Origin of the sequence: Paenibacillus sp. NPDC058367 (genome assembly GCF_042723305.1) — a bacterium.
Classification (GTDB): domain Bacteria; phylum Bacillota; class Bacilli; order Paenibacillales; family Paenibacillaceae; genus Paenibacillus_AQ.
Window position 1 is genome coordinate 115,343 of sequence record NZ_JBHXIZ010000003.1, and the last position, 115,343, is coordinate 230,685.

General features: G+C 44.2%; 118 protein-coding genes, 1 pseudogene, 2 riboswitches and 1 other annotated feature (1 of these 122 cut by a window edge). Of the genes and pseudogenes, 15 read left to right on the plus strand and 104 right to left on the minus strand.

Annotation, left to right across the window (positions count from 1 at the left end; translation table 11 throughout):
* The 22 genes from ACFWMP_RS17315 to ACFWMP_RS17420 form a co-directional block, all read right to left on the minus strand.
* Nucleotides 1-238, minus strand: the start of a protein-coding gene (locus tag ACFWMP_RS17315; protein ID WP_060622747.1) for a DnaD domain-containing protein. Its footprint begins 515 nt before the window's first position; 238 of the gene's 753 nt are visible here — the first part of the coding sequence; the start codon lies at nt 236-238; the stop codon falls past the left edge of the window.
* Between the two features lie 26 nt (nt 239-264).
* Nucleotides 265-1,563, minus strand: a complete 1,299-nt coding sequence (asnS, locus tag ACFWMP_RS17320; protein WP_036676308.1) for an asparagine--tRNA ligase — start codon at nt 1,561-1,563, stop codon at nt 265-267.
* Between the two features lie 21 nt (nt 1,564-1,584).
* Complete coding sequence (locus ACFWMP_RS17325; protein WP_042190106.1) at nt 1,585-2,793, minus strand: acetate/propionate family kinase; 1,209 nt, start codon at nt 2,791-2,793, stop codon at nt 1,585-1,587.
* Nucleotides 2,790-3,662: a 3-hydroxyacyl-CoA dehydrogenase family protein gene (locus ACFWMP_RS17330; RefSeq protein WP_042129488.1), complete on the minus strand. Its 873-nt coding sequence runs from the start codon at nt 3,660-3,662 to the stop codon at nt 2,790-2,792. Before ACFWMP_RS17330 ends, ACFWMP_RS17325 begins: the two co-directional genes overlap by 4 nt.
* 133 nt (nt 3,663-3,795) lie before the next feature.
* Nucleotides 3,796-5,298, minus strand: a complete 1,503-nt coding sequence (locus ACFWMP_RS17335) for an AAA family ATPase (RefSeq protein WP_042190108.1) — start codon at nt 5,296-5,298, stop codon at nt 3,796-3,798.
* A complete protein-coding gene (locus tag ACFWMP_RS17340) occupies nt 5,291-5,833 on the minus strand; it encodes a hypothetical protein (protein WP_042190109.1) in 543 nt (180 codons plus the stop codon). Before ACFWMP_RS17340 ends, ACFWMP_RS17335 begins: the two co-directional genes overlap by 8 nt.
* 408 nt (nt 5,834-6,241) lie before the next feature.
* The gene (locus ACFWMP_RS17345) at nt 6,242-6,760 is read right to left on the minus strand and encodes a cell wall elongation regulator TseB-like domain-containing protein (protein WP_149646834.1); all 519 of its coding nucleotides are present in this window, start codon (nt 6,758-6,760) and stop codon (nt 6,242-6,244) included.
* 169 nt (nt 6,761-6,929) lie between these two features.
* On the minus strand, nt 6,930-8,231 hold the full coding sequence (locus tag ACFWMP_RS17350; protein ID WP_042190113.1) for an amidohydrolase: 1,302 nt from the start codon (nt 8,229-8,231) through the stop codon (nt 6,930-6,932).
* Nucleotides 8,218-8,871 carry a redox-sensing transcriptional repressor Rex gene (locus ACFWMP_RS17355; RefSeq protein WP_076299589.1) on the minus strand — a complete coding sequence of 218 codons (654 nt, stop codon included), beginning with the start codon at nt 8,869-8,871 and terminating at the stop codon, nt 8,218-8,220. Before ACFWMP_RS17355 ends, ACFWMP_RS17350 begins: the two co-directional genes overlap by 14 nt.
* A 131-nt stretch (nt 8,872-9,002) precedes the next feature.
* Entirely contained in the window at nt 9,003-11,864 is a 2,862-nt protein-coding gene (dinG, locus tag ACFWMP_RS17360; RefSeq protein ID WP_042190117.1) for an ATP-dependent DNA helicase DinG, read from the minus strand.
* 136 nt (nt 11,865-12,000) lie between these two features.
* Nucleotides 12,001-12,642 (minus strand): tetratricopeptide repeat protein, encoded by a 642-nt coding sequence (locus tag ACFWMP_RS17365; RefSeq protein ID WP_149646832.1) that lies wholly within the window; start codon nt 12,640-12,642, stop codon nt 12,001-12,003.
* Between the two features lie 111 nt (nt 12,643-12,753).
* On the minus strand, nt 12,754-13,137 hold the full coding sequence (gene panD / locus ACFWMP_RS17370; RefSeq protein WP_042129504.1) for an aspartate 1-decarboxylase: 384 nt from the start codon (nt 13,135-13,137) through the stop codon (nt 12,754-12,756).
* The gene (gene panC / locus ACFWMP_RS17375; RefSeq protein ID WP_042190121.1) at nt 13,130-14,020 is read right to left on the minus strand and encodes a pantoate--beta-alanine ligase; all 891 of its coding nucleotides are present in this window, start codon (nt 14,018-14,020) and stop codon (nt 13,130-13,132) included. Before panC ends, panD begins: the two co-directional genes overlap by 8 nt.
* A 1-nt stretch (nt 14,021) precedes the next feature.
* Nucleotides 14,022-14,888, minus strand: coding sequence for a 3-methyl-2-oxobutanoate hydroxymethyltransferase (gene panB / locus ACFWMP_RS17380; protein WP_042190123.1), 867 nt, complete (start codon nt 14,886-14,888; stop codon nt 14,022-14,024).
* 335 nt (nt 14,889-15,223) lie between these two features.
* Entirely contained in the window at nt 15,224-16,024 is an 801-nt protein-coding gene (locus tag ACFWMP_RS17385; RefSeq protein ID WP_052404372.1) for a biotin--[acetyl-CoA-carboxylase] ligase, read from the minus strand.
* Complete coding sequence (locus tag ACFWMP_RS17390; RefSeq protein ID WP_379424359.1) at nt 16,014-17,324, minus strand: CCA tRNA nucleotidyltransferase; 1,311 nt, start codon at nt 17,322-17,324, stop codon at nt 16,014-16,016. Before ACFWMP_RS17390 ends, ACFWMP_RS17385 begins: the two co-directional genes overlap by 11 nt.
* A 22-nt stretch (nt 17,325-17,346) precedes the next feature.
* The gene (gene bshA / locus ACFWMP_RS17395; RefSeq protein WP_339242685.1) at nt 17,347-18,504 is read right to left on the minus strand and encodes an N-acetyl-alpha-D-glucosaminyl L-malate synthase BshA; all 1,158 of its coding nucleotides are present in this window, start codon (nt 18,502-18,504) and stop codon (nt 17,347-17,349) included.
* A gap of 20 nt (nt 18,505-18,524) precedes the next feature.
* On the minus strand, nt 18,525-19,235 hold the full coding sequence (gene bshB1 / locus ACFWMP_RS17400) for a bacillithiol biosynthesis deacetylase BshB1 (protein WP_042190130.1): 711 nt from the start codon (nt 19,233-19,235) through the stop codon (nt 18,525-18,527).
* Nucleotides 19,232-19,654 carry a methylglyoxal synthase gene (locus ACFWMP_RS17405; protein ID WP_042129517.1) on the minus strand — a complete coding sequence of 141 codons (423 nt, stop codon included), beginning with the start codon at nt 19,652-19,654 and terminating at the stop codon, nt 19,232-19,234. The genes bshB1 and ACFWMP_RS17405 overlap by 4 nt, the downstream gene beginning before the upstream one ends.
* Nucleotides 19,655-19,669: 15 nt before the next feature.
* Nucleotides 19,670-20,473: a 4-hydroxy-tetrahydrodipicolinate reductase gene (dapB, locus tag ACFWMP_RS17410; protein WP_042190132.1), complete on the minus strand. Its 804-nt coding sequence runs from the start codon at nt 20,471-20,473 to the stop codon at nt 19,670-19,672.
* A gap of 33 nt (nt 20,474-20,506) precedes the next feature.
* Nucleotides 20,507-21,028: a tetratricopeptide repeat protein gene (locus tag ACFWMP_RS17415; protein ID WP_042190136.1), complete on the minus strand. Its 522-nt coding sequence runs from the start codon at nt 21,026-21,028 to the stop codon at nt 20,507-20,509.
* Between the two features lie 59 nt (nt 21,029-21,087).
* On the minus strand, nt 21,088-21,417 hold the full coding sequence (locus ACFWMP_RS17420) for a nucleotide pyrophosphohydrolase (protein ID WP_036676271.1): 330 nt from the start codon (nt 21,415-21,417) through the stop codon (nt 21,088-21,090).
* Nucleotides 21,418-21,585: 168 nt separating this feature from the next.
* Between ACFWMP_RS17420 and ACFWMP_RS17425 the strand changes: the two genes are divergently transcribed.
* Nucleotides 21,586-22,455 (plus strand): YitT family protein, encoded by an 870-nt coding sequence (locus ACFWMP_RS17425; protein ID WP_042190138.1) that lies wholly within the window; start codon nt 21,586-21,588, stop codon nt 22,453-22,455.
* 140 nt (nt 22,456-22,595) lie between these two features.
* Here ACFWMP_RS17425 and ACFWMP_RS17430 read toward each other — a convergent pair whose 3' ends face one another.
* From ACFWMP_RS17430 to ACFWMP_RS17480, 11 genes are all read right to left on the minus strand, one after another.
* On the minus strand, nt 22,596-23,495 hold the full coding sequence (locus ACFWMP_RS17430) for a sporulation protein YpjB (protein WP_339242692.1): 900 nt from the start codon (nt 23,493-23,495) through the stop codon (nt 22,596-22,598).
* A gap of 155 nt (nt 23,496-23,650) precedes the next feature.
* Entirely contained in the window at nt 23,651-24,292 is a 642-nt protein-coding gene (locus tag ACFWMP_RS17435; protein WP_339242694.1) for a DUF1405 domain-containing protein, read from the minus strand.
* A gap of 93 nt (nt 24,293-24,385) precedes the next feature.
* On the minus strand, nt 24,386-25,258 hold the full coding sequence (locus ACFWMP_RS17440; protein WP_042190142.1) for a menaquinol-cytochrome c reductase cytochrome b/c subunit: 873 nt from the start codon (nt 25,256-25,258) through the stop codon (nt 24,386-24,388).
* A gap of 26 nt (nt 25,259-25,284) precedes the next feature.
* Nucleotides 25,285-25,956, minus strand: a complete 672-nt coding sequence (qcrB, locus tag ACFWMP_RS17445; RefSeq protein WP_042129529.1) for a menaquinol-cytochrome c reductase cytochrome b subunit — start codon at nt 25,954-25,956, stop codon at nt 25,285-25,287.
* A gap of 6 nt (nt 25,957-25,962) precedes the next feature.
* Nucleotides 25,963-26,517, minus strand: a complete 555-nt coding sequence (locus tag ACFWMP_RS17450; RefSeq protein ID WP_042190144.1) for a QcrA and Rieske domain-containing protein — start codon at nt 26,515-26,517, stop codon at nt 25,963-25,965.
* Between the two features lie 239 nt (nt 26,518-26,756).
* Nucleotides 26,757-27,176, minus strand: coding sequence for a DUF2487 family protein (locus tag ACFWMP_RS17455; RefSeq protein WP_379424360.1), 420 nt, complete (start codon nt 27,174-27,176; stop codon nt 26,757-26,759).
* Nucleotides 27,177-27,380: 204 nt separating this feature from the next.
* Nucleotides 27,381-27,560 (minus strand): IDEAL domain-containing protein, encoded by a 180-nt coding sequence (locus ACFWMP_RS17460; protein ID WP_042129535.1) that lies wholly within the window; start codon nt 27,558-27,560, stop codon nt 27,381-27,383.
* A 245-nt stretch (nt 27,561-27,805) separates the two neighbouring features.
* Entirely contained in the window at nt 27,806-28,888 is a 1,083-nt protein-coding gene (locus ACFWMP_RS17465) for a hypothetical protein (protein WP_339242698.1), read from the minus strand.
* An 89-nt stretch (nt 28,889-28,977) separates the two neighbouring features.
* The gene (locus ACFWMP_RS17470; RefSeq protein ID WP_042190151.1) at nt 28,978-29,565 is read right to left on the minus strand and encodes a histidine phosphatase family protein; all 588 of its coding nucleotides are present in this window, start codon (nt 29,563-29,565) and stop codon (nt 28,978-28,980) included.
* Between the two features lie 179 nt (nt 29,566-29,744).
* A complete protein-coding gene (locus ACFWMP_RS17475) occupies nt 29,745-30,335 on the minus strand; it encodes an anti-sigma factor family protein (protein ID WP_042190154.1) in 591 nt (196 codons plus the stop codon).
* Nucleotides 30,336-30,340: 5 nt separating this feature from the next.
* Nucleotides 30,341-30,928 carry an RNA polymerase sigma factor gene (locus ACFWMP_RS17480; RefSeq protein WP_042190156.1) on the minus strand — a complete coding sequence of 196 codons (588 nt, stop codon included), beginning with the start codon at nt 30,926-30,928 and terminating at the stop codon, nt 30,341-30,343.
* Between the two features lie 809 nt (nt 30,929-31,737).
* Between ACFWMP_RS17480 and ACFWMP_RS17485 the strand changes: the two genes are divergently transcribed.
* Together ACFWMP_RS17485 and ACFWMP_RS17490 are read left to right on the plus strand one after the other, a co-directional pair.
* Nucleotides 31,738-32,304, plus strand: coding sequence for a helix-turn-helix domain-containing protein (locus tag ACFWMP_RS17485; protein ID WP_042190158.1), 567 nt, complete (start codon nt 31,738-31,740; stop codon nt 32,302-32,304).
* Between the two features lie 251 nt (nt 32,305-32,555).
* A complete protein-coding gene (locus ACFWMP_RS17490; RefSeq protein ID WP_379424361.1) occupies nt 32,556-33,791 on the plus strand; it encodes a CynX/NimT family MFS transporter in 1,236 nt (411 codons plus the stop codon).
* 205 nt (nt 33,792-33,996) lie between these two features.
* On the opposite strand, the gene ACFWMP_RS17495 is transcribed toward ACFWMP_RS17490, so the two are convergent.
* From ACFWMP_RS17495 to ACFWMP_RS17690, 40 genes are all read right to left on the minus strand, one after another.
* A complete protein-coding gene (locus ACFWMP_RS17495) occupies nt 33,997-35,091 on the minus strand; it encodes a prephenate dehydrogenase (RefSeq protein ID WP_379424362.1) in 1,095 nt (364 codons plus the stop codon).
* A gap of 47 nt (nt 35,092-35,138) precedes the next feature.
* Complete coding sequence (gene hisC / locus ACFWMP_RS17500; protein WP_076284569.1) at nt 35,139-36,236, minus strand: histidinol-phosphate transaminase; 1,098 nt, start codon at nt 36,234-36,236, stop codon at nt 35,139-35,141.
* A 59-nt stretch (nt 36,237-36,295) separates the two neighbouring features.
* Nucleotides 36,296-37,120 carry a tryptophan synthase subunit alpha gene (gene trpA / locus ACFWMP_RS17505; protein ID WP_042190168.1) on the minus strand — a complete coding sequence of 275 codons (825 nt, stop codon included), beginning with the start codon at nt 37,118-37,120 and terminating at the stop codon, nt 36,296-36,298.
* Nucleotides 37,117-38,316: a tryptophan synthase subunit beta gene (gene trpB / locus ACFWMP_RS17510; protein ID WP_042190170.1), complete on the minus strand. Its 1,200-nt coding sequence runs from the start codon at nt 38,314-38,316 to the stop codon at nt 37,117-37,119. The genes trpA and trpB overlap by 4 nt, the downstream gene beginning before the upstream one ends.
* The gene (locus tag ACFWMP_RS17515; RefSeq protein WP_379424595.1) at nt 38,313-38,990 is read right to left on the minus strand and encodes a phosphoribosylanthranilate isomerase; all 678 of its coding nucleotides are present in this window, start codon (nt 38,988-38,990) and stop codon (nt 38,313-38,315) included. Before ACFWMP_RS17515 ends, trpB begins: the two co-directional genes overlap by 4 nt.
* The gene (trpC, locus tag ACFWMP_RS17520; RefSeq protein WP_042190172.1) at nt 38,983-39,813 is read right to left on the minus strand and encodes an indole-3-glycerol phosphate synthase TrpC; all 831 of its coding nucleotides are present in this window, start codon (nt 39,811-39,813) and stop codon (nt 38,983-38,985) included. The genes ACFWMP_RS17515 and trpC overlap by 8 nt, the downstream gene beginning before the upstream one ends.
* Nucleotides 39,803-40,843 carry an anthranilate phosphoribosyltransferase gene (gene trpD / locus ACFWMP_RS17525; protein WP_379424363.1) on the minus strand — a complete coding sequence of 347 codons (1,041 nt, stop codon included), beginning with the start codon at nt 40,841-40,843 and terminating at the stop codon, nt 39,803-39,805. Before trpD ends, trpC begins: the two co-directional genes overlap by 11 nt.
* Before the next feature lie 39 nt (nt 40,844-40,882).
* The gene (gene trpE / locus ACFWMP_RS17530; protein WP_339266181.1) at nt 40,883-42,448 is read right to left on the minus strand and encodes an anthranilate synthase component I; all 1,566 of its coding nucleotides are present in this window, start codon (nt 42,446-42,448) and stop codon (nt 40,883-40,885) included.
* A gap of 332 nt (nt 42,449-42,780) precedes the next feature.
* Entirely contained in the window at nt 42,781-43,155 is a 375-nt protein-coding gene (gene aroH / locus ACFWMP_RS17535) for a chorismate mutase (protein ID WP_042190180.1), read from the minus strand.
* Complete coding sequence (aroB, locus tag ACFWMP_RS17540) at nt 43,149-44,252, minus strand: 3-dehydroquinate synthase (RefSeq protein ID WP_339242713.1); 1,104 nt, start codon at nt 44,250-44,252, stop codon at nt 43,149-43,151. Before aroB ends, aroH begins: the two co-directional genes overlap by 7 nt.
* Before the next feature lie 2 nt (nt 44,253-44,254).
* The gene (gene aroC / locus ACFWMP_RS17545) at nt 44,255-45,424 is read right to left on the minus strand and encodes a chorismate synthase (RefSeq protein ID WP_042190184.1); all 1,170 of its coding nucleotides are present in this window, start codon (nt 45,422-45,424) and stop codon (nt 44,255-44,257) included.
* Between the two features lie 213 nt (nt 45,425-45,637).
* The gene (locus ACFWMP_RS17550) at nt 45,638-45,799 is read right to left on the minus strand and encodes a hypothetical protein (protein WP_170880309.1); all 162 of its coding nucleotides are present in this window, start codon (nt 45,797-45,799) and stop codon (nt 45,638-45,640) included.
* 107 nt (nt 45,800-45,906) lie between these two features.
* Nucleotides 45,907-46,710: a CheR family methyltransferase gene (locus ACFWMP_RS17555; protein WP_076284563.1), complete on the minus strand. Its 804-nt coding sequence runs from the start codon at nt 46,708-46,710 to the stop codon at nt 45,907-45,909.
* A 27-nt stretch (nt 46,711-46,737) separates the two neighbouring features.
* The gene (gene ndk / locus ACFWMP_RS17560) at nt 46,738-47,181 is read right to left on the minus strand and encodes a nucleoside-diphosphate kinase (protein ID WP_339242717.1); all 444 of its coding nucleotides are present in this window, start codon (nt 47,179-47,181) and stop codon (nt 46,738-46,740) included.
* A gap of 99 nt (nt 47,182-47,280) precedes the next feature.
* Entirely contained in the window at nt 47,281-48,249 is a 969-nt protein-coding gene (locus ACFWMP_RS17565; protein WP_340971565.1) for a polyprenyl synthetase family protein, read from the minus strand.
* The gene (locus ACFWMP_RS17570; RefSeq protein WP_076299575.1) at nt 48,246-49,106 is read right to left on the minus strand and encodes a menaquinone biosynthetic enzyme MqnA/MqnD family protein; all 861 of its coding nucleotides are present in this window, start codon (nt 49,104-49,106) and stop codon (nt 48,246-48,248) included. Before ACFWMP_RS17570 ends, ACFWMP_RS17565 begins: the two co-directional genes overlap by 4 nt.
* 4 nt (nt 49,107-49,110) lie before the next feature.
* Entirely contained in the window at nt 49,111-49,713 is a 603-nt protein-coding gene (locus ACFWMP_RS17575) for a UbiX family flavin prenyltransferase (protein ID WP_042190195.1), read from the minus strand.
* Nucleotides 49,710-50,585, minus strand: coding sequence for a UbiA-like polyprenyltransferase (locus ACFWMP_RS17580; protein WP_042190197.1), 876 nt, complete (start codon nt 50,583-50,585; stop codon nt 49,710-49,712). The genes ACFWMP_RS17575 and ACFWMP_RS17580 overlap by 4 nt, the downstream gene beginning before the upstream one ends.
* Entirely contained in the window at nt 50,578-51,330 is a 753-nt protein-coding gene (locus ACFWMP_RS17585; RefSeq protein WP_143764070.1) for a demethylmenaquinone methyltransferase, read from the minus strand. The genes ACFWMP_RS17580 and ACFWMP_RS17585 overlap by 8 nt, the downstream gene beginning before the upstream one ends.
* Before the next feature lie 3 nt (nt 51,331-51,333).
* On the minus strand, nt 51,334-52,287 hold the full coding sequence (locus tag ACFWMP_RS17590; protein WP_379424364.1) for a heptaprenyl diphosphate synthase component 1: 954 nt from the start codon (nt 52,285-52,287) through the stop codon (nt 51,334-51,336).
* Between the two features lie 30 nt (nt 52,288-52,317).
* Entirely contained in the window at nt 52,318-52,860 is a 543-nt protein-coding gene (locus ACFWMP_RS17595) for a hypothetical protein (protein WP_339242722.1), read from the minus strand.
* Between the two features lie 95 nt (nt 52,861-52,955).
* Complete coding sequence (gene mtrB, locus ACFWMP_RS17600) at nt 52,956-53,204, minus strand: trp RNA-binding attenuation protein MtrB (RefSeq protein ID WP_042190204.1); 249 nt, start codon at nt 53,202-53,204, stop codon at nt 52,956-52,958.
* A gap of 117 nt (nt 53,205-53,321) precedes the next feature.
* Nucleotides 53,322-53,594 carry an HU family DNA-binding protein gene (locus ACFWMP_RS17605; RefSeq protein ID WP_036676223.1) on the minus strand — a complete coding sequence of 91 codons (273 nt, stop codon included), beginning with the start codon at nt 53,592-53,594 and terminating at the stop codon, nt 53,322-53,324.
* Between the two features lie 376 nt (nt 53,595-53,970).
* Nucleotides 53,971-55,449 carry a stage IV sporulation protein A gene (gene spoIVA / locus ACFWMP_RS17610; RefSeq protein WP_042129583.1) on the minus strand — a complete coding sequence of 493 codons (1,479 nt, stop codon included), beginning with the start codon at nt 55,447-55,449 and terminating at the stop codon, nt 53,971-53,973.
* A gap of 396 nt (nt 55,450-55,845) precedes the next feature.
* Complete coding sequence (locus ACFWMP_RS17615; RefSeq protein WP_379424365.1) at nt 55,846-57,897, minus strand: serine hydrolase domain-containing protein; 2,052 nt, start codon at nt 57,895-57,897, stop codon at nt 55,846-55,848.
* Between the two features lie 256 nt (nt 57,898-58,153).
* Complete coding sequence (locus ACFWMP_RS17620) at nt 58,154-58,900, minus strand: hypothetical protein (protein WP_379424366.1); 747 nt, start codon at nt 58,898-58,900, stop codon at nt 58,154-58,156.
* Between the two features lie 30 nt (nt 58,901-58,930).
* Nucleotides 58,931-59,299 carry a 2Fe-2S iron-sulfur cluster-binding protein gene (locus ACFWMP_RS17625; protein WP_042190210.1) on the minus strand — a complete coding sequence of 123 codons (369 nt, stop codon included), beginning with the start codon at nt 59,297-59,299 and terminating at the stop codon, nt 58,931-58,933.
* 34 nt (nt 59,300-59,333) lie between these two features.
* Nucleotides 59,334-59,513: a DUF2768 family protein gene (locus ACFWMP_RS17630; protein WP_042129589.1), complete on the minus strand. Its 180-nt coding sequence runs from the start codon at nt 59,511-59,513 to the stop codon at nt 59,334-59,336.
* Nucleotides 59,514-59,708: 195 nt separating this feature from the next.
* On the minus strand, nt 59,709-59,984 hold the full coding sequence (locus ACFWMP_RS17635; RefSeq protein ID WP_042190213.1) for a stage VI sporulation protein F: 276 nt from the start codon (nt 59,982-59,984) through the stop codon (nt 59,709-59,711).
* Between the two features lie 66 nt (nt 59,985-60,050).
* A complete protein-coding gene (locus ACFWMP_RS17640) occupies nt 60,051-61,091 on the minus strand; it encodes an NAD(P)H-dependent glycerol-3-phosphate dehydrogenase (protein ID WP_379424367.1) in 1,041 nt (346 codons plus the stop codon).
* Nucleotides 61,084-61,701 (minus strand): glycerol-3-phosphate 1-O-acyltransferase PlsY, encoded by a 618-nt coding sequence (gene plsY / locus ACFWMP_RS17645; RefSeq protein ID WP_042129592.1) that lies wholly within the window; start codon nt 61,699-61,701, stop codon nt 61,084-61,086. Before plsY ends, ACFWMP_RS17640 begins: the two co-directional genes overlap by 8 nt.
* A gap of 12 nt (nt 61,702-61,713) precedes the next feature.
* Nucleotides 61,714-63,039, minus strand: a complete 1,326-nt coding sequence (gene der / locus ACFWMP_RS17650) for a ribosome biogenesis GTPase Der (RefSeq protein ID WP_042190218.1) — start codon at nt 63,037-63,039, stop codon at nt 61,714-61,716.
* 170 nt (nt 63,040-63,209) lie between these two features.
* A complete protein-coding gene (gene rpsA / locus ACFWMP_RS17655; RefSeq protein WP_197071234.1) occupies nt 63,210-64,529 on the minus strand; it encodes a 30S ribosomal protein S1 in 1,320 nt (439 codons plus the stop codon).
* A 175-nt stretch (nt 64,530-64,704) separates the two neighbouring features.
* Nucleotides 64,705-65,292 (minus strand): lysophospholipid acyltransferase family protein, encoded by a 588-nt coding sequence (locus ACFWMP_RS17660; RefSeq protein WP_042190219.1) that lies wholly within the window; start codon nt 65,290-65,292, stop codon nt 64,705-64,707.
* A complete protein-coding gene (cmk, locus tag ACFWMP_RS17665) occupies nt 65,289-65,999 on the minus strand; it encodes a (d)CMP kinase (RefSeq protein ID WP_231573321.1) in 711 nt (236 codons plus the stop codon). The genes ACFWMP_RS17660 and cmk overlap by 4 nt, the downstream gene beginning before the upstream one ends.
* A 207-nt stretch (nt 66,000-66,206) precedes the next feature.
* A complete protein-coding gene (locus ACFWMP_RS17670; protein WP_042190221.1) occupies nt 66,207-66,860 on the minus strand; it encodes a flagellar brake protein in 654 nt (217 codons plus the stop codon).
* Nucleotides 66,861-66,989: 129 nt separating this feature from the next.
* Nucleotides 66,990-68,348: a germination protein YpeB gene (ypeB, locus tag ACFWMP_RS17675; RefSeq protein ID WP_042190223.1), complete on the minus strand. Its 1,359-nt coding sequence runs from the start codon at nt 68,346-68,348 to the stop codon at nt 66,990-66,992.
* Nucleotides 68,349-68,708: 360 nt separating this feature from the next.
* On the minus strand, nt 68,709-69,404 hold the full coding sequence (gene prsW, locus ACFWMP_RS17680) for a glutamic-type intramembrane protease PrsW (RefSeq protein ID WP_042129603.1): 696 nt from the start codon (nt 69,402-69,404) through the stop codon (nt 68,709-68,711).
* 148 nt (nt 69,405-69,552) lie between these two features.
* On the minus strand, nt 69,553-70,167 hold the full coding sequence (locus ACFWMP_RS17685; protein ID WP_042190227.1) for a genetic competence negative regulator: 615 nt from the start codon (nt 70,165-70,167) through the stop codon (nt 69,553-69,555).
* 263 nt (nt 70,168-70,430) lie between these two features.
* Nucleotides 70,431-70,826 (minus strand): hypothetical protein, encoded by a 396-nt coding sequence (locus ACFWMP_RS17690; RefSeq protein ID WP_042190229.1) that lies wholly within the window; start codon nt 70,824-70,826, stop codon nt 70,431-70,433.
* Nucleotides 70,827-70,911: 85 nt separating this feature from the next.
* On the opposite strand from ACFWMP_RS17690, the gene ACFWMP_RS17695 reads away from it, so the two are divergent.
* The gene (locus tag ACFWMP_RS17695) at nt 70,912-71,820 is read left to right on the plus strand and encodes a polysaccharide deacetylase family protein (RefSeq protein ID WP_379424368.1); all 909 of its coding nucleotides are present in this window, start codon (nt 70,912-70,914) and stop codon (nt 71,818-71,820) included.
* A 97-nt stretch (nt 71,821-71,917) separates the two neighbouring features.
* On the opposite strand, the gene ACFWMP_RS17700 is transcribed toward ACFWMP_RS17695, so the two are convergent.
* From ACFWMP_RS17700 to ACFWMP_RS17710, 3 genes are read right to left on the minus strand one after another with little or no spacing between them, the layout of a single operon-like run.
* The gene (locus ACFWMP_RS17700) at nt 71,918-72,799 is read right to left on the minus strand and encodes a metallophosphoesterase (protein WP_379424369.1); all 882 of its coding nucleotides are present in this window, start codon (nt 72,797-72,799) and stop codon (nt 71,918-71,920) included.
* Complete coding sequence (locus tag ACFWMP_RS17705; RefSeq protein WP_042190231.1) at nt 72,757-73,125, minus strand: hypothetical protein; 369 nt, start codon at nt 73,123-73,125, stop codon at nt 72,757-72,759. The genes ACFWMP_RS17700 and ACFWMP_RS17705 overlap by 43 nt, the downstream gene beginning before the upstream one ends.
* On the minus strand, nt 73,122-73,715 hold the full coding sequence (locus ACFWMP_RS17710) for a CPBP family intramembrane glutamic endopeptidase (protein WP_042190233.1): 594 nt from the start codon (nt 73,713-73,715) through the stop codon (nt 73,122-73,124). Before ACFWMP_RS17710 ends, ACFWMP_RS17705 begins: the two co-directional genes overlap by 4 nt.
* A gap of 115 nt (nt 73,716-73,830) precedes the next feature.
* On the opposite strand from ACFWMP_RS17710, the gene ACFWMP_RS17715 reads away from it, so the two are divergent.
* Together ACFWMP_RS17715 and serA are read left to right on the plus strand one after the other, a co-directional pair.
* Nucleotides 73,831-74,742 carry a hypothetical protein gene (locus tag ACFWMP_RS17715; RefSeq protein ID WP_042190235.1) on the plus strand — a complete coding sequence of 304 codons (912 nt, stop codon included), beginning with the start codon at nt 73,831-73,833 and terminating at the stop codon, nt 74,740-74,742.
* Nucleotides 74,743-74,852: 110 nt separating this feature from the next.
* Nucleotides 74,853-75,083: a binding site (T-box leader), on the plus strand.
* 246 nt (nt 75,084-75,329) lie between these two features.
* Entirely contained in the window at nt 75,330-76,922 is a 1,593-nt protein-coding gene (gene serA, locus ACFWMP_RS17720; protein WP_076284555.1) for a phosphoglycerate dehydrogenase, read from the plus strand.
* Nucleotides 76,923-76,994: 72 nt separating this feature from the next.
* Here serA and ACFWMP_RS17725 read toward each other — a convergent pair whose 3' ends face one another.
* Complete coding sequence (locus ACFWMP_RS17725; RefSeq protein ID WP_076284554.1) at nt 76,995-77,828, minus strand: SDR family NAD(P)-dependent oxidoreductase; 834 nt, start codon at nt 77,826-77,828, stop codon at nt 76,995-76,997.
* 173 nt (nt 77,829-78,001) lie between these two features.
* Here ACFWMP_RS17725 and ACFWMP_RS17730 point away from each other — a divergent pair, with 173 nt between their 5' ends.
* The 6 genes from ACFWMP_RS17730 to ACFWMP_RS17755 all read left to right on the plus strand — a co-directional run bounded on the left by ACFWMP_RS17730 (nt 78,002) and on the right by ACFWMP_RS17755 (nt 84,192).
* Nucleotides 78,002-78,958, plus strand: a complete 957-nt coding sequence (locus ACFWMP_RS17730) for a helix-turn-helix transcriptional regulator (protein WP_379424370.1) — start codon at nt 78,002-78,004, stop codon at nt 78,956-78,958.
* 122 nt (nt 78,959-79,080) lie between these two features.
* Complete coding sequence (locus ACFWMP_RS17735; protein WP_042190241.1) at nt 79,081-80,331, plus strand: methyl-accepting chemotaxis protein; 1,251 nt, start codon at nt 79,081-79,083, stop codon at nt 80,329-80,331.
* A 190-nt stretch (nt 80,332-80,521) separates the two neighbouring features.
* Nucleotides 80,522-80,617, plus strand: a riboswitch (cyclic di-GMP riboswitch).
* A 118-nt stretch (nt 80,618-80,735) separates the two neighbouring features.
* Nucleotides 80,736-82,379, plus strand: coding sequence for a thiamine pyrophosphate-binding protein (locus ACFWMP_RS17740; protein WP_052404378.1), 1,644 nt, complete (start codon nt 80,736-80,738; stop codon nt 82,377-82,379).
* A gap of 10 nt (nt 82,380-82,389) precedes the next feature.
* Nucleotides 82,390-82,758 (plus strand): carboxymuconolactone decarboxylase family protein, encoded by a 369-nt coding sequence (locus ACFWMP_RS17745; protein WP_042129622.1) that lies wholly within the window; start codon nt 82,390-82,392, stop codon nt 82,756-82,758.
* 39 nt (nt 82,759-82,797) lie between these two features.
* On the plus strand, nt 82,798-83,148 hold the full coding sequence (locus ACFWMP_RS17750) for a hypothetical protein (RefSeq protein ID WP_042190245.1): 351 nt from the start codon (nt 82,798-82,800) through the stop codon (nt 83,146-83,148).
* A gap of 51 nt (nt 83,149-83,199) precedes the next feature.
* Nucleotides 83,200-84,192, plus strand: a complete 993-nt coding sequence (locus ACFWMP_RS17755) for a 3-oxoacyl-[acyl-carrier-protein] synthase III C-terminal domain-containing protein (protein WP_042190247.1) — start codon at nt 83,200-83,202, stop codon at nt 84,190-84,192.
* Between the two features lie 70 nt (nt 84,193-84,262).
* Here ACFWMP_RS17755 and ACFWMP_RS17760 read toward each other — a convergent pair whose 3' ends face one another.
* The 21 genes from ACFWMP_RS17760 to mscL form a co-directional block, all read right to left on the minus strand.
* The gene (locus ACFWMP_RS17760; RefSeq protein WP_339242753.1) at nt 84,263-84,478 is read right to left on the minus strand and encodes a helix-hairpin-helix domain-containing protein; all 216 of its coding nucleotides are present in this window, start codon (nt 84,476-84,478) and stop codon (nt 84,263-84,265) included.
* Nucleotides 84,479-84,492: 14 nt separating this feature from the next.
* Entirely contained in the window at nt 84,493-85,986 is a 1,494-nt protein-coding gene (glpK, locus tag ACFWMP_RS17765) for a glycerol kinase GlpK (protein ID WP_339242755.1), read from the minus strand.
* A gap of 118 nt (nt 85,987-86,104) precedes the next feature.
* Nucleotides 86,105-87,541 carry an ATP-binding protein gene (locus ACFWMP_RS17770; protein WP_042190254.1) on the minus strand — a complete coding sequence of 479 codons (1,437 nt, stop codon included), beginning with the start codon at nt 87,539-87,541 and terminating at the stop codon, nt 86,105-86,107.
* A complete protein-coding gene (locus ACFWMP_RS17775; protein WP_036676174.1) occupies nt 87,542-88,258 on the minus strand; it encodes a response regulator transcription factor in 717 nt (238 codons plus the stop codon).
* 77 nt (nt 88,259-88,335) lie between these two features.
* Nucleotides 88,336-89,598 carry a cytochrome c biogenesis protein CcsA gene (ccsA, locus tag ACFWMP_RS17780; protein ID WP_042190256.1) on the minus strand — a complete coding sequence of 421 codons (1,263 nt, stop codon included), beginning with the start codon at nt 89,596-89,598 and terminating at the stop codon, nt 88,336-88,338.
* The gene (gene resB, locus ACFWMP_RS17785; protein WP_379424371.1) at nt 89,595-91,280 is read right to left on the minus strand and encodes a cytochrome c biogenesis protein ResB; all 1,686 of its coding nucleotides are present in this window, start codon (nt 91,278-91,280) and stop codon (nt 89,595-89,597) included. Before resB ends, ccsA begins: the two co-directional genes overlap by 4 nt.
* Nucleotides 91,280-91,801: a redoxin domain-containing protein gene (locus ACFWMP_RS17790; protein ID WP_379424372.1), complete on the minus strand. Its 522-nt coding sequence runs from the start codon at nt 91,799-91,801 to the stop codon at nt 91,280-91,282. Before ACFWMP_RS17790 ends, resB begins: the two co-directional genes overlap by 1 nt.
* A 120-nt stretch (nt 91,802-91,921) precedes the next feature.
* Nucleotides 91,922-92,680, minus strand: coding sequence for a pseudouridine synthase (locus ACFWMP_RS17795; RefSeq protein WP_036676166.1), 759 nt, complete (start codon nt 92,678-92,680; stop codon nt 91,922-91,924).
* Between the two features lie 20 nt (nt 92,681-92,700).
* A complete protein-coding gene (locus ACFWMP_RS17800) occupies nt 92,701-93,045 on the minus strand; it encodes a peptidoglycan recognition protein family protein (RefSeq protein ID WP_379424373.1) in 345 nt (114 codons plus the stop codon).
* A 66-nt stretch (nt 93,046-93,111) separates the two neighbouring features.
* Nucleotides 93,112-93,600, minus strand: a complete 489-nt coding sequence (locus ACFWMP_RS17805) for a spore maturation protein (RefSeq protein WP_042190265.1) — start codon at nt 93,598-93,600, stop codon at nt 93,112-93,114.
* 52 nt (nt 93,601-93,652) lie between these two features.
* Nucleotides 93,653-94,318: a nucleoside recognition domain-containing protein gene (locus ACFWMP_RS17810; RefSeq protein ID WP_042190267.1), complete on the minus strand. Its 666-nt coding sequence runs from the start codon at nt 94,316-94,318 to the stop codon at nt 93,653-93,655.
* A gap of 35 nt (nt 94,319-94,353) precedes the next feature.
* Nucleotides 94,354-95,553 (minus strand): D-alanyl-D-alanine carboxypeptidase family protein, encoded by a 1,200-nt coding sequence (locus tag ACFWMP_RS17815; RefSeq protein ID WP_379424374.1) that lies wholly within the window; start codon nt 95,551-95,553, stop codon nt 94,354-94,356.
* Nucleotides 95,554-95,719: 166 nt separating this feature from the next.
* Nucleotides 95,720-96,241, minus strand: a complete 522-nt coding sequence (gene ytfJ / locus ACFWMP_RS17820) for a GerW family sporulation protein (protein WP_379424375.1) — start codon at nt 96,239-96,241, stop codon at nt 95,720-95,722.
* 84 nt (nt 96,242-96,325) lie between these two features.
* Nucleotides 96,326-97,039 (minus strand): DUF2953 domain-containing protein, encoded by a 714-nt coding sequence (locus ACFWMP_RS17825; protein ID WP_379424376.1) that lies wholly within the window; start codon nt 97,037-97,039, stop codon nt 96,326-96,328.
* Between the two features lie 185 nt (nt 97,040-97,224).
* Nucleotides 97,225-97,827, minus strand: a complete 603-nt coding sequence (gene scpB, locus ACFWMP_RS17830) for an SMC-Scp complex subunit ScpB (protein WP_042190273.1) — start codon at nt 97,825-97,827, stop codon at nt 97,225-97,227.
* Entirely contained in the window at nt 97,796-98,587 is a 792-nt protein-coding gene (locus ACFWMP_RS17835) for a segregation and condensation protein A (RefSeq protein ID WP_042190275.1), read from the minus strand. Before ACFWMP_RS17835 ends, scpB begins: the two co-directional genes overlap by 32 nt.
* Before the next feature lie 135 nt (nt 98,588-98,722).
* Nucleotides 98,723-99,190, minus strand: a complete 468-nt coding sequence (ribH, locus tag ACFWMP_RS17840) for a 6,7-dimethyl-8-ribityllumazine synthase (protein WP_042194286.1) — start codon at nt 99,188-99,190, stop codon at nt 98,723-98,725.
* Nucleotides 99,191-99,226: 36 nt separating this feature from the next.
* Nucleotides 99,227-100,480 carry a bifunctional 3,4-dihydroxy-2-butanone-4-phosphate synthase/GTP cyclohydrolase II gene (locus ACFWMP_RS17845; RefSeq protein ID WP_042190277.1) on the minus strand — a complete coding sequence of 418 codons (1,254 nt, stop codon included), beginning with the start codon at nt 100,478-100,480 and terminating at the stop codon, nt 99,227-99,229.
* 62 nt (nt 100,481-100,542) lie between these two features.
* Nucleotides 100,543-101,211 carry a riboflavin synthase gene (gene ribE / locus ACFWMP_RS17850; RefSeq protein ID WP_042190280.1) on the minus strand — a complete coding sequence of 223 codons (669 nt, stop codon included), beginning with the start codon at nt 101,209-101,211 and terminating at the stop codon, nt 100,543-100,545.
* Nucleotides 101,212-101,312: 101 nt separating this feature from the next.
* Complete coding sequence (ribD, locus tag ACFWMP_RS17855; protein WP_042190282.1) at nt 101,313-102,413, minus strand: bifunctional diaminohydroxyphosphoribosylaminopyrimidine deaminase/5-amino-6-(5-phosphoribosylamino)uracil reductase RibD; 1,101 nt, start codon at nt 102,411-102,413, stop codon at nt 101,313-101,315.
* A gap of 216 nt (nt 102,414-102,629) precedes the next feature.
* A riboswitch (FMN riboswitch) is annotated at nt 102,630-102,805 on the minus strand.
* A 248-nt stretch (nt 102,806-103,053) separates the two neighbouring features.
* Nucleotides 103,054-103,458, minus strand: coding sequence for a large-conductance mechanosensitive channel protein MscL (gene mscL, locus ACFWMP_RS17860; RefSeq protein ID WP_042190284.1), 405 nt, complete (start codon nt 103,456-103,458; stop codon nt 103,054-103,056).
* 267 nt (nt 103,459-103,725) lie between these two features.
* Here mscL and ACFWMP_RS31495 point away from each other — a divergent pair.
* Nucleotides 103,726-103,911, plus strand: a pseudogene (locus ACFWMP_RS31495) (DNA-binding response regulator); the annotation flags it as partial.
* A 38-nt stretch (nt 103,912-103,949) separates the two neighbouring features.
* The gene (locus tag ACFWMP_RS17865) at nt 103,950-105,053 is read left to right on the plus strand and encodes a sensor histidine kinase (protein WP_379424377.1); all 1,104 of its coding nucleotides are present in this window, start codon (nt 103,950-103,952) and stop codon (nt 105,051-105,053) included.
* 80 nt (nt 105,054-105,133) lie between these two features.
* On the opposite strand, the gene ACFWMP_RS17870 is transcribed toward ACFWMP_RS17865, so the two are convergent.
* Entirely contained in the window at nt 105,134-108,577 is a 3,444-nt protein-coding gene (locus ACFWMP_RS17870) for a collagen binding domain-containing protein (RefSeq protein WP_379424378.1), read from the minus strand.
* A gap of 280 nt (nt 108,578-108,857) precedes the next feature.
* On the opposite strand from ACFWMP_RS17870, the gene ACFWMP_RS17875 reads away from it, so the two are divergent.
* A complete protein-coding gene (locus tag ACFWMP_RS17875) occupies nt 108,858-109,616 on the plus strand; it encodes a YwaF family protein (RefSeq protein WP_042190289.1) in 759 nt (252 codons plus the stop codon).
* 58 nt (nt 109,617-109,674) lie between these two features.
* Here ACFWMP_RS17875 and ACFWMP_RS17880 read toward each other — a convergent pair whose 3' ends face one another.
* The 5 genes from ACFWMP_RS17880 to ACFWMP_RS17900 form a co-directional block, all read right to left on the minus strand.
* Nucleotides 109,675-110,106, minus strand: coding sequence for a peptidylprolyl isomerase (locus ACFWMP_RS17880; protein WP_042190291.1), 432 nt, complete (start codon nt 110,104-110,106; stop codon nt 109,675-109,677).
* Between the two features lie 145 nt (nt 110,107-110,251).
* Complete coding sequence (gene lysA, locus ACFWMP_RS17885) at nt 110,252-111,586, minus strand: diaminopimelate decarboxylase (RefSeq protein ID WP_379424379.1); 1,335 nt, start codon at nt 111,584-111,586, stop codon at nt 110,252-110,254.
* A gap of 127 nt (nt 111,587-111,713) precedes the next feature.
* Nucleotides 111,714-113,327 (minus strand): spore germination protein, encoded by a 1,614-nt coding sequence (locus tag ACFWMP_RS17890; protein ID WP_379424596.1) that lies wholly within the window; start codon nt 113,325-113,327, stop codon nt 111,714-111,716.
* Nucleotides 113,328-114,037: 710 nt separating this feature from the next.
* Complete coding sequence (locus ACFWMP_RS17895) at nt 114,038-114,463, minus strand: stage V sporulation protein AB (RefSeq protein WP_339242777.1); 426 nt, start codon at nt 114,461-114,463, stop codon at nt 114,038-114,040.
* Complete coding sequence (locus ACFWMP_RS17900; protein WP_042190298.1) at nt 114,460-115,122, minus strand: stage V sporulation protein AA; 663 nt, start codon at nt 115,120-115,122, stop codon at nt 114,460-114,462. The genes ACFWMP_RS17895 and ACFWMP_RS17900 overlap by 4 nt, the downstream gene beginning before the upstream one ends.
* Between the last annotated feature and the right edge of the window lie 221 nt (nt 115,123-115,343).

The following is a 115,343-nucleotide window of genomic DNA, read 5'->3' on the forward strand; positions in this document are numbered from 1 at the left end:
ACTCTCCTGCTAGTACAGATATGCTACGGCCAGTTACAACCTGAAGCTCCTCAAGAGAAGGGAAGTCAATCCCTTCCACCTGCCTGAAAGAAAGCAGATGTATCAGCAGCATAGCTTCACTTCCGCTTAAATTCAGCTTCCGGTAATACTTCAGTAATGCGTAAGGTATGACGGCCATTCCGTTCTCCAGACCGAAGGAGACGCCTTCGCCCCAGGTACTCCATCCTTTGCCGTCCATGAACGTCCCCCTTCAAATATAAGAACTTATGGGTAGAGACGGTACAGTGTACGTGGGAATGGAATAGTCTCACGTACATGGTCAAGGCCACAGATCCAAGCTACAGTACGCTCAAGTCCAAGTCCAAAACCAGAGTGAGGTACAGATCCGTAAGTACGCAGATCCATGTACCATTTGTAAGAGTCCATCGAAAGATTATGCTCTTTGTAACGCTCTTCAAGGAGCGCAGGATCATCGATCCGCTGTGAACCACCAATAATCTCTCCGTAGCCTTCTGGAGCGATCATATCCGCACACAGTACGACTTCCGGACGGTTTGGATCTGGCTTCATATAGAACGCTTTGAAAGAAGCAGGATAATGAGTAATAAATACAGGTTTATCGTATGCTTCTGCGATTGCTGTTTCATGAGGTGCACCGAAATCATCACCCCAAGCAATATCTTCAAAGCCTTTATCGTTCAAGAACTTGATCGCATCGTCATAAGTAATGCGCGGGAATGGTGCTTTGATATTCTCCAGCTTGGAAATATCGCGACCTACCGCTTCCAACTCCGCACGGCAATTCTTCAATACAGATTGCACTACGAAGCTAATAAACTCTTCCTGAACCTTCAAGCTTTCTTCGTGATCTGTAAAGGCCATTTCTGGCTCGATCATCCAGAACTCAATTAAGTGGCGACGAGTCTTAGATTTCTCTGCACGGAAAGTTGGTCCAAAGGAATATACACGGCCTAGTGCCATTGCCGCAGCTTCCATATACAACTGTCCGCTTTGTGTTAGATAGGCGTCCTCATCGAAGTACTTCGTGTGGAACAAGTTAGTAGTTCCTTCTGCTGACGTTGGCGTCAGAATCGGAGGATCCACCTTTGTAAATCCACTCTCGTTGAAGAACTGTTGGATTGCACGAATAATTTCCGCACGAATTACCAGAACAGCCCGCTGCTTCGAGGCACGCAGCCAAAGGTGACGGTGATCCATCAAGAAATCTACGCCATGCTCTTTCGGAGTAATTGGATAATTCTCTGTAAGATGCAGGACTTCAATTCCAGTTACAGTCATTTCAAAACCAGATTGACTGCGAGGTTCCTCGCGGATAATTCCGGTCACATACAAAGAGCTTTCCTGTGTGAGGCTCTTAGCTGCATCCCATACCTCTTCAGGCACTTCTGATTTCACTACAACTCCCTGAATATAACCTGTACCATCGCGAAGCTGCAGGAACTGAATTTTACCACTGGAGCGCTTGTTGTTTACCCAACAACCGATAACAACACTCTCTCCAACATGTTCATTCACGTTCTTAATTACACTCTTGTTAGCCATGCCTTCAATCTCTCCTCTAATTTAGCCGTTAATTCCTTGCACAATACGGTGTGTATCACGTGCAATGACAAGTTCTTCGTTTGTCGGAACTACTAGCACTTGTACCTTGGAATCTTCCGTAGAGATACGACGTGGATCGCCGGAACGAACTTTGTTAGCTTCAGCATCCAACTCAATACCCAGGAACGTAAGGTTATTTAGCAGTTTCTCACGAAGCAATGAAGCATTTTCACCAACACCGGCAGTAAATACGATCGCATCTACACCGTTCATGGCAGCCGTATATGAACCGATATACTTGCGCAAGCGGTACTCATACATTTCAAAAGCTAGTGTGGAATTAGGCTCACCTTTTTCCATACCATCAATAATATCGCGCATGTCACTGCTTACGCCCGAAATTGCTAAGAGACCACTATGTTTATTCAACATGGAGTTAACTTCGCCTACGGACAATTCTTCCTTGTTCATCACATAAGGGACAATTGCTGGGTCAAGATCACCACTGCGAGTACCCATCATCAAACCTTCCAGAGGGGTCATACCCATGGAAGTATCCACGGACACTCCACCTTGAACTGCAGTTACACTACCGCCGTTACCGATATGACATGTAATGATCTTCAGATCTTCCAGCGGACGCTCCAAGTACTCCGCAGCAGCTTTGCTTACGAAGTCGTGTGATGTACCGTGTGCGCCATAACGACGAACTTTATATTTATTGTACAATACTCTAGGAATAGCGTACATATAAGCTTTTTCAGGCATGGTTTGGTGGAATGCAGTATCGAAGACAACAACCTGCGGTACACCTGGCATATTTACTTCAGAAGCCGTAATCCCCATCATTGCTGCTGGGTTATGCAGTGGTGCAAGGTCAAACAATTGACGAATTTTCGTTTTTGCGTCAGCATCCACAAGTGCTGAGGATTTAAAGAACTCTCCACCATGCACTACGCGGTGACCTACAGCATCAATTTCTTTAATAGATTCAATTACACCATGCTCTTTGTCTGTAAGACAAGCAAGGACTTTGCGGATCGCAGTATTATGTTCCAGAATTTCGCTTACTTCTGTCACTTCCGCTTTGCCAGTAGGTTTATGATTCAGAATGGAGGAATCCATCCCAATACGTTCAACCAAACCCTTAGCCAAAACCGATTCATCGGTCATGTTATACAGCTGATATTTCAAAGAAGAACTACCTGAGTTAATAACTAAAATATTCATACACGGTCACCATCCTTGTCGTACTTGAAGAAGCCTTCTCCTGATTTCATACCCAGTTGTCCTGCACGTACCATCTTCTTAAGAATTGTAGAAGGACGGTATTTCAGCTCTCCGTATTCACGGAACATATTTTCGAGTGCCGCAAGTACCGAATCCAGGCCAAATCTGTCAGCCATTTCAAGCGGTCCATATTGGAATTGATAACCAATACGCATAGCATCGTCAATATCCTGTGCGGAGGCAACGCCTTCTTGTAGCACATGCATAGCTTCATTGATAAACAAGCAAATGAGGCGTGATGTTACAAATCCTGGGGATTCATAAATCATTACACCTTTTTTCTCAACAATCTCATCAACAAAGGATTTTGTATCTTCAAAAGTAGCATCTGAAGTTTTCAGACCACGTACGATTTCTACAAGATCCACTTTAGCTACAGGATATATGAAATGCATTCCGATCACGCGTTCCGGATACATCGTAGAACTTGCAAGTTCAGTCAAGCTAAGTGTTGATGTATTGCTGGCAAGAATAATGTGGTTCGGGCATACTTGATCCAATTGATTCAAAATCTTTTTCTTTTCTTCCAAATCCTCAACAATGGTTTCGATAACCATGTCACAAGAGCTGAGCTCCGCGAAATGTGTCACTTTTTGAATGCGGCTAAGAATCAGCTTCTTCTCAGCTTGAGTGATCGCCCATTTCTCCAGTTGCTTATCTAGACTTGTCTCGATCATTTCGTAAGAGTAGTCCAGTTTCTCCGCGGTTTTCTCCACTAGTAATACATCCAGGCCTTTGGCTGCTAACATTTCAGCAATACCTTGTCCCATTGTGCCACCGCCGATGACACCTATTTTTTTGAAATTCATAAAAAAGTCTCCATCCTTTCAGGTATCTATACTTTTGTATTGTACCTTGTCTGTCGCAAAAATTTATAAAGCCCGACATATAATGATATCTTAGCATGCCTGAAAAGTAAAAAAAAATAACCAGCATAAATATTTATGCTGGTAAAAGGACGCTGTCACGAAATTGACATCGAAATTGCTCTCCAGAGAGTACTTCTTCCTTCATTAAAATGTCAAGAGAGTAATCAAATACATTTCGTTGCTTTTCAAGGTGCTCACGAGTGCGCGTCATCAGCTCATCCAATATCTTACTATTTTCCTTCATAAGCTCTTCAGTGGTAACCATTTCCAGCTTAGCAATACCCAGCGAAGTTAAACCTGACTTCATCATCGTTTCCACAATATTCAGCGCCTGATCGAAATCACCGCGTGAACCTGTGCTTCGTCCACCATAATACATTTCTTCAGCAGCTGCTCCACCAAGTGCAATCATAATCTGATCTTCGAGATAATCTTTGGTGTACAAATACTGCTCTTGCTGAGGATTATGTCGCACATAACCAAGGGCTTGCCCACGCGGAGTCAGCGTAACCTGACTAACGCTTCCGGGACGAAGGAGCTCTGCCATGATGGCATGTCCCAATTCATGAATGGCGACTCTCTTTTTCTCTTCGTGATTTGTTTCTCTATCCGTTTTTTCACCCATCATTACCTTGTCAATCGCCATCGACAGATGCCGCTGCTCAACTTTCGTCAAGTCCTCACGCATCATATAAATCGCAGCCTCATTCATGACACTTTCAAGCTGAGCACCGGAAAAGCCATAGGCTTCTTCAGCAATTTTGTCGAGACTCACATCTGGATGAAGAGGTTTATTCTTCGCATGCAATTCCAGAATCGATTTGCGGCCCTTTTTGTCAGGCATGTCCACTTGAATATGACGGTCGAAGCGTCCAGGACGTAGCAATGCCGAATCAAGCATTTCTTTCCGGTTTGTTGCAGCTACCAGTAGAATACGCGGTGTTTCGTTATTATAAATACCATCCATCTCAGTCAACAGCTGATTTAAGGTCTGATCATATTCACGCTGCTGTCCGCCTTCACGTTTACCGCCAATTACGTCAATTTCATCAATAAAAATAATGGCACTCTGTTTATTTTCCTTAACAGCACGGTTACGAGCATCCTTGAACAAATCGCGGATCCGGCCGGCCCCGACACCTACATACATTTCTACAAATTCACTGCCTGATGCAGCCACGAATACAGAGTTTGTATAATGCGCAGCTGCTCTGGCCATAAGGGTCTTACCTGTTCCTGGAGGGCCAGTGAGTAGAATCCCTTTCAAAGGGCGAATCCCAAATTTACTGATCTCCTCATGCCGGATCAAAAAATCAAGTGCCTCACGAAGCTCTTGCTTCGCATTATCTTGCCCACCTATTTCTTCAAAAGTGAGCTTTGAAGGTCCTTCCTTCTTGCGTTTCTTTCCAGCACCAGCGTTCACTGTAAGCCCACCACGCAAATGAGCAATTATAAGTAGTGCAGTGAGCATCCCAGCTGCTATAACAATCGGGAATATATTAATACCTAAAAAAGCCATGAAAATAAACAGTACAGGAATAAATCCGAGTAAAATTTCTTTAAGGTACTTAGGCATTATTCCATACCCCCAAGGTCGCAGGTTTTCGCGGCAAAATAATAAATTTGCTTTCTTTTCCATTACTCAAGCTTACGTACACATTGTTGTCGTCGATATCAGTAGATGCTATCACATCTTTAAATTCCGTATTTTGCTGTTTCAATCTATCAAGTTCTGTAGGTATAATCGTATATTTACGGCTCTCCATGGCTTCAGCTACAGAGAACATCGCTTTATCCCAGTAATCATCCAATAGTTCACTTGAATTTTGCTCCACATCGAGTTTAAGTTTACGTCCTTCAATCACTGATTTTCCTTCTTTGGATACATACGATACTAGATCACGTAAATTCGTGCCCGGCTGCAAATCAAGTTTCAAAGTGACCTCATCGCGGTTAATACTAATATGTGAAGTATTTACTCCCTCAAATCCGGTTACAATCTTTTGGAGCGGTTCCTGTAAAGCAAACTGACGATATAAAAAGAATCCTCCGAATAATAGCATAGCCGACAGTAGAGACGTTATCAGTACAGGTACAAGACGTAATTTCAAGAAACGTCCTCCTCTCAAAGATGAAAAAATGTAAACAGAATGATCCAAAGTCATAGCTGCTAAGAGCTCACCAGAGCCTGACGTTCTACTAACACTGTTCTAATTACAAACAGTAGTATATCACAGGTGTATATACTATATTGAAAAAAAGTGTGAAGATATTTAAAATTTTATTTTTTAATTCTTTCCATTTTATTTAATTTATTGATTTAATTCGACAAAAAAAGGGCTGTTACTCTTAAAATAACAGACCTTTTTTCGTATGAATCTTTAAATCCCAATATATAAATCCACTCTTATAGTATATCACAGTTCGTGTACTAATAGTATATCAAATAATATGTCATTTTAAAAAACAAGCGAACCATAAATGGTCCGCTTGTTTCTCTTATAATGCCTTTGTTTAATTTAGCGGCTAGGTAAACTGTAACCTTCACCCATTCGAGCCCCATCCGAGAACCGATAAAATTGATAATAATATCGACCGCTTTGTTTATAAAAAAGCTGCCAAGCATACTCCCCGTTATATACTCCTGGCAACAACCGCTCAATGCTGATGTCCGGAAGATCGGCTTTTATAAGGCTACGCATTTTCGCTTCAGAGGTCCCTTTACTTAGTTCTTCAGCATATACTGCGTCGGTTCCTTCAGCAAACTTCCCGTCTACAGTAAAACGTACCCAAACCATCAACTCGGTCCCGGCTTCATTCTTCCCTGTTAAGACCCAGTACACCGCATTTTCATCCCACACGGATTTCTGCGCTTTGGTTACCTCTGTCAGACCAGCACTGGTTTTAGCGACATCCTTAGCGATATCTCGCTCGTTCCATTGATCTTTCATAATATAAGCATAGAACTGGATAAGTCCAAACAGAAGGAGCAGAATCAGAACTGACCCCAGGAGGATCCATTTTTTCCTTTTCTTCAAGGTACAGCTCCCTTTCTAGTAATATATCTTTTTTGATTATATAACACACCTGTGTGTTTATCCAAAGTTTCATATCCAATTCAATGATCTAATTATCAGAAACACAAAAGGCTGTAACTTTGCAATCGCAGAAAGTCACAGCCTTTCAGTTATTCGTTATGATCTTAGACTACCGTTTAAGCAGTCCATCAAATGATTCTTGCGCCTTACGACGGATTGCTTCCTCATCTAGCGTTACACATTCTCCATGTTTTACAACCTGTTTACCATTCACCCATACATGCTCAACATCCTTGGCACTGGCAGAGTATACAGCATGAGACAACAGATCTGTGTGTGGTAGCAAATGCGGCTGGTCTATATCAATCGCGATAAAGTCCGCTTTCATGCCAACAGCGAGTCTACCCACATCATTTAAAAAGATAGACTTTGCGCCATACTCTGTAGCTATACGCAGCGCTTCCGGAGCTGGAACAGCCGTCGGATCACCACTTACACCTTTATGGATGAGGGCTGCAAGACGCATCTCTTCAAACATATCCAGGTTATTATTGCTTGCCGCACCATCTGTACCCAGTGATACCTTCACACCAGCCTTTAGAAGATCCGTAACCCGAGCCACTCCACTAGCCAGTTTCAGATTACTTCCTGGGTTATGAGACACGCCTACATCATGACGAGCCAGTATCTCGATCTCTTCATCATTCAAATGAACGCCATGTGCAACAATAGACGGACGTGTGAACATTCCAAGCTTCTCTAAATGCGCTACAGGCCGAAGTCCGTAATCCACCACATTCTGCTCCACTTCGCGTTTGGTCTCGGACATATGGGTATGCATCGGTAAATCCAAATCATGTGCCGCTTGAACAAACTTAACAAAGAAGTCCGGTGGGCAAGTATATGGGGCGTGTGGCGAGATCATCGTCGTAATTCTACCATCAGCCTTACCATGCCAATTTCGTGCAAAAGAAATCGCTTCCGCAAGCTTGTGATTTTGTACTTCCTCTGGGCATAATCCGATTACGCCTCTCATCAGTACAGAACGAATGCCTGATAATTCGACTACCTCTGCTACTCGATCCATATGATCATACATATCCAAGAAGGTTGTAGTACCACCTTTTAGCATTTCCAGTACCGACAAGGAGGTTCCCCAGTATACATCTTCTCCAGTGAATTTCGCTTCCATCGGCCACATCTTCTCTTGAAGCCACACCTGAAGTGCTAAATCATCTCCATAACCACGAAGCAATGACATTGCCGCATGGCCATGTGTGTTTACCAGACCTGGCATAAACAGCAGACGACTGCCATCAACAACTTGCACATCATCTTCCATTAAAGGCTCTTCTTTTCCTATGTAAGTGATCAAATCATCTTCAATAGTCATATATCCATTCAGAACCGGCTCATCCGTTCCCGGAATAAGAAAACGCCCGCCCTTAATAATCGTTTTACTGCTCTTCATTTCCGGTTTCTTCCTTTCCGTCTTTCAAATAATAAGCAAGGCTTTGCAAATCCGTTGTAAAATCGGCAGCATGAACCCGGATATTCGATGGTGTTTTTAGAATCACTGGTGCAAAATTCAAAATCGCCTCAATGCCAGACTCAATGAGAATATCTGCTACATTCTGCGCTTCTGAATCAGGCACAGTAATGATCCCAATTCGAATACCTTGCTCACGAACCGTCTGTCCAAGCTCCTCCATCGGTTGAACGGTAAGAGAGTTGATTTTCCGCCCTACCTTAGGTGCATAGGAGTCAAATATAGCGGTAATCTTCATAGTATCTTTCAGATAAGCATTGTAATTAGATAATGCATGTCCAAGGTTACCGGCACCTACTAAAGCCACATTCAATTGTTGATCCAGCTTCAGAATATGACGGATTTTTTCAATAAGATAAGTTACGTCATACCCGATACCTTTTCTACCAAAGTCTCCAAAATAAGCTAAATCTTTACGAATTTGAGCAGGATTCAAATCAAGTTTTTGTCCTAGTTCTTGTGAGGAAACGGTTAATATTTCACGTTTCTGGAGATCATTCAAGAAACGCAAGTACACAGGAAGTCTGCGAACAACGGCTTCTGATATTTTATCCGATTTCATAATTTACCTCCTAATTTAAGTGATATTCTGTTCAAATCCTATCGAAATATCTGCACCTCGTCTCAAGGAAGAGCGGTATTCTTATACCGCCCTTCCTTGTAGAGAGATTAATAAGATCGATGACGTTCTTTTCAAGAAACGCCTCCGTCTTCCAACCACTCCGCTATACGAGGAACCATTTGATCCGTAAGCATATGCTCCATTTTCGGGCCAGGCAACGAATAGAGGAAATACTTCCCATAGTGAGATTCGATCACCCTTGTGTCATACACAATAACAATACCCCGATCTTGCGCTGTCCGTACCAGCCTCCCAAATCCTTGCTTGAAGCGAATAACCGCCTGAGGAACAGACAACTTCATGAACGGATTCTTTTTCTGGGCTTGTAATAACTCAGACTTCGCTTCCGCTAGGGGGTGGTTTGGCGGTTGAAATGGGAGTCTCACGATGGCCAAGCATGTTAATGCTTCACCTGGAATATCTACACCCTCCCAAAAGCTGCTTGTTCCTAACAGTACAGAAGCTGCACTGTCCTGAAAACGGCGGATCAGCTTGCTACGACTGCCCCCCTCCACGCCTTGACCTAACACCGTGATCTCTTGTGAGGCTAGAGCCTCTTTCAGAGGATCGTAAACCTGGCGTAGCATCTTGTAAGAAGTAAACAGGACAAGCATCCGCCCACGTGTTGTAATAGCTGCTTCTGCTAGTGACTGTACGAGTGTATCGACAAATCGGGCATCGCCTACACTCCCCTTCACACTTGGGAAATCCCGCGGAATAACTAACAGCGCCTGCTCCCGATACTTAAAGGGAGAAGGCAGGAGTGATGTCATCAGACGCCCCTCTTCCGCAGCTTCATTAAGTCCGAGATTATCAATCATAAACTGGAAAGATTTATCCACAGAGAGTGTCGCCGAAGTTAGTACGATACTTTTCTTCTTGTCGAAAAACAGCTCCTTAAGCTGAGTACTAACATCAACAGGAACGGCATACAGCTGTAGCGATTTACTGCGATAATTTCCATTCGCCTCCAGCCAATATACTACATTCTCATCATTTAATCCCATAAAAAACCGTACTTGCTCACGTATAGAAGCTAAATCCTTAAATAAGCCGCTAATATCGGTAACTAGGCTATCTGAGGAAGATTGACCTTCTTGATCTCGCATCTCATTAAGCATTTTATCACCTTTACGGATAATTTCGCTTAATGTCAGATTCATAGTATTCTCTAAAGCAACCAATTCATCCCAATCTTTCGGTTTACGGGTAGGAAGTAGCCGCATGACTAACTGGCCGGCTTCTCCCGCCGCTGCATCGCTGCGTTCCGGCAAGAGGCTGAATAGTTTATCACTAAGCAGATCCCAGGTTTCTTTTACGGTAAGAAGGTCCGGATAGATTCTATCGATCACTCCGCTCCATTCAGAAGCTTCCTCACTGCCTGATGACTGAAGCATTTGGCGAAGTGTAGGAAGTTGGCCATTTCGACTATCCTTATAAAGACGCGATAGTGTATGTGCCACCGTGAAATGCTTCATATGCATGCCTAAATGCTTGCCAGCCACGTCCTCCAGATGATGGGCTTCATCTATTACAAGATGTTCATAAGCCGGAAGTAGTTGATGCCCAGCCTTAACATCTGCGAAAAGCTTAGAGTGGTTCGTAATGACCACGTCTGCAATACCAGCTTCATGCTTAGCCCGATGATAATAACACTTACGGAACCAAGGACACGAGCGACCCAGACAAGAATCGGTATCGCTTGCCACCGTCTCCCAAAAATCTCCGCCACGTCCACTTAGATTAAGCTCTTCGTCATCTCCTGATTCACTTTGTGTCAGCCAAACGATCATCTGAGCCGCAGTAAGCGCATCTTCCCTCGGACTTATAAAGTCTTTTTTATTAATTTTATGTTCGAACTTACGAAGACACAAATAATGCCCTCTGCCCTTAAAAATTGCAGCTTTAAATGGAAAAGGAACTACCTGCGTTAACAAAGGAATATCACGCTCACGCAATTGATCCTGCAGATTAATAGTATGAGTGCTGACCATGACTTTTTCATTAGTGCGTACGCTTTGGTATATGGCAGGCAATAAATAACCAAGGGATTTACCGGTTCCTGTCCCTGCTTCGATCAATAGATGCTTGTCTTCGGCAAGTGCCGTCATCACCTCATTGATCATAATATCCTGAGCTTCTCGGCTTTCATACTGTGGCAAAGTTTCCTTAAGTCGTTTCGTTACTTCATCCATATAATCTGTAAAAGATAAATTGTGTAGTGGATTCTCAGCATGCTCGTCTCGAGGTGGAGCTAATTCGTTCCAGTCTCCTACAGCAAGCGCTAATTGACGATAGAAAGTCAGATCACCTTCGGGCTGAAGCGTCTCCGCTTCCCGTTCACGCAGCAGACCATCAAAATACCAACCCAGATCACTATCCTCTTCCGTAAACAGCTCACAGAGTCTCTGAATCGTCAGCAGAGGCAAATCGTAGAGCTCCTCCAGACATTTCAGCAATACAAGAGCAGTTGCGAGTGCATCACTGTCTGCCTGATGCGGACGATCGTGCGTCACTCCAAAATGTGCACTAACTGATCCTAGTTGATAGGATGTGAGGGAAGGAAAGCAGATTTTCAGAAAATCAATCGTATCTAAAATCCGCCCTTGAAATGGTAAATACCCACATCGGTCTAAAGCATTTTGCAAAAAATGGAAGTCAAATGCGACATTATGCCCTACAAGCACAACATCATCCAAGAGTGGGACAAGCTCCATCATCATCTCATCCAGCTCAGGTGCATCCTTTACATCATCATCGGTAATCCCCGTTAGACCAGTTATAAAAGGAGGTATCGGCGTTCCGGGCTTGACGTAGGAACCATATACCCGGGAGATGGACCGGTCTTCTTCTATAATTGCAAGGCCAACCTGGATAATTTCACCCACGGATTGGGTTCCCGTTGTTTCAAAATCAAGCACGGCAAATTTCATTATAATTCTATTCCCTTTCAATTGAGACTCTTAATCAGCATAACAGAAGTTGCGAAAAAAGGCGATGCACACCACTGGTTCAGGGGATGCATCGCTTGAATGAAAATGCGGAATAATAAACCGTAAACGTAATAATTTACAATAATGAAACAAGCTGATTTCCGAAATGAAGCTTACCTCCACGGCGGCGGCAAACCTCCAAATTAACGGTTGGTTCAGGAAGTGCCGGGTCAAGCTGCAAAGAAAGGCCAAACAGCTCCTGCGCTTCATTGAACCGTTCTTGAGAGGCCCTGATGCAACCTAAAGCGTTATAAACCATTGCCTTCAGCTTGGTTTCCCGTATCAAACCGAGCATATGGTTCAGATGATTCCAAGCAGCTTCCCCCTCCCCTTCCTGCAGGTAAGAGATGGCTAAATATAATCGAGCAGCCAAGCTATCCGGATATTGCACAATAACTTCCTTAAACTGTTCAATACATTTTCCATACATCAGCAGCTTATAATACCCCTGACCTCTAACAAAAGTATCCATGCACAGCTCGGGTGCTTCCTGTTCTGGCACTTCCTCTTCAACCACAGTCGTAAAATCTACACTTTCACGAAAGTGACTTAGCTTCTCTGCAAAGGCCAGCCATTCATCCATCACTTTATCACTAAGTCGATGCAGCATATTATAATTGCATAAAAGCTCATTCCGGCGGGCACCCTCCGCTGTAGGGTAATCTGTAACGATCTCCTGAAGCACCTTGTTCATTTCAGCAAACAAATGTTGAAACATGGGCTATCCCCCCTTACTGAAGATGAAATCAGTTCAGCTTGCCTGACTTCATTTTCTGCGAGAACGGGGTCTTTCATCCCTGCCATTCATTACATGGCGTAAGTCCATAATTTAAGCGATTGTAGCATGCAATTCATGATCAGCCAGCTTCACTGGTCTGTTGTTCTCATCCACGAATACCACCGTTGGCTTATGCGACTCCAGTTCTTCCGAAGACAACATCGCATACGAAATAATAATTACTGTATCTCCCGGTTGAACAAGACGTGCAGCTGCACCATTTAGGCAGATCACACCACTGCCGCGAGGCCCTGGAATAACATAAGTTTCTAACCGTGAACCATTATTGTTGTCCACGATCTGCACTTTTTCATTCTCAAGAATATCTGCCGCTTCCATTAAGTTCTCATCAATGGTAATACTTCCCACATAATTCAAATTCGCTTCTGTCACCGTCGCACGGTGAATTTTGGATTTCATCATATGTCTAAACAAGAGCGGCAACCTCCTTTGGAATAAATACATTATTGTCAATTAATCGCGTTCTGCCAAACTTCACGGCAAGCGCTATAATAATTTCCCCATTTACATCCGTTAATAACACTTCGTTCTCTAAGCCTTCCAGATTAGGGAAAGTCAGTATTTCCGCATAATCAATGACCGCCAAAGGAGAGCTGGAAATAACCGAGATCAACAATTCCCGCACTTCAGCAACGGTTGTTACTTTTCCTTCTTCAATAGACTGACGTGCTTCACGCAAGGAACGAGATAACACTAGAGCTTGAGAACGTTCCTCTGGAGATAAGAATACGTTACGCGAGCTAAGTGCAAGTCCATCTCCTTCACGAACGATAGGGCAAGGTACAATTTCAACATTCATATTCAAATCAGATACCATTCTGCGGAGCACAGCTACTTGCTGAGCATCCTTTAGCCCGAAGAAAGCATAATCTGGCTGCACGATATTGAATAGTTTATTAACAACTGTTGTTACGCCATTAAAATGCCCTGGACGCGAAGCCCCACAAAGTCGAGTGGTAAGCTCTGATACCGAGACAGTAGTCCGGGTAGGCTGCGGATACATTTCTTCCACACTGGGGATAAATACAATATCGACACCTTCGCGTTCCGCAAGCTCCAAATCACGCTCTTCATCGCGCGGATAGGAATCATAATCCTCATTCGGTCCGAACTGCAGCGGGTTCACAAATATGCTCATAACGACCGTGTTGCTCATTTCTCCTGCCCGCCGAAGCAGACTGGCATGTCCTTCATGCAGGTATCCCATGGTTGGAACAAACCCAATCGGGGTATGCCCACCTTGTCTCATATATTCCAAAGCTTCGCGAAGTTGCTTAATGCTTCTGACGACTCTCATCTTATTCCCCATCCTTTCCGGCACCGCCGTATAAAGATTCCAGAACGGTTTCATCTGCTTTAAAAACATGACCTTCATCTGGGTACGAGCGATCCTTCACTTCTTGCACATATTGGCTGATACCCTCACGAATCAGGCTACCCACATCCGCGTAGGTTTTGACAAAACGTTTCTCACGGTAGGGTGAGGCATAACGCAACAAATCATGGAAAACCAATACCTGTCCATCACAATAACGACCTGCACCAATCCCAATGGTCGGAATGCTCAGTGCCTCAGAAATTGCTTGTGCTACTTCTTCTGTCACCAGCTCCAGTACCACTGCAAAAGCACCTGCTGCTTCAAGGGCCTTAGCTTCATCCATCAGACGTTTTGCATCTTTGGCGTCCTTACCTTGAATGCGGTAACCGCCAATCATATTTACCGATTGTGGTGTAAGTCCAATATGCCCCAGCACAGGAACTCCCGCAGCTACAACCGCAGTAACTGTCTCACAAATTTCGAGACCGCCTTCCATTTTGACGGCATGAGCCCGCCCTTCCTGCATCAGTCTGCGCACACCCCGCAAGGTTTCATCTATACTTCCGTGGTAGGTCATAAATGGCATATCTGCCACAATGAATGTTTTTTGTGCGCCCCGAGTTACCGAACGAGTGTGGTAGACCATATCGTCAATCGTAACCGGTAAAGTTGTATCATATCCAAGTACCACATTTCCCAGCGAGTCACCCACCAGAATAAGATCGATACCGGCTTCTTCAGCAAGTAGAGCCGATGGGTAATCATAAGCAGTCAGCATGCTTAACCGCTCACCATCTGCTTTCATTTTTTTCATTTTCACAATATTAAGTGCTTGTTTGTTTGCCATTTCTCTCTTCGTCCTCCTTTTTGAAATTACATCCCCGTAAAAATCGCAACAAAAAAACCTTTTAGCAACGATTTGCTAAAAAGGTCCGAAGGGCAAAAAAGAGTCACTCGCGATCGTCCCTTCTGTCTCGGTCCTTACGGCTCAGAGCAGAATCCAACGTAACCGTCTAACGCAGTTATGAAGGTGATTCCAATAATAAAACCATTATAAGTTCATCAGATCAAGAGTACAGTTCGCAAAACGATACCGCCTCTGCCCCATAGTATAACAAAAAGGACTCGGAAATACACGAAAAAAATATGACAGGGGATGACACCCTGTCATATAAAAAAGATTTATAAAAGCTCGATTTCACCTGAGCATACGCTAGAAATCTCTCCTGCGCTGTTTTTAAGGATTAGTCCACCTAACTCATCCAAACCTACCACAACACTTTCAGAGCGTCCCTGAGGGCTATTCAGAGCGATTTGGCGACCCAAAGTAACTGACATCGACTCCCACAGCTCTTTGATAGGTTTAAAACCTTGTTCCATGTAAAGATTGAAATGCAGCTCTAACTCATTCAATACAGCTCTTACCAGTTCCGAACGGTCAATAGGGACACCGCCCCGCTGAATCCGAAGAGAAGTCGCTACTTCCTTCAGATGATCAGGATAATCGTCTTCAGTCAAGTTCGCAGAAATTCCAATCCCGGCGATACAATAATGAAGCTCTCCTTCTCTTAGCGAAGACTCGAGCAAAATTCCACATATCTTTCGACCGCCCGCAAGCAAATCATTTGGCCATTTAATCCCGGCGTCTACTCCGGTTACACGGCGAATTGCCTTACAGACAGCAACCCCAGCAAGCAGTGTTAACTGAGGAGTCTGTAACAAAGGTAACTTCGGACGCAATACAATACTCATCCAAATGCCTTTGCCACGAGGAGAAAACCATTTTCTACCCATTCGTCCTCTAGCACCGGTCTGTTCTTCAGCGATTACGGTTGTTCCTTCTGGCGCACCGTTTTCCGCCAATCGTTTGGCTTCCTCCTGAGTAGATACGACAGACTCCAGGAGCTGAACTCTGTCTAGCCAATTCGAATCAGAAGCTTCCTGCTTCAACCCGTTTAGCGACAGCGCTTTTTCATAGCTCATGTCCATCCATCCTTTTTGCTTCAAGCAGCAATTCTTGTTTATTGTTAAGAAGATCTCCCGAAGCAGTCGCCTGCAGAAGTGCACTCAGCATATTGCCAAGCCAAGGTCCTGGACGTTTCTCAAGCGCTTCCGCCAACTCATTGCCTGTAACAGCAAGCTCCGAGAGACTCTTCAATGGCATTTGTGCGATCCACTCTCTTGCAGGCGCCGTAGTGACAGCGGGCGAGATTTCCGTGTCCGCTGGCGAGTTCGCAGCGGGAAGGGCAGCTGCTGGCAGGATCGCCAGCAGCGAGAGCCACCCTTCGGCGGCTTCCACGCCGAAGGTCAGCACGGCGGCGATCCAGCGCCGCCGCAGTAGATCTGTGCCGCCCGGTTCCCCCGGCGGCACAGCCTCCAGGGCAGCGGTCCAAGCTTCGCGGACCCGCAGCACCTGGACGACGCTGGTACGCGTCGTCCCAGAGAACGTCCATGCCCGCAGCAGCTCATCGGCCTCCTGGGCCGACTGCTTCAGGGCATGGAGGAGAAGCGCCCACCGCAGGTGGGCGCTCTCCAGTTCCCCTATCCCGGCCGTTAAGGCGGCAGCAGCCGCCAGATCGGTTCCGGTCCAGGGGAACGGGGCTTTGCCGCGCGCGAGCAGCTCGCAGCGCGCGAGCATAGCAAGGCCGCGCCGAGGATGCGGCCCCTCTACGATGCGGTCCAGCTCCGCGCGGACACGCTCCACAGCAATATGCGCCAGCTTATCTCGCTGGCGCAGTAGCCCCCTCCACGTATTCTTAGCGATGGAGAAATCTAACACCGATGCGAAACGAACGCAGCGAAGCATGCGAAGCGCATCCTCATCGAACCGTTCCTCAGCATCACCCACACAGCGGATCACACGGAGAGCTAGATCCTTCTCGCCTCCGAAGGGATCAATCAAATCTCCGTCCAGCCCGCAGCATATCGCGTTAATCGTAAAATCACGACGACGAAGATCTTCCTTCACATCACTAACAAATTCAACATGGTCCGGACGACGATGATCGACATAGCCGCTTTCAGTTCGGTATGTCGTCACCTCAAATCCATGCCCATCCTGAAGCACAGTAACCGTCCCATGTGCTAGTCCTGTCGGAATACTGCGTGCGAAAATGGCTATCACTTCCTCCGGCACTGCTGAAGTTGTAATATCCATATCATGCACTGGCCTACCCAATAGCTCATCGCGAATGCAGCCTCCAACCCAAAAAGCCTCATGGCCGTTTTGGGTTAGCTCAGAAATTACATTTTCCGCCGCAAGAGCCATAGCAGATGGCGCCATTTTCCATTTCATTACGAACTCCTTACCCCCTGACTGTATCCAGTCTAGGTACCTTGCGCCCGAGCACACGGTAATATATATCCTCATACTGACTTGTAATCGAATCCTTACAGAAATCTTTGCAGGCCGTTTCCAGACAAGCTTGTCTGAACTGCTCCACCATGCGATCATCCGATAGGAGTTTGATTGCATATTTCGCCATAGTTTCTGTATCACCAATTGGAGCAATGAATCCTGTCTTGCCATGTTCTATGAGCTCCGGAATGCCTCCGGTTTGAGAACCTATAGTCGGAACACCACAGGCCATCGCTTCCAGGGCGACCAGACCAAAACTTTCCTTCTCAGAAGGTAACAGAAGAAGATCAGCCAACGAAATAACTTGAGCAATCTCATCCTGTCTTCCTAAGAAGCGGACTTTATCATCCAGACCCATTTCACTGATCTTAGCTTGAATCTTAGGAAGATCTGGCCCTTCGCCAACAAGCAACAGACGTGAAGGGATTTCACGATTCACTTTAGCAAAGATATCGACAACATCGCTTACCCTTTTAACTGGGCGGAAATTACTGATATGCATCAAGATCTTCTCCTCAGGAGAAGCAAAATCTTCTCGCAGATTCGATACATCCCGTGGATAATAGACACGATGATCAACGAAGTTATAAGTGAGGTCGATCTGGCGCGTAATATCCAGCACTTCTCGTGTTTCTCTAATGAGATCCTTCGATACGGCTGTTACGGCATCACTTTCATTAATTCCAAGACGGATTAGATCTTTTAGCGATTCATCCTGTCCAAGTACCGTAATATCAGTGCCATGCAAAGTCGTTACAACTTTTATATCATTACCAAGCATCTGCTTAGCAAGGAAAGCACAAACAGCATGCGGAACGGCGTAATGAACATGCAACAGATCTAAATTCTGCATTTTGGCAACCTGAGCCATCTTCGTAGCAAGTGCTAAATCATAAGGAGGATATTTAAATACATAATAATCATTAACCTCTACCTCATGGTAAAATATATTTTTTTGGAATTTCCCTAACCGAAACGGAATGCTGTGTGTAATAAAATGAACTTCATGTCCCTTCTCGGCCAAGAGTTTTCCTAATTCAGTCGCTACTACGCCTGAGCCGCCAAGAGACGGATAACAAGTGATGCCTATTTTCAAACGATCCATATTCCGTCCCCTTCTATACCTTATATAGTTTGATCCCCTGCAGTAAACAGATCTACTGCATAGGGAACTTTTGTTGCAAATCCTTCCGCATAGGGAATAAGTCTCCGCTGTCCAAGCAACATGTCTCTGGAACGAACACGTTCAATATAACCTTCCGTTAGCGGTGTGGATACAGCATCGGCACCGAGCGGCTTGGTGAACTGGGAGCGATAGCAGGACAACGCCTGCTCCTTCAGCCCATATTGTTTAGTAACATCTACAATAAGATCCGTACGTCCTAGATCATTTATAAAATAAAAAAACAGCTGTGGAGCCGGAACTGCCGGCTTGTCCGGCATATATTTACGTAGTTTAGCATTAAAAACAGCCTCTTCTACTAGCTTACTGCACGCAATATGATCCGGATGACGATCTTCCCAATAAGGAGCAAAAACAATCGCAGGAGCAAACCGGCGAATTTCGGCTGTCACAGCGGCCACATGCTCTTCTGTTATAAACAGCCCTCTGTCAGATAAACCCAAATTCGTCCGCACAGACACGCCAAGCAGATCAGCAGCTTGCTGTGCCTCTTCCTTGCGTAGCTCTACAGTACCGTTCGAGGACATTTCCGCAGCTGTTAAATCGCACAGACCTACTTTTAGTCCTGCAGCGGTATGCTTCGCAATCGTACCTGCCATTCCGATCTCCGCATCATCCGCATGAGCCCCAAATACAAGAATGTCCAGCTTCATTCATCAACACCTGGTTTGTATTTATGGACGAGTTCACGCCAAGCAAAGTCACCGCGATCAATCGCCTTCACAAGCACCTCAGCTGTTGCGATATTCGTTGCTACAGGGATACCATATACGTCACATAGACGGAGTAAAGCTGTAATATCTGGTTCATGTGGCTGTGCCATTAATGGGTCGCGCAAGAAAATAATAAGATCCAATTCATCTTGGGCTACCATTGCCCCAATTTGCTGATCTCCACCCAATGGTCCTGACATATAGCGATGAATCTTCAAGCTAGTCACATCCATGATCCGTTGGCCAGTAGTCCCCGTAGAAAATAGTTCATGACCTACAAATACATGCTCATAGGCTAATACAAAATTTACGATTTCATCTTTTTTACGATCATGTGCAATAAATGCGATCTTTAACATGGTGTTCTCCCCTGTCTATTCTATAAAGTGCTCAAATCCATAGATCAAGCCAGTGTATCCCATTACCTTTTGAATACCCATCTTAACGCCTGGCATATAGCCTGCTCGCTCATAAGAATCATGCCGGATTTTTAAGGATTGTCCGAACCCACCAAAAATCACTTCTTCTTGGGCAAACACACCAGGAAGACGGACACTATGTATCCGGAATCCATTATAGTAACCCCCGCGCGCACCCTCAATCGTTTCTTCTTCTTTAGGGTTTCCTTGACGAAGCTCTTCCCGTACTTCTGAAATCATCTCTGCTGTTTTGACTGCAGTTCCGGATGGAGCATCCAGTTTTTGGTCACCATGATACTCGATAATCTCCAGATGTGGAAAGTATTTTGAAGCTTGAGCCGCAAATCTCATCAACAAAATAGCCCCTATGGAGAAGTTTGGAGCAATAAGTCCACCTATCCCCTGGTCTTGACACTGCTTGTCCAGTTCCACAATTTGCTCCGGTGTGAATCCGGTTGTACCGATAACCGGACGCACTCCATATTTAATGGCTAGCACTGTATTCATATACGCGGATTGTGGTGTAGTGAAATCGACCACAACATCTCCGTTGCTTCCCGCGAGGGCAGCCTCAAGATCTGAAGTTACAATAACTCCTGAGTCTTCGAGACCTACTAGACGGCCTGCATCTATATCCATCGTTGAACGATCTACCGCAGCCGCTAGCTCCAACTCTTCGTCCTGCAGCACAAGTTTAACAACCTCTTTACCCATTCTCCCGCCTGCTCCGGATACGATAACTCTGATCTTGTTGCTCATATCTTTTCATCCTCGCTTTCACTAGTTATATAGTTACTGCATATACGATTGTATGGATTTCTGAAGGTCTACCATCAATTCTCGCAAGCCAGAATCATCCGGATGTAAAGAAATCACTTCTTTCAAGGCGGCCATAGCCTGCATATGTTCATTCACCCGACTATGTGCGATGGCAAGCCATACATAAGCATCCCCATATAATGGATCAAGGGTGATGGCCTCTTTGAGTAGCGTAATCGGATGATACGGGTTACGAGTTTTGTTATCTTCATCTTCTATCAACCGTTTAGCTTCCTGTACATGCATCATAGCTTGAAGATGCTGTAGATGTAGACTATACTCAGGTTTGCTGCCATCTAACTTCATAGCCGCCTGAGCATGAACTAAAGCTTTATCTAGCATACCACTGCGGGCATACGTTATGGAACAACGATATCTGACTTCAGCATCAGCCGGACTTGCTGCAATCGCGGCTTCAAAGCATACAATAGCTTCTGCAAAGTCACTACGCAATATAGAGCGATAGGCTTCTCTTACATAATCCCTTTGATCCATATCCTCACCATCCTCACGGCTAAATCCCGTTCGTTTGGTACAGCATATGTTATAGAGGCCTAATCGGTGTCTTTTGGTGTCCAACGACCAGCGTCTCGGGTATTAAACTTATGCATGACCTTATTATGTGCTTCAGTCAGATCAATCCCAAGAGAATTTGCAAAACAAACAGTAATAAACAAAATATCTCCCAGTTCAAGCTCTATAGAATTCTCTGCTTCATCAGATTTCTTCGGCTTCTCACCGAATTCATGATTGACTTCCCGCGCCAATTCTCCGACTTCTTCGGACATGCGGGCTAACATAGACAGCGGACTGAAGTATCCTTCTTTAAATTGCGATATATAAGCGTCTACTTCACGCTGAATGTCACCAAGACTTTTATCCATAAAATGTATCTTTGCCCCCTCTGTATATCTTGCCTTCTGTTTGCCCCTATGTTATCGTAAAGACGTTTTGAAGACAAATCTTTTTTGAATATTTTAACACCTGCAAGAAAAGGTATACTTATTATAGGAAAAGAAAAACTGCCTTAACAAGGCCTAACGAGGGATTCCATGAATTCAAACAAGGTAATTTCAATCAGCAAAACAGTTGCCCCTATCATGCTCGGAACCGCAGTATATGCATTCGGACTACTGTATTTCATCATTCCCAGTCAACTAATGGAAGGCGGCGTAACGGGAATCACACTGCTGCTTAATTATGCCTTTGACATTCCAATCTTTTTAACAACACTGCTAATCAATCTCCCATTGTTTCTGCTCGGTTGGAAAGTCCTAGGCGGCCGCCAAATTGTATACACAGGGGTAGGAATCGGATCTTTGTCCCTTTTCTTGTGGATCTTCGAAAGATTGATCTCTGCTGGATGGATTGTCCCTTTCAGTACCGAACATGACTTTATTCTTGCTGCTCTATACGCAGGGGTAACACTTGGAACCGGGCTTGGGATTGTGTTCCGTTTTGGTGGCACAACAGGTGGCGTAGACATTGTGGCAAGAATTCTGGGACGGAATTTCGGCTGGAGTATGGGGCAGATTATTCTGGCCATCGACATTTTCATTATCGGCTCTTCCATCTTCTATATTCCCAAAGAAAAAATTCTATACACACTCGTTGCAGTGTTCATCGCATCGCGTGTCATCGATTTTATCCAGGAAGGCGCGTATGCCGCCAAAGCATTTACAATCATTAGTGATGAGGCACCCCAAATTGCTGATCTAATAACTGCTGAACTAGAACGAGGTGTAACACTCATCCCTGCAATCGGTGCGTATTCTAAGCAAGCCAAACATATGGTGTACTGTGTAGTTTCAAGGCAGGAAATTCGCCGTCTTAGTTTACTGGTCAAATCGATTGATCCGCACGCGTTCGTAATTATTAGCGATGTGCACGACGTACAAGGCGAGGGATTCAGAGAAACATAAAATATCCCCACAAAGTGGGGCCTTGCTTCGATACGTACTCAGGTACTTTGCGGGGGCCCCAAATATATAAGTTTTGATTCGTTAAAAAAGGAGCGGGGGATTCTTCCCCGCTCCTTTTACTTATTTATATAACCATTCCACTAAATTGGTTTGAAGTTCTGATTCTCTCCACGGTACTTACGATAACCCGCATAAGCTAATACAGCGATAATAAACCCTGCGGCTAGTCCTCCCCAAATCCCAAATTCTTGTGAGGCCAGGGGTACTGACAAAGCTGGCTCATCCTTCTCTTTTCCGAACATTACCCGCACAGTATCCTGACCATAAGACACAATTTCAAGTAACCGGGCCCGTTCGATTTTTTGTGAGGAAGAAGGAATGCCTGCGGCATATGAGAGCCAAGAATCAAATGTATTTACAACTTCAGGTTTCCGAGAGACGATCACCGCTGGCCGGATATTTTCATACCTGCCCTGTAGCCTCTCTACAGCCGTTTTCCATCCCGCCAGATCATTTGTAGCACCACTTTGCTCCATCGCATTTAAATCCTCGCGAATTAGCTTATAATACTGAAGCCAAATGGGTTGTCCGGGTTGATTCAGACTGTTGGCAGCTAATCGTAACCTGGTAGCTGTAGCCTCCAATTGCTGCTGAGATACTTTTGCACTTGCCACAGCAGCCTTCAGGTCCATAATGACCCCTGACAACGCATTAATGCCCTCTACAGAGGTCATTCCTTCAAAAGAAGAGGACACTATGATCCTAGAGATCTCTTCGGTCTCTTGTCGGACCTTCATCACATCCCCTTCCAAGACATACCCATACAATGCCTCAGCGGCTTGTTCTAGCTGCTGTGCTCCAGTCTTTCCACTCATCACTGTCAAACCGTCGCCCGAACTAACGTCGGCGCTTTGCTTCGAAACCTTGCCAGAACCTTCACCAGCATTCCCTTGCGCTGCTGAAGCTTTTTCAACATTCATGCTGGTCAATAACCAACAAAACACTAGAATAACCAACACATAATATCTCCCTCGGAGCATGAGACATCCCCCTCCTACCTAAGAAGAAACGACGTTGTCGTCTTTATTAGACGATATTCGTTTCTCGTAAAATTATAAGGATAAAGTATAGGATAAAACTTATACTTCTTATAATTCTAAATGTATGGCAGGCGGACAAGGGTTAGAACTGCTTACTAGAACCTGTTCTTAAACTGATAGATAGAGTCTACTGATCTTTGTCTACTACTAAACAACCAAGCAACAATTACACTAAACACCGTTAGCGCCATCGTGAAATATTGCACCTGTGTGACATCATCATTCAGTACAGAAGGTAACCATGGGTATATTCCATAGGAATAGTCCAGCATATCGTTAGCAAGGGTCCAGAACAGCGCTAGCGGAATCATTTTGCGGAAAGAAAAGAATCGTGCATAGATCAAGGCTTCTACCGCCATCCCCAAATGAGAGATCACCAGCATCCAGTCTTTCCAAACTAGAATATCTCCTTGATAACCTCCAGCAAAAATCATACTTACTGCCCAAATCCCATACTTCACAGACGTCACAACCGCTAACGCCTCTATAAGCTCCCTTACATTGTTTCCCGTATAGCTTTTTGGAGGAAAGAGCATTAGCAACAGCGCCAAGGTAAAGAACAAGCTTGCGGTTGGACTATCTGGAACAAACGGGAGCAGCCAAAGCGGAAAGTTAGCCGCCGTGAACTCCAATTGATTGCCATACCATATGTAGCCATAAATGGTACCGAGAAGATTCACAATAAATAACAACCAAATGATTCCTCGGTGCTTAAACAGTTTATCAAGAACGGACATACAGATCATTAACCTCCCAAGTAGTGGCAACTTTACATTTAGACATACAAAAACCTGACCGCAGTTTCGATCAGGTTTTGCGTTATTTTTATTTTACTGTTCGCTTTTTTGTTTGGCAAGCCAGTCTGCCAAGGCATCAATGTCTTGATCCGAAAGCCCCGCTCCCAGAGCAATATCATACATCTTCGGCATCTGTCCTTGACCCTCTTTTATAATAGTAAGGATTGCTTCTTTATCATGGGTGTCCCCAACGCCGCGAAGTGAAGGCCCGCCTGCCCCTTTCAAATCCGCCGCATGACAAGAGATGCAAGTAGCTTGCTTAAACAGCCCCATAGCCGGATCATCCTTATCTACAATCGCTACTTCCTTTGCCTTAACTGCACTCGAGGTTGGAAGCCCCTTCGCCCTATTCTCTGCCGCCTTCTCTTCCCGTTGAACATCTTCAGGAATTTGACCAGTTTCAGCCATTTCATGTTTGTATTCCGTCCAAGCGGTATTTGTTAAGTACACAATCGCCGCTAGCGATAAGAACATCAAAGATGAAGCGATCGGTCTACGATAGAAGCGACGTTCTCTGCCCGTGTCAAGAAATGGTGCTAAAAGAAGTGAACCAAAAGCTACACCGGTTACACCTAATGTACCCAGAACGATATAATCACCTGAAGCATAAGGAAGCTTCAAATACTGATAGAGAAACAAGAAATACCAGTCAGGAATTGGGATAACCGTAGCACTCGCATTCGCTGGAAACCCTAGCGGCGCTGGCTCTGAAATAGTAAGCACTAATATTCCTACAAGTACAACGACGCCAACCATCCATTCTTTCAGTAGAAAGTTAGGGATGAAGGCTTCCGATTTACCAGGATAGGCTGAATAGTCTGGAGGTGTGATAAATCCATTGCCTTTACGAACTCTGGTATCACCGACATATACAACCTTTTCCTTAGAATTGTTTCCATGTGCCATCCGTATTCCTCCTCTCTCAGATTAACTTACAACGGTCCAGAAATCCCTTGTCTGCGGATCATAATAAAGTGTCCTACGAGCAGACTAAGAAGCACCGCTGGGAGGAAGAAAACATGAAGTGCGAAGAACCGAGTCAACGTTTCTGCACCAACAATCGTACCGCCTTGCATAAGTTCTTTCAATACGGGTCCCATCACTGGAACAGAGTTAGCAATTTCGAGTGTTACCTTAGTCGCGAAGTAAGCTTTATTGTCCCAAGGCAATAAGTAACCCGTTAAACCGAGACCCAACATTACGAAGAAGATGAGCATTCCAACTACCCAGTTCATCTCACGCGGAGCTTTATAAGAGCCTGTAAAGAAGACGCGCATCGTATGAAGGAACATCATAACAATGACAAGACTGGCACCCCAGTGATGCATTCCGCGAACAATTTGTCCAAAGGCAACACTAGATTGTAAATACTCAACACTTGCATAAGCATTGATAATATCTGGAACATAATACATCGTTAAGAACATACCCGATAAGATCTGAATCACTGTAATAAAAAAGGTCAGTCCGCCAAAACAATACACAAACGCAGAGAAGTGATGGGCCGGGTTAACATGCTCAGGAACCTCGTGGTCGGCCACGTCTCTCCAAATTGGCGTAACATCCAAACGTTCGTCAATCCAGTTATAGACATTTTTAAACATTAGAACCTACGCCTCCTCACTAGCTACTGTATTAGGCACAATATCACCCAAAAGAACCCACCCGTTATCAAATTTCGTTTTATACTGGTCAAGCGGTTTTGGAGCTACTTCGAGATTTTTGCCGAGTTTGGTATAACGCGCACCGTGGCAAGGACAGTGATACTCGTCCGGATGTGCCTTATCATTGTTCCACCCAACCGTACATCCTAAATGTTTACAAATGGGTGAAAGCGCATAAATATCACCCTTTGCGTCTTTACGGATCCACGCAGTCAGCGTCGCTGTGCTGTCGTACCATCCGTCTTTCTGTTTCAATTCAAACGTAAACTCTTGGGGCTCTTCGGTGATTTTGCTAATTTCAGCAACCTTTATAAAATCACCTGCACCCTTCTTATGTAATATTGGGTCCACGACAAAACGGACCATTGGGAGAATTGTACCTGCCCCCATAAAAGCAGTAGCGCCACCTAGCGTGTAGGTCAAAAATTGCCTGCGCGACATCTCTTTACGGCTGGGTGGTTGTTCAGGCCAAATATCCTGTTGATCATTATGGCTGCTCATACTGTTATATAACCCCCTTCTCAAGATATAAGAAAGTATCTAAGGTGTCCGATCAGAGATGCCTTACTATAAATAATCCGTTTTCAAATCTTTTCAATGAAATACATCACATACCATTTCGATTCAACCTAATAATAGCTTAGGCACTAAAACCCGTCAAGAATATTGTCTAATTTGTGACAGGCCAAAAAGTGATTTTTACTTACAATTGTTGATTTTCTGTCACATTTAAAAGAGACTCACCGTCCCCACATCTTTTGAATTTTCATACCAATATCACTATTAATCTTACCTTCCAGAGAGCCCTCAATGATAGGCAGAGAGAGTACTAAATCGCTTTCAAAAATTTCTTGTTCCAGAAGTGCTATATCTGCTGTTAACACCACGGCATACTGGAAACCACTGGATTTGACTTTTCGGCAAACCTCATTAATTAGATCGATATATCCTTCCCCTCCATACTGAATCGCCGGGTAAGTTACAATCCGTCCCTTAAACGGTATTTCCACCAAATCCATAAAATCACGTAATCTTTCTAATGCTTGAACCGTCTCAGGAGGACTCTCGGATCCACTTAATCCTGTAAAAGGTATGAGACATGTATCATAGAACTTTCGATTTTCTTCCCACTGTTCAACTTCAAAATCACTGAATTTCATTAATGTCATCTCCCTATTTACGATGCTTCTTCGCGTCCACTTTTCACAAATTTGCCCGATGTTACAAATCCCATTATATTGAAAGAGGAGGACAAACGTCTAGATTTAGATTTTCACCCGTCTTCCTTCACCTCTAATTGATACAGAAAGTGAGTTGAACAGGTACCTATTTAATAAAAAAAGAAATGCGCTAAGCGCATTTCTTTATGCCAAACTTTTAAGTTCTTCTGTAAGATTTCGAAAAGCCAATTTATCTCCTGTAGCCAGCGCCGTGTCAATCTCACGGTGCAAGATGTCGGAGCGACGCTTTCGCAGCGCTTCATCCCACACCATTTCTGCCGCAAGTCCTAGCATCACTTCGTACGTAGCCTTCATTTTGTCCATTCGATACACCTCCGCTGTTTAAGAGATCCTTATTGCTTTAATATTTTGATATCCATCAAGATGATTTTGTTTTCGGTTTCAAAAGTGACGGCACCTACTAAATCATATTCAACAATCCTGTCTACGTTCTACATATTTACCCATTCTGATCAATACTTCATCTAATGTTCCTATCAACAACCAAAGCGAAGTCCTCATCTACGTATGTAATCCCCATAAGCATTTTCTTGTATGCCTTCATACTACTATAGATGTTTAGGCACGGCTATCTCCATCCCCCACGGCGTCATCATCACAGTGAGACCAGCAGTAGTCTCCCCTAATTTAAGCATCCCAAGGTGCACCATCATCCGAATAATTCGTTGCTCCAAAATAGAGGCAGCATTGTCATAATAGAACGGTTTAATTAACCACCCAATACCATCCACTAATGAAGGTACGCTCACCCAATTCCCAGCACTAATGCTTACCCAATACACAAGTGAAGGCAGGTTTGGTACAGCCCCCTTATATAGTTTTAACCAAAAAGAGAATATCTGCATCAAAGAGTCACATTTTCCGTCGGCTAACACTGCCTCTCCAGTCGCCGTAAGCCTTAGCCGAAAACCTTCTTCAGTGATCCAGCGGCGATGACGAACATAATCATACAGGAGCGCTAATCTAGGCGGATAATGCTCACATGCCCTACCATAACCAAATCTCCAGCCGCCTTTGCTAAGAAGATCCTCCGGAATATGAAGTGCATTCATCACTCCTTGCTGATACCGCCTATACATTGCCCCTTCCTGATTAAGCTCTGGCTCATTTTCCTTGATATATCTCAGAAGCATAACCAGATCACTTAATAACAATTCTCCTTCATTTCGATACATGGCTGGTTCAGAGCTAACCGCAACCTTATCCTTGATATGTGCGCTCATCGTCTCACGAAAGCGCTCTTTCAAGTCTTTAGGCACTTGGAACAAGTATCTGGTTTGCTGGGAGGAACCGCTAAAGAGCCAGCCTCCGCTTTTGAAACGAGAAACCATTTCCCGGAAGCCCCCGGTCTTTCCTTCTTGAGCATCAAAAGAAGCCTGTCTAGCTACAGCCAACAAATCTTCCAGACTAAAGTAGCTGCGTTCATCAAAAAGTAATGTATTCAGAAACCGTAGATCCTCCGGAGCACATTCCCGGATATGAGACTCCATAAAACTTCTGCTTCCAAGCATAATCAAAATACTCTGGATCAAGTCATGTTTGGAATTCTGCTTGCATTCACACCGGTAGCGTCCCGCTATGGCGGTCAGCTGTCCAATATCTGCATAAGTGAGCATATCCGCCAGATTCATGTTTTATCGCCTCACCGTTTTACTACCATTATGGGAAATACAGCCCTTTTTATTCCCCTTTGCGCAAAAAAAATAACCCGATGCACGGGTTAACGCTGATTTTGCAGGATATGGCGAGTACAATTATATAGAATAGGGTTCCACTCCCGTTCTTTCTTCTCCAAAATTGTCAGGGATAAATTCCCAATTCGCTCAGAATACTTATCTTTGTAAAATGCAGTATACAGTTGAGCGAGGAATCCTCCATGAGATATGACTAGTATGTTCCGATTGGGATGCTGCGCAGAAATATCCTCCATAAAGGCAAGTGCACGTGCTTGAAGCTGTTCGTCAGTTTCTTGACCAAGTGAAAGCTGACTCCAATCTTTCCCCCACTTCTCTTCACGCTCAGCGGCAGTAAGTCCTTCGACTTGCCCGTAGGCACGTTCCCGGATCCGGTCATCAGGATCAAGCAACGGTACATTTAATTTATCAGCGATGATCTTGCCTGTCTCTGCTGCCCGGGAAAGATTACTTGTAATGCAATAATCCCAGCGATACGGCTCTTGTAATAAGCGGTCAGCAAGCATAGCAGCTTGCATCCGTCCTTCATCATTAAGCGGAATATCACTTTGCCCCTGTATCTTTCCAATTGCGTTCCAGTCCGTCAATCCATGGCGTATCAAGCCGATTAGCATATTGCCTCCCCCTTTTCACCCAAGTATTTGTCTCTTAATGTAACATGGATGAAATAAAAAGTCTTCTTTTATGCGTATTAGAATACAAAAAAGCCCCTTATCTTTACATAAAGGGACTCCTACATCGTTCTTAACACTATTATATACTGCAATAGCTAAGTCATACATCAATAGACCCTTTATGATCTGCGATATCGATTCAGCCGGGTTAACGAAAACACTGCAAAACCCACGCCAAGCATGGATAACATCATCCAATATTGAGGATGAGTAGGTCCCATATTTACTACAAGCGGTTCAATAATCCCACCTTCAGAGCCTAAAATGGGATAAGTAGAAGTCCATTCCATAGAGCCAGCAACGCCAGTCTCTACAATTCCACTTTGAGCCACAGTGATATCTGCAGGTGTTCTAAACATAGTAAAGTAAAGAACACTAGACAAAAATACCGCCAGGAAGCAAGCGATCCAGAGACTAAGCCTATGACGAACAATGGCAGATGTCCCTGCGGATTTCCCATCCCCTGGCATCAACCAAGGACTCTCTAGATAAATCCGCTCCATAACTTTAACATTTATAACTTCTGCACGCTCTTCACTAATCTCTTCTTTCAAATCATGCATAAGCTGGCTACTCTCTTGCCACAGAGACCATTCAGCAGCGCAGTAAGGACAAGTTTCAATATGTTGTTCGAGCAAAATCCGCCTAGGATGTGTGGGGGGAGCGTCCCACAAGAGCGGAATACATTCTTGCGCTTCCCTGCAATTCATTCGCCTTACACCCTCTCAACCTGCTCTTCAACTTCAGGCTCATTGAAATAGGATTCGAGTTGAAGCTTCACACTACTTCTGGCACGAAACAACAATGATTTTACGGAGCTTACACTCTGATCCAAAATTTCTGCAATTTCTTGATAATCCATCTGATCGTATTCACGCAGGATTAGCGCAGAGCGTTGTTTCTCCGGAAGATTATTAATTGCCTCACGAACCAAATTCATCCGTTCTTTACGCAATGCAGCCTGCTCAGGCGCTACTTCAAACGGTGCAACGGGAGTATATCCACTCTCTTCTAGGGATACATTTCCGGCACGATTCTTACGAAGCTCACTTAGCACGGTATTACGAGCAATAGTGTACAACCACGTTGAAAAGGAAGCATCTACCTCTCGAAAGGAATGCAAGCTACGGAATGCCTTGTAGAAAGTCTCCGAACAAAGGTCCTCTGCAATTAGCTCCATTTGTGAGTTTCTAAGCATATGATATACAAATGCCAATATTTTTCGTTGATAACGACGCATTAATTCTGAATATAATTCTGTGTTGCCTTGTTTGATTTCCTGGATCAACTGGGAATCCGTCATGGTGAGATTGGCCCTCCTCGCCCTTGCACGTCTTTTCCCGTCCGGTCCGTACTTATTATACCGGTTTGGGCTTTAAAAGTTGCGCTGGTTTACTACAACTTTTTAGTTTATTACAAGAAGAAACGATATTGTCGACCTTTTATGTAAGACAAACGTTCCTCGTGGGAATTTAAGGGAAAACATATGACGTGCAACTTATCCGTTCTTCAATTTTGAAATACACCTATGTATATTCAAACACCCAATAATTAAGGCATGATGATTGTGATGAATATAAAAAGAAAAATGGCATATTTCTAAGAGCATATAAATTTTATAACGAATCTAGAAATATACCAGATCTATTGTATCACAGATTCTCATAGGATGACATTAATAGACTTCAGAGCGGTAATCTCGTCAGCATGACCTGACAACAGATTATAAACGAACATGAAGTTCAACCATAAGACTTTGATCACTGTAATATGACTTTAATCTCTTTTTAATAAACTGTTGACAAAATGTAAACGTATACATATAATAAAAGTACAGTATGGTTTCTCTCCACTCCTATCCAAATACTACACGGTTCCAATTTATTGTGAACTGTAGCCGCTTACTTTGTAAGCGGTCTTTTTTTGTCCTGTAAGCGCTGTACCTTTTGTTAGATGATCTATAATAGGTTATTTTACTATAGCGAGCGAATTAGCTTCCACAAATCCCCACAGTCATCTATTACCCCGTTTGCGTCCACTTGAAGAGGTATGGAAAAGAGTCAAGATAAACAATATACTAGCTATAAAGATATTTGTTGAGGTGAATATGAAATGAATGAAATCGATGAATCAAAACAACTTGTACTACAAATCGGCGGTGCCTTGAAAAAGTACAGAAAAGAAAAAAACATGAACTTAGATGACTTAGCGGAATTAACAGGTGTAAGTAAACTTACTCTGGGGAATATCGAACGCGGCGAGACAAATCCAACTTTGGCGATTATATGGAAAATTTCAAAAGGCCTATCTTTACCCCTACTAGCTTTGTTCAAATCTGAAGACCCTGTTAGTTTGTATCGAGCAGGCGAAGGTCTTCGGTTTTCTAATGATCAAAAGAATTGGATCATTGAACCCGTCTTTAAAAACGTAAGCAACGATATTGAAATGTGTCGAGCTTACTTACAGCCAAATAGTTCGTATCACCCTGAAGGTCATCATGTGAATACAACTGAAATTGCGACAGTAATGACTGGTTCCATTGAAATTCAAGTCAATGGTGAGATGTACACATTAAATCAATATGATACGATCAGTTTTCGTGCAGATCGCCCTCACTCTTATACCAATCATACGAATAGCGAAACAGTGCTCCATATCTCCTTAAAATATGGTTTCTAAAAGCCGAAAATTTCACTTATAAAATGCAACTCAGTATTCCATTATATATGGGAACTCAGAGTTGTATTTTTTTTAACTAATATAAAGCACTTCAAGTGATAGGACAGTCTTTATAAAGTTAACTATAAAATACTTATTGTTAATTTTAATATATTATAATATACTTTCATTGTCCGCGCGGATGTTATTTCGTAGTTTTTCAATCAGCAGAAAACCAAAAGTACACATAATTCTGGAAGGTGAAATGAAGAATGCCGAACAAGAAAATCTTACCATCATCTCTAGGGCTGCTAATACTCGGCATTATTATTATTGCCGCAAATTTACGTGCTCCCTTAACCTCGGTCGGTCCTTTAGTGGGTCTCATAAGGGAAGACGTTCATATCTCCAATACTTTAGCAGGCCTGATAACAACGGTACCGTTACTTACCTTTGCTTTATTATCGCCTCTAGTACCAAAACTAGGACGCAAGTATGGAGTAGAACTTTTAATTTTGTTTGCCCTGATCTTTTTGACTGTTGGTATTGTAATACGTTCTTTAGCTGGCGCTGCAAATCTGTATATTGGAACTGCAATTCTTGGATTTGCAATTGCCGTTTGTAATGTATTAATGCCAAGTTTAATCAAACGTGATTTCCCTAATAAAATAGGTGCCATGACTGGTATCTTTGGAATTTCAATGAGTTTATCTGGAGCGATCGCATCGGGAATTAGTGTACCGCTAGCCGCAAACGTAGGTTTAAAATGGCAGGGAGCGTTGGGAATATGGGGGATCTTAAGCTTTGTATCGATCCTCTGCTGGTTGCCTCAATTAAGGAAGCATACGAAGCGAACAACCTCGACGAGTCAACAGATGGCCTGCAATGATGTAAATGTTTGGCGTTCCCCTCTCGCCTGGCAAGTAACCTTGTTTATGGGTATGCAGTCCATGATTTTCTATGTGCTGATCGCATGGTTGCCTGAAATTTTAAAGCAGCAAGGCATTGACTCAAGCCAATCAGGATGGTACCTCTCAATAATGCAGTTAGCGCTGCTTCCATTTACCTTTATTGTCCCCGTTATTGCTGGGCGAATGTCAAGTCAACGTTCATTAGTGGCCATCACAACCATTTTGCTTTTGACGGGAACGCTCGGACTGCTTTACGGAAGCTCCAATATCATTCTGTTGTGGATCATCATACTAGGAATTGGTGGAGGCTGCGCCTTTAGCTTATCCATGATGTTTTTCGGTTTACGTACTAAAAATGCGCATCAAGCGGCGGAACTGTCTGGTATGGCGCAATCGATCGGATATCTGCTTGCCGCAATCGGTCCTGCCCTTATAGGATATCTGCATGATGCGACAAATAGTTGGAACCTGCCACTTTTCATTCTGCTTGGAGCTTCGGCCTTTCTCTTTTTAGTTGGTATAGGAGCAGCAAGAAATCGTTTTGTAGATAGCCAAAATAAGTTCGGGAACAGTTGCAAAAAGCCAAATCTAAATTAGAGCGAAAAACACCCAATATAAGCCCTCCAAATGAAATAGCTTCAGTGGAGTCCGAAAGACTACTTCAAAGGTGGTACTGACGGCGGCATGTGGAAGCTAGCAACCAACAAGCCAGAATAACAAAACAGCGATTCTCTAATAACATGAGAATCGCTGTTTTTACTATTTATTACGATTTGAAAATGACCCTGAGCGAACCTTAATACTACACATATACGGTATAATCGTGCTCCTGCAGGAGCACTTTCGCTCGTTCCATATCGTTCTCCTGACGAAAAGATAGGCGCATAATACCCGGCACATCTTCACGACTCTCGATGATTTGTACGTTGCTAAGGTTAATGCCTTGGTCCCCCAGCTCAGTAGCGATGCGACCGATAATCCCCGGATGATCCGGTACATCAATATGTAGGTCAAATAAAGGTGCGATCATGCCTTTACGCCGTTCAGGCAACTGACTGCGGAAGCCATTCGCTTCTTCGAAGGCCTCTTCAATCCCTACGCCATCTTCTCTTTCCAGTAGACGAACAAAAGAAGAAACTTCCTCGTTCCAATCCTTCAATAAACGAAGCATTACGGAACGATTGTTCAGCAAAATGTCTCGCCAAATTATAGGATCACTGGACGCAATCCGAGTGATATCCCGAAAGCCCCCTGCAGCTAGCATGCTATATAAGGAGTCGGTATCGTCATAGGCACGAATCTGATTTACCAAAGCAACAGCAATAATATGCGGTAGATGACTAATGGCACCTACAATCTCATCATGGCGTTCTGGATCAAGGCGTACTATCTGTGCTCTTGTGTGGTGTAGTAGAGACTCCAGTGCATGATAAGCCTCATCTGGCACTCCTGGAGGAGGCGTCAACACATAATAGGCATTCTCAAATAGCAGTGATGAAGCTGCCTCAACACCTGAGCGCTCTGATCCTGCCATTGGGTGTCCGCCGATAAAATGTACTCCAGGAATATCTAAGGAGACCGCACATGCGGCAATACTAGCTTTCGTGCTTCCTACATCTGTAATAATGCAGCCGGGTTTTAGAGGCAATTTACTTAATTGCTGCAGATAATCCTCTAACATCCCTACCGGTACACATAAAAAAATGAAATCAGCATCAAGTGCCGCTTCTTCAACAGAAAGCGTGGCTTGATCAACCACACCTCTGCTTATATATTTACTCGCGGATTCAGGACGGTGGGCATGTCCTACGACGGTCAGGCCCTCCTTGCCTTTAAAGCAAAGGGCCAGTGAGCCTCCGATCAGACCGACACCGAATATAGCTATTTTTGTCGTCATGTTCTTTGAACTACCTGCCTTTTTTAGTCTAGTCTTGCTGTTTATTACTAAGCCCGCACACCAGACTCTATAAGCGTTTGTTCCAGCGCAGTTATAAACGCTGTGTTCTGTTCAGCAGAGCCCACAGTAACACGAATATAAGTAGGGTAAACTTGATGACCCGCTCTTACTATGATTCCTTTACGCATCAAAGCATCGAAAACCTCGGTTGCAGGTTTGCGAACATCTACCATAATGAAGTTCCCGTGTGCAGGGAAGGATTCAAGGCCCAGACGTTTGAATTCACCTTGTAATTGGACAATACCCGCGCTATTAAGACGACGACATTCCTCCACGTATTCTTGGTCATTCAAGGCAGCAAGAGCCGCGGCTTGCGCAAGACGAGTGGTATTGAAAGGCTCGCGTACCTTGTTGATCAATGAAATAATCTCAGGACTAGCAACGCCATAACCAATACGCAATGCGGCTAAGCCATAAATTTTGGAGAATGTGCGGAGCACAACCAAATTCGTATAACGATTTAATAATTGGATACCGTTGGAGTAAGAAAGATCTGTTACGTACTCACAGTATGCTTCATCAAGAACAACCATTACATTGGAAGGAACAGCATCAAGGAAAGAAACCAAGGCTTCCTCTGGTACAATCGTTCCTGTTGGGTTATTCGGATTACAAATCCAGATAACCTTCGTACGGTCCGTAATACGGGCCAACATCCCATCCAGATCATGTGTACCATTTACAAGTGGTACCTCGATGGACACAGCACCTTCGATATCTGCGTTACTCTTATACACAGAGAAGGTCTGGTCAGCCATGATTGTCTCATCACCTGGCAAGAAGAAGGCACGAGCAATAAGAGCAATAATCTCATCAGAACCACAGCCGAAAATAATATTATCGCTGTTCACACCAAGACGGTTGGCAAGTGCTGCCGTCAACTCAACGGCCGATCCGTCTGGATATAGATAAAGATTCTCAAGCTCTGCTAGAATAGCTTCTTTAGCACTCGGGGAAGCTCCATACGGGTTCTCATTGGATGCAAGCTTAATAACCTCACTTAAGCCGAGCTCCTTCTTAACTTCGTCTATAGGTTTCCCTGGTTTGTAGACAGGGAGATTAACTATATTCGGTTTTGGATTCATGAATAGTCCTCGCTCTCCATAGTTGATTACTCCACTATACACAGGTCAAAATGACACTGTTATGGTCTTTTTAATTGTGCCACAAATTCTCGAATTTGCAACAGCCCCTCATTCCGTGTAGCGGGATTATCGAGCAGCGGAATGACCTCTTCTATTTTACGAACAATCGCACTACCTACTACCACGCCATCGCAAATCTGAGCAAAGCGGGCAACCTGTTCGCCAGTTGAGATCCCAAATCCTACAGCCACCGGCAGATCCGTAGCTTGACGCACGGAATCAATAAACGCCTCTACATCAGCATGGAAAGTGGATCGTTCCCCTGTCACACCTAACGAGGATACACAATAGATAAACCCACTCGCACCTGAGACAATCTTCGCAATACGTTCACTTGAGGTCGGTGCAACTAGTGGAATGAGATTAACGCCAACTTCACTACTGCGGCGACGCATCTCCTCTGATTCTTCGACAGGAAGATCTGGAATAATAAGTCCACTAATCTCATGAGCATTCAGTTCTGCGAAAAATGTATCCAACCCCATTTGCAGGATAGGATTGTAATAGGAAAACAAAATAAAGGGCAGGCTGCTTCCGGCTTGACGAGCTTTTAACGCGGTCTCCATACAGGTACGCAGGTGAACCTCCCCCCGCAGAGCTCGTGCAGACGCTCGCTGAATGACAGGGCCATCTGCTAGCGGATCAGAGTAAGGTACTCCTAGCTCCAAAATGTCTGCACCTGCCGCCTCCAGTTCTGCGATGATGGCAAGCGTAGTCTCCAGATCAGGGTCTCCAACCGTCAGAAAAGGAATTAATGCCGTCCGTTCTTCAGCTTTAAGCTTCCGGAATACCAAATCCATCCGGTTTGTAGTTTCGGTTGTCATTCGTTTCCCTTCCCTTCTGTGTACGCCATGATCGATTCCACATCTTTGTCTCCCCGGCCTGACAGGCAGATAACAACAATATCATCCTTGGTAAGGGTTGGACCCATCTTCACTACATGGGCTATCGCATGTGCTGACTCCAAAGCTGGAATAATACCTTCCGTTACACATAGCAGCTTCAGTGCATCAAGCGCCTCTGCATCCGTAATCGGAACATATTTTGCGCGTTCGATATCTTTTAAATAGGAGTGTTCAGGACCTACGCCTGGATAATCCAGACCTGCGGAGATGGAATGAGCCTCTGTTACTTGACCATGTTCATCCTGCAGAAGGTAACTCATCGAACCCTGGAATACGCCATGAGTCCCCTTACTCATCGTCGCCGCATGAAATGGTGTGTCAATTCCCTTGCCTGCTGCCTCAACACCAATCATACCGACACCTTTATCCTCTACGAATGGATAGAACATGCCGATAGCATTACTACCGCCGCCTACTGCAGCAACAAGCACATCCGGCAGTCTTCCTTCAGCCTCCAGAATCTGGCGCCGCGTTTCATCACCAATAACCCGCTGAAAGTTACGAACCATCATCGGATAAGGATGTGGGCCTACGGCAGAACCGAGAATGTAAAAAGTATCTTCCACATTGCTAACCCAGTAGCGAAGCGCTTCGTTGCCGGCATCTTTTAAGGTACGCGATCCGGACGTAACGGGAATTACCTCAGCACCAAGCAGCTTCATACGGAATACATTGAGTGCCTGGCGACGAGTATCCTCTTCCCCCATAAATACCTTACATTCCATACCAAGAAGGGCTGCAACCGTAGCAGTAGCTACACCATGCTGACCAGCTCCAGTCTCAGCGATCACCTTGGTTTTACCCATCATTTTAGCCAGAATGCCCTGACCAATCGCATTGTTAATCTTATGAGCGCCCGTATGATTCAAATCTTCACGCTTCAAATATATTTTTGCTTCTCCCAGATGTTTACTTAGACGTTCCGCATAATACAGTGGGGTCTCCCGTCCGGAATATTGCTTTAATAGATAATCTATTTCTTCTTGAAAAGCAGGGTCTGCCGAATACTTCTCATAGGCTTCCTCCAGCTCAATCAATGCAGTCATCAAAGTTTCGGGCACGAAGCGCCCTCCGAATGAACCGAAACGTCCATGCTGGTCCGGTACTTGTGTCATGATTGCTTCACCCTTTCCACAAAAGCTGTCATTTTAATAATATCTTTAACGCCTTCACTCTCTACTCCACTAGATACGTCTACTCCGTACGGAGCATAAGTATCTAGCAACTCTCCTATGTTATTAGGATGAAGTCCGCCAGCCACAAATAACGGCAAACCATTTCGTAGCGCGATTTCCTGATAATCAGGCAACCTCTCCCAAGCGAACGTGCGCCCAGAGCCGCCGCTCTGCTGAGGATCATAAGTATCTAACAATACAGCATCAACGAAGCCTGCGTATTGTTCCAATGTATATTTGTTATCCGCGTCATCACGCTCTTTATCAGCAACAGACAATGCCTTCCACACCTGAACTTGTGGGAAAGCTTGCCGAACCTTTTGACAAAAGGCTGGACTTTCCTGCCCATGTAGCTGAATGACATCTAGTGACACAACGGAAAGCAGTTCGCTCAGCTCATCCAGCTCTGGATTAACAAAAACCCCAGCAGCTTTAGGTTTTTCACTAGTCTTCCATTGCGGAAGTTCAGCAATCAGTTCGGAAGCACGCTCCAGAGTAACCCTGCGACGACTGGGAGCGAATACAAATCCAATATAATCTAGTGGTAAGTGTAACATAGATTTTAGCACTTCAACGTCCTGAAGTCCACAGATTTTTACCAATGTCTCAGCCATGCCGGACACGGTCCTTTCCATTTGGAAGCATTCCTAGCAATCCATTTACCGCTTCTTCTACATTTGCCTGACGCATTAGATATTCCCCTACGAGGACCCCGTGAGCGCCAGTCGTTCTTAAGTAGTCAATATCACTTGGCCCTGCAATTCCGCTTTCACTGATCACAGGTACCCCTTGAGGTACTAGTGCTGCCAGCTCTGCCGTTGTCTCTAAGGACGTCTCAAAGGTACGCAGATTACGATTATTAATACCCAGCAGAATATTAGGATGTGTTATCTTGTCTGTACTTAATACCACCGCAAGCTCATTCCGATCATGAACTTCGATTAATACATCCATTCCAAGTCCAGTAGCTATTTCTATAAAATGAGACAGTTTATCCGGTGTCAAAATAGCAACGATTAACAACACCGCATCTGCTCCAAGAATACGCGCTTCATAAATTTGTTTCTCATCGATAATGAAATCTTTGCGTAGCAGCGGCAGATTTACAGCTTCCTTCACTTGCTGCAAGTAAGCAGCGCTTCCCTGAAAATAATCCGTATCCGTCAAAACAGATAAACAATCAGCCCCGCCCGCTTCATAACCTTTTGCAATGGAAACAGGATCGAAATCCTCACGAATCAGCCCTTTTGAAGGGGATGCCTTCTTTACCTCCGCAATCAAACCTATATCCCTGTTCTTCCCCTGGGTCAGAGCCTTACGAAAGCCTCTAGTCTGAGGGAGTGCTGCTATATCACGTTCAGCTTGAGCTAGAGAAAAGCTATTACTGAGCGCCTCCACCTCTTTGATCTTTGTAGCGACAATTTTATCAAGATACATAATTAAGCTCCTCCGTCATCACAACAAGCTGTTTCAGCTTGGATAATGCCTTACCCGAATCCACTACTTCTTTAGCTTTCTCGACGCCTCCGGCCATGGTATCTGCCAGACCCGCAACATATATACATGCTCCTGCATTAGCTAACACGATATCTCGGTAGGGATTGATCTCACCTTGGAGCACAGAGGTAATAATTGCTGCGTTCTCTGCTGCGTCTCCACCCAAAACAGCTTCAAGTGGATGTCTGTTAAGACCTAATCCCTCCGGAGTAATTTCATAAGTTGTCACTACACCCTCTCTTAGTTCAGACACTAATGTAGAGGCTGAGATGCTGATCTCGTCTAGACCATCCGAACTGCTTACAACCATTGCGCGCTTGGAACCTAGCTCCTTCAGTACATTAGCCACCGTCTCCGTCTTATTTCGGTCATAAATCCCTAGGAGCTGACGGTCAGCTCCAGCGGGATTCGTAAGAGGACCCAACATATTGAAGATCGTACGTACACCAAGCTCCTTGCGAGGAGCTGCTGCATGCCGCATCGAAGGATGATAAATTTGTGCGAATAAAAAGCAAATGCCGATACGATCCAGACATTCTCGGGCTTGGTCTGCATTCAGATGAATGTTTACGCCAAGGGCTTCAAGTACATCCGCACTTCCCGCTCTGCCTGAAGCAGAGCGATTTCCATGCTTGGCAACTCTTACAGAAGCCGCTGATGAAATAATTGCTGAGGCGGTTGAAATATTAAATTTATGGATGCCGGAACCGCCCGTACCACAAGTATCTAACAAGCGTGCGCGATCAGTCAGTACGGATGTGCCGAACCCTCTCATAGCTTCTGCAAAACCCGTAATCTCCTCCACGGTTTCTCCTTTAATTCGTAAAGCGGTCAGCAGTGAACCGATTTGCGCTTGTGAAGCATCTCCTAGCATTATAGCACCCATTATATCCCGTGCTTCTGTACGTGTCAGATTCTTGCCTTCGATTAGTCCGGCGATTCCTGATTGAATTAATTTCGTTGCATCCATAATGTTCTTCCTCCCAGCCTTAATGAGTTACTATATAAATCAAACCACTTGTTCGGGGGTATATTCGTACATATAATCTTGGTTGATAACTTGTTTTTCTTTCACTTCGGATGGAAACATAGCTTCTGCCATACGAATAGCTTTCAGCATCCCCTTCGCCTTATTCACCGTTTCTTCATACTCTTTCTCGGGAACCGAATCCCAAACGATACCTGCTCCGGCCTGTACGTACGCACGACCTTTCCTGAAGATGATGGTACGAATGGTGATACAAGAATCCATGTTTCCTGAGAACCCTAAATATCCAATTGCTCCGGCATAAGCACCTCGAGCTTCTTTTTCCAGCTCTGCTATAATCTCCATAGCTCGCAGCTTCGGTGCCCCAGAAACCGTTCCGGCAGGCAGACAGGAGAGAAAGGCATCAAAGAAATCTTTATCCTCACTGAGCGTGCCTGACACATTCGATACCATGTGCATGACATGGGAGTATCTTTCAATCTCCATAAAGGAATCACATTTTACTGAACCAAATTTGGATACTCTCCCTAGATCATTACGACCCAAATCAACAAGCATCAGATGTTCCGCACGTTCTTTTTCATCCTCCAAGAGCTCCGCAGCAAACGCCCGGTCTGCTGCTTCACTGTCACCCCTTGGTCTAGTTCCAGCAATCGGCCGTGTCTCCACACGATTTCCATCTACCTTTACGAGTGCTTCAGGTGAAGTGCCAACAATAATCTCCTCGTCCATTTTCAAATAGTACATATAAGGAGAGGGGTTAAGAGTTCTGAGCATCCGGTATACATGCAATGGAGAAACTTCCGTTTCAATATGCAACCGCTGTGACAATACCACTTGAAAAATATCGCCTGAGCGAATATATTCCTTCGCCTGTTCTACATTGTTGATGTACTGCTCTTTAGTGAGATTAGAATGAATCTCTCCAAGCTCGATATCCTGCGGAATGCTGCGACGATTCACATTTTCCTTAGGGCCTTCTTTTTGCAGATCTTCGGCCATAGCCTCCAGCTTACGACTCAGGCTTTCATAATTGGATCTGATATCCGAATCTGTATCTCCGTCTTTTACATGCAGGTTACCAACAAGCAGAATCTGTTGCTTCACATGGTCAAAAACAATGATCCGATCGCAAAACATAAATCTTATATCATCCATTTGGAGATCATCCACAGGATGCTGAGGTAACTTCTCATAATATTGAAGCAGATCATATCCGAAAAATCCGATAGCCCCTCCAGTAAATGGAGGCATTTCGTCAAGCTTAGGACTACGGTATGAACGAAGTAACGCTTTAAGCTCCTCAATCGGCTTTCCGTATAGTTGCTTCTTCTCTCCGCCGACTTCAACGTTAATTGCACCCTTTTTACCGGATATCATCAAAAAGGGATCGCTACCGATGAACGAATACCGTGCCCATTGTTTTCCACCCTCTACACTTTCAAGTAAGAACGCGCGATCACGTTCAGCGAAACGTTGGAATAATCGGATAGGTGTTTCCATATCCGCGAGCAGTCGCTTTACAACAGGAATCAGATTATAATCCCGCGACAGCTTTACCACCTCTTGAACACTTGGATTCGTCATTGTTAGATGCCCCCTTAGATATATGAATGGTTCCGAAATACAAAAAAACCCTCTACCGAAGTAGAGGGTTTGTGTAAGTAAGTATATGTTTTTGAGCATGGATTAGCATAATTATGTAGTGTTTACAGACTTATCCCTAAATAAGATATATCACTGATAAATGACTTCAGTGCATATCAAAATAAAGACTCTGCTTACACGATACATGCTAATCTAAAAAACTTCTCGCACTCTGCTCAACTATACTCATCTCAACTAAACTAAACTCTTCTATACTCGGCTAACTACACTATACATGATGACGAGGGTCATTGACAACCCACAACTATAATTTAAGACTTGCTCTCTGATAAATCCGGACGTAGCTTCTGAGCCTCATTCAGATAAACGTGGCGAATCTCACGCTGCGATTTATCCGTATTAATCTGTACCATCAACCGGATACACATCGGCAAGCTTCCTTTAACCGGGATTTCCGTTGAACACATAAGTGGAACCATTTCCCAGCCTTCAATCTCACGAATAGCTCTTGCAGGAAAAGTAGCATCCAGATCATTGGTCATCGTAATCCATACATTGCTTATATTCTCAGCTATAACATCATTACGTTCTACGATCTCCCGCAGCAATATAACGGTCTCACGTAAAATCTCTGCCTCTTCGTTCTTAGTCACGGTTGTTGCTCCGCGAATTCCTCGGTTTACCACGGTCTTCCCTCCTTCTTAAGCTCTGCGAGAACCTCTCGCACAAGTGACTCCTGCACATCGTTCACAATGCTTACAGAGCCTATGGAATCAGGCACGATAAAGGTCATCTTGCCTTCCTTGAATTTCTTATCATGCATCATAGCGTCCATCAGTTCATCTTCATCATACTCGGAAGGAAGCCGTACAGGCAGTGACAGCGCGGTCAGCATAGATACAGTGTCCTCATAAATGGAAGTATCCCGCCCAAGCTTCGCAGCCAATAGCGCTGAACCCGCCATCCCAATCGCAATCGCTTCTCCGTGCAGAAACACCCCATACCCACCAACTGCTTCAATGGCATGTCCGATCGTATGTCCGAGGTTCAATATCGCTCGAAGTCCATGCTCACGCTCATCATTCGCCACTACATCTGCCTTAATTGCACAGCCACGCTCTAAAGCATAACCTAAGGCTTCGACATTCAGCTCTAGCAGCTCTTCGGCATGATCACGACACCAATATGCGAACTCTTTGTCCACGAGGAGACCGTGCTTTACCACTTCAGCCAAACCTGATGACACTTGCCGTGCTGGAAGAGTACTTAGTGTATCCAAATCGTAGAGTACCATTGACGGTTGATAGAAAGCCCCTATCATATTTTTGGCTAATGGATGATTGACCGCCACTTTACCACCTACACTACTATCATGAGCTAGGATCGTCGTCGGAATTTGCAGAAAGCCGATTCCACGCATATAGGTTGCTGCTACAAATCCTGCTAAATCGCCAACCACGCCGCCGCCTAAAGCTAAAACTGCTGAATTGCGGTCTAATCCTGCTTGAATCGCGGTTGTCATGACTTCTTCATACACGGCTAATGATTTAGAGGCTTCACCTGCCGTCATTATGTGACTAACCACAGTATAGCCGTGAGAACGTAAACCTTCTTCAAGAGCCGGCAAGTACCTTGGCGCTACTTCAGTATCACTCACTACTAACAGTGGACTACGCTCCGAAAATCCGGCCTCAGCACAATAATGGGCGATGTCCTTTAGTAAACCACTACCGATAAGAATAGGATACGAGCGGTCGCCCAAATCTACATTAATAGTACGCATAATTAGTAGCTCTCCAGCTGTGATAGGTAATTTTCATAGTTCGCTTTAATTTCTTCCAGTGAGTCGCCACCGAATTTATCAAGGAATGCTTTTGCGATTTCCCAAGCCACTACGTTTTCCAGAACAACACACGCCGCTGGAACTGCACAAGCATCGGAGCGTTCAACTTGCGCTGTAAATGGTTCTTTCGTGTCAATATCCACACTTTGAAGCGGTTTATAAAGGGTAGGGATCGGCTTCATGACACCGCGAACTACAACAGGCATGCCGTTAGTCATACCACCTTCAAAACCACCTAAGCGATTACTTGCACGGTAGTATCCTTTAGAAGCTTCATACATAATTTCATCATGGACTTGCGATCCACGCAATTTGCCAGCTTCAAACCCAATGCCAATTTCAACGCCTTTGAATGCATTAATCGACATTACCGCCCCAGCGATTGCTCCGTCAAGCTTCCGATCAGACTGTACATAACTGCCAAGTCCGATAGGAAGTCCTTCGACGATACATTCAACGATTCCACCGATGGAGTCGCCCTCTTCCTTAATCTGATCTATGTAAGCCTCCATCTTCTGTTCCGTTTCTTTGTCGACAACTCTAACAGAGGACTGTTCTGTCCGCTCAATCAGCTCATCGATAGGCAGATCGTTAGCAGGTGCTTCAATTTCACCGATACGAATAACTTGCCCTGCTACCTTCACGCCAAAAGCTGCAAGCAGCTGTCTGGCTACAGCGCCACATGCGACTCTGGCTGCTGTTTCGCGAGCACTGGAGCGCTCCAGTACGTTACGAAGATCCGTATGGTTGTACTTCAATCCGCCGTTCAGGTCTGCATGGCCAGGACGCGGCCGATTTACGCGGCGTTTTTCTTCGTCACTGCCAGGAATAGGCTCGATATTCATGATGTTCTTCCAGTGGGTCCAGTCTTTATTCTCTACTACCAAGGCTACTGGAGCACCTGTAGTATAGCCATGACGCACTCCACCTACAATTTGTGCCGTATCTTTCTCAATCTGCATGCGACGTCCACGCCCATAACCCTTTTGTCGACGCTGCAATTGAAAATTAAGCTCTTCAAAATCCAATGTCAAATTACTTGGCAATCCCTCAATAATGGCCGTAAGCTGGGGGCCGTGCGTTTCCCCCGCTGTTAAATAGCGCAAACTCATGCTGCGTTCCCCCTTTTATACTTTTAAACTGTAAACCGCTAAAATCCTAATGATCTTTGCTCATTATAGTATAGGCAATCCTCTTTGACAAGAAAGGGATATCCCTAAAACGACTCCATTCGCGACAAAATGAATTGGTTTTTGTGTAAAGAAAAAGCGCCATTCATACTCTAAAGAGTATGAATGGCGCTCCTCGGCTCGGTCCGGCACTTGTTAGCTTCCGATCCGCTGACTTGTTGAAGGAAATGTAGACTTACGCTCTTCCAGTTGCAGAAGGCGCTTCAATTGCATTTCTTCTACACCGAGAATTTGCCCGCACTCACGAACGGTAATAAAGCCTCGTTTGTACGCGGCAATGACCTTGCTTTTGTCCATCGGTTTAACGATCCTTTCGCTTAGCTTACAGATTCTACTACCCAGTATCACTGAACGATAGCGAAAGTATACCTATAAAAGTACACAGACGAAGGAGCAAGAAGTATTTATTTTTTACGATAGAAAAAGGTTTCCGTCGATTCAAAGCCATATTGCGCTGGCGTAAAGATCTGCTCTGTACTACCTACAAACAAATACCCGCCTGGACGTAAACTAGCCGAGAACTTATGGTAGAGCTTATTCTTCGCCTCTTCAGTAAAATAGATCATTACATTGCGACAAATGATAAGATCAAAACCCTCATCGAACTTGTCCAGCAGTAGGTTCTGTTTACGGAAATCTATGTTTTTCTTAAGCGTGTCGCTAACTTTGAATAAATGACCCTCGGGTTTAAAATAACGAGCAGCAACATCCTTAGGCACATCCTTTAAAGAACGTTCCAGATACAAACCTTGCTTTGCTTTGGAAAGCGCACCGTCGTCAATATCCGTAGCCAGAATGCCAGTCTGTCCCAATAAATTCTTATCCGATAAAATCATAGCCAGCGTATAGGGCTCTTCTCCAGTGGAACATGCAGCACTCCACAGTTTCAATCTGCGACCAGATTGTTGTATATCAGGAAGAATGATATCTCGCAGTACTTCCCACCGATTCGGATTCCGCCAAAACTCGGAGACATTAATCGTCATTCGGTCCAAAAATTCATAAAATAATTCCTTGTCCTTCATCATTGCGGCAAAAAAATCACTAAAGGTTTGATATCCATTCTTCACACGAAGAGTCGTTAAACGCCGCTTCATCTGCGCTTCTTTATACTGAGCCAGATCAATTCCGGTGCTTTGCTTAACATGATGAATAAACCCGATGTAATCTGAATCTGCTGTTAATGCTGCAACATTACGATCAGACATGTTAATCCCCCGCCTCCCGCTTGGCTCCTACATCCAGACTGCGATCTCTTTGTTATAAAGATTCAATTCATCTGGAGTAAAGAAATTAGCAATTTCTCGTTCTGCACTTTCAGGCGAGTCTGATCCATGAATTAAATTAAGCGGTGTATGGCTGGCAAAGTCGCCTCGAATCGTACCCGGCAAGGCTTCTCCTACTTTCGTCTTACCAATGAGCGTACGGGATAATGCTACAACATCATCACCTTCCCATACCATTGCAAACACTGGACCTGAAGTTATAAAAGAAACCAACTCTCCAAAAAAGTCCTTACCAGCATGCTCCGCATAATGTCTTTTTGCTTGGTCTTCACTAACTGTAATCAGCTTTGCAGCGACCAGCTTAAAGCCCTTATCTTCAAAGCGTGAGACAATACGCCCAATTAATCCACGTTGTACTCCATCCGGTTTGACCATCAGATACGTCTTTTCCATAGAGGCACTCTCCAATTTCCCATTAGTTGGGTTGTTTTGACGCTATCTTAACAGAATCCGAGCTTTCTGGAAACGTTTAATTTCATGATCACCAAAATACTAATAAGCTCTACCTGTTACAAAAAAGGCAATATCGCGCAGATTACGCTTAGTCTTGTTGTTAGGCAACTGATCTAGTGCAGCAAGTGCCTTCGCGATATATCGCGAAGCCAGCTCCTCGGAACGGGCAATTCCGTCTCCAGAAAGAATAAGATCAATAGCACGCCCTACTGTGCTGTGCCCTTCACGAATAGACTTCAACTCTTCAAGAAGCGGAGCTCGCAATCTTTCATCCTCCAGGCTATAAATGACAGGAAGGGTGATGTTCCCTTGCCGCATATCACTTCCTGGAGGTTTACCGATTTGCTTTTCAGTGCCTGAGAGGTCAAGTAAATCATCACGAATCTGGAAAGCCATCCCTACATTATATCCATAATTATAAAGTAGACGAGCCACCTCTGGTTCAGCATCAGCAGCAAGTGCACCTAATTGGCAACTGACTGCAATCAACAGCGCTGTTTTGCGGCGAATCCGCCGCAGGTAATGACGCACACTTTGCTCACTGTTGAAGAAGTCACGAATCTGCTCCATCTCACCGATCGACATTTCTATCATAGCCTTGGACAAAATCTGATGAATTCGCGGATTCTTCAGCTCCGTCGTCATCACCAGTGCTTTCGCATATATGTAGTCACCGGTGTACATGGCAATTTTATCGCCCCATTTGGCCTTAACAGTAAGTTCACCTCGGCGCAGTTCTGCATCGTCAATGACATCATCGTGAACTAGTGAAGCGCTATGAATTAGTTCTAGTGGTATCGCCACACGCTTCAGCTTCTCAAGATCATACTTTCCAAATTTCCCACCCATCAAAACAAATACGGGACGCAATCTTTTACCGCCAGCTTTTAATAAATGCAGAGAAGTCTCGGTTAGTAGGTCGTCATCACCCTGTACGCTACGGTACAAATCTTTTTCAATCTGATCCATGTCTCTGTTCAGTAATCCGAATATTTGCAGTCGTTTCATTCCTTCACCCGTGTCAACAGTTTATGACTCCAAATCTCCATCTTCACTGCCTGCGGCAGCAGACCCATCTCATAGGCATAGCGGAAATAGAGGTTCAGACCTTTCTGCTGCCTTTCTCCAAAATCATAGCTTAAATTGCGAAAGTACCCTTCCCAATAAGACTTAGTTCCTCCAATTGTCGAACAGGCTGCAAGTACTATAGGATCTAAATCACTTAATCCCCGCAGTTTACTCTCAGCAAAAGCTTCTGCAATCTCCGCAATGGCTTCCGGTTTGTCATTCGCAGCTTTTCGATTCACTGCCCAGACCGCAAAGGTCATCCCTAAGCCCGTCCATTCTTTCCAAAGCTCCGCCAGATCCGTAACGATATACCCTTGATCCTGCCAAGAGGCTTTAATCGCATGATCACCAATGAGTAAGCAGGCATCTGCTTGATGCATCATAGCATCCAAATCAGGATTAGCGCTAATATATTCTGGTTTATTGCCAAAAGCCTTTTCCATTAAAATTTTCAGCAAATTTACCGATGTTGCAGAAGTGTTCGTAACAGCAATCGTACCTGTACCTATCTGTGCAAGTGGCACTCGAGAAAAAAGAAAAATAGACCTCACAGGACCGTCCGCACTTACCGATAAATCAGGTAACAGCAATAACTTATCACTGGCTTCAGCATACGCAAAAGAGGATAATGCACCCACATGAATCGTTCCACGACTCATCCCCTGATTAAGAATGGCAGGTACCTCACTCACCATCTCTGCCGGATATTTCAGTGCAGAGGGATGAAAATTGTGAAATACCGGCCATGAGTTAGTATAGCTGATTTTGCCTATGATGGTGTGGCTGTTATTCTCCATCCTTTCAATCCCCCCATCTGCGAAATAATTGATGTTCAATATTAAAGCTGTCAAGCACTTTACCCACCATGAAATTAATCAGATCATCCATACTTTGTGGCCCAAAGTAAAACGCCGGCATTGCCGGAATGATCCGAACCCCCAGACGGGACAGCTTCAACATATTCTCAAGATGAATAGCATGCAGAGGTGTCTCACGAGGAACAAGGACCAGTGGACGTCCTTCCTTAAGCATAACATCAGCAGCACGAGTCATCAGATTGTCGGAGGTTCCATTAGCAACCGCAGACAATGTTCCCATGGAACAAGGCATAATAATCATCCCTTCCACACGAAACGAACCACTTGCAATAGATGCACCGATATCAGCGACAGGATGATAAAGTAGAGAACCGGGATAGCCTTTGAACTTTTCGTTCAAAAAGCCTTCCCGGTCTGATGCGATATAACCTAGTTCTTCTTTAAAAACGCGCCAGCCCGCATTACTTACTACCAAATGAACGGAGTAGCCTAGCGATAGCAACGTTTCGATCAGACGAATACCATAAATAGCACCGCTTGCCCCTGTAATTCCTACCACGAAGTTTTTCGGTTTAGTAAGCGTCATTTTTTGAAATGCACCACCAAGTCAATCAGAGTGAAAGAGAACACCACGATGCTTAGCACGCCGTTCATAGTGAAAAAAGCGGTCTGTAAACGACTGAGATCACTCGGAGATACAATATAATGCTCATAAAAGAGAATAATATATGCGAGGATCATACCAGCCACATACCACCAGCTTAAATCCGTCAAAAACAGCAGCGATACGAATCCAATCGCCGTAAGAATGTGAAACACACGGGCAATAACGAGTGCACCTTGGACCCCAAATCGCACTGGAATGGATTTTAAGCCTTCTTTAAGATCAAATTCAACATCCTGACAAGAGTATATAACATCAAAACCAGCCGTCCAAAACACAATTGTGAAGTAAAATACCATTGAAGTCCAATTCACACTACCGGTCACAGCTACCCAGCCGCCCAGCGGTGCAAGCGCAATGGTAAGGCCGAGGATAAGATGGCATGCCCATGTAAAGCGCTTAGTGAATGAATAAATAACAAGAAGGAATACAGCGATAGGTAACAGCTTAGCTGACAAAGGATTCAATTTAAAGGCTGCCCAAAAGAGCAAGAAAAACGAAATGCCTATAAAAATGACAACTTCACCGATCTTTAGTAACCCTGCAGGAATCGCTCTTCCCGCTGTGCGTGGATTCTTGGCATCACTGATTCGGTCTATCAATCGATTCAATCCCATAGCTGCACTTCGTGCTCCAAACATAGCGATTACAATCCAGCCAATTTGACTCCAGGATGGGAGGCTATCATTCATGACCACAGATCCCAGTAAAGCACCCATAAAGGCAAAGGGTAAAGCAAATACCGTATGTTCAAACTTAATCATTTGTAAAAAGATACCGATTTTCTTAAACATTCCTGTTCTCCTTGAGCCCAATATGTAATGCCGCGATGCCTCCGGTCAAGGGGAAGGATTCCACTTTTTGAAGTCCGGTTTCACGGAAAATAGTGGCCAGTTGCTCCCGGTCTGGGAACATTGCCAATGATTCTGGCAGCCATTTGTATTGCTCGTACCTTTTCGCGAATAACTTACCAAGCAATGGAAGTACACGCTGGAAATAAAAGAAATATACGCCTTTAAACGGCTGTTTCATCGGCTTAGATAGCTCCAAACATACAACCATTCCACCAGGTTTTACTACCCGCTTCATTTCGTTAAGCACTTGAACAGGATCTGGCACATTGCGTAGTCCGAATCCAATCGTTGCATAATCAAACGCATTGTCTTCAAAAGGCAGCTCCATAGCATTGCCCTGCACCAGCGAAATACGGTCCTGAAGCTTGCGCTCTTCCACTTTTCGGCGACCTACTTCAAGCATACCTGCGCTGAAATCCAGTCCGATTACATTGCCAGTCTGCGAAGCTTCCGCCAAAGCGATGCTCCAATCACAGGTTCCGCAACATAGGTCAACGGCCGAATCCCCGCGCTTCATCCCCATCTTCTTCATCGTGAATTTACGCCATGCCTTGTGGCGGCGAAAGCTTAGGATGTCATTCATCAAATCGTATTTTCCAGCAATACTCTCAAATACGGAATGTACAAACTGCTCTTTTGGTTTGCTGTTATCACCCACAGCAGTTGTCGTTTTTTCCATAGTCATCCCTTAACCCTCCACGGCTGCTTGTCCTGTGACCTTCATCTGCAGGAGAAAACGATCCAGCGCGATCTCTAGCTCTTTAAGTAAACTCTCGTCTTTAACGCTTTGCAATAGCCCCTGAATAGACTGAAGCGATTGATGAAGCTTGTCCGTCAGTTGCGAATCACATTTATATTTCATTTTTAGCATCTTCCATTCCTTCTGATCAAGGTTTAGGTCTTGAAGTTGCTTACGTTCTTCCTCTGTTGCAGTCTCCATCATCTTCCAGTAGCAATAGCCATTCCCTGCATTCGCAGGATCATCACTACGAAGAAGTTCAATAGCAACGGTCTCGCACTGACTGAATTCTGCCAGCAGTTTTTCCCACAGCTCCACTAAGGAGTTCTCAATCATAGGCGTAAAAGAAAGGAACAGCAGCATATTCAGCTGTACCATGTGCCGCAAGTATTGTTCAGCCGAAAGGCGTATGCCTCTCATCTTCACGTAGAGATTCGCTTTCAAGACATTGAAATCTGCAATCGCCTTACTCAAGATTCCAATCATCTCGATCTGATCACTCTTTGCAAGCAAATGGTAAAACCAGCTGCTGAAGTAATCGCCAGCTAGTACCTTCAATTGACGGGAACGCATAGGGTCTCCCCCCCGTCTATCATTCGAACGGTCAATGACCTCATGCGTGTCCAGACCTAGTTGAACAAGCGCTGTCACAAGCGTGTACAACTCTCCGGCACTTCCTTTTGCAGAAGAAGCATGATTTAGAAAAATATATAACAAATGACCCCGGCCATCAGAAAACGGCGGCAAATCCGTATGCTTCTGAATCATGTCGTAGTCGGTGTAGGGTTTAGCCAGTTGCGGTATGCAGTACGGTTTCATTTCAGCCTCCGAAGCCATTGACATAATAATAATTCGTTTGTTCACAATCTTGTCTATTATATCACATGTTTTTTTGTCACGCACTGTGGTACGCCTGAGTTTCTTTTAATCCATTTAAGGATAAATGAACTGTTTCTTCCAGAGCTCGGTTTCACTAATGCGGAAGCCCGTTTTGAGACGATCCGATATAGGAAGATTACCCGCAGACTGAAGTTCATCTTGCAGCGTATAAGACCACTCAGAACGTCTGATATCACCAGCTAACAGCAGTCGGCGGCTACCAAGCCATTTATCTTCTACCACAATGCGAAGTAGAAGTTGATCCACATTCGAGGTTTCCTGAATAGCAAAGGAAATGGCCAGAGCCATATTTTGATAGAGTTCCTCAGGTTCATGATCGTTCCCGCTCACTTTCAGATCCAGTGACAGAACATGATCTTCCCAGCCAACGCTATCTATGGATAAGGTCAACGGAAGAGCGCCCAGAACATCAACAAGATTGTCATTGCCCAGCACTGTGTTATGGCTGCCAGTAAAAGTCTCCACTGTCCCATTTCTCTGCTGTACGGATGAGTCTAAGTCTGCCAGTTTCGGCAAAATAACAGCAGAGGTCGCAGTCAAGAGTAATACGGCACCAATCAACCAGGCTTTGTTCATGGACACGCCCCCCTTATCCATAGTACCCACTTTTTTTGTGGATATGATCATTCACCCTTACTATATTTTGAAAAAAAGCAGGCTATGCCTGCTTTTCAGCTTTCACTTTCCAATTGTCCGTGTTTCGTTAAAATTTCAGCTTTTCCGCGGATTTTCATTGCTGAGGTATGATCGGTAAATTGGGCAATCAACACCTCACCCTTGTCTAGCTTCTCTGTATGATGAAAGCGTGTATCCGTACCTCTAGTTAGCCCAATGACTTGAACGCCATTTTCTTTGGCCTTAACCACAATATAGTCGCTACCTGTCGGAAGCGGATTTTCGCTCGTATTTTTATCCGTCATCGCTGATCCTCCTCTAAACCTAATGTACAGCCCATGCTATTCCAAAAAACAAATGCCGCCTTGGAGGGCGGCATAGTTGTTACTTAAAAAGACTATGGGATTGATATGTAGAAATCTTTATTTGATTCCGTCTTTCAGCGCTTTACCAGGTTTGAATGCCGGTACCTTGCTTGCAGGAATTTCGATTTCTTCACCAGTTTGTGGGTTACGGCCTTTACGTGCGGAACGTTCGCGCACTTCAAAGTTTCCGAATCCAACCAGTTGTACTTTATCACCGCTTTGCAGCGCTTCTGTAATTGCTTCGAAAACCGCATCTACAGCTTTAGTAGCATCCTTCTTGGGAAGTTCAGTTGCTTCTGTAACTACATTGATCAAATCAGATTTATTCATGTTTTCTCACCTCCCTGAGTAAATTTCCGGTATCATACACTGTTTCCGTTTAAACGTAAAATATACGTGATAATCCCGTTTATTACTGAACACTGGCGCCCATAGACCTTGAAGCGCAACAAACTTATAGTAATACAGCCCATCCATAAATTCAAGCAGTTAGACAAAAAAGGAGTAGAAATTATCATCTATGCTTGCATAAACATCTAATTCCCATCTAATTTTATAGACCTATAAGACCAGGTTAATTCTTCTTTTCAGAAAAAAAATTGAGTCAGATTCACCGTTATTATAGGAACTAGGAATCAAGTTTCGTTATTTTTACGCATAAAAAGAGTGGGATCTCTCCCACTCTTCCAATCTGCTTAAATTTAAGTTAGAGAATAATTGCAATAAGTCCGCCTGAGCCTTCATTGATGATCCGACCAAGCGTTTCTTGCAATTTGTAGCGCGCATTATCCGGCATCATCGCGATCTTGCCTTGAATACCTTCCCTCACAATGGAATGCAAGGAGCGCCCAAAAATATCGGATTCCCAAATCTTAATTGGGTCGTTCTCGAAATCCTGCATCAAATAACGGACCAACTCTTCACTTTGTTTCTCTGTACCAATGATTGGTGAGAACTCAGATTCAACATCAACACGAATCATATGAATAGATGGTGCGGTGGCCTTTAAGCGAACCCCAAAGCGAGAGCCTTGACGAATCAGCTCTGGTTCATCTAGCGCCATTTCAGCTAGTGAAGGAGCAGCAATACCATAACCGGTAGTCTTGACCATTTCTAAAGCTTCAGAGAAACGGTCGTACTCTCTTTTCGCGTGTGAGAATTCCTGCATCAGCTGGAGCAAGTGATCTTTACCGCGGATTTCAACCCCTACTACCTCCATCAGAACCTGATCATACAGCTCTTCTGGGGCATACAGATCGATCTCTGCTACACCCTGACCCATGTTCATACCACTTAGGCCTGCTTTATCGATAAAATCATACTCTGTGAACTGAGATACGAGCCGGTCAACATCCCGCAAGCGGCGAATGTCTTTTACCGTATCGCGAACGGAGTTCTCATAGCTACTACGCAGCCAGTGATTCTCTCCAAGCACCATGACCCAGCTTGGCAAGTTCACATTTACTTCATGAACAGGGAATTCGTACAATACTTCACGCAGTACACCTGTTACATCCTCTTCGGTCATGTTTGCTGCGCTGAGTGTCATGACAGGGATATCGTATTTGATGGCTAGCTCGCTACGGAGCTGCTGTGCTTCCTCACTGCGTGGGCGAGTGGAGTTAATGACAAGCACAAATGGCTTACCCACTTCCTTCAGCTCTGCAATGACGCGCTCTTCAGAGTCCACGTACGAGTTCCGCGGAATTTCTGCAATCGTACCATCTGTTGTTACTACAACACCAAGCGTTGAATGCTCCTGGATGACCTTACGGGTCCCGATTTCTGCCGCTTCCTGAAAAGGAATTGGCTCCTCAAACCAAGGTGTAGAGATCATTCGTGGTCCATTCTCATCCTCGTAGCCTTTAGCGCCTTCTACAGCGTAACCCACACAGTCTACCAGTCGAACGTTAACCTCAAGCCCTTCCGCAACCTTGATTTGGACTGCGTTGTTAGGCACGAACTTAGGTTCAGTGGTCATAATTGTTTTGCCTGCTGCGCTTTGCGGAAGCTCATCCACAGCTCTTACCCGATCTGCCTCATTCGTGATGTTAGGCAGGACAATTGTTTCCATGAAGCGCTTGATAAATGTCGATTTCCCCGTGCGAACCGCGCCGACGACGCCAAGATAAATGTCTCCGCCGGTACGCTCGGCAATGTCCTTGAAAATATCCACTTTTTCCAAAAGAGATCCCCTCCTCATATTACTCCGAAGAAAAAATGCCTGAAGAGCATCGACTTCGCGTTCCGCCGGTAATCTGACCCTTGCAGGACATCAACCGGACTTATCGTATGCCCGCCCGAAGCCTAGCTGCTTTCGACCGGGACGTACTGGCCCCGCGCTAAACTCCGAATGCTCGGACATGCATTTGGACTAGTATCATCATATGTATCCGGAACGAATTTATGACCCATAATCGCGCATTTTGCAATGTAATTTCTAAAAATTAGTTGCGCGCGCCGCAAGGCGTCTGACGCCCGGAAGCTTTCTCATCCATCATATGAGGTAGGGTTCATTGATAGAACTAACAAAATAGCCAGCTATAATAGCTGGCCCAATCCATATATGCGTATATACTCTCTATTTCAGTAGCGTAATACCAAATGAAGCTCCGGCATTCCCGGCAAATACAATATTGCCCTTAATAGGTAGTACAACCTCATTGTTACTACTAATGACCGTGTTATTCACTAGGGCTCCCGTTTCATCGTATACCATAAAAGCACCTTTTGCTGGCATCTTAACTACCATTTTCTTTCCAGCCGCTGTTTCGGGAACACTGAACCATCTAGCATAACCATCAGCTTGTATCGTAGCTATCGACGATTTGCCTTTATAGAGCGGCTTCACTCCGTCCTCACTCATATACAAGGTTCCAGCCGCATTAAAGTACTCTATGCCCTCTTTGGCATAGAAAAGAATATCAAATGTATCTCGGCCCGCGATGCCAGGAATTTGGTGCTGGCTCCCAGCCGTATTTGGACCTGTTATCTTCATACCTTTGAAATAACCCTCACTTGTCTGTATTGTTGGACTAATCATGTTCATATAGGTGATGGAACTGAATTTCTCGCTGACTGGATAGTATAACTTACCTTCTCTTTTTGCCCATGCATCTGCGGTTTGTTTATTCAGTGCTGCAACTTCCAATTTCTCCGCCTTATATTCAGAATACGCAAGCTGGCCTAATTCAGGAACCGAAATATACTGGCTCATCCACAAATAAGTCCGTCCGTTGCTTTCCTTTACAAAATTAACCTTTGTGCTGCCTTCCTCATCAACAAAAGTTCCATCCGTGGTGTAAATAAATTTTTGTTCCGGAGCAGTCATTCCTGATAACAAGAGTTCCCCGTCTTTGATAGCTACCTTCCACTGATCGCCTAGAGTACTGTAATAACCTGCGTATTTCACAAGATCTTTTGGCATGTCAGCCTTAACTGGCTTGCCAAATGATTTATCTGGCTTGATTTCTGTAATTGCGCCCTTCTCTTTCATCGCCTGAAGGAGCAGTTCACTTGCCAGCAGTTGATTAATTGAGGAGCTCCCGCCCGAGGTAATGACTGCTGCAGCCATATTCTGTACAGGAAGCACGACGAGGGAGGATTGATACATCTGTGTATCTCCTCCTTTAACAAGAGCTTTTATACCATAATCGTTAAAAGGGAATAATCGCACACTATCCCAACCAAGTCCGTAGTCAGCAGAATTATCCCCGTCTTTGGGCCAAAATCCCTTTCTATACTCTTCTTGCTCCATGGCCTGTACTGATTTGGTTGAGAGTACATCTGCTCGCTTCCCAGTAAAGATTTGCGAGAATCGGACCAAATCCTCCGCAGTAGAGTAGACTCCGCCTGTACCAATCGCATTGGTCGTCTCCGTTGGAAGCTGCCCCTCATATGCAGGAGAGTAAAGGCCGGCAAATTTGCTTGAATCTACCATGTCTTGTGGCGTCATGGTATGGTTCATACCCAAAGGTACAGCAAAATTGTCATGAATGAATGTAGTAAATGTCATGTTACTGACTCTTTCTACAAGAATTTCTGCGAGCGTGAATCCATCATTGCAATACACTGAAAAAGCTCCCGGTTCTGCCTTTAATTTCTGTGTAGACAAGTGCTCCAGCAGCGTATCGTGTACGTACGTATCTGGATCATCAAATAGAAATGCACTAGTTAAACTCGAACCCTGCAAACCGGATGAGTGATTCAACAACATGCGTGGGGTAATCTTTTTATAACGTTCATCTTCCATTTTAAAATCCATAATATATTGTACGACAGGAGTATCGAGATTGATCTTGCCTTCATCAACTAATTTCATGACCGCTGACGCCGTAAACATTTTGCTCGTAGAGCCAATACCATAGATTGTTTCCTTCGTTAAAGGGATTTTTCCTGCTTTGTCGTTAATTCCTGTTTGTCCCGATACTTTGATCACTCCATTGTCGATCAAGGCATACTGTACGCTGGTTATCCCATATTGTTCAGTTAGAAGCGTTGCTTTCTCAGCAGCGAGCTTCTCTAGCGTCTTAGAAGAAACCGTAGCTACGCTGCTGGAAGCCATCGCGCTTGTAGGAATAAGTGGGGTCAGGGCTAAGGCCGCTGCAAGCGTCCATATGATATTTTTTTTCATGTCATCAACATCCTTTTGTTTCTAATTTTGAACAATTATGAATTATTCACGATTCATCTCTAGCCTGAACTGAATCTCCTTTCTTACCTTCATTCTAGCAATCCAGTCTTACGCGCCATTAAACTGAACCTTAATTCCATCTACGATTTATGTAAGACAATTAAGCTTCTGTTAAGGCAATATCTGAACAACACAAAAACGCCTAATCCTTCGGATATAACCGAAGCTTAGACGCTCTTAAGCTTTAACTTCCACTTCAACTAGGAGACTGCGGGACAGGCTGATTGTTAATCCATAGATACGGCAAAGACTTCACGGGCACGTAATAGGAAGCTTCCTCCAGATCTAGTCGCAAATCTTTTTTCTCGTCATGTTTCCCACCATTCTTTTCGATGGCAGCTATAATATCAAAGACATAATCTACATAGACCGTTCCAGCCTTATCCATGATGAAATCAAGAACCTGCCCGGAATAGACGCTAGTTAATGATATGGAGCTTGTTCCTGCCTTCTTATGATCAATGGTGTAAAGTCCAGGATATAGCTCATCCAGTACGGGCAAAGAGCCGTCATGAGCTGATTTATAACGATTAATCTGACGCTGCACATCATTCACCTTTTGAACGGTAACAAGGTCCATCACCTTAACAACTGGATCACTTTCCTCATTCAAAATAAGAAAATAAGCGCTTCCGCCCTGTTCAAAAGCCGTAGCCGGAATATCATCCAAATATCCCTTATTGTTCAGCTTGTCTAGGTCTATCCGGAACTTCTCATATCTTGGAGTAGCTTCATCCGCATTAAGGATCGGAAGCACACCTTCCTCTTGTTGAAAATCATCAACGGCTGCTTGTATCCGTTTAACACTTTCTCGATAATTAACGCTGGCACGCTTTTCTTCTCCAGGATACAGACATCCGGAAAGAGTAAGAGCGATTGACATCACTACCAGAAAAAGTCTTGCTCCTGCCTTTAGCTTCTTCTTTCTTCGTATAAACTCCAACCGAGTCCCTCCCACGGTGACAATCTAACACTACCACAGCTCATCTTCTTCCCCACGCCGCGCAGCTTCAAGCTTACGGCGTACAGCAGCCTTAAGTGGATCTTCTGGCACCTGAACGGTCACATCGCTCCATACGGCAGCCTGACAAGCCAGACGCACTCCTTCTTCTAACGTAGTTCCAAGCTTACGTCGTTCAATATCCCCTGGCGGTCTCAGCGCTGTGGCCTCTTCAGTCGCAATTTTAACCTTGCACATCAAACAGCCTGCTTTGCCTCCACAGCGAGTGGTAATCGTCACTCCGGCTTTACGAGCTGCCTCCAGTACCGAGATACCACGATTCACCACAGCTTTACGACCTTCAGGTTGAAACATAACGGTGACGCCATTTTGCGATTTCATGATGTTACTTCCTTCCTCAACATTATGTAACTGCTTACATAATCGAAACAACTCCGCCCAATAGGCCAACTAACATGATGACAAACGCAAGGATAGATAGCAGTGCTTTAAGCAGTCCCTTTGTTTTGCTCCGAGCAAAAGTTATTAGAAATACAGACAGTCCCATAATCAGCATTGCAATCAGGGACAACCACATTTTTGTCATCGGATCCAAGGTCAAAGCCCCCATTCGCCTGTAATATATTAGGGATTATTATATCATGACCTTATCCTATTCTGTAAAAAAACATCATTTTTTATATATTATTATTAAGATATTTTAGCTGAGAGAGTTTTACAATAAATAAAAAAAGAGCAAAAGATAACAGAATCTCATGGATTCTGAATCCTTTGCTCACCCAACCTAAAGCTATTTTTTAAGCATCATTTTCATTAAAGACTCCATTGTGCCGGAACCTGCGCCGCCTTTTTTGACGGCATTAATAATTTCCTGCACAGTAGCTTCACTGACCGGCACTTTCGCCATCGATGACACCTGCTTAATTAACTGGCGGAGCTGGGCTTCATTCTGCGTAGTTCCTGGTTTGACCGTACTGGCTAGCTTTTTGACGGCACTTTCCGTAATGTTCTTGCCCGCCTTTTTGTTAATGGCGTTCAATGCATCCTTGGAAAAATCTCTGCTCACTTTTCATCCCTCCTCCGTCAATCCCCAATACAACATATGAGAATTTGCGGAAAAAGGTGAACAGGATCAGGAATGCCACTGCTCCCAAGTTTCCTGAGATATTGCCTCAAGCTCAGGTTTACGATCACGGCCCATCAGAGCTTCAACAGCACTACGTGGACTTCTACCTTTAAATAGGACATGATAAATTTGATCTGTAATGGGCATTTGGACTCCTAGCTTGATGGAAATGGCATAAGCTGCCTCCGTGGTACGAATACCTTCGACAACCATTCCCATCGACTCCAGTACCTCATCCAGTGGTTTCCCTTGCCCGAGCATAAAGCCAGCACGCCAGTTACGGCTGTGCTGGCTCGTAGCAGTCACTACAAGATCGCCAACACCTGCAAGCCCTGCAAAGGTCAAAGGATTCGCTCCAAGCTCGACGCCCACCCGAGAAATCTCGGCCAGTCCACGTGTCAGAAGCGCCGCCTTAGCATTATCCCCAAATCCTAGACCATCGGATAAACCTGCACCGAGTGCAATAATATTCTTTAGTGCGCCGGCAAGCTCTACTCCTACCTGATCACGGTTCGTATATACACGAAAATCATTGTTTATGAACAATTCCTGTGCTTCAGCAGTACACTTATCATCAGGTGAAGCCACAACAACTGTAGTAGGACACAGGCGCACTACTTCCTCTGCATGACTCGGTCCGGAGAGAACGACAATCTGACCTTCGTCACAGCCGAGTTCTTCAGCAATAACTATGGACATCCGTTTCTTGCTTTCAGTCTCAAAGCCCTTCGTAGCATGAACGCATAGCATTTCATCCTTCCAGAACGGCTTCAGACTGCGAGCAACCTGTCGCATACCTGAAGATGGGGCTACAATAACAACCGCTTTAGAACCGGAAACTGCGGTCTCCAGATCGGTGGTTGCAATGATGTTTGCGGGCAGAGAAATCCCCGGTAAATACTTATTATTGATATGAGAACCATTGATCTCGGCAGCTTGATCAGAGTTACGTGTCCACAGATAAACTTCCGAGTGATTCGCAGCCAGCACACTTGCCAGCGCAGTTCCCCAGCTCCCCGCTACTAGTACGGTTACTTTATCAGACAACACGATTCCCTCCTTTTACTTTTGAGCCTATCTTGTTCTCACGGCCCTCTACAATCTTAACAATGTTCGTCCGGTGCCGCCAGAAGGCAAAAACCGCAATGATAATACTGGTCCAGAGCACAGGCTGTGTAAATCCTGTCAATAATAGAAAAACCGGTGTCAGCGCGACAAAAATCAACGAGCCAAGTGACACGTAACGAGTGATAAAGATAGATCCTATGGCGATAACACCAGCGAGCAGTGCAGGCCATAAACACAGTGTGGCCATAACACCGATCGTAGTAGCGATGCCCTTTCCGCCACGGAAACGGAAGTAAAGCGGCCAGTTATGTCCGACAATGGCAGCGATTCCGCAAAGAGCAGCAACCCAGGTTCCCCAGCCGCCTACCCAAGTTCCTAACCAAACTGCGGCAACACCCTTCAGTACATCCAGCACTAGCACAGATATCGCAGGACCTTTTCCCAGTACACGCAGTGTATTGGTAGCCCCCGCATTGCCGCTCCCATATTGACGGATATCAATTCCCTTTAGTAGCTTGGCGAACAGCACACTAAAGCTGACAGAACCAAGCAAATAGCTTACAACGATAACCAGAAGTTCAAGCGCCACACTTCTTCTCCCCTAACCTTCGTTTTCGGATTTGCGCCGTGTAAAGAGACGGATTGGCGTTCCCTCGAAATTAAACGCCGCGCGGATTTTATTCTCCAAGTAACGTTCATAGGAGAAGTGCATCAGCGATGGGTCATTTACGAACACCACGATCGTCGGTGGCTTCACCGCAACCTGCGTTACGTAGTTAATACGTAAGCGACGGCCTTTGTCAGTTGGAGGAGGGTTAATCGCAATGGCATCCGATACAACATCGTTCACCAGATGCGTAGTAATGCGTAGTGCATGCTGTTGAGATACATGCTGCACCACTGGCAGCAATTTTTGCAGGCGCTGTTTAGTTAAAGCCGACAAGAAGACAACCGGTGCGTAACTCATAAACAAGAAGTGGTCACGAATCTTAGACTCGAAGTTCTGCATAGTCTTGTCGTCTTTCTCAATGGCATCCCATTTGTTCACAACAAAAATAGATGCTTTACCAGCTTCATGTGCATAACCAGCGATATGCTTGTCCTGGTCGATGATGCCCTCTTCACCGTTAATTACAACGAGAACCACATCAGCCCGTTCAATCGCACGCATAGCACGCATAACACTGTATTTCTCAATGTTCTCATAGACCTTGCCTTTTTTGCGCATACCTGCAGTATCGATAAGCACATAACGTTGTCCATCACGTTCAAAAGGCGTATCAATAGCATCGCGAGTAGTACCCGCAATATCACTAACGATAACGCGTTCTTCACCCAGAATTGCGTTAACCAAAGAGGATTTACCTACATTCGGACGGCCAATCAAAGCTACACGAATGACATCGTCATCATATTCATCATCTATTTTCTCTGGCAGACGTTCTACGACAGCGTCCAATAAGTCACCGAGTCCTGTACCATGACTACCGGAAATTCCGATTGGATCTCCAAAACCTAGGCTATAGAACTCATAAATATCATCTGCACGCTTCATATTATCCACTTTATTGATGGCAAGAACGATCGGTTTACCTGAACGGAACAGAATCTGAGCTACCTCTTCATCTGAATTCGTCACACCACTCTTTGCCTCACACATAAATACAATAACATCCGCTTCTTCAATCGCCAGCTCCGCTTGAACGCGGATTGATTTCAGAATCGTGTCATCTCCATCAATTTCAATACCTCCGGTATCAATCACACTGAACGACTTGCCGTTCCAATCTGAAATACCATAAATCCGGTCACGTGTAATCCCCGGTTTATCTTCTACAATGGCCAATCTATCGCCAATCAGCCGATTAAAAATCGTCGATTTCCCGACGTTAGGCCTCCCAACGATTGCCACAACGGGTCTTGCCATATTCATTCCTCCTGTCATCCTTACGATACTCATCATAGCAAAAAACATTAAAATTGGCTAACACTCATGTTAGCTTTAATAAATTCTTTCTGTCACTGAAAAAAGAGAATCGGCGAACCCCCGTATCGAGGGCTCGCCGATTACTTTACCCGTATATTCAAAAAGCAGGATTAGTTATTACCTTTGAATTTGTCCAACTTGTCACCAAAACGTTCAGCAAGCGTAAAGCTAAGGCCTTCGTTGCTTAGAGAAACGTTAGGGTTATTCAAAACTTCTTTAGGAGCTCTGTCTCTGCTGTTGCTGCGTTCAGGTCTAGCAGTAGGTGCTGGAGCTTCTTCAGTTTCTTTGATGCTCAGGCTAACACGTTTCTCGGATGGATTGAAGTCCAGTACTTTCACTTGTACTTCTTGTCCTTCTTTCAATACTTCGTGTGGAGTAGCAATGTGTTTGTGGGAGATTTGTGAAATGTGCACAAGACCTTCCACACCTGGAAGCAATTCAACGAATGCTCCGAAGTTCACAAGACGTTTTACAACGCCTGTTACAACATCACCGATGTTGATTTCGCCAGCAGCAGAGTCCCAAGGACCTGGAGCAGCAGCTTTAATGCTCAGGCTGATTTTTCCTTTTTCAGGATCAACCTTAAGTACTTTAACACGTACTTTATCACCTTCAGAAACTACATCAGAAGGCTTCTCTACGTGATTCCAAGCGATTTCGGATACGTGTACAAGACCGTCAACTCCGCCAACATCAACAAATGCGCCGAATTGGGTCAGACGTTGTACAGTACCTTCAATGATTTGACCTTCAGACAGTTCAGCCATAATTTTAAGCTTATTAGCTTCGAACTCTTCTTCAAGAACTTCTTTAGCGGACAGGATTACTTTGCTGTTCTCACGGTCAAGTTCTTTCACTTTAACGCGAAGGGTACGGCCTTTGTAATCGCTGAAATCTTCAACGAAGTGACGCTCAACCATGGAAGCTGGGATAAATCCACGTGCTCCAACATCAGCTACTAGACCGCCTTTAACAACGTCAGCCACAGTAACTTCGAAAGCTTCTTGGGAAGCAAAGTACTTCTCAAGATCTTCCCATGATTTTTCGCTATCAACAGCACGTTTGGAAAGAACAAGGCTTTCCTTGTTGTCGTTGATGCTAACAACTTTACATTCTACTTCCTGTCCAACTTCTACTGCTGCAGCAGCGTTGTCCAGTTGTACTGCGGACAATTCGCGAATCGGAATCACACCGTCGTATTTATATCCAATGCTTACATAAGCTTGGTTATCTTCAATTTTGACGATTGTTCCTTTCACGGTATCGCCTTTTTTCAGAGAAATGATTTCCAAGTCAGCTTGGTTAGTCACTTCTTCTTCGTTAACGGCAGCAACTTCTACAGCTCCGTTATTTTCTGTCACAGCGGATTCCACCGCTTCTACGGTTTCATTGCTCTCCGTAGCTTCCTGATTTTTAATTTCTTCAGACATGTGATTAGCCTCCTCGATTCAAAACCCCATTTATTTAAACCTGCGTATAGCAGAGTTCAAAACAAGCATTGCTTGGTATTACAAATTACACTTGAAGATAGTATGTTCCAAAAAATAGCGACTATGCCGTTATTTAATCATAGCACAGGACGAAATTTGTGATTCCGTTTATCCCTTAACCAACAGTTGGTATACCCGACTTCTTCATCTCATTGATGCGTTCCATAATGACATCGGTAACAGCCTCGAGAGATTCACTTCCTGCACCGGCAAATTGACTGAGATCTATAGGAGCCCCATAGACCACAACCATCCGTCGAAAGGGTTTGTACTCACCGACAATAGCGGCTGGAACAACTGCAGCACCGCTTCGAAGTGCAAAGCTTGCAGCACCTTTCTTGGCAACTCCGGCGTCAGAGTTACGCGTACCCTCCGGGAAGATACCCATGACATTACCACCGCGAAGTGTGTTAAGGGCCGTTTTAATGGATTCTTTGCTTACACCACCACGTTTGACCGGAAAAGCACCCAATTTGTTAATGAGCCAGCCAAGCACAGGAACCTCAAAAAGTTCTGCCTTAGCCATATACTTTACTTGACGGTCTAACTTAATCCCGATAGTCATCGGATCCAGCAAACTAATATGGTTGGCACAGAGCAGCACCCCGCCCTCCTTTGGCACATTCTCTTCCCCCACAATCTTAAGCGGGAAAACAATTGCGTAAATCAAGCGAAGCAATCCTCGGCAAAATACATAAATCATAAATGATTTCTCTCCCCGTCAACATGAGATCTACAATGGGATACAATGGCCTCCACGACTTGATCGATATCCATAAAGGTCGTGTCGAGAAGAATCGCATCTTCCGCACGTCGCAGCGGTGAAATCTCCCGTCCTTCATCCAGACGATCCCGCTGTGCAATATCATGTTCAAGCTGCTGAAGCGTCACCGATTCCGCGTCTCTCAATTCCTTATAACGACGGAGAGCTCTTTCTTCCACACTTGCCGTCATAAAAATCTTTACTTCGGCATCGGGCAGCACGGTCGTACCGATATCGCGGCCATCCATTACAACGCCTTTGCGAAGCGCCATCTGACGCTGCAAATGACTCAGTCTGGACCTTACACCTTCGATCTTCGAATACTGCGACACAAGGCCGCTAACCTGAAGACTCCGAATATGCGGCGTTACGTCTTCCCCATTAATCAGCACCTTCTGGATGTCTTTTTCCGGAATAAGCTCAATAACCATATCGTGAACTTTCTGGTTCACTTGATTCTGATCTTCCGGTTCTATGCCTTCTCGGATCATATACCAGGTGATTGCCCGGTACATTGCGCCTGTATCGACATAAATATAAGACAACTTCTGGGCTACCAATCGGGCTACAGTACTCTTGCCTGCCCCGGCAGGTCCGTCGATGGCGACGTTAATTCTGTCGTAAGTATGTGTACCCTGCCTATCCAACGGGGCATTCCTCCTCAAACACTCTTTCATAAGAAAAGCATCTAGCGATGTCAAGTTCGTTCCTGCAATATCAAGGAGCACATACAAATGGATATGCTTGATGATATTATCAAGAAAAAAGCAGGCATTGCCTGCGACTTATAAAATTATACCACAGTTTATACTTCAGTGCAAAATCAGAACACTTAATAGAGCTAAGAAAAATGCCTATCGGTTGCGGAAATCAAACTGTCGTTCAAAGCAGTAACGTATTATTTTCTGACGCTCATTATCCGTAATAGCCACAAATTTCAGCATGGCCAATTGGCGCCCGTTTTCAAGCTTTTTAATCCGAACCACTTCACCTTCAAAGTCCACATGCTCTATACTACCATTTCGATAAGGCACTAGAACCCAGCAGGATAATTTCGCTCCCACCTCGAGCTTCACTTGGTGATCCACCAAGAAAGACGTTCCTCCGCCGCCGATATCATCTGTACGTACAAGGAATCTTTTACCAAAGCTATCCTTCACAGCTAATTCAAGATCTGCATTCACCCGAAAAAAGCTTCGTCTCTGAATTTTGAAAATCGAATCCGCCTCTGGTTTTTGTATCCGGACCATACGAATTACATCTTCTTTAAACCCGAGAACATGAGTATTAAAGTAATTTTTAATGCCACCCTCAGTAATAAAATAAACCGAAAGCTCGTCCCCCATAAAAAGTCGTTTCAGACGACCGTCACTCTCCTGCATAGGAATTTCAATCAGGAATGCGTCGTCCTCTGTCTCTGCAATTCTCGATCTATATTCAACTTCTGCTTCAGCAGCGTCACTGGAAGCAACCTGTATGTATAGATATTCATTAATTTTAGGATACAAAGATGTCACCGCCAAATCAGTATAGTTAACAATGATTATAGCATGGGAATATCACCCAATGAGATAAATATTATTTGAATTTTAAAAATAAAATAGGGCGCATCCAAATAATGGATGCGCCCTATTTTTTCACTTTTGTTCTGCCCCTGAAGAAGGCCTGATTTCTTCCACGGACTCTTCGATGCCGTCGTCCGCATTAAGATAAATACGATACTGAGTACCATTTACCTCTCCGCCAAATTCGTAAGTCAAGACTTCTACGGAGTCATCATTTTTAATCCAAGCCATGCGATGGTAATTCTCATTGAAATCCGAATTCAGAAATTTCTTCGCTTCCGCCAGAGTCAGCTTTGGCTTTGGAATTTTACGATTGTCCTTATGCTCATTGACATATTCGCTAGCCTCAAATCCAACCGCTGTCCCAGTATCAAGTCCAATACGGATCGTCATTTTCTCAGGATAAATCAAAACATCATTTTGGCTCGTTACAAAGGTTAAATTCCCGATATTATCATAACGGTCAGCATTAACCGCAGTCATATGAGGATATCCTTTTTTCTTAAGAAACTGCTCTGCCTTGGAAACTGCTTCTTCTAGGGTCACTTTAGCAGGTCCTATCTCACGGTTATCGTAATAAGAGATCAGTAAACCACCATTTTTGGTGAAATCCATACTGATAATCTGCTTATTATTCGAACCACTGACTGTAGCCGTATAAGAAGGCCACTTCGTATTTTTGCCGTTTTCTTTAACGTCTACCTTAGCATTCGAGCCTGCATTAGCAAACTTAATGGCTTTACGTTTGATATCTTCAACTGAAACAGGGGTACCTCCGAGCATTTTTACAGAGCGTTTATCGTAAATGCTTGCAACTGAAGGACCCCAATCCAGGTCAGGGTAACCTTCGACACGTTTGTCTACCGACTTAAAGCCGTCAATAATCGAATTATCTTGTGCCTTATTCTCTGTAGCCAATGCCGTTTCAACATCCATCCAGCGCAAACGGCTACCAATCACTTTATTCTGAACATCTTGCAAATCTTTTGAGATTTCTCCAGAGCTCTTATACAATGCTTTTAAATTGCTCAATTCACCATCTGTCAAAGGCTTCTTAGCGAAATCACGAATCCCAGCTTTATAAGAAAAGTTTGAGATTTTGGACAGAAACTCCTCCGTTTTGCTAAATGGCAGTAATGTGAGTGGCAACTGATTAATTTCATTTTGTGCCTCACTGGTCATCCGCCACACATTAACAAGTCCTTTGCGGTGCATCCCGTTAGAAGCGGAGTTAACAGCTAGTGTGTTTCCCAGCTCTCCATGAAGACGCTCCACATGGTAAGACAAATCATGAAAGGCACGCTGATATTGGTTCTCCGCCTTAATTAGGATCGCATTCTTCTCCTGATTCTCCTGATAACCCCACACGAGCGCACCAATTAACAGCAGCGCAGTCAGCGGGAACATTACAGCACTTAATCTTTTGTACATAGGGCTACAAGACTCCTTTCGATAGCTTATTGGCGTTAGTTTGACAATAAACTAGGAGTCTTATGCACCCTTCTGTAACACAATATGACTAAAGTGTTTGAATAGAGGGATTTCACTCCAAATTTGCATAGCATAGCGCTTATGCTCTCTCTTCAATTTCAAAGCCACTGCTATTACTGCAAAGGCATTGCTTAAAGCCGGTTTGAATCACACCCTGCTCTTTTATCCCTCTTAATATGTAGGTCTCACCGCATTGTTTGCAAAGTATACGGACTTTTATACGCAAAAAAAGACACCTCTCTCCTCTCTGGAATCTCCCGCTAAGGAACAATCCTTTGAATATAAGTGTGTCCATCTCGATTATAGGTTAACCTCTTCTTCTCGTTTCAGAAAGCGGAAAGGGGACCGGCTATTTGCCCTATCCACTTTCCCCATCCCTCCGTACCATAGAATAGCCATCAGAGGAACAATAAACCATATCCAGTAGTTAGCTGTCGTACTCAAAATAAAGTCATAAATACCATGCCACAACCATGGCAGCAAGATAGAGATTAACAGAATCCCCTTTGTTTTAGCTCCTTTTGAGAACTTGGCTCTCCCTAAATGATAGCCCATGATTACACCAAACATAGCGTGTCCAGAAACCGGAAGCAGAGCTCTCAGGAACATGGAACCGATTGATGCATTGCTATACCAAGCGTACATTATATTTTCTATTGTTGCGAAGCCGAGCGAAATCGCTACGGCGTATAGTATCCCATCATATGGCTCGTCAAATTCGGTGTGATTGTAAATCATATGGTAAAGCACAAACCATTTTAGACATTCTTCCACGCCAGCGGATATGAGAAAAGACTCCACATAAGGACCGCCATTCAGCCCCAGCATTAGTCCTCTCTGAATGATCATAACAGGGAATACAATCAGAAGGCCTAGCAGGAACACCTTAATAACGATATGAAGCGGTTCTTGATCATACTTATCTTTCAAATAAAAAAAGGTCAGCAGAGCAAGTCCCGGCGCTACTGCCGACGAAATAACCGATAACACGAGCACCGAATAACCTCCCTATATCCCTAGCGCCTTATTCTGCTGATTACAGCAAGGCAGATAACAGCTTTAATTCAAGAATGACCGCCATACCATCAAGAACAAGAATAGGGCTAATTAGCTAAAACGATGCTTATCAGCCCTATCATGCTATTTAATCCTGACGCTTAAAATGAGTGCACAATAACTGGACTGCATTCTCCGGCATTACTGTCTTCCCGTATTCATCGAGGACAGCTTCAGTAACCGGTGAGGAATCTCCAAACTCAGCTAGTACGCCAACAAGACCTGACAACGCTGTTTCTTCAAATTCCTTAGGATCGAAGTACAGATACCATTTATTGTTATAAGAATACAGTTTCCCCTGGGAAGTAATATTACCAATGAGCACATGGGCCGCTTCAACAAGAACCTCGAAATCGCGGAATGCATATACAATGGAGTCGCTTTGTTCAAGAGTAACTTCCATTTCGTAAATCTCTTCTGGCAATTCTTCTTCCCCGGACGCACCGTACTGATGGTGATCATATTTTCCTCGGGTCACTATAACGACCATGCCTTGGGCGGGCAATGCGAAAACTTCTACGGCAAGCGGACCGGTAGCATCAAAACCTAGTTCACTATATGCTTGGTCCATCATCTCCGTAAACAGGTCATGTACCTTGGGAACTTCCTGCCACATGTCTTCCTTCTGGATGCCCCGCTCGCTCAGGTCGTCAAAAGTGAGGAAAATCCGTATCTTATCTTGACTTAATCGCTCTATTCTCATGACAGGATCCTCCTTTTGCAAGCTCATTTATTATAATGTATGATGAGTCCCGAGTAATGAGCCAAAAATGGTTACTATGTATGTATGTTATCATTTTGCAGAGATAAATGCACGAAAATAAATATATAAAATCCTCTTAAAGCATTGCCACTACTGAAGAGCTTATTCTAATTCATAAACCATTTTCAAGCCCTTGAATATAAAAAAGAATCATTCTGCGGAATATTTCATCCTCAAAATGATTCTGAAGGAGTCCTTTACGGTTACAATCCCGGTATGGCAGTATGCGTTTCTTTAAGAATTTGCTCCACTTCGCTCTTCACTTCAGGATTGTTGCGAATGAAATCCTTTAGTAATTTGAGATTGGATTCTTTTGATTTTGCCGGTGATTCCGTTTTATGCTCAGAGGTTCCGCTGTTCGAACCATTACTTTGAGCATTGCTGCTTGTATTACTGCTTGCATTGCTGCTTGAAGCAGCAGTGTTTCCAAACCCTGTCGTAGCCATACCAATTATTTTTTCTTTTGCTTTATCTGCCGCTCCACTCATGGAACCGCCCGATTGCCCCAGCGAAGACATTAGAGAATTCCGCTTTTTGGACATAATCATACTGGCTGCGACGCCCATCAGCACCCCACATAAAAATGACGAAGTATTCATATTTCCAGCCTCCTTGTATGGTAAAATCATGTTTAGTGTTCGCGGAAAGATTGCCGCTCATGCAACCTAATAAGAAGAAAGCGAGTTGAAAAAAGTGGGTAAAATGACATCAGTGCTCCTTCTGGCTACCTTACTGCTGACAGCCTGTGGCAACAGCGGTGCGAATGGAAAGACAGCCGAGGATACAAACACCACAAACAATACGCCTACGGCGGTAGCTACACAGAGCGCAGAAACTACAGCGCCTTCCCCTGAAGTTACAGCCAGCCCTACCCCTGAAGCGTCAGCAGATGGAGGAACTACAGGTAGTAATAATACAGCCAGTAAGGATGAAGACTCCGCTGAAATTCCACTGCTGTACCATATGAACAAAAATTACGACATCGTCCCAAATGAGGAAACTACAAATAAAAAAGTCGTGTTGCTCACTTTTGATGACGGTCCCAAAGATGCGGAAATGATTAATCCGTTAATGGATGTTCTGGACAAACATCAGGCCAAAGCGATCTTCTTCGTAAATGGATACCGCGTTAAAGCGCATCCCGAGCTTCTAGAGTTAATTCATAACCGCGGAGGAATTATCGGCAACCATAGCTGGGATCATATTGTGTTGAAGGACAAGTCTTACACTGAGGTCAAGAAGCAAATCGAAGACGTTCAAAATGCGGTCAAGGAGATTATTGGTGAAGCCCCTCAGTTTTTCCGTCCCCCACATGGTGCTGGCGGAGATGTAGGGAAGAAGATTTCCGCTGAGAATGGGATGTTGTATATGACCTGGTCCAATGGATCACTGGACTGGGAAATGAAAGAGAAAGAAACCGGAAAAACAGATAAGTTAATCAAAAATGTGACGGATCAATTGCATTCCGGCAGTAATATTCTGATGCATGAGCTACCATGGACAGTTGAAGCGTTGGATAAACTGCTTACTACTCTTGAAGGCAAGGGCTATAGCTTTGTAGATCCTCGCAGTATTGAGCTTAAGATGCGCTAATTCCTAATTAGGATAAATTAAAACAGGTAATCCCCTTGATGGAAAGGAGATTACCTGTTTTTTTGTCCACCCGTTCAAGCGGTACAAAGACAGCTTTCTAATGTTTCTCTTTTCGGAGTGTTAGCACGTGCATCTCAGCAGGACTTCCCCAGCGGATCGGCAAGTGAGAGGTTCCAAACCCTCTGCTAATCAGCAGCTTCGCATCCCTTCCTGTCCCATCTCTTCTGGGCCATTGAAACATTCCTACATCATATTTATGATAGAAATTTTCCACATGCCTTTGACCCAAAAAAGGAAGAATGACCTGCCCTCCATGCGTGTGGCCTGCTAATATCAGATCCGCTGGCACACTTTGACGTTTGGACAACCAGAGCGGATCGTGAACAAGAATGATACGACAAGTGTTATTTAGTGAAGAAGCACGTGACGTTAATCCAGGTAATGGACGATAAGAAGTGTTACCACCCTTTTTCGGAAAATCCACTCCCGTTAACCAAAGAGAAGCTCCCTCACGTTCAATACGCACATTCTCATCCATTAACAGCTTAGCACCACTGCCCCGGATAATCTGATCAACTAGTGAAATATCAGCTCGATAATCATGATTTCCATGTACTACATAGGTAGGCGCAATAGAAGTCACTAAAGTCATATTATCAGTCAGTCGATCCAGAGGACTGTTTTTTTCTGTTAGATCACCACCTAATAAAACAGCACCCACCGTTCCCTTTAACGGAGTCAGCAGTGCTGTTGGAAGGCGGCGGCGATGGATGTCAGTTATAAATAAGAGACGAAACCCATCAAACTCATCTGGGAGCGACTTCAAAATTATTTCCTCGGTAATAATTCTGTTTCTAAAGGCGTTACTCACCATAATCACAGCAATGATTAGTGCAATCAAAAGCACAACCACAACCAATCCCCAAATCCAAAAAATCACCATAAAGTACTCAAAGGCGGCGCCCCTTCGATTCCCCACCAGAGGAGCGCTACCAGCAATATTACAAAGATGAAAATCAGAGAGTTAACAAACATTTTACTAAGCCGAACACGTTCTGATGAATACGTATCCGAACGTGATGGAACAGATTCTTCCTGCTCTTTGTTTCCAGCGTTAGATCCCTTCGCAGAAGCTGCCGGACGGCGCGCTTTCCTTGATAAAGTTGCCGTTGTTGTCCGGGAATGATTGCTCTTTCTAGGAGCCCCCTCCGATCGCGGATTCGTTTTTTTACTTTTGCCAGAAGTTTTGCCTTCGCCACTGCGCTTTTTCTGACGAGACTTCAACCGGCTCAATTCCTCACTCATGATTCCCTCCTGTAGCGGATCACCAAACCAGAGAAAAGGTCGATGAAGAAATGACATAGTATAGGTGCCCATAGGCTTCCTGATTGAATGTATATATATCCAAGACCATAGCTGCTTAAGAATACCCATCCGGTAGGTACAAAGTGGCGCAAATAGCGAACATGAATAAGAGCAAACAAAATACTCGTCCAATAAGGACCAATGGAATACTGAATGGCTCCTCTGAACAGAAGCTCTTCACAGATCGATACCATAGCTGCAATTACAACAATGTGCCATACGGGCCGATTTCGAAATAAAAGGTCGTTTATTCCCCCGTCATCCATGCTTTCTTCAGGTACAATATGAGTCAATAAATAATCAACTACCAGCATTACAGCAGCAAGTCCAAGACCCCATGCCACAAAATGTACGTTTTCTGGAAAAATTAATAGCTGAAAAGGATTTCTTTTCTGAAATAATATCCATATCAAACCGATAATTAATGTAAGCCCCTGAGTAATGTAGAGATTGAGGAGCAGAAGACGGTCTGTTAACTGACCTGGCTCTACTTTTTTTATCTTAATCTCGCCAAATTTGAATTTTTTCATCGTGACCTGCCTGTTCTTTAATTTTTTGGGGCAGCTCCGAAAGAGAAACCGTCCATAATGTTGCTATCAATACATAATACATAGGATAATTCCCCCAGAAAAAGGAGCACTTATTATGAGCCAACGTAACTCCCGTACACAAATGTTGTACACTCTATTTTTTTTGTTTTTCCTTATTTGCGCCTTCGCCGCATTTTTCACAGGCGTCAAGGTTGGCGCAGACAAAACGGAAGCTAAATATGAGCAACAAAAGAGCAGTAATGGATATGGATTAGAAGAATTCACGGGCTCTTACCAACAGAAGGATCTTGTTACTTTCTATCATAACGTATTTTTGCCTTATCGGGAATTCAAGCAGAATTGGAACACACAAGTGGACAAGTTGGCACGCAGTACAGATGCCCGTGTAAATGCAGCAGCTATGAAGAATCTTAGCCTTCTAGCAGATAAACAATATGAAAGAGTTAACCAGGACTCTATCTTTTCAGACTCTCCCTTATTACATCAATCACAGCTAAACATACTCAAAAGCTTAACTTTATTCTCAAAAGCTTCTGGTGAAATAAGTGCAAGTGCATCTGGTGCAGAGACGGCAAAATTGCTGAAAAACGATCCTTATACTGCCGGTGCGGTTAAATTCGGATTGCTCGCACAAAAGAACTTTTATGATTCTATGCTAAAGTGGGGCTCTAAGACAAACCAGAAAATCCCTTCTGTTGCTGGTGAGCTAAAGACCATGTCCTTTATCCAGTGGAAAAAAATGCCTCTTCTTCAAAAGAACGCATCCATCGCTGATATGATGTTAAATCGCGGAATTTTTGCAGCCTACGATCCTCAGGACATTACTGCAAAAATAGACGATTTGATACATTCTGGTACAGCCAGTTCATTGAATCTTACGGATGTTCAGTCCTCAGTAACCCTGCTTATTTCCACAGGTGCTATACAGGTAGAGGATTTTATGAAGTGGCGAGAGCAGTACTATAGCAAGGAGACGATTCCACAGCTCCCGTTTTTTTATGAATAGAACCAGTCATTGAATCATAACGAAAAATGAAGTTCACTTCAAGAAAGCCTACTTTCAAAGCCTATTGACACATCTACATTACCGTGTTACATTATGAAAAAATTAATCAATCAAAAACGATGATGGAACAAAGATTCTGGAAGTCTTCAGAGAGCCGGTGGTTGGTGCAAACCGGTGACAAACAGATGTCTTTAGCGCTCCTGAGATATTGTATCGAACCTTAAAGTAGGTGCAATCGGATCAACTCCGTTACCAGTGTGGCCTTTGCAGGCCAATGAGGCTGCTTCTTCCAAGTTGCAGTGAATTAGGGTGGTACCACGAAGATAACTCTCGTCCCTTACTACGGCAGTAGTATGGGGGTCGGGAGTTTTTTTAATTTCTAAATACCTAATCTATACTATCCTTTTGCCCAAAGTTACCGATTCCGCGGTACTTCTGCACGCAGCTTCTTTTATGCGACACCGCGTTGATCTACTATTATCGCATGTTTTTTCTCTACTAGTTCGTGAATCTTCAGGTATTGTGGATTGCCCAAAAAGGCGTCCTCGACATATAAAGCTTTTCAACTTTAAGGGGGATAAGAAACCATGTTTAAAGTATTAGTATCGGATCCAATCAGTGATTTGGGCATTCAGCAATTGATGGACGCAGAAGATGTAGTTGTTGACAAAAAAACAGGACTCAGCGAAGACGAACTCATTGCAATTATCGGTGAATACGATGGTCTCCTTGTCCGCAGTCAAACTACTGTAACGGACAAAATCATCGAAGCAGGAAAAAATCTAAAAGTAATTGGTCGTGCAGGTGTTGGTGTAGATAATATCAAACTGGATGCTGCAACAAAGCGTGGTATTGTTGTAATCAATGCTCCTGATGGAAATACAATTACGACTTGTGAGCATGCTTTCGCAATGATGATGGCTCTGGCCCGTCATATTCCACAAGCTTATGCAAAAACAATCGGTGGAACCTGGGATAGAAAAACATTCGTAGGTGTAGAGCTTCGTGGCAAAACTTTAGGTGTACTCGGAATGGGCAGAATCGGTAGCGAAGTGGCTAAACGTGCTAAAGCTTTCGGTATGGAAATTCTTGCTTTTGATCCTTTCCTAACAGCTGAACGTGCTGAAAAGATGGAAGTTAAATTGGCTTCCGTAGACGATGTTGTTCGCGGAGCAGACTTCATTACTGTGCACACTCCACTTACTCCGGAAACACGCCATATGATTTCTCGCCCACAATTCGAAGTGATGAAAAAGGGAATGCGCATCATCAACTGTGCACGTGGTGGTGTAATTGATGAAATGGCATTGGTAGAAGCTATAGATAGCGGTATTGTTGCTGGCGCTGCGTTCGACGTATTCGAGAAAGAGCCGCCGCAAGCAGATCATCCTTTCCTGTCTCATCCAAAAATCATCGTGACTCCTCACCTTGGCGCTTCTACGATTGAAGCTCAAGAAAATGTGGCGATCGATGTTTCGGAGCAAGTGTTGCATATTCTGCGTAATGAACCGTTCATTAACGCGGTCAACATTCCTCCAGTGGCTCCAAGTGTAATGAATAAGCTTCAACCTTACTTCACGCTTGGGGAAAAACTGGGCAGCTTTGTTACCCAAATTGCAGCTGCTGCTATCCGTGAGATCCATGTTGAATACGCTGGTGATCTTTCGGATGTAGATACCCAACCACTAACCCGCTACATTGTAAAAGGTGTGCTCTCCCGCCACTTTGCAGAGGACGTTAATATCGTAAACTCCATGCATTTAGCGAAAACACGCGACGTGAACGTAGTAATAACTAAAGCTTCTAAAACTAAAGGCTTTACCAACCTGATTACTGTTACTCTAAAAGCTGATCGTGACCAAGAGTATCTTGTTGCCGGCACCCTGCTGCAAGGTTACGGAGAACGGATTGTTCAAGTGAATAAGTTCCCAGTTGATATTGCTCCTGAAGGTCATCAAATCTTTGTATCCCATAACGACAAAGTAGGGATTATCGGACTCGTGGGTACATTGCTTGGTGAGAACGATGTAAACATCGCTTCCATGCAAGTGGGACGTAAAATTGTTGGGGGCGCTGCAATCATGCTGCTGACCGTTGACAAAGCCGTTCCTAAGCAAGTCCTTGTGAAACTCGCTGGTTTACCAGAAATTAACACTGCTGAAGAAATCATCCTTCTTTAATCTATAATATAGAAAGGCCATTCCAGAATGTATTGGAGTGGCCTTTCTTATATTTTACGAATCTTTTTCTTCCTATATTATGAACGAAGGGATTATCCTTCCATCAATATCTGTAAAACCATATTTTTCAGCAAGCTTTCCAACCTGCTGTGGCTCACCGGACATAGACATAACCTCTGGATCAGCGGCTAGTGCAGTCACTGCTCGACCAATATATGTCGTCGATTCACTCATTTTCAGTTCCTCAACTTCTTGCCAATGTTCCTCATCTGTATTCATGGCTTCTAGAACCGCTTCTGTTCTCATCCATCCAGGTGAAAGTGGCATAACCGCAATGCCGTCATCCTTTAACTCCTTCGACAATCCGAAAGCCATACGTAAAAGTGCATTTTTAGAAAGATCATAATAAAAGTTGCCTAAATATTTATAATGATCCCAGAAGGTTGTATGGATAATTAGACCACCAGTTTTTGCCTTGCGCATCAAGGGAATTGCGTAATAATTTGTGATCATCTGTGCTCTCACACCGGCATTAAACATATTGTCCCAATGAGCTGTAGGTAGCTCCCAAAAAGGCTTCTGCTCGATAGCTAAATCATTGCCTCCCCACACGTTGTTAACTAAGATATCGAGCCGCCCCTGCTCTTCAGCGATCTGACGGATCACTGCTTCTGTTTCTTGATCCTTCGTATGGTCACATCGTATTACCGCACCAGAACCTCCACTTTCTTTTATTTCTCTAAGTACGCTATCTATGCTCCCCTTAATATGCTCTGTGACGGATACATCTGTGGTCCTCCCTGTAATATAGACAAAGGCGCCTCTTCTTGCTAATTCTAAAGCGATCCCCCTCCCAGCACCTCTGCTGCTCCCGGTAACCAATGCGACTTTCCCTTTCAATGTCATAGCATTCAACCCTTTCCACATGAATTCGGATTTCAATATTCTGTGAACATTCCTTACGTTTTATAAGTATAGCCCGTATATATGACATCAACTGACATATATAATATAATCATGATTTAGAAATGATTAATGGTGATCGTCTAATCAATAATTCGAGGAGGTACAATAGCCTAATGAGAGCCGACCGTTTGTTATCAATATTACTTCTGTTGCAAAATCGTGGAAAAATGACTTCTAGAGAATTGGCCCAAACACTCGAGGTATCAGAACGAACTGTGTTTCGTGATATGGAAGCATTAAGTGCTTCAGGAATACCCATTTTAGCTGAACGTGGTCGTGAAGGAGGTTGGATGCTTACTGAAGGCTACCGAACCTCCCTAACGGGAATGAAGCCACAAGAGATTGGTTCACTGCTTCTGTCCGCTGACGCATCTATAATGAAGGATCTGGGGATACAAGACGACTACTCTTCCGCTCTTCTCAAACTAGAGGCTGCATCCTCACATCGACTTAGTAACTCAGCAAATTACCTAAGCGAGCGTATTCATATTGATGGCGCCAGTTGGCATCCTTCGGATGAGACTTATCCGTTCCTTTCTGTACTGCAGAGAGCACTTTGGGAGGACCGCAAAGTAAAAATCACTTATCTCCGGAGCAACGAGAGAACGGTCCGTTTCATTGAACCTCTTGGGTTAGTTGCAAAACGCGGAGTATGGTATGTCGTAGCCAAAAGCAAAGAAGAACTACGGACCTTTCGTGTGTCCAGATTAGTTAACGTTGAGGAGACTCATGAGTGGTTTAAAAGACCTGATGACTTTGATTTAAAACAGTACTGGGAAGAGTCCACCACGGCCTTTAAAGCAGCACTGCCAAAGTATCAAGTAATGCTAAGGGTTAGAACATCTGTCTTAAAAGAATTACAGCGAGAAAGATTTGTCTCTGTCCAATTGATAGAGCCAACAAGCAATGCAGAGTGGGTGAACGTAGATGCCGAATTTAATACGATCGAGTCGGCCTGCCGGATAATCCTTTCTTTTAGTCCCTCGGTTATTGTACTTTCACCGCAAGAACTTTTAGAGATGGTAAAGTCTGCTATCGCAAAAATTTCCGCTATTTATGAGGATTTTTGACACGAAATCTAAAGAACTACTTCGAAAAGAAGATTTATGTCAGTTCTTACTATAGACCAATCACCTTTAAATCCCATATAATAACACCAATACATAATATTAATAAGGAGGACATTATACCAATGAACTGGATGCATAAACTTCCGTTAAAACAAAGAATTGTTGCCGGATGTTACCTCGTTGCCGCACTATTTGCCATTCCTGTTTTAGTTACTTTTATGATCTTAGGCAACATTATTTTGGGTATTGTTCTAATCGTAGTTCTTGCTGCTCTAACTTTCCCCGTGGCCCGCTTTATCGAGAGAACGCTTACATCTTCTTTTGATGACATCGCGAATGTATCTCATAGTATTTCAAAAGGGGATTTTACTAGTAGAGCCGATGAGAACGGGTCTATGGGGGACGTAAGTCGTTCCTTTAATACTATGATTGACAAGCTCAAGAAGATTTTGACAGAAGCATCACAAATCACTCGTCAAGTTATGGATGCAAGCCGTGGAATCGAAGATAAGAATCAGAATTTGAAAATTGTCATGGCACAGGTAGCCTCTTCGTCTAACGAGCTAGCTCTTGGTGCAAATGAAATATCTACGGATATCGCTGAAATGACAGAATCCATTAAAGATATTGAGAATAAAGTATCCAATTATACGAACTCAACGAAAGAAATGAACAGACGTTCAATACATACATTAGAACTAGTTGAACAAGGACGGCAGTCCGTTGATACTCAAGCTGAAGGCATGCGCAAAAACATCCAGGCTACTCAAAAAGTAGCTGATACTATCGAAGCCCTGTCTCATAATGCTCGCGGAATTACGATGATTACAAAAACCATCACAGAGATCGCTGAGCAGACCAACCTCTTATCGCTGAATGCCTCCATCGAAGCAGCACGCGCCGGGGAGCATGGTCGAGGATTTGCTGTAGTCGCACAGGAGGTTCGTAAACTTGCCGAAGAATCAACGGCTTCAACGAAGGAAGTCTTTGGCTTAGTTCGGAGCATCGAAACTGATATCAAACAAGCGATTGACAATATCGCTATCAACGAAGAAGTCGTACAGGTACAGAATGAGATGATCACTCAATCTGCTCATATCTTTGCTCAAATTGTGCAAAGTGTGCAGTATATTACCGAGCAAATCTCTTCCTTCTCTGCTGAAAGTGATCTGATGTTGGAAAGTGCCTTGAAAATCTCAAGTGCAATAGAGAATATCTCTGCAATCACACAGCAAACCGCTGCCGGCACCGAGGAAGTATCCGCCGCTATGAATGAACAAATTAATGCCCTGCAGTCCGTCGCTGAAGAAACTGAGAAAATGACACAGGCTGTGTTTAATCTACAGAAGACTATCCATATTTTCAAGTTTTAAGTCACTTGCAAATCATATAAACAAGACCAAAAACTCCTCCTAAGTTTTGACTTAGGGGGAGTTTTTTTATATCTATTATTTCATAGGTTGGACAAGACTTTCGTCAAAATTCGAGTTAATTTGCGAAAATATATTGACAAAGGTACTCTAGGAATATATTGTAAAGGAAAATTCTTCTTATAAATTTTAAAATTAATATTGGCAAAATCTTCGAAAGAGGATGACGCAAAACCATGGATCTACAGCCTCATTTTTAATCAGAGGCCATGACTGCCAGGTTGCAGAAAACCAAGACGACTGAACAATTGTTCAGTCTCTATGGCGATTTATGCCACCAACCTGTGCCCTAATTCAGAGCACAGGTTTTCTAATGTTTGATTTTAAAATAACAATCAACTTGTGAGGTGTATTTTTTGAAGACAGTCGCAGATTACATGTCGGAAGCACTACGGAACCTAGGAGTTACCCATTCCTTTGGTATTATTGGGAAATCCATTTGTCCTATTGTTCTTAAAATGGTAGATTACGGTATTGAATTTATTCCTGGGAGACATGAGTCCAGTTCCGGCTTCGAAGCAGCCGGGTATGCGCTTAAAACTGGAAAACTAGGTGTAGCTTTTGGTACTTCAGGTCCTGGTGGAACAAACCTATTAACTGCAGCAGCACATGCTAAGGCTAACAACCTACCTGTCCTATTTATTACTGGCCATCAATCTATTAAAGAGCTTGGAATTCCCCAATGTCAGGACTCTACTTCTTTTCTAGCTGATTTAGCTGATATGTTTAGACCTGCCACCTTATATAGCAAGCTTATTGAACGTGGAGATCACTTTAACACAATCTTTAATCATGCCATATCCATTGCTTTGAGCGGTAATCGTGGTCCAGTTCACCTTTGTATTCCCTTTGATGTACAAACGGAATTGCTAGAGGAATGTAATATTGTAATCCCTGAACGCGAATCACTGGTTAGCCATGCTAATATCGACCGTGTACTTGATGCTATAAATAACTCTAAGAATCCAATAATTATCGCGGGTAAAGGCGTTAACCGCTCAGGAGCACATAGTGAGCTAATTCAATTAGCGGAAACATTTAATATTCCTGTAGTTACATCTCCAGGTGGTAAAGGGGCTATAGCTTGGGATCATCCACTCTATCACGGTCCAATTGGAGTAGGCGGTTGTACCCATGGGGATGACTTGCTGAATCAAAGTGATCTATTTATCGTTCTCGGGTCACGTTTAAGTGATATGACTATTTGTAATCTTAAAAGGGAAAATCATCCTGCAACATTAATTCAGTTTGATAGCGATCCGACTTTTGTCGGAAAAATATTGTTCTCTAAAACGATTCCAGTGACTGGAGATCTACGGGACAATCTAGTTTACTATCTCAATAATATTGACACGAACAACATCACAAAACGCGAAGCACCGACAAATTCCGATTATACCGAAGAGCCTCCGATTTTACCAAACCTTTCACTTGCATCGGTCTTGAGTACGATGAGTGATTTGATTCCTTATAACAGCACAGTCTTTGTTGATGATGGAAGTCACGGTTTCCATGCTGCGAAATGGTACAAGGTTAAGAAACCGGGCAGTTTTGTTTTCGATGCTTACTTTGCTTGTATGGGTAATTCCATCGGAATGGCGATTGGTGCAAAGGTTGCTGCTCCAGAAGAAACGATCTTCTGCATTACAGGAGATGGCTGCTTTATGATGCTAGGCGCAGAGATTAACGCTGCTGTCTGCAAGGATATTCCTGTCATATTCATTGTTGTGAATAATAAACAGCTAGATATGGCTCTAAAAGGTATGGAAAAAACTACAGGACGTATTGACGGAACTATCTACGAAGTCCCTATGGATGCTGTGAAATTCGCAGAATCACTAGGCGCTAAGGGTTACAAATGTGAGACAGCGGAGGAGTTCGAAACAGCCATCAAGGACGCTGTTGCCATCAACCGTGTTGCCGTCATTGAACTGCTAACAGACCGTGATGAGGTCCCTCCGACTGCTCACCGTACTTTGAACCTAAATTAGGAGGTCACTTATGAAAGACAATGTAAACAGTGGTCTGAACCACTTCACGAATCTCTCTGGAGACTACGGAGCTAAAGCACTGGCTCCGATTAAAGAACATTTCCCCGATTTGGCTGAATTTATTATGGGGAATGCCTACGGCGATATTTTTCAACGCAACACAATCGAAGCTGACTGGAAGGAAATCGCAGTTATCTCTGCCCTGATTTCGATGGGTCAGTTTGATCAATTGGGTGTTCATTATGTCATGGCTCTTCGTGTGGGAGTTACTGTAGAACAACTCAAAGGTATTCTATTACACTTAGTACCCGCTATAGGGGCACCTAGAATCATCACCGCTTTTAATATTCTTCTCGAAACGATTGAAGAAATAAAGTAACTATTTTCAGTAAATTAAAATATCGGGAGAGATGTTAACGTGGGACAGTTTATTTTAAAGACAGACACTACTAAAAAAGTGATCAATATTGAGCTGGAAGGAACATTTTCTGAAGAAGATGGTCTGAAATCTATCCAAGCTTATCAACAAACTATTAATCCTATCACTCCAGCAGACTATGAATTACAAATCGACTGCAGAAAGCTAAACGTAACTGCACCTGATGTTGTACCTCTTTTGGAAGGTTGCTTCGTAATGTTTAAGAATGATGGATTTGTAAAAGTAAATCTAACCCTTGAGAATAACCCAATTCTTAAAATGCAGCTTGCTCGTCTGGGTCGTAAAGCAGGACTAGATAACATCGAGATCATTTCCACCGTTACAGCTTAATTCTTCTTATAACTAAAAAAACTATAGAGTTTTTCAGGAGGATTCATTCATATGACCGGAATTCGTATTCAAGACATTGATATCTATCATCCTAGTAATAAAGTTGGTAACGACTTTTTTATTAAGCATTTTGACGAAAAGGGTATTGATATCCGAGGTCTACTGACCACTTTAGGTCGTGATACGCGCTATAGCATTAAGAATGAGGAAGAAAATTCTCTTACGATGGCTTTTGAGGCTGCCAGTAATGTGTTGGATAAAAATGGTCTCACTGGCGCTGATATCGATCTTATTGCCTATGCAAGTCAAACTCCTGAATATATCTTTCCTACTAACTCTTTAATGATTCACCGTTTAATTAACGGCGCATCCCATACAATTTGTATAGATAGCAACGCTAACTGTGCAGGTATGACTGCTTCCGTAGAACAGGTGAGCCGTCAAATGCAAGCCAATCCTAGAATTAAACGTGCTTTGGTCATCGGATCCGATTATGTAGCACCTCATGCAGATAAGAATGATCCAGTCTATTATGCTAACTTCGGTGATGCAGCTGCGGCAGTCCTTCTTGTGCGCGATGATAATGCGGTAGGCTTCATTGATTCTGTCTATCAAACAGACACATGCGTTTATGGCAACTCCATGTTCCCGGCTGAAGGCTTGGCTAATCTGGGTAGAAAAGGCGTAGCGGCTGGAGAATTCAATGTGAAGTTCATTCCATTTGATGATTCCATTTGCGTAGATGCTGCTTCTGAATCGATTCGCACGCTTCTATCTGATAACAACATAGCGCCTGAATCTATTAAAGCGGCCTGTTTCTCACAGCTTTCACTGCCTAATATCGTTGGTGTTTGTGAAAAAGTGGGGATTGATCGTGAGGTTGCGGTTTACATAGGTGATGAATTCGGGTACACCTCAACCAGTAGCCCGTTTATCGCTCTACACAAAGCTATTACTACAGGAAAGATCGAACGCGGAGATAAAGTTCTGTTCTGGACAGTGGGCGCTGGATGGCAAAACGTTGCATTTGTAATTGAATATTAAGCGTTACAACCTAAAAAGCGGCAGGCCAAGGATTATCCTTAGCTTGCCGCTTTTTAGGTTGATCTGTTCTTTAGGACTCGCTGGCAAAGGATAACCCCTTTTCAGTGAGCGCACGCCGTAGTACATCAATCCCTTTTGGTCCCATCCCATGGAGCTGCAGAAGCTCTGACTCAGTGAGCTTACTGATTTGGTGAATCTGTGTATACCCAGCACCATGAAGTGCTCGAAGTGCAGGCTTAGATAGTCCACTCGGTAGATCAGATTCTGTTCCATTAAACATAGACATATGCATCTCCCTGATCACTGATATCTTTCATGTTTTTCCCAACCCATGGTACGCGCTACAGCGTCTTTCCAGGCGTTGTAACGTCGTTCACGCTCATCTATACCCATTACAGGTGAAAAGACCCTCTCAGCTTTGTTAAAGCTTTCTAGCTGCTCTCTTGTCCAAACTCCTGAGGTTAATCCAGCCAGAAGTGCTGCTCCCAGCGCAGTCGTCTCCGCATATGTAGTTCGAGTAACTTCACTACCGAGGATATCAGACTGAAACTGCATCAGCAAATCATTACGAACCGCTCCACCATCTACACGAAGTCCGGTCAATGGCATGCCTGCATCTTTTTCCATCGCCCCAATTACATCTCTAGACTGAAATGCTAATGACTCTAACGTTGCTCTTACCAAATGCCCCGAGGTGGTTCCTCTAGTTAGACCGAAGACTGCTCCACGTGCATACATATCCCAATAAGGGGCACCTAGTCCAGTAAAAGCAGGTACGACGACAACCCCTTCACTGTCCTCTACTTCCCGCGCTTTGTCTTCCGAGCCTGCCGGCTCCGTTATGAGTCCTAACCCCTCCTGAAGCCATTGTACAGCCGCTCCGGCTACAAACACACTGCCCTCGAGTGCATAATAGAGCTCATCCCCCATTCCCCAAGCTACAGTGGTCAACAACCCATGACTGGAGACTACAGCTTCTGTACCTGTATTCATCAGAATAAAGCATCCAGTTCCATATGTGTTTTTGGCACTGCCGGGTTCAAGACAAGTATGTCCAAACAAAGCAGCTTGTTGATCCCCCAATACAGAGTGAATAGGTATTTCTGTCCCGAACCACTGCGCGTCTGCTGCTCCAAATTCACTACCGGACATCCTCACTTCTGGCAGGATGGAGCGTGGTACACGAAGCTCCTCCATTAGCTCTTCGTCCCAGCAGCGCTCATGTAGATTATATAGCATCGTACGCGATGCATTAGTTACATCAGTAGCATGTACAGCCCCGCCAGTAAGCTTCCAGATTAGCCAGCTGTCTACTGTCCCAGCTAGTAGCTCGCCATTATTCGCCCGCTCTCGTGCGCCTTCTACATGATCAAGAATCCAGGAGAATTTTGTTGCAGAAAAATAAGCATCCACAACGAGTCCCGTCTTGCTAGCAATGAGTCCCTCTAACCCCTTACTCTTGATCTCTTCACACAGCTCTGCAGTACGTCTGTCCTGCCACACAATCGCAGGATAAATCGGCTTGCCTGTTGCTCTATCCCAGATCAGGGCCGTTTCCCTCTGATTTGTAATTCCAATGGAATATACTTCCTGAGGTGTTATCCCGCCCTGAGTAATCGCATCTCTTGCAGCTGCAAGCTGTGACGCCCAGATTTGCTCTGGGTCATGCTCCACCCAGCCAGGGTGTGGGAAAGATTGTTCAACCTCATATTGCCCTTGTGAGACGATTCTAGCGTCCTCATCGAACACTATGGCTCGTGAACTGGTAGTCCCTTGGTCTAAAGATAAAATCATTTGATGGCCTCCCAAGCATAAACAATGAGATATGTTCCACGATGAACAAGATTAATGTGTTTGTTTCAACAAAAAGCACCTCTGCTGTCAGAGGCGCTATCACACATTGTGTTTGGAATTACTGTTTTTCGACAGGAAGTCTTAGGGTAAAGGTTGTACTTTCGCCCAACTTACTGGAAGCTGAAATGGTTCCGTGATGCGACTCAACAATATTTTTAACAATCGCAAGCCCGAGTCCCGTTCCACCTGATTCTCCCCGTACACGTGCCTTATCGGCTTTGTAGAAACGATCAAATATATAAGGCAGATCTTCCTGCGGAATGCCGACGCCTTCATCCTGAATTTTAATTTCAAAATAGCGACGCCCTTCTAAGACACAAGTTCCTGTATGAACTGTGATCTTCTTGCCACCCTGCGTATGACGAAAAGCATTATCGAGCAAATTGGTTAAGACCTGCTCAAGCTTATCTTCATCCGCTGCCTTAAGAACAAGGACATCGCTCTCTTTATTTAGCTGCAGATGAATATCACGCTCTTTCGCACGTACGGAAAATTTGCGATACACTCGTTCCAGCAGTTCGTTCACATCTACTTCTGCCTTCAACATATCCGTATGTCCAGCTTCCATTCGCGCAAGGTCGAGCAGATCCTTTACAAGACGTCCCATACGGAGCGATTCATCATGAATGACCTGAATCAGTTCACTGCTTTCCTCTGGTGAAGATGCCATTCCGTCAAGTAAAGCCTCACTATAACCTTGCATCATCGATAATGGCGTCCGAATCTCATGAGAGACGTTTGCCACGAAGTCACGGCGCATTTTTTCGAGTCGTACTTCTTCAGTCACATCACGCAGAACAGCAACCACTCCACGAATGCTACCCTCAGAATATAAAGGTGCCATATGGACGGACCACACGCCCTGCCGGACATGTACATTAGAACGCTCATCGCCGCCTTCTTTCAACGTGCTCAAAAATAAAGGACGCAGGGGAGGTGGAACATTACTCTCAGCCGTTTCCGTATGAGGTTCAATGTCACTCTCTTGTTCCCACTCTAAATCGCTCCAGCTCTCAAGTAGCGATTGACCGTGCGGATTGGTCAGAATAATCTGGCCTTCGATGTCAAAGGTGATTACAGCATCACTCATGCTGCGTAATACACTGGATAGATGGCCCTTCTCATGGTGCAGACTGCGAATATTCTCTTCCAACTCCTCAGCCATATGGTTGAAGGAAGTCGCCAATTGGCCAATCTCGTCACTTGTGACCAGCGTCAGCCTTGTTCCGTATTCACCACGTCGAATGTTGTTTGCAGCCTCGATGACACGTTGCATCGGCTGAGTGATTTTGGTAAACAAGAACAACGCGAAGAATGTCGTCAAAGAAAATCCGATCATGCACGTATACATAAATAAACGTTTGATATCGCCGGAATTAGCAAAGTTGCTGTCGATATAGGGAAGTAGAAACAACCCGAGTGTAATAAGCACGACAGCGACCAGGCAGATGATCGTGACCCACAGCTTGCCGACAAGACTTCTCCAGAAGTTCACTTATTTAGGTACCTCAAGTTTGTAGCCTACACCCCATACAGTTGTAATCATCGCCGCGGATTCCGGTGATACTTTATTCAGTTTTTCACGAAGACGCTTAACATGGGTATCGACTGTACGCAAATCTCCGAAAAACTCATAATTCCAAACATCTTTAAGTAGTTCTTCACGAGAGAACACTTTATCCGGTGAAATCGCCAAATAATGCAGCAGTTCGTATTCTTTCGGTGTCAGACTCACTTCTTCACCGCCAGCAGTTACTCGGTGTGCGTCATGCTCAATAATAAGATGAGTGAATACAATGTTATTACTGGAGTTGCTCTCTTTGGACAAAAATGCTGTTGCTGAAGAACGGCGCATAATGGCCTTCACGCGATAAATCACTTCGCGAGGACTAAATGGCTTCACGACATAATCATCCGCGCCCATTTCAAAGCCCTGTACACGATTAATCTCTTCGCCTTTAGCTGTAAGCATTAAGACAGGTGTCGATTTGACCCCTCTGAGTCGGGTCAGCACTTCCATTCCATCAATGCCAGGCAGCATAACATCCAGCAAAATTAGACCGTAGTCATTTGCTGTTGCTTTGCGAAGAGCGATTTCGCCATCTTCAGCTTCGTCGATTTCATAACCTTCTTTTTCAAGATACATCTTTAGCAGGCGGCGAATGCGTTCCTCATCATCCACTACCAGAATTCTGTTTAAATGATCTGCCATTTCACAACAACCCCTTCATCAAATACAGTAGAACGTAACCTTAAATCCATTGTGCTGTGTTAGCAGGTAAACTATGCTCAGTCCGTCCCCGCATAAGAATGAAGTCCGGCGATGACTAGATTAACGCCAACTAAGGTAAACATTACGACCAAAAAACCTAGAACGGCAAGCCAGGCAGATTTTCGCCCTTGCCATCCACGAGCCAATCGTAAATGAAGATAAGCACTATAGAAGAGCCAAGTAACGAGTGCCCAGACTTCTTTGGGGTCCCATCCCCAGAATCTTCCCCAGGCTATTTGCGCCCATATCATTGCAAAAATCAAAGCGCCTAATGTGAAAATAGGAAAGCCAATGGCTATCGCCCTATACGTTATCTCATCTAGATCGCCTTCATCAATCCCCTCCATAACCGGGTGAATCGCTGCGCCTAGTGGCTTGCGTACGATCAAGCGAAGAATTCCGTAAAGGAGTAATCCGGAAAGAATCGACCAGATTACAGTATTAAACTTCCGGCCAGCATTCACACCATTCATCCATGAAGGAGCTTCAAAGAGAGGTTCTTTCATGCCAAGAAACGACTGGAAGCTTTCTATTTCGCTATTGTGAGGAGCCACAATCGGCGGCATTCGATAACTCACTTTCTCTATTGTACTATTTTCCTGCCCTGCGCTGTCAATCGTAACGTTGGGACGGACAAAAACAGTCTCATAACCTGCTCCGCGGAAAGCAAAAACTGAACCCAGAAACCCAATTATAACAATGATTGAAAAGAGAGTAAATTCAATCAGTCTCTGTTGCTTACGATCCGCCTTCTCTTTACTGGAAAAATTAACAGTCCGTAGCAGATACATCAGCCCTGCCGCAAAACCTACCGCGAAAAAGGATTCACCTAGTGCTGCCAGTGTTACGTGAATCTTGAGATAGTTCGATTGCAGGGATGGAATTAACGGCTGAACCTCCTGTGGAAATACAGCTGCGTACGCCATCACAATAATGCTAATTGGAACTGCAAACAGACCGAGAATAACTTTGCGATAGATCGCGTACATCACTGTAAAGGCTACCATAACCATCATGGATAAGAAAGTCATGAACTCATACATATTGCTGACTGGAATATGTCCTGCACCAAACCAACGTGTAAAGAAATAAATAAGATGAAAGATAAGTCCTATAGAAGAAACAATAAAAGCTATTTTACCCCATCGAGCAGTATGTTCCTCTGGCTTGCGGCCCGACCACTTACGACCCATGATAGCGATAGTGAATAACATAAACGACCCGCTGTATAATAAGAATGCGGCAATAAAGACAGCACTGCTGATATCGAGCAAGCTCATGTAAGGCCTCCTCCATTATCTATTGATTTTTCATCGACTACCATATCTACTTTTTCTAAAATAGAAACAATCTCACGACGGAAACCGAACCAATTCTTGTTCGTATGTCCTCCGAGTATTAGCTCTCCGTTTACAACGGTAAGCCAGATGCGTCTATGCTGCCAGTAAAATCCAAGGATTAAACCCAGCATCACGATTGCTGCACCTAACCATACAAAAGGCATTGCACGATCAATACGTATATTCAAGTATGTAGTCGATTCCGAAAAATCAACATCGCTCATGTTGTCCACTTCAAGCTCAAGAAATCTATTGCTGCCACCAAGCTTATCGTTAATAGCCACCTGCTGAAACTGAGACTTATCTACCTGCTTAGGAAAATAGAAGTACTGCTGCCCTTCCGCTGGCAAATTCGGTCCTTGAATCAAGAATAAGAATGCTGGTGCATTCGGATAAGGCGACTTAGATATCGGCTGACCATCCTCATTCAGTCCAAAATCCATATACTTTTCTTTTAAAGTCATCGTATAGGGTCCCGCTGTAATCGTACGCTGCGGATTCTTCATATCCAGTTTGAATTTACCGTACGACTCCCCAGTGGTGGAATTCTTAAGCACAGGCTGTACAGAACGCAGTACAGGTGTTAGATCATAATCAAACTGATACGCTTTCAATCCTTTATAATCCAAAGGTGAGTTTACTTGGATATTATGCGTTGTCACCTCGGTAAGCTGCGGTTCCTTAGTAGGATCTGCGCAATCCGCGGTACATTTATAAAGCACTGCTTTAGTTCGGAATAATTTTGGAAGGATCTTTTTGCCTCGAAACTCCTCAGGCATCTCTTCATCTGTGTAGAACTCTACGGTGAATTTCTCGTTTTTTAAATAGTAGGTAGTATCCGGAATCTGTGTAATCTCCCCTTGCGGGAAAGCAAGATGCTGATCCATGTTGAGACCCGGCAATCCTCTTGCCAGTACAGCAAGTAAAAAAATAATCAAACCAATATGTATTACGTAAGGCCCCCAGCGGCTGAAGCGGTGTTTCTCTGCCAGCAGAGCTCCTCCATCCGTCTTGACTCGGTAGCCCTTTTTACGCATAGGCTGAACCACCCGAGCAACCCAAGCTTCTGGTTCTTCTTGCACTTCAGTAATTAGCACAGCCTTTTGCCGAGTTAAGAACTGACGATGTTTCCGAATCTTCTGCCTAGTTAATGCCTTATATAGCGGAAGTACTCTGTCCAAACTACAAATGACTAATGAAGCACCAATCATTACGAGTAGAGTCACAAACCACCAGGATTCGTATGTATGTGAAAGTCCAAGCTTATAGTAGATGTCCCCAGCTGTTCCGTACTCCTGCTTATAATAACTCGATGCATCAATATTAAGGAAAGTACTCTCCTGAGGAAAAATGGTTCCCAGCATAGAGCCTAACAGTGTCAAAACGATTAGATATATCGCTATTTTGACAGATGAAAAAAAGTTCCAAACTCGATCAATAATGCTTGGATTAACACGCTGCGAACGACGGGCTACACCATCATAACGCATTTCCAGATTCTCGCCCCAGTCCGATTCTTTGCCAAGCGGTTTTCCGCATGCTTCACATAGAACAGTGCCTACAGGGTTCTGATGGCCGCATTCACATTTGGTATTGGTTATAAAAGCCTCGCGTTCACTCATCAATCCACCAGCTTCCCAATTTGATCATCTAGTGAATCTAAATCAAGCTGGCCAATATGAATGCTGTCAATTTTACCCTTTGCATTAATAAAAAAAGTTGTGGGGAGTGGAGAAATACCATAATTTCGTACAGCGTCTCGACCCGTGTCCATCAAAATCGGAAAATCAATATTGACTTGCTTCACAAAATTCTCGACAGTCATCTGATCTTCACCTACGTTGATTCCAATAACGACTACATCTTTGTCCTTCCATTTTTCCCATTGTGCTTGGAGAGCCGGCATTTCTTTTACACATGGCGTGCACCATGAGCCCCAGAAATTCAGCACAATAGCCTTACCCTTATACTCGTCTAACGTATGCCCAAGTCCATCAAGACCCAGCAAATCAATGGCAGGCGCTTTACTACCTTCCTCTGGTTTTCCGCTTCCACCAAATACAGAGGAACCAATTGCATAACCACCCACTAGAACGATTAGAAACAGAATTACGATTTGAATTGGTTTTCTCGCTTTACCCACATGTAAAGCCCCCTTCTGTGACGCAACTCATACTTATGTTGTAAGGTGTGAACATCCTATGAACATTATAGCGAATTTCGTCACAGTATTAGGGGGTTTAATTGTGAATATTGTGTGTCTTTATGACTCTTTACGTGGAGTTCTTTCTTTGAGTAATCCTGCTTTGGCAATTTGCTGCAGATGGTTAATTTCATCTTTAGTCAAATGACGGTAAGATCCACGTTTAAGATTTTGCAGCATAATATCCCCGAATGAAATCCGCTTCAGACGGAGAACGGGGTGTGAAATCGCATCAAACATGCGTCGTACCTGACGGTTACGTCCCTCGTGAATCGTAATGCTGATTACTGCTTCTTTATTCGCTTCATCAATATCTTTGTACTCTACTTCGGCAGGCGCTGTCATACCATCTTCCAGCTTGATCCCAGCCTTTAGCTTGTCCAGTGCAGTACCGTGCGGAATACCCTTGACCGTAGCGTGATACGTCTTAGGTACATGATGCTTAGGATGGGTAAGCAAGTTAGCGAAATCTCCATCATTCGTTAACAGCAGCAGTCCTTCCGTATCATAATCCAGACGGCCTACAGGGTAAACCCGTTCTGTAATTCCTTTAAGGTAGTCTGTTACAACCTTGCGACCCTTTGGATCGGAAGCACTTGTAATGACTCCTTTAGGTTTGTTGAACATAATATAGATTTTGTTCTCGCCCCGGATCAGTCTACCGGAGACTTTAATAATATCTGTTGCGGGGTCCACCTTCGTGCCAAGCGTAGTTACGAGTTCCCCGTTGACTTCCACTTTACCGGCCAAAATCATTTCTTCACACTTACGTCTGGACGCCACACCTGCCTGCGCCAAAATTTTCTGTAATCTTTCCATTTTCGACTAGTCACCTCAGATTAATGATAACCATCAGAGGGATAAATCACAAGTTCATTCCATGGAAAAAATGCGCCTGGGCAGTAAATATTGTGGGGTTCGATGATTAAAGGGGAGATTTGGTAGCGCTCTACCAGTTCTAAAATGAGTTTACCTGTGGCAAATAGCTGTTCCTTCCTTCCAGATAATGGAGGAATGCCATCTTCCCTGCTGAAATCACCTTCCAAACAAATGTGAATATACTCCGGATCGGTCAGCAGTGGTGCTGCATAAATGGCTCCGTCCACACCAACCCAGAAATCAAAGCCTTTGCCATTAATGGAAGTACAGCGAGACTGATGCAGAATAAAACCTTTGTAGTTCATAGCGGATTGCCTCCCTCCACATTGCTGCAATAGCATATGTCGAGGAAGGAAAGGGGGTGACGCCTCCTACCCAAAAAGCAGGAGGCAGACTGCGATCGCGGCGACGAAGCCAACAACATCGGAGAATAGACCTACCTTAAGTGCATAACGTCCGTTACGCACACCAACGGCTCCAAAATAAACCGTTAATACATAGAGCGTTGTGTCCGTGCTGCCTTGTATGGTGGAGGCAATCATGCCGATTAGAGAATCCGGACCATGAACGCGAATCAGATCCGTGGTATAAGCAAGCGAGCCTGTCCCAGTGAGGGGCCGCAGAAGGCCGAGCGGCAGTACTTCTGGAGGTACGCCAAGTCCCCGCAGAGCAGGAGATATGAATCCCATTAGAAAGTCGAGTGCGCCCGATGCGCGAAAGACGCTGATCGCCACAAGCATTCCCACAAGATGAGGAATAATCGCGATTGCCGTTCCAAATCCATCCTTCGCCCCTTCAACAAATGACTCATACACCGGGACTTTACGCGTAAAAGCATAGAGCGGGATGAACGTAATCATGACCGGAATCGCCCATGCCGATAGTAGACTGATTAACTGGTACAAGTCATGCTCACCCTTTCAATGAAGAATTAGGCAGCGACGTCTTGGCCAATGGAGCAGAACCAGACTTTGCTGACGGCGGCTTTGGAGGTTTGCGCAGCAATGTCATCCTTCGGAAAAACCGGTCAGCCGCTATAGCCGCAAGAGTCGCCACAGCCGTTGCGGCGAGGGTTGTGCCTACTATTCCCGCAGGATCTGCCGAATTGTAATTCAATCGGATCGCAATTAGTGTCGCGGGAATTAGCGTAATGCTTGCTGTGTTAAGCGCCAGTAAGGTACACATGGCTGGTGTGGCCGTTTCTTTATCCGGGTTGAGCTTCTGCAGCTCCTGCATCGCCTTGATTCCCATAGGTGTAGCCGCATTGCCAAGTCCAAGCAAATTAGCGCTCATGTTGGAGAGAATATATCCGATTGCAGGATGGCCCTTCGGCACATCTGGAAAGAGGAAGGCTACGATTGGCCCAAGAATCTTGGCTATTTTTTTAAGCAAACCAGCATCCTCTGCGATCCGCATGATTCCTAGCCAGAATACAAGCACACTTATTAAACCGAAACTTACTGTAACCCCACTCTTGGCTCCGTCGAATACGGCGGCTGTAAATTCATCCATTCTGCCGTTAACGGCGGCGAACAGAAAACCGATGATGATCATTCCTAGCCAGATCCCGTTAATCATGGATACGCCTCCCTCTTCATTATTCAGCTATCTGCTTACTTGGAACTTTCACCCAATTTAAATAACGCCTTCAGTGCACTCCCTATAGCCTGAAACCAATTATCAACAGGATAAGTGTGTGCTTGCGTTGTACTGTATTTTTTAGTATAAGCGGATTCCTCAGGTGGTAAGGACTCTCGTGTATATACTGGAACCCGGCCTATCTCCTTGCCACCTAGATCAAGAACGAGAACCCCTTGTAATCCAAAGTTTGATCTTGCAGCTTTGGCTGACGCCGAAGGGATCTGATTTAAGACAAGTTTGGTGGTCACTCTATCCTGCTCCCCTTGTCCGAGCGGATAGGCGAATTTTTTGGCTGTCACGAAGTCATAACCGCTCACGGGGTCCCCGCGTTCGATCATTGTTTTTAGTGGGTAGTGATTAAATCCAAAGTTTAGCAGTGAGGCATGATCATTCCAGTCATCCCCATCATTTATGGTCACTGCGACAAGCTGCTGGCCGTTTCTGGTCGCTGAGCTGACAAGGCAGCGTAGCGCTTTTTTGGTATATCCTGTCTTCACACCGTCTGCGCCCTCATATAAGTACAGCATTTTATTTTTGTTTCTCCACTTGTAATCCCATTTCTCATTTGGATTGTCCGCAGTTTTCTCCTGTGTCTTCACAATTTGCTTAAATACAGGATTATGAAGAGCATACGCCGTCAGTACGGCTAAGTCGTTAGCACTCGAATAATGACCTTCAGCATCTAGACCATGCGGATTAGCAAAATGAGTGTTTTTTAATCCGAGCTCTTCAGCCTTATTGTTCATCAGGTATACAAACCCTTCTTCAGAACCGCCGATATGTTCAGCGATCGCTGTTGCCGCATCATTCCCAGAGCGCAGCATTAGACCATACAGCATATTTTCCAGCGTCATCTCTTCACCTTGCTGTAAATAAATAGAGGAGCCTTCTTTGGCGAAAGCATTTTTACCAACTTTGACTTTGGATGCTAAATCACCATTCTCAATAGCGACGAGGGCGGTCATTATTTTAGTCAGGCTGGCAATAAGCATCGGCTCATCTCCTCGACTGCTATACAAAATACGCCCGGATTCCACATCAATCAGCGCCGCTGCCCGTGCATGCGTAGATATGGAGCTGTTCTCCGCATGAATCAAAGTTAGCGGTGTCAGAAACAGCAGCAAAATGCTCAGTAATAAGGCGGTTGGAAATTTACGGGTTATTGTCTTCATATTTATCCTCCGGATTCTTATCGGTTCTTAAGTAAAGTCATTCATTTCATGCTTATGTTGTACAAGTGTATGCGGACCAGCCTTAGGGTATGTCCTCTCCACACAAAAAGGGACACCGCCTGATGTAAGGCGATATCCCCGAGGCTATTTGTACAATTATGTGTACCTAATGTGTTGAAGATTGGGATGTACTTGGATCGGGTTTAGCAGGTGCTTGTGCTTGTGGTGCTTGTGATGCTTGTGATGCTTGTGATGCTTGTGTAGCAGTTGACCCAGCTTGACCTGAAGTACTGCTGCTTTGGAACATGGTCTGGATTTTGTCGATGAGCCCAGGCGTAGCATCGATAATTTTTTCGAACAAATGCGTTTGATTGTCGAGTGGCACAATGTTTACCCCATCTTTACCAACCACTAGAAAAGCGATCGGTCTGATGGAGACACCGCCCCCACTACCGCCACCAAAAGGAAGCATTTTGACACCGCCTTGGGAGCTTGATCCACTTATAGAATCCTCTACTCGATAATCACTACCCCCTGCAGCAAATCCAAAGGCCACCTTACTAATCGGCAGAATAATACTACCGTCAGGTGTTTGTACTGGATCTCCAACAATCGTATTAACATCTACCATACCCTTGATATTTTCCATCGCTGTTTGCATTAGGCCCTGAATAGGATGGTCGCTCATATTGTTTCCTCCTTTAATTGAGTACGATTTCTCTTGCTTCTACAGCGCTTATCATCCCCACATCCACGCATTTGTATGTAACTTTCATTCTAAACTTTGCCCATGAGACTCCCTACGCATCCGTTTTAGTAATTTTCTCCACTTACTGATTCCCCCCGCCTCCCTCAAGACACGAAGAAGAAGCTGCAATGATGCGTATACGGCATAGGAAACGGACAATTTACCCTCACATACGAACTCCATTGAAAAAGAATGCTCATCTTGAAAAATAGGCTTCACAAACACTCGTGGATTGTGCTTCAATTTGACCCTCTGCGAAATAAATCCAACGATGCTCCATTTCAATCCCCAGACGGCTCCTGATACTATGGCAGTGTCTGCCGCATCACCTAGTGAGAAGTCTGTGGACCAGTCGAGCTTTGATATTTTGACATGTGATACAGTTTCCTTGAACCACTTCTTCAATCCACGTGTGGATCTCACTGCTAGCTGTACATTGTCCCGCCAGCGCTCAATTCTTTCTTTATCGAATTGCTCTTCCTTTACAGTGTCAACACCTGTAGTCGCGGTACCCGTCTCTTTAAACTTCCCAAGCACGCCTTGCTCCAATCCCTTAAAGACCAATCGAGGCAGTTCATAGTGCAGTTTGATCAGACCAAAAAGTGTCTTAACATCTAACTCGATCAGATCATTTTTGTCATGTTTATAGCACCGGATGCGGAAATCGATAGATGAAGACAGAACCAGGATCATTGCCAGTACCAGCAATCCGAGGGGTATTCCAAGCCATAACGTCACGTATTTACCTCCAAGAAACCTTAATAATGGGAACCTTTGGTTTAGTATGGCAATTTAATCTGGAAAAAATTCGGGGTTTGACTAAAAAATGTGGCTCTACAAAAAAATAGGGACTGCCCATAAACCATTATGAATGGTTTATGGGCAGTCCCAGCAATACAAATCATTGCGGAATAACAAAAAAACTAAGGTTGCTCTATATCCTCGAACGTCATTTGAGTATCCAGCTTATTGAACAATAGCTGTGTCTCCTCTTCCAAATTATCAGTGGATTCGAAGTTAGATGGTTCTGGCAGCTCATTCAGACTTGCTAGGCCAAAGCTCTCCAAGAATGATTTAGTCGTCCCATATAAGATTGGACGCCCTACGGCCTCCGCACGACCTACCTCATGGATCAAATCCTTGTTATTCAGCGTATGAATAGCACGTTCGGATTTCACGCCTCGAATCTCTTCGATCTCCACCCGTGTAATGGGCTGACGATAGGCCACGATCGCCAATGTCTCTAATGCGGCCTGAGACAAGGTTGATCTGGATGGGGAGTAAGCTAAGCGCTCAAAATAATGGGCATGCTCCGGCAATGTAGCCAACCGATAATTCCCGGCAATTTGGACTACCTGCAATCCCCGCTCCTGTGTTACATAATCCTCTTTTAGTTCTTCTAATGCTCCAGCCGCAAGCTCTGGCCGCTGCTCCGTAATCTCGGCGACTTGCCGTACGGAGATCCCTTCATCACCTGATAGAAACAACAGGCCCTCAATAATCGATTTCAGCGTTTTGTAATCCATTGAAGTGTTCTCCTCCTCTCCACTCCATTACGATGTCCTCAAACAATTTCTCCTGATAGCAAAAAATCGCCTTCATTTTCATTAGTTCCAGAATCGCAAGAAAAGTTACTACAATTTCGTGCCGCGCCATTTCATCGTGAAGCAGTGCTGAGAAGTGGAGCCTACCGCCCTTCCCTCTGCGCTGCAGCGCATCCGATACATCACGTATACGATCTTTTACCGATATTTCGTCCCGGGTGATCCGCTGGTAAGATGACCTTCTTGCCGCCTTACTAAGTGCTTTACGGAAAGCAGCTATAAGGTCGGAAGTATGTAGTCCTTTTAGCGTATGGTCAATCTCTTCAGGCACGTATGGACCCAGATCCTCCGGCTCCTTCGTAAAAATCAAGCTCCGCTCGCTCTCCATATCCATTAAATGAACAGCAATACTCTTGAATTTACGATACTCAATCAGTCGCTGAACAAGTTCAGCTCGTGGATCAAATTCATCTTCTTCGTAATATTCAAAATCATCGATCTCAATGACCGGTGGTTTGGGCAGCAATAGCTTGCTCTTTATAGATAATAGGGTTGCGGCCATCACGAGAAATTCACTCGTAATATCCAGTTCAAGCTCCTGCATACTTCGCAGGTATTCCATATACTGTTCGGTGATCTCGGCGACCGGAATGTCCTGGATGTCGATTTCCGCCTTATCGATTAAATGCAAAAGCAGATCCAGCGGACCTTCAAACGTTTCCAGCTTGTACAATACAGTCACGAAGCATCCTCCCGCCTAAAAAAGTAAAGTGCAGCGCCCTAATGGACGCTACACAAGTAGAAAGGGCTCTATAATCCATGCTTTCTTCTTATACTATAAATAAGCACGAATTCGACTGATTCGTCAATAGCTGTCTTACTTAAACAATTTGTTAAGATTCGCCATTTCAATCGCAGCAGTCGCAGCATCCCAGCCTTTATTCCCTGCTTTGGTTCCTGAACGCTCAATGGCCTGTTCAATATTCTCAGTAGTTACTACGCCAAAAATCGTCGGCACGCCGGTTTTAAGATTGATCGCAGCTACCCCTTTTGCAACTTCATTACATACATAATCATAGTGCGTTGTAGAGCCACGGATAACAGTTCCTAAAGTGATTACAGCGTCGTATTTACCGCTTTCCGCCATTTTTTGAGCGATTAACGGAATTTCAAACACACCTGGAACCCAAGCAACATCTACTTCATCATCGTTAGCACCATGGCGTTTAAATGCATCAAGTGCACCTGACAAAAGCTTGCTGGTAATAAATTCATTAAAACGTCCTACTACGACCCCGTATTTTAACCCCTCGGAAACTAAATGTCCTTCTAAATATTTCGGCATATCATTCATCTACCCTTCGTTTTTTATTGTCTGTGATTATACTTTCGAATCCTCATTTTGTTCAATGTCGTCAAAAGACAGCAAATGCCCAAGTTTCGCCTGCTTCGTATGGAGATAATTAGTATTATCCTTATTCTCCGGCATTTGAATTGGCACTCGCTCAACAACTTCCAATCCATAACCTTCCAACCCTTTGATCTTTCGAGGATTGTTCGTTAAGAGACGAATTTGACTTATACCTAGATCCTTCAGAATTTGTGCTCCAATCCCGTAATCACGCAAATCTGCTGGAAAACCAAGCTTTAGATTGGCATCTACAGTATCGAGTCCTTCTTCTTGAAGCTTGTAGGCTTTAAGCTTATTAATAAGACCAATGCCCCTGCCTTCTTGACGCATATAGAGCAACACGCCTCTACCAGCAGCTTCGATCTGCCGAAGCGCTGCTTCAAACTGGGGACCACAATCGCAGCGATGGGAGTGGAAAACGTCACCGGTTAAGCATTCGGAATGTACTCGTACTAACACTGGCTCATCACCGGAAATATCGCCCTTCACCAATGCTACATGTTCTTTATCATCCACTTCATTTGTATAGGCAATGGTCTGAAACTCACCGAAATCAGTAGGCAGACGTACAGACACCTCGCGATTGACGAGCTGTTCCTTCTCATTCCGATAGTGAATGAGGTCTTTGATGCTGATCAACTTAAGATCATGCTTCTTAGCAATCTCAACCAGATCAGGCAACCGGGCCATCGAGCCATCTTCATTGATGATTTCACAAATCACACTGGCTGGATATGCACCACACATACGGGCTAAATCAACAGCAGCCTCTGTATGTCCGGAACGGCGTAGTACGCCACCTTTTTTCGCAATCAGCGGGAACATATGGCCAGGTCTACGGAAATCAGACGGCTTCGCTTTAGGGTCAATCATGGCCTTTACAGTCAAGGATCTTTCCCCTGCTGATATACCAGTAGTTGTATCTATATGGTCAACCGATACAGTAAAGGCTGTGCCGTGATTATCTGTATTGTGACTGACCATAGCCTGTAGTTCAAGCTCTTCCGCACGCTCAGCGGTAATTGGCATGCAGACCAAACCACGTCCCTCAGTGATCATAAAATTGATGACTTCTGGTGTCGCCCGTTCAGCAAGAGCTATAAAATCCCCTTCATTCTCACGATCTTCATCATCCACCACGATAATGACTTTGCCGCGCATTAAATCATATATCGCTTCTTCAATCGGATCCAAGACACTATCCTTCTTCGATTGTTCGCTCATGATCCTATCCTCCCAATAGCTTTACGAAGGATTATTCCCTTCTTCGTAAGCTTACTCATTATTTAAACAAATCCGTTTGCCGCCAAGAAATCACGACTAATCCCGGAACTGCTATCACTTTCTTCATCCTGTGCAGCTGAGCCATAATGAAGAAGATGATCTACATATTTGCCCAGGACATCACACTCAATATTCACACTATCTCCTGCCCGCTTATAAGTTAGCACAGTTTCCCCTAACGTATGCGGAATAATGGATACAGTAAGCGATGAAGCCGTCGTCTTTACTACTGTTAAGCTAATGCCATCAATCGTGATCGACCCTTTAGGGATGATATATTTAAACAGCGATTTGCGATCCGGCGCAATCTCATAGACTACTGCATTTTGATCACGCTTTACACTTTTGATGACAGCAGTGCCATCTACATGTCCCTGAACAATATGACCTCCAAATCGACCACCGGCTGCCATTGCTCGCTCCAGATTCATCCGACTGCCAGGACGTAGCTCCTTCAGATTACTGTTTCGATAGGTCTGAGGCATGACATCCACTGTAAAATAGTTCTCGCCTAAAGCTGTCGCTGTAAGACAGACGCCATTAACCGATACGCTATCACCAATCTTCAAATCATCCATGATGACGGAAGCGGCAATGTTCAGCACCATCATTTCTCCACCGGTGGAGACACTTCTCAGAGTGCCAACTTCTTCGACTAATCCAGTGAACATGCTTTCCCTCCTAGGAGTTTTGTGTGAGTAACACTTCTCCGCTATCTCTCCGAACAAAACTTGCTCCGGAAGCACACGATTGAGTTTTGTAACCATTCACTTTAGCGTACCGGAGTACCGCTGATACATACATTATCTCCGAGCACTTTTACTTCCAATCCCTCCAGAGAAATCGCATCCTTCATTAGCTCTATACCAGGAAATACGAACGTCCCTTTCGCTTCAGCACCACCGCCAACAATCTTTGGAGCGAAAAAGAGAATCACTCGATCAACTAGCCCACTCTCCAGCATCGCACCATTTAGCGTGCCTCCGCCTTCAAGTAAAATCGATCCGATTTCCATTTCACCGAGTGTTACCATAGCAGCCTTCAAATCCACCCGTGGTCCTGCTCCGCTAACAATGATTTGCACACCTGCTTGAAGAAGTGCTGCTTTCTTTTCATCATCTGCGGCTTCAGTTGTCACGATGATAGTAGGCGCTAGACCGTCACTTACAACTGCTGAATCCAAAGGAATACGTAGTCCAGAATCAATCACAATCCGTATCGGATGAATACCCGGCACTTCCGTTCTTGTAGTCAGTGAAGGATTATCTGCAATCACTGTGTTCACACCGACCATTATTCCCTGATGCCGATGCCGCAGCGTATGTACGATCTCCCGCGCTTCACCATTTGAAATCCATTTACTGTCACCAGATTTGGTAGCTAGGTTACCATCCAGCGTGCTGGCACTCTTGAGCGTAACAAAAGGCTGTTTTGTCAAAATATACTTGATAAAACGCTCATTCAACCGCAGCGCACGTTCACGCAGCAACCCTACTTCTACTTCAATGCCATGCTCACGCAGCATTTGAACGCCGCGACCCGCAACCTGAGGGTTAGGGTCTTCACAAGCGACTACCACTCTGGCTACTCCCTCGTCGATCAGCCTTTGGCTGCAGGGCGGAGTCTTGCCATAGTGACTGCAAGGTTCCAGTGTTACGTAGGCAGTGCTGCCCTGTGCTTGACCGGCCGCCATATTCAAGGCATGAACCTCAGCATGACCTGTTCCGCGCTGCAAATGAGTTCCAAGTCCAATCATCGCTCCATTCTTTACAACAACACAGCCAACAACAGGGTTAATTCCTGTCTGTCCTTGGGCCCGTTCTGCCATATCCAGCGCTAACGACATATAAAACTCGTCATTCATATTATCCATCTCGTTCCTCCTATCCACTTACTGTCTATCTGATGCGTAAAAACAGAAAAACCCATCTCATTCTCCAGGAGGAGTAAAGATGGGTTATGCGAGAGTTTATCGGCAGTCCAAATAAAAGTGTGCGTAAATAACCGTCAAACGACGGCAATTGTGAAATATCGCACATAATAAATGAAAATACTGCAGTCCACCTGTCTATTACAGACAAGCGGTTAACCTCTCCTTCTTCCATCCAGACTATACTGTCGGTCCCGGAATTTCACCGGGTCCACCGTTCGCGTCAACAACGCGAGCCGGGTAGCGGACTAAGTGTGGTAGATAAACTTAATAAATAAGCACTCTACAACAACATCACCGCCGGTAGGGAATTGCACCCTGCCCTGAAGGATTGATCCTTTATTTAATTGAGGTTCAAGTTTTCCTTACTAACAAAATTATCACTTACACCTTCGAAATGCAAGTGCGTTTTATATATTTACTTAAAATTTGTAACTTAATTCTGAGAGGTATGGTGATTACTAGAAGAAACGACATGGTAATATATAGCCTGCAAATGTACAGTTAAAACCCATTCCATACATTTACATAACAAAAGAAAAAGCGCCTGGACTGTATCTCCAGGCGCTTTTTCTTTTTCCAATTACAATCCGCGTTCTTGTTGTTTCAACAAATCACGAATTTCCGTTAGCAACACGATATCTTCTGTGGGTGCTGGCGTCTCCACCACTTCAACTTTAACGGCTTCTTTGCGCTGGAATTTATTAGCCAGTTTAATCACCATAAAGATTGAGAAGGAAATAATAAAGAAATCAACTACCGCCTGCAAAAATTGCCCATAAGGAATAATCAGTTCATTATGCATAACCATAACACTTAGAGCCCGATCCTTCAGATCTATACCACCTGTTATCAAGCCGACAATTGGCGTAATGATGTCAGATACTAATGAAGTCACAATCTTACCAAAAGCTGCTCCGATAACGACAGCAATGGCTAAATCTAGTACATTTCCTTTCAGGGCAAAAGCTTTAAACTCTTTCCACATCTTCCATTTCTCCTCCAACCTATTGAATTTGAAATTATTATAGCATAGCCGCTTCCCAAATCTTAAGGCTTGTTTAGAAACTATTAAGTTTACTTTTTACTTTTACATGCCGCCATTGGGAAGTTCGCCTGTCTCATCTTTGGTATGTGGAAGGCTTTATGATAGCTTTAAGTTTTTCAAAGAGCTAAACAAACTGTTTCCCATCGATCTTCGCCGGCCTTCAAATAAGGATTTCAATCGAGAATATTGTATACTTCTTGTAGTACGGACGGTATAGAGGCCTGTATAAAAATTCGAGGAACACAAAAATCCCCGATTATTATGTTATCTGCCAAGGGTCAGGAACTAGATAAAATTACTGGACTCAGTAATACACTCATGGTACACATTCGAAAAATCAGAGAAAAAATTGAAGCTAAGCCGAGAAAACTACTGTATTTAAAGACGGTATAGGGCGTTGGCTACAAACTGGAAAAAGGAGGTTCTTCTAGTTGAACTTTAAAAGATTCGATACCTTATCTTGGAAAATAGTTGGCTTTAGCCTAACGAGTCTAGCTCTTACAGCAGCAATTTTATTGGTCGGCTATTATGGGACATCCCTTTTGCTATGGCTCAATCCTTCTCATTCCTTCTGGGGCGTTAAACTCATCCGCTGGGTGACCAATAACATCGGTTCTACTTCTATAGTGATTCTCATTGGGGTTCCTTTATTTATTTTTTTCATCCTGAAGCTATCCAGAAATACAACAAGCCATCTTCATAACATTTCAAGCGGGGTTCAAGCGATTGCTGACGGCAACTTATCTTTCAAGGTACCAGTAACAGGAACGGATGAACTCGGTAAACTCGCGGAAAATATGAACCTCATGGCGGGCAAGCTAAAATCCGCTATAGATGAAGAACGAGCAGCAGCGAAAGCAAAAAACGACCTAATCACTGGTGTATCCCATGATCTTCGAACCCCTCTAATTTCTGTACTGCGATTCCTGGAATATGTGGAGAAGGATCGTTATAAGAACGAGGTTGAGCTGCGTTATTATGTGAATATCGCCTATGAGAAGTCCCTGACTCTTAAAAAGCGAATCGACGATTTATTTGAATATACACGTGTTAGCAGCAACGGGCTTCCCCTTAATATGGAGCCTGTAGATCTCGGCAAGCTGCTCGAACAGCTTGTCGAGGAATTCGCTCCCGTATTGGAGCAAGCGGATATGACCTACCGTATTCATACGGATATGGGCCCTTTGATTATCCATGGTGATGCGGACGAGTTAGTACGATTATACGAGAATCTATTTACCTATGCGGTTAGATACGGTAAAGAAGGTAAGATTCTAGATATTTCCGTTTATAGAAAAGATGACAGTGTGATTGCTACATGCACGAATTATGGTAACCCGATCCCTGCCACGGACCTCCCCCACTTATTCAAGCGATTTTATCGTGTAGATAAGTCACGTTCTAGGGAGACTGGCGGAAGCGGCTTAGGACTCGCGATTGCCAAGAGCATCACAGAGCTCCACGGTGGAACAATTTTAGCCAAAAGCTCACGTAAACAAACCGAATTCGAGACTTCCTTCCCTGCGAGTGAATAGGTTCTAAACACAAACAAAGCACCCGACTATAATCACGCCGGGTGCTTCTTTCCGTTCAATTTCAAATCATACTTATTCACTTACTTTAAGTTTCCTCCACGTCTAAACACACGGTTTAGAATATAGCCTATGGCTATTAATCCAATACCTGTCATGTAGAGCGGCGCAGGGCTACTTTCTCCCGTCTTTGGAAGCTGAGGGGCACTTGAAGTGCTGTTGTTGACTGTACCTTTCGGAACTTCCTCATCAACAATGTCGACTTCACCCAAAGGAACATTTTCATCTGTAATAACTAAATCAGGAGCTCCTACTTCTTCTGATGTCGTGGATTCCAGATCGGTCGTATTCCCAGGGCCAGCAGGTACTGCCGGATCATTGATGATTACTCCTGGCACCAGCGAACTCGTAGGTGTAGGTGTTAACGGACCTCCTGGGGCTCCTGAGGTTGGTGTAGACGCAGGTCCTGATGTCGGCTCTGTTGACGGAGTAGCCGTCGGTTCCGATGAAGCTGCTGGTGTTGCGGTTGGGACTATAGTTGGTTCTGGCGTTGCAGTAGGCGTAGGCTCAACTGCTTTATGATTCGTAATTACGAGTTGATTCGTTGATGAGGAATGAATGGACACTGGATGCTCTGTAGGATCAAGTACATAGCCACTAGGAGCTGTCGTCTCAATCAATACGTAGTTACCCAACCATAATTTATTGAATGTTGCTGTACCAGCGGAATCTGTGATTAAGCTATTAATAAATACCCTGTCTGAGCCGTTAAGGCGATAGAGTGCAAAAGTTGCATCTGCCAGCGTCTTCAAGTTGTCCTCTGCATCCAGCTTCTTGATCATCAAGGAACCTCTAACCCCGCTGCCTGATCCTGATCCACTCGACACACCGACGATAATTTCTTTAGAAGAATCTTTGCTTATTTCGATAACATTAAAACCACTGAAACGAACAGTATTAGTAACCTTGTCTCCTGTATTCGCCATAATCAGGGATTGATAGTCGAGAATATAAGGTTTACTAATCTCCTTGGCGAAGCTTAAAGCAAACGACTGCTTGCCGTCTACATCCGTTTTTATTTCTAAGCTGTAATCGATACCCTGAATCAATTCAGGTCCGCTTTTTGTTACATCCCCGTTTTCAGCTACGCTTGTAGGATACAGATGGAATGAATCCTGCAGCAGAATCTGATTAGCGCTAGGAGTATCGTTGATTAACGCATTCTTCACAGTAGACTGACTACGATTAATTTGAATGCCCCAATCGATTTTTTCGCCATTCTGGACACCATTTTTCAAGAGATATTCGCCTCCATAAGGAATCTTTACGGTAGCGTTCAAATCCTTGGATACCTTTTTTGCCCCATCATAGAGACTGGCTTTATTATCAATAGAAGTGCCAATGACTTTGCCTTCAAGACTTGTATGAAATTCTATATAATAAGCGGATTGAATAGCATCTGTAAAGGAGAGCTTCAGCTCATTATTACCATTAACACTGTAAGTGTATTTGCTACTATTTACCTCGACACCTTTCGTTGGGTCTCCATTCTTAGCAACATTCATGGTGTACACTTTCAGCGATCCAGGAACCAGGGTTTGACCCGATTTCAAAATATCCACGACTTCTGGCTCTGCAACTGTTTTGCTATTATAGTTGACCCCTAATGTCCAAGCTAATTCTTTAGTTGAAGCATTATAAGAACCAAACTTCAAACCATTGCTTTTCGCTTCGGTTCTTGGAATAAATAGCCCTTCTGCTTCTGTTGTGCGAGGAATTTCGGACGTGTCTAACCAGTCCATCCTAACCTTGTTATTGAAATTTTCAGTATTAGACCAAATCCAATCCTTATTAAATTCCGTTGTATAGCTAATCGTATAAAGACCAGTAATCTGCGAATTAAAGACAACCTTGAATCCTTTATTAGCCTGAACAGGAGCATTGTAAATCAAACTATATTTGGAAGGATTCAATACATTCCCATTAGAATTTCTAATTACGAGTGATTCCGGAATAAACTTCAGTCCGCCAAACGGGAATGACTCCGTAACTTCAACCTGACCCATTGGATAGTTATCACTGTTTAATGTGACTTTCCATCCAACCGTTTTATTCTGATAATCTACGCCTGATAAGTTCTTATACAAAATGGCTGGCCGTATTAAGCGTGTAGCTTCTCCAGTATAGGTACTGTCCGTAACTGTATTAGTGATTATAGTATCTTCAAACACACGTTTTACAGCTTTGGTCTTATACTCGATTCGATAAGCAGATGTTACATCTTGTTTAAATTGCAAGGTGAACCCTGACTTCTTCACGTCTGAAGCTGCAACTACAGTGTAATCAATATCCTTGGTCAAAAGATTACTCAACGTTGCTGTACCCGCTGAATCCAGTTGCACCGTGTATACTTTTATCGAATTGGCTACTAACGCTTGAGAATCATCAAACAAATCCTTTAGTACAGCATTTCCTTGCGAAATCGTTTTTTTATTATAGTTATATTCGATTGCCCAGGAAATGATTTGATTGCTCCAGTCATATCCGCTAGAGTACTTGTTCAAACTTCCTCCTCGTTCTACTTGAATAGTAGCAGAGGAACTTTCAGGAACTTGCCCATCTCCTGTAAAAGTCGCTGTATTCGTGAAGCTTAGCCGATGCTCATCAGTAATAGCTGTGGAGTATTCAATACGGTAAGCACTCGAAATCGCAGGATCAGTGAAACGAACATTTAACGATCCTCCAATGAACTCTGTAGAATATTTACTGGTATCGAGTAGTGCACCTTGTGTTACCGAACCGTCCAACTGGATACTCAATTGATACACACTCACAGTAACCGGAGTGCTAAGTGACAAACCTGTTGGTATAGGGTCCGTTACGACTGCATTTCCAACAGTTTTTAATGATTTATTTACGTCAACAGACCATAGAATATGGTCTGCATTAAAACCCTGAGGAATCCCCCTCTTCTCAATGGTCGATCCTACATTCGGTTTGAAATTCACAGTAACCGTCTGAACACCACCGCTCACCGGAAATAAAATCTGCTGAACAGTACTTCCTGAGATTGTTTGTTTATCAAACTTAGTATTGATCCGAAGCGTTCCTTGCACGTCATCATGCGTTTCTATGTAGTCGTTAAAGGTCATTGTTACTTGGTGTGATAACTGCTCAACTGTAAAAGTTCCTACATCTCCATCCTCTGAGACCAACAAGCCGCTAATATCATTAAAAAGCTGAAACTGCTCTGGAAGCTGAAAGGTAAAGGTGTCACCTTGCTTGTACGGATGAGCTTTAGGAAGAGACCACGTATAATCTAATGTTACATTAGCTTCTTGCTCATAGACGCTATCCGTAACCGTCTGCCCGTCTTCACCATATACAGCCATTGAGACACTGGTGATAATATTCCGCTCTTGATCGATTGCCGCTGCTTGTACTTGTGAAGTGAACCCGATGCCATAGGCATATTGCGCTACAAGCATCAGAATAACGATCATCACACTTATTCTTTTCTTTAACATTATCCTAAAGCCTCCAATTCCTTTTCCAATTTGATTTTTCTATGTTTGTATCCCCTCTTGAAGCGTAATCTCTGCCATTCCTCATGCTCGAATGCTTCTTATGTAATTCCGCGCCCATTGCCCCATCTTATGTTAAAATAATGAAAAGCCATCCTTTTGTGGGTAGCTGACAGAATGCATACATATATAACCATTTTTTGGATGTTTCGAAACAGAAAATATAAAAAATTTACAAAGATGTTTTTTGAAGTGCTTTTTAGGTACGAAGGAGGTTGGTTCCATGCATCTTTCATCTTATTTTGATCGACAGCGTACGGAGGATTTCATTATGTTCTCCCCTTCACATTGGATTGCTCTGTCTATCATTACATTGGTCTGTATACTGTTTTACAGTTTAAGATTCGAGATTCGGACTGATGTGAGACTTCGGCAAAGTGTGCGCTTGCTGCTGATTATTATACTTTTGTTCTCAGAAACAGGTCTTCAAATATGGTACCTCTCTCAAGGCGTATGGCAATCCAGCAGCTCACTCCCGCTCGAACTATGCGGAATTACTTTACTACTATCCGTTATCATGCTGATCACTCGCAGCCGAGCACTATATTCCTTTCTGTATTTTGCTGGGATTGGTGGAGCATTCATTGCTTTACTCACACCGAATCTGGTCTATCCATTCCCTCATTTCCGATTTCTACTGTTCTTTATAGCACATGGTGGTATTGTTCTCGCTTCTCTTTATATGACCTGGATTGAGGGCTATAAGCCCACTTGGAAATCCCTCCTGTTCACCATGCTTGGACTAAACCTTGTGGCCGCTTGTGTGTGGATCGCCAATTACATCCTAGGATCTAACTACATGTTCCTATCTCATAAGCCCAGCACTTATTCTGTATTGGATTATTTCGGGCCTTATCCTTATTACCTGCTTGTTGAAGAGTTGTTTGCCTTCATTGTGTTTCTGCTCATGTATTTGGTATTCTTCTGGGTGCCAGAGCAGCGTAAATCGAGACGTAAACGAATAAGCCGGATTCCTTATTAAAATAAGAAAAGGCCAGCCTCCGATAATCCGGAGACTAGCCTTTTTAAATTAAGAATTCTTAAGCTTCGATGATTTCTACCGAAGTCATTTTGTCGCGTCCTTTGAAAGTATCAACAAGATCCATACCTTCAACTACTTTACCGAATACAGTGTGAACTCCATCCAAGTGTGGTTGCGGTGCATAGCAGATGTAGAACTGGCTTCCGCCTGTGTTCTTACCCGCATGTGCCATAGCAAGTGTTCCGCGCTCGTGCTTGTTTGGGTTGATTTCGCAGTTGATTGTGTATCCTGGACCACCAGATCCAGTTCCGTTAGGACATCCGCCTTGAGCTACGAAACCAGGGATAACACGGTGGAATGTCAATCCATTGTAGAAACCATCTTTTGCTAGCTTTTCAAAGTTAGCTACAGTGTTTGGTGCATCTTGATCGAACAAGTCAATCAGCACTACGCCGCCATTTTCAAGAGTAATTTTCGCTTGCTTTGCCATATGTAAATGACCCCTTTCAAAATTAACAAATTTAGAATACCTCAATTATATTACTATGAAACTACGCACAAAGCAAAGCAAGCAGGAGTAATTCCTGCTTGCTCTTTATGCCTTACCAGTTTTCCCTACCTAACATTAACGGCTGTTACTTAGCAACAGCAGCTTGTTTAGCGATACGCTCAGGAACAATATCGTTGGCAATAAGATCATTATAACTTTCGCGACGCACTACAAGATCGCTGTGTCCGTTCTGAACGAACACTAAAGCCGGACGACGAAGCCGGTTGTAGTTGCTCGCCATGGAGTAATTGTAAGCGCCTGTGCAGGCTACAGCCAACAGATCGCCGCTTTCAGCCTCAGGCAGCTCTACATCCCAGATCAGCATATCTCCGCTCTCGCAGCATTTACCAGCGATGGATACAGTTTCTGTAGCCTCTTCATTCGCACGATTAGCAAGTAATGCCTCATATTTAGATTGGTACAATGCAGGACGTGGATTATCAGTCATCCCACCGTCAACGGCAACGTACTTACGCACGCCTGGGATATCCTTGTTCGTACCTACTGTATAAAGTGTAGTACCTGCATCTCCAACAATACTACGGCCCGGCTCCACCCAAATTTCAGGCAAAGCATTATAGATACCAGCAAAATGAGTCTTCACGGCATCCGTAATTGCAGTTACATATTCAGAAACATGTAACGGGGTATCACCCTCAACGTAACGAATACCGAAACCTCCACCTAGGTTTACTACACGGAAGTCCACTTCCAAACCTTCTTTAACACTACGAGCAAAACTCGCTACACGTTCAACAGCAAGCTGGAATCCATCCGTTTCAAAAATTTGAGAACCAATATGGGAATGTACGCCAAGCAGCACTAAATTCTTTTTGCTGACTGCCGCTTTAACTGCTTCATAAGCCGATCCATTACCGATATCAAATCCAAATTTGGAATCGGTCTGGCCTGTTGTAATATACTCATGCGTATGAGCTTCGACACCTGGTGTCACACGTAACAAGATGTTAACCTTAACTTCTTTACGTGATGCAATCGACTGCAAAAGATTAAGCTCTACCAGATTATCGACTACAAAGCAGCCAATCCCGGCATCAATCGCCATTTCGATCTCTTCAGACGTCTTATTGTTGCCATGAAAATGAATGCGTTCTGCAGGAAAGCCAGCTTGCAAAGCAGTATAAAGTTCGCCATCAGATACAACATCAAGCGACAAGCCTTCTTCATCAGCCAAACGAACCATAGCCATTACTGAGAACGCCTTACTTGCGTAAGCTACTTGGAACCCAAGTCCAGAGGATTTAAAAGCATCCATATATTCCCGGCAACGTTGTCTCACCAATTGCTCGTCCAATATATATAGCGGGGTTCCATATTCCGCCTTCAATTCAGTTACATCACATCCGCCGATCTCCAAATGCCCAGCATCGTTAATTTGGCTAGTACCGTGTAGAAACATTCTTTAGTCCTCCAATTTCTGTGGAATATCAAGGTTCCACCCTGTCTTTAGTGTATTCAGTATAACAGACAGTGGGAACTCCATTGAATGGACTAATTTGCAGTAGTTTTGTATTTTCCTACGATTGTTAATCATTCTTTTGAGTAGGCGGCACTCTTGTATTGTCTCTAGTTTTGTTGAAAGACGGCCTTGTCTTCGAGCTTAAGACTGGCTTGCGCACTAGAATTTCGCTCATTGCCTTTGCATTAAAAGGTATGAACGGCCACATATAAGAGGAGTTATAGGACCGATGGGTAGTTAGGAAAATAGTCAGTAGCGTCGTGCCAATCATAAATCCAGGCACCTGGAATGCCGCTACGGCTAGTAATAATACAAGCCTGACTATTCGATTCGCAAGACCCAGCTCATAACTCGGGGTCGCAAACATGCCTATGGAAGCTACAGCCATATATAGAACAACCTCGTTTACAAAAAGGCCGCTCTTCACCGCTATATCGCCAATCAATATCGCTGCAATCAGACCCATCGCTGATCCTAAAGGGGTTGGAGTGTGTACTGCGGCCATCCGCAGTAAATCAACCCCAAGCTCCACAATAAGAAACTGGGCGAGTATTGGAATTCTGGCGGTCTTTTGAGGTCCAATGAAGTCCAGCATAGCCGGCTTTAGTTCAGGATGAATGACAAGCAACATCCATAGCGGCAGCAGGAACATGGACGCAAATATACCGATGAAACGGACCCACCGTAAGTACGTTCCCATAAAAGGAGTCTGACGATTCTCCTCTGCATGTTGACAAAGATCAAAAAAGGTAGTCGGAAGAACAATAACAATTGGTGAGGTATCTACAAATATTATTACCCGTCCCTCCAATAAATTGGAAGCTACGACGTCAGGGCGTTCAGAATAACGCACCATAGGATATGGATTCCATCCACCGCCGATAATCGCCTCCTCTAATTGTTTATCTGCCAGAGGAATACCATCAATATCAATGCTTTTGATTTTGTCGATAACAGACTTGACCTGTGTTTTATCAACGATATCATCAATGTAAGCCACGCATACATCTGTTTGTGTCCGTCGCCCAACCCGAAATAGCTCATATTTTAACCCTGGATCTCGAACCCGTCTTCTGACAAGCGAGATATTGCTCAGTAAAGTCTCTGTAAAACCGTCGCGCGCACCGCGCACCACCCGATCAATCGAAGGCTCGGCTGGACTGCGACTAGGGTAAGAACGAGTATCCATGATGATAACTTTGTTCTCACCTTCGACGAATAGCACGCTCAAGCCTTCTAGTACCTTCTCGATACTTTCGCTTAAAGAATTCCCCTCTTCCACCTGGATGTGAGGGACATATTCATTCATAAAGCTAGACAGCACACCCGTAGACAGATTCTCAGAGGTGAGATAGGTCAGACGTTTTAGAATATCATCGGTCACATCTGTGTTGGTAAATCCACTTAAACAGAGTAGAGCTGTCTTATGTCCGCCAAAGGACATCTGTCTGAACGTTACATCAAAGCTTGTGCCCAGTCCCATTACCTCAGTAAGTGTTTGTTTCGTATCTTGCAGGGACATTGGGATTTCATCATTACCTTGCCAGTAAATGACGGATTCTTTTAACGAGTTGGAGTGCTCGCGATCCCGTTTCTTTTGTAGCTTGCCGCTCCCCTTTTGATTGCTGTCTTGTGACTCTTGTTGCGCTTGCTTCTTAGATAGTTTGGACTTTGGCGTCACTTTGGCTTGAGATTCTTCCCCGGACTCTGTTGCGGACCCTGATCCGCCTGCTTGTTGGGTATTCTGATCTTGTACCTCATCTTCGGATTCCGAGTCTGAATCTAAGCCGAATAACCTGGCAAAAAATCCTTTACCAGGCTCATTCTGCTCCTGATTCCCGAGCTCATCTGACGCCTCTGCATCCTGCTGCCCGGAATCGGGCTGAGCTGATGCTTCAGCGCTTTGCTCTTCTGCCCCTAGCTCCGCAGCTGCTTCTGTATCCTGTTGCCCGGAATCCGGCTGTGCTGATGCTTCAGCGCTTTGCTCTTCTGCCCCTAGCTCCGCAGCTGCTTCTGTATCCTGTTGCCCGGAATCGGGCTGTGCTGACGCTTCGGTACTCTGCTCTTCTGCCCCCAGCTCCGCAGCTGCTTCTGCATCCTGCTGCCCTGAATCCGGCTGAGCTGATGCTTCAGCGCTTTGCTCTTCTGCCCCTAGCTCCGCAGCTGCTTGTGCATCCTGCTGTTCTTGACTCGGATCAGCTGCTGTAGTATTTTCCGCCGGATCTGCGTCTTCACTGGTCATAGAAGCTCCGTTAACCTCGGTATGATCATCAACTAGATCCTCTGCGGTATTCTTCATTGCTGCGGCAGCCGCAGCGTTTTCTTCCTGATGATCCTCTTCTGGCACAGAATCACCGCTGTGAATAAATTTGCTCATTCCATAACCCCCGTTTACTGTCGGTATACAAACCAGTCGAACAAAGAACCCGCGACCTTCCCGCTTACCATCGCCATTAACAGGCCGAACAGATAATGTGTCATGTTCAAGCGTTTAGCGAGTATCGGCAGCACATTTAATACCTCGGTCAATGCTGCAGCAAGCATCCCGACAAAAATCCCGTCAAAAAGTCCTATACCAAGTTCAACTAAAGGACCTGAGGATATTTTCCAATTCCAAAAATCACTTACGGTTCCTAGCAATGATCCAGCTACCATCGCACCCTCGTACCAATGTACTTTATCGTAAGAAGAAGTTAATTGAGCCAGACGGGGCACCATGTCGAGAACCACAAATAAAGCGATCACACCACCACCTACTGCGATCCCCCCTGCAATACCCAGCAGCAAATTCAACCCTAGTGTTATAGGTGCCGTCATCTTCCGTCCTCCACGTTCTCTGGTTGATTTTCTCCACGGCGCCTCATTTTGCTATACTCCTCATTGATGACGTATTGGTCGATATTTTTCTGATACAGGTACATTTCCACTTCTAGCGGTGTAGGCTCTTCATTCCACTTTTTCTTAAATAAATGGTTGAAAAAAATGACCATCCCAAAGCCGATTCCCAGCGAATACGCAATCTGAAATACAACCGGATGCTCATCCCGATGACCGGTTATCATCTCCACGATTCGGATTTGAACCTCCTGCATGTTTACATCTGCATGGAAATTCATGATGGTCAGCGCAGACCCAAAGAACAGCAGCAGCCACACTAAGACAAACATCGCTACTGAAGGCTTCCGCCTCTCCACTGGACCTTCAATCTGAACAATCGTTCTCCCTTCGCCGATCGGCTCAATGTCCGCTTCCGGCAAAAGCTCATAAATGCGGGGAATAACCATCAGAAGATCAATCAAAATCAGATTGCCGTCACTTTGCTCTGGCTTCATTAGCAGAATAGATTCCAGCGACTCTTTCAGCTCTGGCTCCGCGATCAAAAATGCAATATCACCCAATGTGACACCTTTACCTTTGGGCACCGTCACCCGGTTCTTAAGCTGTATATAGATGGCGGGAGCAGAATGTTGTTTCATCCGCATTCCTCCTAAAGGTTGTGGTCAAGTAGCTCCGGTGCAAGATAACGGTAGTATGGGAGTAAAGCCTTATTTTTACTCTTGAAGCTCTGAATCAATTTCCAAAGATGCTGAAATGTTGAATTTTTATTGGTATCGGGAATGCTTACCCCACCTTACAATCTTGTTATAAAAGAGAAAGGGAGGAGTTTTATGTAAACGGATACAAACATAGCTAAACT

Excerpts from the sequence above, each read along its gene's own strand:
- asnS (WP_036676308.1), bottom strand. The coding sequence starts at position 1,563 with ATGGCTAACAAGAGTGTAATTAAGAACGTGAATGAACATGTTGGAGAG.
- ACFWMP_RS17325 (WP_042190106.1), bottom strand. The coding sequence starts at position 2,793 with ATGAATATTTTAGTTATTAACTCAGGTAGTTCTTCTTTGAAATATCAG.
- ACFWMP_RS17330 (WP_042129488.1), bottom strand. The coding sequence starts at position 3,662 with ATGAATTTCAAAAAAATAGGTGTCATCGGCGGTGGCACAATGGGACAA.
- ACFWMP_RS17335 (WP_042190108.1), bottom strand. The coding sequence starts at position 5,298 with ATGCCTAAGTACCTTAAAGAAATTTTACTCGGATTTATTCCTGTACTG.
- ACFWMP_RS17350 (WP_042190113.1), bottom strand. The coding sequence starts at position 8,231 with ATGAAGAGCAGTAAAACGATTATTAAGGGCGGGCGTTTTCTTATTCCG.
- ACFWMP_RS17355 (WP_076299589.1), bottom strand. The coding sequence starts at position 8,871 with ATGAAATCGGATAAAATATCAGAAGCCGTTGTTCGCAGACTTCCTGTG.
- dinG (WP_042190117.1), bottom strand. The coding sequence starts at position 11,864 with ATGAAATTTGCCGTGCTTGATTTTGAAACAACGGGAACCCAATCCGTG.
- ACFWMP_RS17365 (WP_149646832.1), bottom strand. The coding sequence starts at position 12,642 with ATGTTTCAACATTTGTTTGCTGAAATGAACAAGGTGCTTCAGGAGATC.
- panC (WP_042190121.1), bottom strand. The coding sequence starts at position 14,020 with ATGAGAGTCGTCAGAAGCATTAAGCAACTTCGCGAAGCTTTGGAATAT.
- panB (WP_042190123.1), bottom strand. The coding sequence starts at position 14,888 with ATGGCAAACAAACAAGCACTTAATATTGTGAAAATGAAAAAAATGAAA.
- ACFWMP_RS17385 (WP_052404372.1), bottom strand. The coding sequence starts at position 16,024 with ATGAGCTATGAAAAAGCGCTGTCGCTAAACGGGTTGAAGCAGGAAGCT.
- ACFWMP_RS17390 (WP_379424359.1), bottom strand. The coding sequence starts at position 17,324 with ATGGCGCCATCTGCTATGGCTCTTGCGGCGGAAAATGTAATTTCTGAG.
- bshA (WP_339242685.1), bottom strand. The coding sequence starts at position 18,504 with ATGGATCGTTTGAAAATAGGCATCACTTGTTATCCGTCTCTTGGCGGC.
- bshB1 (WP_042190130.1), bottom strand. The coding sequence starts at position 19,235 with ATGAAGCTGGACATTCTTGTATTTGGGGCTCATGCGGATGATGCGGAG.
- ACFWMP_RS17405 (WP_042129517.1), bottom strand. The coding sequence starts at position 19,654 with ATGTTAAAGATCGCATTTATTGCACATGATCGTAAAAAAGATGAAATC.
- dapB (WP_042190132.1), bottom strand. The coding sequence starts at position 20,473 with ATGAGCAACAAGATCAGAGTTATCGTATCCGGAGCAGGCGGGAGAATG.
- ACFWMP_RS17415 (WP_042190136.1), bottom strand. The coding sequence starts at position 21,028 with ATGGATCAAAGGGATTATGTAAGAGAAGCCTATCGCTCTATATTGCGT.
- ACFWMP_RS17420 (WP_036676271.1), bottom strand. The coding sequence starts at position 21,417 with ATGGATAAAAGTCTTGGTGACATTCAGCGTGAAGTAGACGCTTATATA.
- ACFWMP_RS17425 (WP_042190138.1), top strand. The coding sequence starts at position 21,586 with ATGAATTCAAACAAGGTAATTTCAATCAGCAAAACAGTTGCCCCTATC.
- ACFWMP_RS17430 (WP_339242692.1), bottom strand. The coding sequence starts at position 23,495 with ATGCTCCGAGGGAGATATTATGTGTTGGTTATTCTAGTGTTTTGTTGG.
- ACFWMP_RS17435 (WP_339242694.1), bottom strand. The coding sequence starts at position 24,292 with ATGTCCGTTCTTGATAAACTGTTTAAGCACCGAGGAATCATTTGGTTG.
- ACFWMP_RS17440 (WP_042190142.1), bottom strand. The coding sequence starts at position 25,258 with ATGGCACATGGAAACAATTCTAAGGAAAAGGTTGTATATGTCGGTGAT.
- qcrB (WP_042129529.1), bottom strand. The coding sequence starts at position 25,956 with ATGTTTAAAAATGTCTATAACTGGATTGACGAACGTTTGGATGTTACG.
- ACFWMP_RS17450 (WP_042190144.1), bottom strand. The coding sequence starts at position 26,517 with ATGAGCAGCCATAATGATCAACAGGATATTTGGCCTGAACAACCACCC.
- ACFWMP_RS17455 (WP_379424360.1), bottom strand. The coding sequence starts at position 27,176 with ATGAAATTCAGTGATTTTGAAGTTGAACAGTGGGAAGAAAATCGAAAG.
- ACFWMP_RS17460 (WP_042129535.1), bottom strand. The coding sequence starts at position 27,560 with ATGGACAAAATGAAGGCTACGTACGAAGTGATGCTAGGACTTGCGGCA.
- ACFWMP_RS17465 (WP_339242698.1), bottom strand. The coding sequence starts at position 28,888 with ATGAATCTGGCGGATATGCTCACTTATGCAGATATTGGACAGCTGACC.
- ACFWMP_RS17470 (WP_042190151.1), bottom strand. The coding sequence starts at position 29,565 with ATGCTAATCGGCTTGATACGCCATGGATTGACGGACTGGAACGCAATT.
- ACFWMP_RS17475 (WP_042190154.1), bottom strand. The coding sequence starts at position 30,335 with ATGAATTGCAGGGAAGCGCAAGAATGTATTCCGCTCTTGTGGGACGCT.
- ACFWMP_RS17480 (WP_042190156.1), bottom strand. The coding sequence starts at position 30,928 with ATGACGGATTCCCAGTTGATCCAGGAAATCAAACAAGGCAACACAGAA.
- ACFWMP_RS17485 (WP_042190158.1), top strand. The coding sequence starts at position 31,738 with ATGAATGAAATCGATGAATCAAAACAACTTGTACTACAAATCGGCGGT.
- ACFWMP_RS17490 (WP_379424361.1), top strand. The coding sequence starts at position 32,556 with ATGCCGAACAAGAAAATCTTACCATCATCTCTAGGGCTGCTAATACTC.
- ACFWMP_RS17495 (WP_379424362.1), bottom strand. The coding sequence starts at position 35,091 with ATGACGACAAAAATAGCTATATTCGGTGTCGGTCTGATCGGAGGCTCA.
- hisC (WP_076284569.1), bottom strand. The coding sequence starts at position 36,236 with ATGAATCCAAAACCGAATATAGTTAATCTCCCTGTCTACAAACCAGGG.
- trpA (WP_042190168.1), bottom strand. The coding sequence starts at position 37,120 with ATGACAACCGAAACTACAAACCGGATGGATTTGGTATTCCGGAAGCTT.
- trpB (WP_042190170.1), bottom strand. The coding sequence starts at position 38,316 with ATGACACAAGTACCGGACCAGCATGGACGTTTCGGTTCATTCGGAGGG.
- ACFWMP_RS17515 (WP_379424595.1), bottom strand. The coding sequence starts at position 38,990 with ATGGCTGAGACATTGGTAAAAATCTGTGGACTTCAGGACGTTGAAGTG.
- trpC (WP_042190172.1), bottom strand. The coding sequence starts at position 39,813 with ATGTATCTTGATAAAATTGTCGCTACAAAGATCAAAGAGGTGGAGGCG.
- trpD (WP_379424363.1), bottom strand. The coding sequence starts at position 40,843 with ATGGATGCAACGAAATTAATTCAATCAGGAATCGCCGGACTAATCGAA.
- trpE (WP_339266181.1), bottom strand. The coding sequence starts at position 42,448 with ATGACGAATCCAAGTGTTCAAGAGGTGGTAAAGCTGTCGCGGGATTAT.
- aroB (WP_339242713.1), bottom strand. The coding sequence starts at position 44,252 with ATGCGTACTATTAATGTAGATTTGGGCGACCGCTCGTATCCTATTCTT.
- aroC (WP_042190184.1), bottom strand. The coding sequence starts at position 45,424 with ATGAGTTTGCGCTATTTAACAGCGGGGGAAACGCACGGCCCCCAGCTT.
- ACFWMP_RS17550 (WP_170880309.1), bottom strand. The coding sequence starts at position 45,799 with ATGGACAAAAGCAAGGTCATTGCCGCGTACAAACGAGGCTTTATTACC.
- ACFWMP_RS17555 (WP_076284563.1), bottom strand. The coding sequence starts at position 46,710 with ATGTCTGATCGTAATGTTGCAGCATTAACAGCAGATTCAGATTACATC.
- ndk (WP_339242717.1), bottom strand. The coding sequence starts at position 47,181 with ATGGAAAAGACGTATCTGATGGTCAAACCGGATGGAGTACAACGTGGA.
- ACFWMP_RS17565 (WP_340971565.1), bottom strand. The coding sequence starts at position 48,249 with ATGAAACGACTGCAAATATTCGGATTACTGAACAGAGACATGGATCAG.
- ACFWMP_RS17570 (WP_076299575.1), bottom strand. The coding sequence starts at position 49,106 with ATGGAGAATAACAGCCACACCATCATAGGCAAAATCAGCTATACTAAC.
- ACFWMP_RS17575 (WP_042190195.1), bottom strand. The coding sequence starts at position 49,713 with ATGACGCTTACTAAACCGAAAAACTTCGTGGTAGGAATTACAGGGGCA.
- ACFWMP_RS17580 (WP_042190197.1), bottom strand. The coding sequence starts at position 50,585 with ATGTTTAAGAAAATCGGTATCTTTTTACAAATGATTAAGTTTGAACAT.
- ACFWMP_RS17585 (WP_143764070.1), bottom strand. The coding sequence starts at position 51,330 with ATGACTATGGAAAAAACGACAACTGCTGTGGGTGATAACAGCAAACCA.
- ACFWMP_RS17595 (WP_339242722.1), bottom strand. The coding sequence starts at position 52,860 with ATGAACAAAGCCTGGTTGATTGGTGCCGTATTACTCTTGACTGCGACC.
- mtrB (WP_042190204.1), bottom strand. The coding sequence starts at position 53,204 with ATGACGGATAAAAATACGAGCGAAAATCCGCTTCCGACAGGTAGCGAC.
- ACFWMP_RS17605 (WP_036676223.1), bottom strand. The coding sequence starts at position 53,594 with ATGAATAAATCTGATTTGATCAATGTAGTTACAGAAGCAACTGAACTT.
- ACFWMP_RS17615 (WP_379424365.1), bottom strand. The coding sequence starts at position 57,897 with ATGAAAAAAAATATCATATGGACGCTTGCAGCGGCCTTAGCCCTGACC.
- ACFWMP_RS17625 (WP_042190210.1), bottom strand. The coding sequence starts at position 59,299 with ATGAAATCGCAAAATGGCGTCACCGTTATGTTTCAACCTGAAGGTCGT.
- der (WP_042190218.1), bottom strand. The coding sequence starts at position 63,039 with ATGGCAAGACCCGTTGTGGCAATCGTTGGGAGGCCTAACGTCGGGAAA.
- rpsA (WP_197071234.1), bottom strand. The coding sequence starts at position 64,529 with ATGTCTGAAGAAATTAAAAATCAGGAAGCTACGGAGAGCAATGAAACC.
- ACFWMP_RS17660 (WP_042190219.1), bottom strand. The coding sequence starts at position 65,292 with ATGATTTATGTATTTTGCCGAGGATTGCTTCGCTTGATTTACGCAATT.
- ypeB (WP_042190223.1), bottom strand. The coding sequence starts at position 68,348 with ATGTACAAAAGATTAAGTGCTGTAATGTTCCCGCTGACTGCGCTGCTG.
- ACFWMP_RS17685 (WP_042190227.1), bottom strand. The coding sequence starts at position 70,167 with ATGAGAATAGAGCGATTAAGTCAAGATAAGATACGGATTTTCCTCACT.
- ACFWMP_RS17690 (WP_042190229.1), bottom strand. The coding sequence starts at position 70,826 with ATGAATACTTCGTCATTTTTATGTGGGGTGCTGATGGGCGTCGCAGCC.
- ACFWMP_RS17705 (WP_042190231.1), bottom strand. The coding sequence starts at position 73,125 with ATGAGTGAGGAATTGAGCCGGTTGAAGTCTCGTCAGAAAAAGCGCAGT.
- ACFWMP_RS17710 (WP_042190233.1), bottom strand. The coding sequence starts at position 73,715 with ATGAAAAAATTCAAATTTGGCGAGATTAAGATAAAAAAAGTAGAGCCA.
- ACFWMP_RS17715 (WP_042190235.1), top strand. The coding sequence starts at position 73,831 with ATGAGCCAACGTAACTCCCGTACACAAATGTTGTACACTCTATTTTTT.
- serA (WP_076284555.1), top strand. The coding sequence starts at position 75,330 with ATGTTTAAAGTATTAGTATCGGATCCAATCAGTGATTTGGGCATTCAG.
- ACFWMP_RS17725 (WP_076284554.1), bottom strand. The coding sequence starts at position 77,828 with ATGACATTGAAAGGGAAAGTCGCATTGGTTACCGGGAGCAGCAGAGGT.
- ACFWMP_RS17730 (WP_379424370.1), top strand. The coding sequence starts at position 78,002 with ATGAGAGCCGACCGTTTGTTATCAATATTACTTCTGTTGCAAAATCGT.
- ACFWMP_RS17735 (WP_042190241.1), top strand. The coding sequence starts at position 79,081 with ATGAACTGGATGCATAAACTTCCGTTAAAACAAAGAATTGTTGCCGGA.
- ACFWMP_RS17745 (WP_042129622.1), top strand. The coding sequence starts at position 82,390 with ATGAAAGACAATGTAAACAGTGGTCTGAACCACTTCACGAATCTCTCT.
- ACFWMP_RS17755 (WP_042190247.1), top strand. The coding sequence starts at position 83,200 with ATGACCGGAATTCGTATTCAAGACATTGATATCTATCATCCTAGTAAT.
- ACFWMP_RS17760 (WP_339242753.1), bottom strand. The coding sequence starts at position 84,478 with ATGTCTATGTTTAATGGAACAGAATCTGATCTACCGAGTGGACTATCT.
- glpK (WP_339242755.1), bottom strand. The coding sequence starts at position 85,986 with ATGATTTTATCTTTAGACCAAGGGACTACCAGTTCACGAGCCATAGTG.
- ACFWMP_RS17775 (WP_036676174.1), bottom strand. The coding sequence starts at position 88,258 with ATGGCAGATCATTTAAACAGAATTCTGGTAGTGGATGATGAGGAACGC.
- ccsA (WP_042190256.1), bottom strand. The coding sequence starts at position 89,598 with ATGAGCTTGCTCGATATCAGCAGTGCTGTCTTTATTGCCGCATTCTTA.
- resB (WP_379424371.1), bottom strand. The coding sequence starts at position 91,280 with ATGAGTGAACGCGAGGCTTTTATAACCAATACCAAATGTGAATGCGGC.
- ACFWMP_RS17795 (WP_036676166.1), bottom strand. The coding sequence starts at position 92,680 with ATGGAAAGATTACAGAAAATTTTGGCGCAGGCAGGTGTGGCGTCCAGA.
- ACFWMP_RS17800 (WP_379424373.1), bottom strand. The coding sequence starts at position 93,045 with ATGAACTACAAAGGTTTTATTCTGCATCAGTCTCGCTGTACTTCCATT.
- ACFWMP_RS17805 (WP_042190265.1), bottom strand. The coding sequence starts at position 93,600 with ATGATTACGTTCATCCCGCTCTATGCTTTTACGCGTAAAGTCCCGGTG.
- ACFWMP_RS17810 (WP_042190267.1), bottom strand. The coding sequence starts at position 94,318 with ATGATTAACGGGATCTGGCTAGGAATGATCATCATCGGTTTTCTGTTC.
- ACFWMP_RS17815 (WP_379424374.1), bottom strand. The coding sequence starts at position 95,553 with ATGAAGACAATAACCCGTAAATTTCCAACCGCCTTATTACTGAGCATT.
- ytfJ (WP_379424375.1), bottom strand. The coding sequence starts at position 96,241 with ATGAGCGACCATCCTATTCAGGGCCTAATGCAAACAGCGATGGAAAAT.
- scpB (WP_042190273.1), bottom strand. The coding sequence starts at position 97,827 with ATGGATTACAAAACGCTGAAATCGATTATTGAGGGCCTGTTGTTTCTA.
- ribH (WP_042194286.1), bottom strand. The coding sequence starts at position 99,190 with ATGCCGAAATATTTAGAAGGACATTTAGTTTCCGAGGGGTTAAAATAC.
- ACFWMP_RS17845 (WP_042190277.1), bottom strand. The coding sequence starts at position 100,480 with ATGAGCGAACAATCGAAGAAGGATAGTGTCTTGGATCCGATTGAAGAA.
- ribE (WP_042190280.1), bottom strand. The coding sequence starts at position 101,211 with ATGTTCACTGGATTAGTCGAAGAAGTTGGCACTCTGAGAAGTGTCTCC.
- ribD (WP_042190282.1), bottom strand. The coding sequence starts at position 102,413 with ATGGATAATATGAATGACGAGTTTTATATGTCGTTAGCGCTGGATATG.
- mscL (WP_042190284.1), bottom strand. The coding sequence starts at position 103,458 with ATGTGGAAAGAGTTTAAAGCTTTTGCCCTGAAAGGAAATGTACTAGAT.
- ACFWMP_RS17870 (WP_379424378.1), bottom strand. The coding sequence starts at position 108,577 with ATGTTAAAGAAAAGAATAAGTGTGATGATCGTTATTCTGATGCTTGTA.
- ACFWMP_RS17875 (WP_042190289.1), top strand. The coding sequence starts at position 108,858 with ATGCATCTTTCATCTTATTTTGATCGACAGCGTACGGAGGATTTCATT.
- ACFWMP_RS17880 (WP_042190291.1), bottom strand. The coding sequence starts at position 110,106 with ATGGCAAAGCAAGCGAAAATTACTCTTGAAAATGGCGGCGTAGTGCTG.
- lysA (WP_379424379.1), bottom strand. The coding sequence starts at position 111,586 with ATGTTTCTACACGGTACTAGCCAAATTAACGATGCTGGGCATTTGGAG.
- ACFWMP_RS17895 (WP_339242777.1), bottom strand. The coding sequence starts at position 114,463 with ATGACGGCACCTATAACACTAGGGTTGAATTTGCTGCTGGGTATTGCA.
- ACFWMP_RS17900 (WP_042190298.1), bottom strand. The coding sequence starts at position 115,122 with ATGAAACAACATTCTGCTCCCGCCATCTATATACAGCTTAAGAACCGG.